We start from the raw sequence: 115343 nt of genomic DNA on the forward strand, positions 1-115343 counted from the left end.
TTCGTACCACTTGGCAGATAATCCAGGGTTTTTGACCGGAATAAATACACCTTCAATCCCTTTTAACAGCGGTTGCGGCATTTTGCTTCTCCTCTTCGGTAAAATTTTTGTAAAAGATGTTCGCTTCAGCTATTTGGAATTCCTCTTTCAAACAAGCGGGAACGGGAGGTTTTTCAAATAGGTTTGTTACTTCTTCAAACAGCATCCTGAGCAGTTTTCTCCTTTTTCATCTCCTCCACTAAGGTTTGAGCAAAGCCTTCTTTATTACATGCCAATCAAAAAAGTTCGCTCGGAGCATCAATGTCGGACATGATATAATGTCAAAAACATTTTCAAGCAAAGTTGGAGGAGTAGAACCATGCATCTTTTGTCAGAGAGAGAATGGCTGGCGTACCGGCAAAAGAACAAGGATCGGGCCCGCATGCTGATTTCCTGCCCCGATCGCGCCGGGATCGTCGCCGCTGTATCCCATTTCCTGTTCGAACAGGGAGCCAATATCGTTCAGTCCGACCAGTACACGACCGACCCGGAAACAGGCCGCTTTTTCATGCGCATCGAATTCGACGTCGTCAATCTGGCCGAGCGCTATGAAGCGATCAAGGAGTCGTTCCGCCCGGTCGCGGAAAGCTTTTCGATGGAATGGTCGCTGGTCGAGGCCAACCGACGCAAAAAAATGGCCATCTTCGTTTCCAAGGAAGACCACTGTTTGCTCGAATTGCTCTGGCTGTGGAAGTCGGGTGCCCTGCATGCCGACATCGAGGTCGTCATCAGCAACCATCCAGACATGAAAGAGACGGTGGAGTCCTTTGGCATTCCATATCGGCACATTCCCGTCCTCAAGGATCGCAAGGCCGAGGCGGAGGAAGCCCAGTTGGCCGCTGTGCCGGACAATGTCGACCTTCTGGTGCTGGCTCGCTACATGCAGATTTTGTCCCCGCGCTTCTTGCAGGAGTACCCGATGCAAATCATCAACATTCACCATTCGTTCCTGCCTGCATTCGTCGGAGCCAAGCCTTATGAACAGGCGTACCGCCGTGGCGTTAAGCTGATCGGAGCGACAGCCCACTACGTGACGGAGGAGCTGGACGCAGGCCCGATCATCGAGCAGGATGTGCAGAGAGTGACGCATCAGGAGGATGTGGAAACGCTCAAGCAGTTGGGGCGTCAGGTAGAGCGGACCGTGCTGGCGCGTGCCGTCGGCTGGCATCTGGAGGACCGTGTACTGGTGTATGGCAACAAGACGATTGTTTTCCCGTAACGGCCTCAAAGGATAAGGCGAGAAAGCGCTCCATCCGTGAGCTTATATTTTCGCAGATACAGAGAAGCTCCCATTCCAGGAAGGAAGGGAGCTTGCTATTTCGCCCTTCCTGACAGGAAGGGCGTTTACATTTGTTGGAAAAGCTTGGCTTGCGGTCGAACCATCTGCATTTCTTTTACGGCAAAAGACTGGGGTGGGATCAGGAAGCAGGAGACAGGAAACAAGCAACCAGCAACCAGCTTTCCCTTGGACGGCTGTATGCTGGAAAGCCTGCCGTTTCACTTCGTTTCTGACATGACAGTTACCGAATGTCAACTTGCCCCAGCGGTTTACGGCTGTTTCTCCAAGGCAAGCTTGACGCCGAATCCGAGCAGAGCCACGCCTGTCATCCCCTGAATCACGCGCTGTGTCGACGGTTTTTTCATCCAGGCCCGAATCCAGTTGATGAAATGGATATAAAAGAAGAACCAGATGACTGTCAGGACCGTATAGGTAAGTCCCATGGCGAGAAATTGCCAAAAGGCGCCGGTACCCGGCTTGACAAATTGGGGCAGGAACGTCAGAAAAAAGACGGCGACCTTCGGATTCAGCACATTGGTGAGAAAGCCTTGAAAAAAGTGAGATTTGTGCTTGTAGGCATTTTCGCTTGTCTCATCCCCGCCAGTCGCTTTTCTTCGCAGCGACCACAGGGAGGTAATCCCCAAATAGATCAGATAGATGGCCCCGACGTATTTGAAGATGGAAAACAGAAACGCTGACTTGACCAGGATGGAGGAAAGCCCGAGAGTAACTGCGAGCGTATGGATCATCAGCCCCCCGGCACTTCCCAGAACGGTTTTCATGCCCCCCTGTTTTCCTGCCGCCAGTGTATTTTGCGTAATCAGTCCTGTGTCTGGTCCGGGAAGGATGATCAGCAGAATGGACATCAGAATAAATAAAGAATAATTCTCCATACGAACCTCCCGCTGTGTGACTTTGGCGTTTATCATAACACGGAGGAGGAGTCGGATTCTATATTTTCCGACTTGTGAAAAATCTTTTTATCAGGATCGTCTTCACAGGAGCGCCTCCTGTCTTGAAAGTGGTATCAAAGAAGTGGCCAGCACTTCAGGCGTTCCAAATTACCTTCCATTAATCACAAAGAGAAAATGATTAATTGATTGTTAACTCCGGCCTTTTTCCTGTTTCGCAGGCATAAGAGCCCTCCTCTTGCTCCGTTGTACCCACTGGATTTTCATACTTTTGCTGCATGTGGCCTTTTCATCCAAATACTACCATATGGAAAAGAAACGATTGCAGAAAAAGGAATGTCCGGAGAAATAAGGAGGAGCACTGGTGATTCGGAAGCACTATTTGTTATTGATTCTGGCAATGATTCTTTGTCTGCCGCTGGCCACGTATGCGGCAGACAAGCCAAAGCCAAACATGCTGCGCGCAGATGAGCGAAATGATGCGATTTCGGGCGGAACAGCAAGAGCTGGGGCACCTCCCGACGAGCTGATGAGATTCAGGATCATGTACGCGACATATGCGGAAGGAATGTGGGACGGGCGGATACCGGGCCATTTGCGCGGGGATGGGGATGACCTAGGCAGAGGCGGAGACGACCGGGGCAAAGGCGGAGACAACCTGGGCAGAGGCGGAGACGACCGGGGCAAAGGTGGAGACAACCTGGGCAAAGGTGGAGACAACCTGGGCAAAGGTGGAGACGACCTAGGCAAAGGTGGAGATGACCGAGGCAAAGGCGGAGACCCGGAGCACGGTACTCCAGCCCATGAAAACACCCGCGCTCCTTTTGATCCTACAGCCAGCGATCTTGACCCAAAAAGCGGCGACCCCGATGGGAAAGGCGACGAACTGAAAGCAAAAGAGGGCAAGCCAGGCTTTTGGGACTGGCTGATCGGCGGAGCCTCCGAAGCGCTCGACAAAGGCTTGGAGCTTTGGGAGTCCACCGTGGACAGCGTAAAGGAAACAGTAAAGGACGCTATTGACACCGTCGTAGATACTGTGAAAGACGTCGCGACTACCGTCGTTGACGCGGTCGTCGATGCAGGAAAATGGGTTGCGGACCACTGGGAGGTCGTGTTGGTCACGACAGCAGGTGTCGCCCTCACCGTGGGCGGCGTGTTCTTTCCGCCGCTGCTGCCGTTTGGCGTCTCGATCCTGGTCGGCGAAGGGATATCCGGTGTGATCGGGTACGCCTTTGGCATGCGCGGCGATGAGCTGCTGCGGGAAATGGCGCTTGGCGGCGTACTGTCGGCAGCGGGCTTTGGTGCTGGCGCTTTAATCGGCAAAGCGGCCACGGCAGTCGCTCGCCTCAAACCGGTGGCAAATGCCCTTGGCAAAGCGTCCGCCTTGACGAGCCGGGCTACCAGCGCTGTCCGGACCGCCGTTGGCAAAGGAGCGCAAGCGGCAGGGGCGGCAGCCAGATGGGTGCGGCAAACCTCGGTTGGCCGTGCCGCAGCCCGCTTGGGAACACAAGCAGGAAATGCGGTACGGTCGGTAACGAGCGCAGCAGGCAAGGCGGGGAATGCTCTTCGCAGCGCTCTGGCAAGCACAGCGAAGCAAGCAGGCGGCGCTCTGAGAGCAGTTACAGCACGCATCGGGCAAACGCGCCTGGCCCAGAGCGCAGCGTCTGTGGCGAAGAATGTAAGAAGTGCCGCCAGCAGCGCAGGAAATGCCGTGAAAAACAGCAGTGTGTACCGGGCAGTGGCCAGCCTCGGACGAAATACGGGGAAAGGCATCGGGAAGCTGGCAAGCAACGTGGGAAGCGGCTTGCGAACAGTAGCGAAGACGACGGGCAGCAAAATGCAGTCCATCGTCCAGACTGTGAAAAAGACGGCACCTGTCCGGGCTGTCGCAGGGTTCACGAGAAAAGCGGGCACACAAATCAGCCAGGGCTTCCGGCAAATCGGCAGTGCGATCTCCCGCAGCTTGGCAACGACAGTCCTGCGGAACAAAACGGCGGGGGCTGGCGAAGGCTTTGCGGTCAGCGTGATGGATGACCGGGCGCGCGGGAAAAAGGTGGATTACCGCAAGGCGGTAATTGCTGCGGCCATCGGGGCGCTGCTGGTGACCGGCGGATCGATTGGACTAAACAAAGCGTATTCTACCGGGCAGGAAACGGCGCAGGCTGTGGTGAAGAGTGGTGCTGAGCAGGCCGAGGATAGTCTGAAGGCTGTGCTGCGAGGTGAGGGAACGGGTGACCCTTACGATCTTCTGAGACAACATGGCGTACCGACGACTTTGACGGATGAAGAGATTGCGGCGGCAAGAGCTGTGGATTTGCGGATGCAGCTTAAAGGGACAGATAATGGTGGTAGTAAGGTAAGCCTTTATGATGAAGCTGGAAATTATACCGGAGGAAGAACTCAGAAGGAACTTGACGATTTAGCAGGCGATCCTTCTCATGGTGGTAAAATTAGGGATCAAGGTTTGAAAGAAAGAGAGATAGGACTCGAGTTGGAGCAACAAGGCAAATTAGGGAAGATTATACGTGATCCACAAGGTAATGGTGGGGCAGAATTTATTGATATAACAAATAATGTAAAATGGGATGTTAAAAGTTTCGTATCTTATCCGAATGGTCATACATCACCTAAGAAAGGGGCATTTACAGTAAGTAACGGAATGAAGGCTATTAATAAAGAACTGGATAAAAATTATAATGTAATTGTGGATACGCGTGACATGATTCCCGAACATGTTGCGCAATTAAAAGGGGCAGTAGAGGAAGCTGGAATATCAGATAGGATTATTTGGTATCCATAAGGGAGGTTAGGTATGACAACTGATAAAAGAGAAATTCTCGTTCAATTAGAATCGCACCGTCTTTGGATTGAAACTATTGGAGAACAAGGTGAAAAACTGGGTTTGGATGAGATAGATTTGCGAAATATGGATTTAACCCAGTACCCACTAGACCAAGCATATATTACAGCTTGTATCTTTGATGGCATGGATTTAAATCATAAAGATCTCTCATCATCTTTACTATGTTCATCAACTTTTATATCAGCAAATTTAGAAGGAGCAGATTTCTGTAAATCTAATGTTTCGTATGTGAATTTCACAAATGCCAATATTAAAGCTGCTAGACTTGCTGATAGTGAATGTATTGAAACGCTGTTTGTTAAAGCTGATTTATCAGACGCTAATTTAATAGCTGGTCTTTTTGATGAGACGGATTTTCGTAGCGCAATTTTAAGTAATGCTGATATAAGATTAGCTACGTTTGAAAGAGTATTATTAAAAGGAGCTAAATTAACTGGAATTCGGGGAATAGAAGAGGCGTTTATAAAAAGCATCAATATTGGGACGCCAGAACAACCAGTAATTCTAGTAGGTGAAGAAGCCAGGAAATGGCTACAAGATAATAGTTTGAATAATGAGAGTAGAATTTAAGGAATACACTCAGATACGCAAGCCCTTAACATCACTAAGGGTAGATCATACAATACGACTAACAAACCATAAAGACTTCCAAACACTTAATAAACTTTCAAAGGCTTATTCCAACTTACACCATGAGGGGGAAAGCCTCTTTTTTATATTGTCCATTGTTTTTTATCCATGCAGACAGTGAAAAAGACGGCACCTGTCCGGGCTGTCGCAGGGTTCACGAGAAAAGCGGGCACACAAATCAGCCAGGGCTTCCGGCAAATCGGCAGTGCGATCTCCCGCAGTTTGGCAACGACAGTCCTGCGGAGCAAAACGGCGGGGGCTGTCGAAGGCTTTGCGGTCAGCGTGATGGATGACCGGGCGCGCGGGAAAAAGGTGGATTACCGCAAGGCGACGATTGCGGCAGCCATCGGGGCGCTGCTGGTGACCGGCGGATCGATTGGACTAAACAAAGCGTATTCTACCGGGCAGGAAACGGCGCAGGCTGTGGTGAAGAGTGGTGCTGAGCAGGCTGAGGATAGTCTGAAGGCTGTGCTGCGAGGTGAGGGAACGGGCGACCCTTACGATCTTCTGAGACAACATGGCGTACCGACGACTTTGACGGATGAAGAGATTGCGGCGGCAAGAGCTGTGGATTTGCGGATGGAGCTTAAAGGGACGGGGGAAGATTTAACTGGTAATAACTGGAAGTTTGATCCGGAAAAAGATGTAGATTTACGTGGGTCTGGCAAAACTTATAAAGATGGACTTGATGAAGCATTTAAGCGTACAGGTCTTTCTAGAGATCAATTTACAGTAACAAAGTGGGGGAAAGATATAAACGGAAAAAGTGTGCCTGTAGAGTGGTCAGGACCTGGAGGTGCAAGTGTAACCATGGATATACCAGAATGGAATAATGTTAAACCTAATGGAGCTTTGGGGGAAGGCCCTCATCAACCTCACATAGGTTATCAAACACCCGGAAAAGGCGCTAATAGAATTAGGGGACATATCTTTATAGATGATGTTCCAGCAACAAGGAGATGAGTTTATGAATGTTAAACCAAATACTCAGGAATTAGCTGAAGTTGGTAAAAATTTAGGTATAGAAGTAGTTATATTGGATGAGAAAGATTCTAAACAATACATTAACAGAGTAATAGACATTTTTACTCCTTTTAAAATTACGGGACACTTATCGATTGGGAAAGAAACTCTGACTATTCCGTTGGAGGGAAACGAGTTTTCATACTCAAAATACTTAAAGAGTGAACCTGCTTACATTTTCTTTGATCAAGAAAGTGGTGATAGGAATACAGTTGTTGTAGTAAAGGATGCCAAATTGGTTGGAGAATTAATGGAAAACTCATATGGTATGGAGTACTTTGTATCGAATGAAAAATCGGATTTCCTAATTGCTGTAAATTGGTATGTTATAGAGGTTGCTGGATCGGCAATAGAATCCCTAAATAAATTAAACTCAACTGGTGAATTCATACTTTCTATATCTAGACGGGGAAGAAAATGCAGATTAATTTTCAAAGGCGCATTCCAACTTGAACAATGAGAAGGAATGAGCCTCTTTTTATACCGAAATGCACCATTTTTTGACGATGAAAAATATGACGGCACCTGTCCGGGCTGTCGCAGGGTTCACGAGAAAAGCAGGCACACAAATCAGCCAGGGCTTCCTGCAAATCGGCAGTGCGATCTCCCGCAGCTTGGCAACGACGGTCTTGCGGAGCAAAACGGCGGGAGCTGGCGAAGGCTTTGCGGTCAGTGTGATGGATGACCGGGCGCGTGGGGAAAAGGTGAATTACCGCAAGGCGGTAATTGCTGCGGCCATCGGGGCGCTGCTGGTGACCGGCGGATCGATTGGACTAAACAAAGCGTATTCTACCGGGCAGGAAACGGCGCAGGCTGTGGTGAAGAGTGGTGCTGAGCAGAGTGGATCAAAATTCTTGTTACCTATTGATTTACAGTATTTTTCTTCCAAGGGGACGAGTGAAATTCAGACTGGTGGTAGAGAACTGTCCCTGAAAGAATGGCTTCGTCAAGAAGAAGAAGCTATCAAAATGTATGACTCAATAAGAAATTCTACATCAGATGTTAGTACCATTGCGAAGAATACTGGTATACCGGAGTGGCGTATTCAACGGATTAAGGAACATGTATTTATTAAAGAACATGCAAAATCAAGTGGGTATGGACGATTCGACCCTGATTATGAAATTGCTCAAGCATGGCAGAGGTTGCAGAATGGTACACATACTCAAAAGGATATTGAACTACTTAATCACGAAATTTTTGAATCAAAATTTGAAGGTATGTTTAAGACGGATTACGAAAAAGCACATTCTGCCGCTGAAAAATCAGGGAGAGTATGGAGACCTTAGGAGGTATCAATATGGCGTCATTTGTACTATTGCTGAAAGATTATGAGGATGAGGAGAAGGTTGTTTATCATTTTGGGCCGAACGAGCAAATATTGGGAAAAATTGAATTGAACAAAAAGAGCGAAACTATTAGGGAAATTGAACCAGTATTAAACTCAACCCACGAATCGAAATTTTATTTTGACAGGGCGGCTCAAAGACTGGCTAGATGTTTGTATAAAGAAGGGGGAGTATTTCCAGATAAAGCTACATTTGAGTCATAATCATTACTCCCTAGCATAGAGGGGCGGCTACCCAGTGCCGAACGAACCACTTTACCTCATCATCACCAACATAATCTTTGTTCTATCTGTAGGAAGTATTCACGAATATTGATGTACGTACAGAATGTTTGGAAAAAGTATCCCTATTTAACGTAATAGCGTTACACGAAACAGGTCAATTATGGTCAGATACCGCAATAATAGACCTGTTTTTGTTGTCTTCGCTCAGCGGCGGCCATTGACACCGTTGTAGATACTGTGAAAGACGTCGCGACTACCACCGTCGTTGACGCGGTCGTCGATGCGGGAAAATGGGGCAGCAGCTCGTCGCCGCGCATGCCAAAGGCGTACCCGATCACACCGGATATCCCTTCGCCGACCAGGATCGAGACGCCAAAGGGAAGCAGCGGCGGAAAGAACACGCCGCCCACCGTGAGGGCGACACCTGCTGTCGTGACCAACACGACCTCCCAGTGGTCCGCAACCGGAGGATCGATTGATGTGGCTGACAAGTTCTATTTTAATCCAGAACAAAAGAAAGTTATTCAATAGCATAACAAAAAACAGGTCAATGATGGTCAGATACCGCCATAATAGACCTGTTTTTTGTCATGTTGATTTCCTGGCAGTTTTTTCAAATATGCTTGCAACTCTCTCCGTACATAAAGCGATAAATAGGATGAAAGGAACATCGTGCAACTTTTGTGTGGTGCCTGCAAAATCCAGCTCAGTCAAACTTAAAGCTAGTGGTCAACATTCCTGCCAAGAACCAGGTCAAGAAAGCGCGCAGCAATGGGACCAATCTCTTCATCCTCCAGCCGTGTACATATGTATACCGGACGCTCGATCTCAACGCCGGTAATACGGACGCGGCCAACCTCCCCTCGCTGCACCAAATCGCTGACAGCCGGTTCTGGTGCCAGCATGGCGCCATACCCGGCCTTGACGGATTGAATGGATTCAACCAAGCCGTGGTACTGCAGCCCGACTCTCGGCGGGGCGACCCCATGCTCCCGGCAGAGCGAGAACAGCTTTTCGCGTGTAGAGCTGCCCGTTTCTCTCAGCAGAAACGGCTCCCGCATCAAAACCTTCAGGGGAACCTCCTGACCAGCGAGAGGATGGTCGCGAGGCACGACAAACCAGTATTCTACATTCGTGATCAGCTCTTTTCTGACAGGGTGGTCGTCCCAGGACTCGTTCGTGATCACGGCGACGTCAGCTTGATTGCGGAGCAGGCGCTGGAGCGATTGCTGGGAATTGCCCGTGCGCATTTCCACCTCCACCTGCTCATAACGTCGTTTAAAAGAGGCCAGCCAGGCGGGAACAAAATACAGCGAGGGCAGAAAGGTTGAGGCGACCCGCAGCCGGCCGCGCATGCCAGACTTGACGTCTTCCCACTCCGCTTCCAGCTCTTTTTCCCAATCAAAGATGCGGCGTGCCCGCGCATACAAAAATTGTCCTTCCTGAGTAAGGACGATGCCTCTGCCTTTCGGGGCCAGGAGCCGTTTTCCCAGCTCTGCTTCCAGCTTGCGAATCTGTGCGGATACCGCCGGTTGGCTAATCGACAGGGAAGCGGCCGCAGTTGTCACGTTTCCTTTGGAAGCCACCTCGACAAAGATGCGCAGGGCGTGCAGATTCATACGCTCTCTCTCCAATCATCCATTTTGTTTATGAATCAGGCGAAAATATGTATTGGAACTGATTGATTCTACCTCGTAGTGTATAGAGAGAAGACAGAGAAAGTAAAGGGGAACGGCATGGATCATTCAAGGAGTAGAGAAACAGGAAAAAAAGAAGTCGTCATGCTCTCAATCGTGACGGCTCTCTGTTTGTTGGGAGACTCGATGCTGTACGTCGTTCTCCCGCTGTATTGGAAAGAGGCAGGGCTGGAATCTCTTTGGGAAGTAGGGGTGCTTCTTTCGATCAATCGCCTGGTGCGCGTGCCGCTGAATCCGCTGGTCAGCAAATGGTACGAGCGCTCCGGCGGACGCTCCGGCTTGCTGCTGGCTGTCGCGCTCACCTTTGTCAGCACCGCTGCCTATTCGCTTCAAGGCTTTTGGCTCTGGCTGATCATGCGGGGGGTATGGGGGCTTGCCTGGACGTTTCTGAGGCTGGGGGCATTTGCGCTCATCGTGGAGGTCGCAGATAACGGCAACAGAGGGCATTTCATGGGGCTTTACAACGGATTGTATCGATTGGGCAGTCTGGTCGGGATGGTCCTCGGAGCCATTTTGGCGGCATGGGGCGGCATTCAGACGGCTGCGCTCGTGTTTGCAGGTGCCTCATTGCTTGCGTTTTTCCCGGTGCTTTTCTCCATTCGGCCATCGTTCGTGAAAGAACCGCGGATGTCTTCGGCCCCATCGTCTGAGGCTGTCTCTCTTTTTCGTTGGCCAAAGGGGATGGCGGCAACGATGTTGACCGGCTTATTTGTCGCGATGTGCTACCAGGGCATGTTTACGGCTTCCCTCAGCAGGCTGATTGAGCTTTTTCATCCGACGATGGTGATAGGCGGAATTCTGATCGGCTCGGCGGTGATCTCCGGAGCGGTGCAGGGAGCTCGCTGGCTGTGGGAACCGTGGCTGGCGCCCTGGTTTGGAAGGCTGTCGGATCGATACGGACGCGGCAAGCTGTTTGTCATTTCGATGCTGGCAGCGTCCATTCTTTTCATCTGTGTCGCAGAGGGCCTTTCCTTGCCGCTTTTTTTGCTGGCTCTGCTTGGAATACAGGTAACCGCCACCATTTTGACCACAGTCATGGACACACTGGCGGCGGATGACGCGTCTCGCCGGGAAAACAGTTCGTCAGCGATGATGGTCTATTCGGTCATGACCGATTTGGGGGCGGCGCTAGGGCCAATGCTTGCCTTCTGGGTAGAGGAAAGGGCAGGCTTGCCGTTGCTGTTCACGGGCATGGGCGTCTCATTGCTTCTCGTTTCCCTCGGGTGGCGGAGCAGGAGAGTGCTCGCGTACCGCAGCTAGAACCCGGGCAATGGCGTCATCCCGGTCGGCATCGTGAAAAATCATATGACCGGAACGATCATACCAGGTGATATGTGGAGCGCAAGAGGGGGAAACGCTGCTGGCCAAATGCTCGGCGCTGCGAGCCTGAACAGTGTCATCCCGGCGCGACTGCAGCAGGACGTAAGGGATCGAAACCTGCGGCAGAATCGCTTTCGTCTCGGCAAGCAACTGACGGAACTGCAGCATGCTGCGGACAGGAATTTTGACCAGTCCCTGTACATACCTGCGCGAGTGGGAAGAAAAATCCTCGCGCAAATAAGCAAGCGCCTGTTCGACATCCCAGTAGGCGTAAGGCGTATTGATGGTAATCAAAAGCCGCGCCGGATAGCGGTGGACGAGGTTGATGGCGAGCAGGCCGCCCATGGAAAAACCGATCACGATGATCTCCTGGGCGCGCAGGGAAAGGCGTTTGTAGGCTTCGTCTGCGGAACGCAGCCAGTCCTTGCGCGTGCTTTTGGCAAGTACCCGTCTGTCCAGCCCGTGTCCTTCCAGTGTGGGGCATTCTACGTGATACCCTTCGGCGCGCAGAGCGTTGGCCAGGGGGAGTACATCGCGGATATCTCCAGCGAATCCGTGCAAAACAAGACAACCGACAGCAGGCATCATCGGGAATTCTCCTTTCCGATCCGGTAAAAAGCGAATGTTTTTCTCTCTTGCTATTATACACATAATGGAAAATCACTGTTGAATGAGCAAATGCAAGCGCGAATCCATTTCAGCCGATTGCTGGCAAAACGCTGCTGCAGTCCCGTAAAAACCGCATCCATTTTGCCAAGAAAAAACCGCCAGGATTGTTCCCGGCGGCATTCTTTATGCCTAGACCTTGACTGTTTTTAACTCGCTGGACACCAACAGCTTTGGCTGCGTGCAGGCCTGAATATCCTCCGGCGTGTAGCCTTCCGCTACTTCCACCAGCAGCAGACCTTCCGGGGTCACGTCCAGCACGGCCCGGTCGGTGATGATCCGATTGACCACTCTTTTTCCGGTCAATGGCAGGGCGCACTCGTTTAAAATTTTCGGCTCGCCGTGCTTGTTCACATGATCCATGATCACGACGATTTTCTTGGCGCCGTGCACCAGATCCATGGCGCCGCCCATGCCCTTGATCATCTTGCCGGGGATCATCCAGTTGGCGAGGTCGCCGGCAGCGGATACTTCCATCGCGCCGAGGATGGCCAGATCGATGTGGCCGCCGCGGATCATGGCAAACGATTCGGCACTGGAGAAGTAAGCGGCGCCCGGTATTGCCGTGACCGTTTCTTTTCCGGCGTTGATCAGATCGGGGTCTACCTCGGACTCAGTGGGGTAGGGACCGATCCCGAGCAGTCCGTTTTCAGACTGCAGCACGACGGTCATCCCCTCGGGAATGTAGTTGGCCACAAGCGTCGGCATGCCGATTCCCAGATTTACATAAAAGCCGTCCTGCACTTCCTGGGCGGCGCGCATCGCAATTTGTTCACGCGTAAGAGACATAGCGTTGTCCTCCTTCGTTCATACTGGGTGGCTCCCGTTATTGACGCACCGTTCTGCGCTCGATCCGCTTTTCAAAAGAGGGGGCCTGGATCAGGCGCTGCACGTAAATGCTCGGCGTGTGAATGTGATCGGGATCAAGCTCGCCCGTCTCCACGATTTCCTCTACCTCGACGATCGTTATTTTCCCCGCAGCTGCCATCATCGGGTTGAAGTTGCGAGCCGTTTTGCGGAAGACGAGGTTGCCCATCTTGTCTGCCTTCCACGCCTTGACCAAGGCGAAATCGCCTGTGATGCCATATTCGAGCAAGTATTCCTTGCCGCCAAAGTCGCGGGTCTCTCTGCCCTCTGCGACTGGTGTTCCTACTCCAGCAGGGGTGTAGAAGGCGGGAATTCCGGCACCGCCTGCCCGAATCCGTTCAGCGAGTGTACCCTGCGGCGTCAGCTCCACTTCCAGCTCTCCCGAGAGGAACTGCCGCTCGAATTCCTTGTTTTCGCCAACGTATGAAGAGACCATCTTTTTGATCTGCTTTTCCTTGAGCAAAAGGCCAAGACCCCAGTCGTCCACGCCGCAGTTGTTGGAGACGACAGTCAGGTCCTTCACGCCCTTGTCTCGCAAAGCAATGATCAGATTCTCAGGAATTCCGACGAGACCGAAGCCGCCGACCAAAAGGGTGGCTCCGTCGTGGATGTCAGCCACGATGTCCGCGTAGGACGTGTAGATTTTTGCCATGAAGCTCACTCCCACCATCAAAATTGAACTGCACACAGCTGAAAGCGTTGTCAAAAATGGAATCCCTCTGAAAACGGAGATGCTGCGAACTGAAAAGCGTGAGGATTTCCACTTTTTCTACTATAATAACAGGAAGAGTTACAAACGAGTGACGAACGCAGCCGGAGATTAATAAAGAAAAATAAAAAATGACAGAAAAGTGGTACAAATAATCCGACCCTTCTGTAAAATATATTTTGTCATTTTATGTTCATTTTAGGGAAAAAAGTTTTGAGCAGGAGCTGATGGAATGAAAAAATGGATCGGGCTCACGCTGGTTGCGCTGTTGCTGACGGGGTGCGGGAAGCTGAGTGAGAGCGTACAAAGTTTGAAGCGGCTGGAAGAAGAGACAGTCATCAAGGTAAAGACCGTAAACGCTTATACAGTTGAACCGCCGCAAGACGGATTGACACAGGAAATTTCCGGCGTGATCTCGCCTTTGAAAGAACTCTCGCTTTCATTTGCACGTTCGGGAAAAATCGCGCAAATATTTGTGCAAAAGGGCAGCGAGGTCAAAGCGGGACAAACCCTGGCTTCTCTCGATACGTCGGTATTCCAGCAGGAAGTGTCTGCCGCTCAGGGGCAAGTAGCCAGTGCCAGCGTCCGCCGCGCCAAGACCTTGCAGGGACCCGAGCAGCATGAGCTGGAGACGCAGCGGCTGCAGGTGGAAAAAGCAAAGCAGAACGCTGCCAAGGCTGCCGAAGAGCACGCCCAGGCACAGCTTTTGTATGCAAATGGCGCGATTGCCAAGGATGAGCTGGATCGATTGGCACTTGCCGACAGGCAGGCCGCAATCGCTTTCCAGGAACAGCAGATTCGCTATGACGAGCTGAAAAAAGGCGCCGACAAGCTGGAGATCGAAGCGGCCAACGCAGAAGTCCAGCAGGCCAATGTCCAGTTGACGCGAGCTCGTCAGGAAGCGGCTGACGCGGTGCTGAAGGCTCCTTTTAACGGAGTGGTTGCGTCGATTGCGCAGACCGAGTCGGAGCAGACCGGACCGGGAAGCGAAGTCATCCGTCTGGTGGATACATCGCAGTGGCTGGTCAAGCTGCAAGTGGACAGCGGGCAGATCGGCAGTTGGCAGAAAGGCAAGACGGTGGTGGTCAAGGCAGCGGACGGTACGGAGGCGGAGGGGGTCGTCTCCTTTGTCGCGCCTGTGATGGATACGGCGACCGGCACCTATCCGGTGGAAGTGACTGTCCGGGAAAAAGCGGACCACTGGAGAGGCGGAATGGCCGTAACCTGCGTCTACCAGGTAAAGACCAACAACTCCTTGTTTGTACCCGTCACAAGCGTAGGTGTTGCCGAGGAGTCCTACTACGTCATGAAAATTGTAGAAAACACGATTAAAAAGCAGCCTGTCAAGGTAGGCAATTTGTACGGAACCCATTACGAGGTCTTGGAAGGATTGCAGCAGGGGGATCAGATCGTCTCCTCCGGACTATCCTACGTGGTGGACGGCGAGGCGGTGAAGGTGGAAGATGAATAACCGGACGTTTGCTTCTACATGGCCTGCGTTGGCCAAGCTTTTGGCGCTGGTTTGTTGTCTTTTGGCCGTGGGGGCCGCGCTCCGCATGGAGATCAGGCTTTTCCCCGACCGGCCACTGCCGGAGTATACGGTTCGTTTTACCGCTTCAGGCATGAGCGCGGAGATGGTCGATGAAAAAGTGGCGAGACCCGCTGAGGAGGCGATCCGCTCCACAGGTCTCGCCCTGAAAATATCGGCAAGAGCACAGGCCGGTTCAGCAATGATCACGGTCAAGACACGCAACAGTCTGTTTGGGGACGACCGGGAAAAGCTGGAGAGCAAGCTGCGGGAATTGGCCGCCTCTCTCCCCGTAAGCGACTGGAAGCTTAGCCAGTCCAACCTGGCGGATGATCGCGTTGGCTACTATCTTGTGCATGGCTCCGATGTACAAACGATCTCTGACGCGGCCCGGTATGAAGTGGCCGAAAAAATCGGGGCGATTCCGGGAGTGGCGCGTGTGGAAGTAGACAATACCAGCCTCCGTCAGGAAATGGAGCTGGTATTCCGTCCATCGATGCTGCAGGTATACGGACTGACCCCCGGAGATGTGATCGGCCAGCTTCAGGGAAAAGCTGCCCGGGAACAAGTCGGCAGCGTCGGAACGGGAACGGATCAGACTCACCTTCAATGGTCTGCGGAGTGGACGAGTCCACAGGAACTGGGGAAACAGCTCATCTCTACCGAACGGGGCTACATCCCCTTGAAGACGCTCGTTGACATCCGCGACCTCAGAGGAAGCAAGGGGGAATCCGTGTACGTATACAGAGGAGAGCCTGCTGTCGGTATCACGGTGTACGGAGCAGCAGGCTCCCAGCTTCCCTCGATCCGGGCTGAAGTGATGAATACGGTCAGCGAATTGAACAATGCGGCGAAAGGGCGGTACCAGATTGACCTGGCGGATGACTTTGCCGCCAAATTGACCGCGGCTGTTCGCGATACAGGCTGGCTGGTTATGCTGCTCACACTCGGCACCGCGCTTGCTGTGGGCATCATCCTCCGCAGCCTGATGGCAGGAAGCCTGTCTCTTCTGTCCCAGCTTATGGCCACGGGAGCCTTGCTGGGAGGCATGTGGCTTTGCGGCATACCGCTCACGCTCACCTCGATCGGGCCGGTTGCGCTGTTTGCCGTTTTGTTTGCAGGAGCGGGCGTACCGCTTTTTCACCGGATCGGACAGGAAGGGGTTCCTTCCCAGGAGAATTGCCTGAATCACGCAAGAGAGTTGATGAAGCCGGTCTTGCTTGCGATTGTGATTCTCGCAGCCTGCCTGACCGGGCTGATGACGACAGATATCATGAAGTCTGCTGACCTGCCGCTCCTGCATGACGTGCTGCCGGTAACGCTGATCGGTACGGTGGTAATGCTGGGCGTCTACGGCTTTATCGTTCCGATCCTGATTGCTGCCTGGCTTCCCGAAGGTTTTGGACCAGCACGTCAGGGGAGAGGCGGCAAGTGGACAAAGTATCTGGTTTCCCGCTGGGAGCGAACCGTCGGGCAAAGATTTTTGCCATTTGGAATAGCGTTGGCTGTCTCCTTGATTGCAGTGGTTCTGTTTCATTCATTTGTGCCGGTCGATCCGTACAGCAAAACAGACGGACATAAAAAGACACTCTCCCTGGCGATGATCAAGGGCAGCACCATCGATGAAGCCATGCAGGCTGCCAAAGCAGCGGAAGAGCGTCTGCTGGCTCTCGAGGAGGTACGGGATGTCTATACGGTGGCGTCCAAGGAAAATCTAATTTTCCATCTTCAGTTGGAAGAGAAGGACGAATGGACGCGGACCCGCATTGACCTGGAAAAAGAGCTGGAGAAAAGCTTGAGGGAGATTCCCCGTACCGATCCGTTTGCCATGGTCGTCTCGGATGATCAAAAGACCCGCCTGGAGGTCACGGTAAAGGGGCCGTCTCTCCATACGACCAAAGGCATCGCGATGCAGGTCGTCAGCTTTTTGCAGGAAATGCGCTGGCTGGATAAAGACGGCAAGGAAATCATCACGGATGAGCGTCTCGGTTCCGGTACGACAGGTACGTATATCGCGATCAAACCGAAACAGGATGTGCTTACCCGTTACCGCGTGACGGAGGCCGAAGTACGGCGGCAGATGGAGAGCTATCTTGGAAAGCAGACGGCGGGAAATATGACCTGGAACAGCCAGAGCGTTCCGGTGACAGTCCGCTTTCCCGACAACTGGATGGAGCATGCCGACCAGGTCAAAAACATCTTGATCCGCACTCCGGCGGGAGCCGTTCGCCTGCAGGAGCTGGCCGACTGGTCGCTTACGGATGAACCGCCTGTTTATCAGCGAGAGGACGGCGATTACGTATTTCTGGTAAGCAGCGCCGTTTCCGTACAGAGTTGGATTGAGGGCATCTCGTACTCGATTTCGCACCAGATGGAGGAAGAAACGCCGATTCCGGAGGGGTATCGCATTTTAAGCGCTTCCGAATTGAAAAAAGAGCAGGAAGAGGCAACAAATGACACAGACGCGACCGGACGTTTCCTCGCCGGCTTTGCCGCCATCGCGACGATACTAGTGGCAAGCATGCTGCTTCTGCGCAGAATGCGTGACGGTATCATTGCGCTTGCCCTTTTGCCTGTGCTGTCCGGCGGCGTGATGTTCGGCCTGTTGCTGTTTGACCGGCCGCTGAACGTGATGGGCTTTTACGGCATTGCTGCCGCGGCCGCGATCATGGTGCAGCAAGCCGTGATCTTCCTGAACCGGCTTGCTGAAACAAAAGAGGACGCTGAAACGCTTCTGGATGGAATCAGAGCCCAGGCTGCGAGGTCTGTCCCGGGTCTGATCAGTGTTTTCGCAGCGCTGACAGTTGCCTGCCTGCCGTTTGCCTGCGGACTTGGCAACGGGGATGATCTGCACGCGCCCTTCGCGGCTGCTCTTTTGATCGGAACGCTATTGGCCATCTACGCCGTCATCGTCCTGACACCGGCCATCTATCTCGGTTCCGAGTATCGACGATTGTACAGTCAGCCATTGAGCGTTCCCGCCATCCGGCAGCATCTGCACACCTGGTGGGAAAATGAAAAGGTGCGCCGTCTGGATAGCCGAGGTCGGAAACGAAAGAGTCCGGACGGGCAGCCTTACTCGTATGAAGACTCGGTGCAACAGCCGGCTTCGGAGAGACCGAGAGAGCTGTCCAAAGAAGATTTCTTGCCCTTGTCGGCTTCGCCGCGAGATGCCAACCAATAGCGGTTGGCATTTTCTCGTTTTCACAAACAACTTGCATGCTGGCGGCAGACCGCTGCTATATTTTGTTATGATAAAAGAAAGAAAAGCAGCATAAGACAGGCAGCGGCGTTAAGGAGGAGGCAAGTGGGAAGAGCGAAACGAGTGCTTGAGATCATCCTGCTGGTGGGCATACTTGCGGGATTGTTCATCTCATCATCGACACCGTACGGGAAGCAGGATATTCGCGGTACGATTTCAAAGTTTGTCGATGAAGGGACGGTTTCAGAAAATTGGCAGGATTTTTCCTTTCAGTATGGAAAAAAAGAGATCAGTATTGACAATAATGGAGTAGCAGGGGTTATTGAGTTCTTTCTCCGCAAGGGAACGCATTTTTCTGTATTTGCCATTTTGGCGGCGGCGTGGTATCGGGTATTGCGTCAGCGCTTGACTGCTATGGTGGCTTTGCCCTGGAGCGCTTTTTTAAGCCTGGCTGTGGCCGTGCTGGACGAATGGCATCAAACGTTTACCCCTGACAGGACCGGACAGGTCGCCGATGTAGTCCTGGATGGGATCGGCGTGAGTACGATGCTGCTGATCATTGCCGTATGGTCGCTTTGGAGAAGCCGAAAAACAAGGTGATAAAATGGCAAAGTGTTATCCATCCTAGGATGAAGGACAGACTGGAGGAAAAGATGGGAGTGGAACCAATGATTGCATCTGCTGCCAAATAAAAAAATAGCGGAGATCGGAATAGCAGGAGCATTCTACCGATCATCCCAGACGGGGTAAGCTGGTAATAGAGCGTTCCTAGAAAGAATAGGCTTTTCAGTCATTGATTATCTCTGCTATACTAATGTAATGAGGCTTCTAGTAGAGGTTCTCACCATTTTTGGGAAATGATAAAAGGAGTGCAAACTGAATGGCAGTACAAGTGGGAAGCATCATCGAGGGAAAAGTGACAGCAATTAAACCGTTTGGGATGTTCGTAGCAGTCAGCGAAACCGAGCAGGGGCTAGTCCACATTTCCCAAGTAGCAAACGGTTTTGTCAAAGATATCAACGATCACTTTTCCGTAGGAGATCAGGTCAAAGTAAAAGTCCTCTCCATTGATGATGCAGGTAAGATCTCGCTTTCGGTTCGCGCCGCACTGCCTGCGCCGGAGCGTCCAGAGCGTGAAGAGCGTCGCGGGGGTGGATTTCGTGGAGGCGACCGCGGGGGCAATTCAAGACGCGATAGCGCAGCTTCCTTCGAGGACAAGATGAAAAAATGGTTGAAGCACAGTGAGGAGAACCTTGCTACGATCAACAAAAAGAACGCAAAACGCGGCTACTAGGGCCTAACCATATCAGAGCAGGAAAAAGACGGGAGCACCCGTCTTTTTTTCTTGGTGCGCCCAGCATGGGCGATAGCTATAGGGTGAAAGTCCCGAACGGGGGTTGGCTGTACCAACCGTTAGCTCAAGGCAAGGGTGTCGACCGCGAGGTCGAATCTGAAGGAAGCCGGCGGCAAAATCCCGACCTGAGGTACACGAACCCAATTTGAGGCTGTTGTATCCGGGCGAGTCTGCCAAACAAGACAAAGCCCCATACAGCCAAGGGATACAGTAGTAAACTTGGGCAGGTACATGGGATGAAAGTTATCGTTCTTACCTGGGGAGGTCTGCATGAAACGCCTTCAACTGTTGGTAACCGTCTCCGTAAGGAGACGCTGAACATGCAGAAGTCAGCAGAGGCCATAGTACCCGAGTAGAGGACGCTTGAATGGGGAAGGGCCGAACATCAAGTCAGCATGCGATCCATGTCTTTTGATACGGTACGTCGAAGCAGAATTCTGTCAAGGAACTACTTTTGAAGAGCAGGGGTGAAGCCCCGAGGGTACAAAAGAGGGCTGAGTATCGTACAGCAAGCACGGAGTCCGCATGTGCGAAGGAAGGAACATCATTATGGATTTGCTGGAAAAAGTCTTATCACGGGAAAACTTACGGATGGCACTCCAACGAGTGGAGGAAAACAAAGGTGTCGGTGGAGTCGATGGTGTTTCAACCGAACAACTACGCGATTATCTACGTGAACACTGGCAAGCCATCCGCGAGAAGATGGAAAGGGGAACCTATAGACCTTCACCTGTTCGCAGAGTCGAAATCCCGAAACCTGACGGTGGTGTAAGGTTATTAGGCATTCCCACCGTGGTAGACCGCTTTATTCAGCAGGCCATCCTCCAAGTGTTAACGCCGATCTTCGACCCCACCTTCTCGGAATCTAGCTATGGGTTCCGTCCAAAACGTAGCGCTCACATGGCAGTAAGGAAAGCGCAAGCGTATATCTCCGAAGGATATCGTTTCGTGGTGGACATCGATCTAGAGAAATTCTTTGATCGCGTAAATCATGATATTCTAATGAGCCGTGTGGCTCGAAAAGTTCAGGACAAGAGAATTTTAAGACTGATTCGTTCCTACTTGAATGCGGGGATCATGATAAATGGCGTCTGTACAACATCAAGTGAAGGAACACCGCAAGGTGGGCCGTTAAGCCCACTTTTGGCAAATATCCTACTTGATGATTTGGACAAGGAACTCGAAAAGAGAGGCCACCGTTTCTGCCGCTACGCAGACGATTGTAATATCTACGTGAAAACAAAACGGGCAGGGGAACGAGTAAAGAAGAGTATTCAAAACCACTTGGAGAAGGTACTAAGGCTAAAAGTAAATGAGGAGAAAAGCGCGATAGACCGACCATGGAAACGAAAATTCTTGGGCTTTAGTTTTACCTTTGCAAAACAGACAAGGATTCGCATCCACCCCAAATCCCTCCTCAAGCTAAAAGAGAAAATCCGCACGATCACGAATCCGGTGTGGAGCATCTCGATGGAGAAGCGGATTGAAAGAATAAATCAGTACCTCATGGGCTGGATTGGATATTTCGCCCTTGCAGACGCGAAGGGCATTCTACAATCCATTGAGGAATGGACAAGGCGCAGGCTCCGTCTTTGTTTGTGGATGCAGTGGAAACGCGTGAGAACCAGATATCGAGAACTTCGTTCTCTTGGCATATCTCACGTAAAAGCCATTGAAATTGCAAATACCCGCAAGGGTGCATGGCGTACCACAAAGTCTCCGCATATACACAAAGCCCTCGGCATTGCCTACTGGCAACAACAAGGGCTGAAAAGCTTAGTGCAACGATATTCTCAAATTCGTCAAGCTTGGTGAACCGCCGTATACCGAACGGTACGTACGGTGGTGTGAGAGGACGGGGGTTAGTCGCCCCCTCCTACTCGATTGGGGAATCTAAAGAGGTCCCCAGCAGACAGTATATAAGAAATGGTTGTCGCAGTCTTTGGCTGATTTGATCGGGGCTGACGCCAGCTTCGAGGATCAGAAAGGAGAGGGAGAGTAAAGTGGAAGCAGAAACCGCCTGCAACTATTTGGAGCCGTTTGTAGAAGCTGTCCCGGAGCTTTCTGTTGAGCCCGGTGTCCGTCTCTACACAGTCAGCTATTACAGTCAGGGACTTCTGGTCAAAGCGGCGCTCGCTGTGCCCGATGCCCAGTTGGGGGAATGCCTGCCCGCGCTGCTTTATTGCCGCGGGGGCATCAAGGGGGTGGGCAAGGTCCGGCCGGAGCGGATTAGCCAGATGGCCTCGTTTGGCTATGTCGTGCTTGCCCCTCACTATCGGGGCAATGAAGGAGGAGAGGGGCGAGACGAGTTTGGCGGTGAGGATCGGCACGATGTCTTTTCCGCTTATGAGCTGCTCTGCCGGATGCCCGGTGTAGACAGCGGGAGGATCAGCGTCTATGGCTTTTCACGAGGCGGAATTATGGCGCTTCTGGCGGCGATCGAGTGCCCAGGTCTGCGCTCTGCGGTTGTGTGGGGAGGTGTATCCGATCTGTTTTTGACGTACGAGGAGCGCATTGATTTAAGGAGAATGCTTCGCCGTGTGGTCGGCCACCCACGCAAGCAGGAAGAGGCCTACAGATGGCGCTCGCCGATTTTTCGCGCAGCGGAAATTAGCTGTCCGGTATTGATCATCCACGGTACAGAAGATGGGAATGTCGGAGTTGAGCACGCCCGGCGCCTGGCCGATGCGCTGAAAGCAAACGGAAAGCCCCATGAGCTGTGGCTGGCGGAGGGTGCCAGCCACTTGTTCAAAGGAGAAGTACTGGAGGCGTACACGAGGCGGATGTTTGACTGGCTGGCAGCTCCTCGGGCCTAAGCGCGTCCATGGCGGCAGAGCGGCAGGGAAATGACAATTTCTGTTCCCTTGCCCGGCTCGCTGAAGATCTGCATGCTCCCGCCGTGGTTTTCAACCATGCGGCGGGAGATGGGCAAGCCAAGTCCCGTTCCCTCTTCCTTGAGGGAGAAGAAAGGATCAAAGATGCGTACCAGATGCTCGGGAGGAATGCCCGAACCGGTGTCGGCCACGCGGATTTGGACAGTCGAATCAATCACCTTGCTTCCGATGCAGAGCGATCCCCCGTGCTTCATCGCCTCGATGCTGTTCTTCATCAGGTTGAGCAAAATCTGCTTGAGCTGCTCGACGTCAACCTCCAGCCGCGTATCTTTTTCCAGCAGGTCGACGATTTCAATTCCGTGCAGGGCAGCTTCGCCCTTCATCAACGGCAGGATGGAGTGCAGCACCTCTGTCAGCGACACCTCGCGATAGTTGGGCTCCGACGGCTTGGAGAGCATCAAAAGCTCTGTCACGATATGATTGACCCGTTCGATTTCCTGCAAGATCAAAGGGAGGTAGTGGCGGTCTCTTTCTTCCTCAGGCAGCCTTTGCTGGAGCAATTGAATAAACCCGTAGATCACAGTCAGCGGGTTGCGAATTTCGTGGGCAGCGCCTGCGGCCAGTTGGCCGACCATCGCCAGTTTTTCCGACTGGTGAAGGTAATCCTGGACTTGCTCTTGTTCGGTGATGTCAGAAAAAGCGACCATCCATCCAGCTTCCTGGTCGTGCTGATTCCGCAGCGGCACGTAGGAGACAAGCGCAGTAAATGGCGTTTCATTCTCGCGATAGAGCGAGATTTTCCGATTTTCAAACCAGGGTGTCTGCTCCCCCGGTCCGCCACTCCAGAGGTCGGGGTCTTTGGTCATGGGGAAATGACTGGAATCCAGGCGGACGAGTTCTTTTGCTTTTTGGTTGATGTGTACCCATTCCGAATGAAAATGGCGGGTAATGACGCCGACCGGGAGGGAGTTGAGAATCTGCTCTCTGACATTCTTTTCTTCCTCCAGCACCTGTCTGCGGGCTTCGTCCTGCTGGAACAGTCGGGCAATGCTGGTCGACATTTTGTTAAACTCCTGCGCCAGTTCATGAAATTCATCTTTGGTGTCGTAGACAATCTGCTGGCCGAATGTTCCTTTGGACACTTCCCGGACTTGTTCGATCAAAGACCGGATTGGACGCAGCAGCTCTCTTCGGAAGTAAAACGTGCAAAACAGTCCGAATAAAATAGAAGCGACAGATACGCTGTACGTCAGGATCAGGGAAACCTTCAAGGTCTCATTTGTTTTCTGAAATTCCTTGTTCGTCTGGTACTCCAGGCGGTTGAGGGAATAGGTCAGATGCCGTTCCAATTCGTTGATTTTTGGCTGCACGTCTGTCTCAAGTACATAGCTGACAGCCGTTACGTTGCCTGCTTGCAGCAGGGGATTGATTTTGTTCAAGAAGATGAAATCGAGCTGCGAGATCAAATCGATGACCGTGAGCAGCTCACCGTTTTCTTCCGTTTTGGGAACAGAGGAGAACCGGGCACTGTTGACAAGATTTGTGTAGTATTGATCAAGGAAAGATGGCTGTCGCGTCAAGGTGTACATTTTCAAGGCATATGTCTTCAGGTAGAGCTGGTTTTTCACATCCAAAAGAGCACTGGCCTGAGGAAGAACATTTTGGGTCAGATGCATCTCATCGGATGTCACCTTGGTCATCTGGTAGCTGAACAAGGTCGTTACACACCCGATCAGCAGCATCATGACCAAGTAGCTGAGCATGATTTTCTTCTGAAAACCTAAGCTGCGAAACGGAGACATCATGTCTATCCTCCAAACATCTAGCGGCGCTGAATCAACTTGTCCAGCTCCCGCTTGATTTCTTCGCGTATTTCTTTGGGAACCATGGGTCCAAACGAGCTCAGACGGTTTACTCCTTCTTTCAGCCCGTAGGTAACGCTGCCCGAAGGCAATTTTCCGGCAGTAAATTGAGACATGACCGTCCGATAGCATTGTCGAACGTCCTGAATCATCGACGCGATTACGTGATTGGGTGCGATGTAGCGTTGATCAGCGATGTAGCCGATCGCGTAGATATTGGCACGCTGCGCTTCGGTAATGACGGCCAGATTCAAGCTGTCCCCCGTGGTGTAGACCACGTCGACCCCTTTGGAGATCATCTCTTTTGCCGCCTTGGTGGCTCCTGCGATGTCATTGAAATCGCTAACCTTGCCGACGATCACTTTTGTTTTTCCGCTCGTGTCTTTGACTGCTTGTGTGAAGCCATTCAATTGATCGTATTCGGTGGGCTTGTCCGCGATGATATAGCCGACCTTTCGCGTACGGGTCATCTGCGCGGCGAGCTTTCCTACCAGGTATCCTGCGGGCCACATATCGTAGCGGATGGTGGTCTGGTTGGAGTGTGGAGCTTCTCCGTTAAAGGAAACAAAACGGGTCTCCGGATAAAACGGAGCCACTTTTGTAAAAGGTTCGGAAAAAATGACACCATGTCCGAATATGAGATCATAGCCATTGGAGGCGTACTGCTCGGCGGCCGCTGTAATCTTTTCAGGGTCCAGATTGCTTGCTACTTCCAGTGAGAACCCATATTGCTTCTGCAGCTCTGTCAAGCTTTCAAGGGCGCTGCTGTTCCACCCCTGGTCGTAGGTGGGACCTTCCAGCATCAGGGCGACGTGCAGCCGATGGCCAGGCACTCCTTTTTCCTCCATTTGCCGTATATGCTTCATACTGGTCAAAAATTGACTTGTATTCAGCAAAAGCAACCCGATCACCAGGCAGGCAAACAAAGCGGGAAACGGTTGAAGCTTGGGCATGAGTGTCTCCTCCACAAAAATGAAAACGTAATTGAACACATTTCTACAAAATGAGACAAAAATCCTCCCGCAGGAAAAAAGAGGAGGCCTGTACTCCTAGAGTACAGACCTCCCAGGTTGCAGACAAACTCCCTCGCTGAACGAACAGCAGAGGGAGTTTGTTTAATAATTTGATGAAAATACCGAAGGTGTTTTGATCGTTCACCTTTTGGCGACCTGATTTCCATAGCCAGGTCGCCATTTTTTTCAAGTTCATGGCAGCGAAAACAAGCATCGCCTGCATCGTGACCTTCTCCAGTCCTCGTAAGGTCGTCCAACGCATGCCATGCTTTTCCTTCATATCAGCGAATACACGTTCAATCGTTTCTTTCCGTTTGCTATAGATTTGTTTGTTTTCCTCGGTATGCCGGAGGTGGTCTACCTCTTCGAGGTAATCAGCCCAGATGTGGCGACTCACTCTCTTTGTGTAGTCTTTACTTTCCGTGCATTGTTTCAAGAACGGACAACTTCGGCAAACTTGAGAATTTGATCGATAGATACGGTACCCATCCTTGTTTGTTGTCTCATATGTTAAGATTTGCTCGTTCGGGCAGATGTAGCAGTCGAAATATTCATCATACACATATTCGTGCTTTTTAAAAAAACCTTCTTTGGTGCGTGGTCTTGTGTAGGGCATAACGGGGCGAATCTGGTCATCAAGGAGTGTTTTACTGATGTAAGGCGTCTTGTATCCCGAGTCCACTGCCACAGCTTGAGGCTGTGCAAACGTCTTTCGCACTTGATTCAAAACATCCTCAAAAACCTGACTGTCATGCACATTGCCTGGCGTTACCTTGGCACCAAGCACAAATCCATTTCGATCACATGCTGTATGAAAACTATAAGCAAATACACGTTCCTTTTCCCCTTTTACAAACAATCCGCAATCCGGGTCAGTTGTGCTGACTTTCACCTCCTTCTTCGAAGTTTCTGTCTTTTTTTCAAGGGGCTTCTTTCCATGTGCAATACGATCCTGATTGATTTCTTCGTCCAGCAGCTCTTGATATTTCTTCGCTTGTTCTTCAACGATTTCTTTCACGTATTTATGCTTATTCGCACTGGCTTTTACATGCGTAGCATCAATGAAAAGCACATCAGGCTTCACGAATCCATGATGAACCGCCTCCTCCAATATTCGAAGGAAGATCGACTCGAAGAGTTGAGTATCCCGAAAACGGCGAACATAGTTCTTGCCTAGGGTCGTGAAATGGGGAATGGGCTGACTGAAATCATAGCCAATAAACCACCGATAGGCAACATTGGTTTCGATCTCTTTAATCGTTTGTCGCATGGAACGAATTCCAAAAATATATTGGATGAAAGCAATTTTAACTAAGACTACAGGGTCAACACTGGGTCTGCCATTGTCATGACAGTAGAGGCTTTCCACCAAGTCATAGATGAACGAAAAGTCGATTGCATTTTCAATTTTTCTTACGAGATGATCTTCTGGCACCAACTCATCTAGCGAGAATGCAGATATCTGATAACGCCCTTCGGCCTCTTGCTTATTAAGCATAATGCCACCTCTAAAAAATAACTTTTGAAAACGTAACATGTTCTATATTCAACAAAAAAGCCTGCAGACCCTGTTCCTTACGGAACTTTGTCTACAGGCTGGGAGGCCTGTACTCCTAGAGTACAGACCTCCTTTTGAATTACAGAAAACCGATTTAGAAACGATAGCCGCTTTGCAGAGCGCGTTGATTCTCAACCGCGTGAGCCGCATGCTGCGACAGGGCAGGGTTGGCTGGAGTGGCATACGGGTTTTGGTACTGGCTGAGCGATTGAATCGCCTCAGGAGAAATGTGACCGCGGAAAACCAGGGCGGCCGGGGAAACCTGGTCGTTGTACGCGGTGTTTTTCTCGTTGTAGGCAGGCTGATTCGGATACATCATATGGCCCTGACCTTGTTGCATCGAGTAGGCGTGGGCGTTTCGCTGGTGCATTTCGGCCTGCTGGTGATGGTACATCGCTTGCTGCTGGTGAGCCTGAGCGTGGCTCCGGTGCAGGTGGGCATATTGTTGGTGAGCTTGTCCCAGATCGTATTGATGACGATTGTTCATCTGCATACCCTCCAGTAAATGGAATAGACGTGCGCAAACAATTCGGCAGTTCGCCTTTTACATTATGTCCAACTGGCGCGTGATCATGCGAAAGAGGAATGGGGGAGTGGACGGCAGGGAATGATAACCGTGAGCAATTACGAAAGACAAAAAAGAGAGGTGCGGCAGGTGGAAAAAGATCTGATTGAAATTCCCCAAATCGACATTCCCGATGAAATCAGGCAGGTAGATCTTCCCGAGATTGGCGAGACGACCCCACATCCAAAACCAAGCAGCCCTTCCGTCCAGACAGGAGAAACCGAACGGTCCGTCGGCTTTTTAGCGGAGTAGAAGGAGAGTCAAAAAGCCCGCTGCTCCTCGTGTTTCATCTGCATTTTCCCTGAGGGAACCCAGCCGGATCGCAAACTGTACGTTCGACAAAAATAGCCATTTTCTCTCGTGGACAAGTCTCTGATTTTTTGTAAAAGTTAAAGGATAAGTGCGAGACAATTCAAGGGGGAAAACTACGTGGCCCGTTTGTTGATTGTAGACGATGCGGCGTTTATGAGGAAAATGCTGGCCGACATGGTAGCCGGGAAGCACGAGGTGTGCGGAGAGGCGGCCAACGGTGTGGAGGCCATTGAAAAGTACAAGGAACTGAAGCCTGACGTCGTCACGATGGACATTACCATGCCGGAAATGCAGGGAATCGAAGCGATGCGTGAGATTCTGGCCATCGACCAGGAAGCAAAGGTACTCATCTGCTCTGCTATCGGCCATCGGCAAAAAGTATTGGAAGCAATGAAAAATGGTGCCCGCGACTTTTTGGTCAAACCCTTTCAAAAGGAACAGATTCTGGACGCGATTTCCCGTCTGGTGTAAATGTATGAAAAGCTGCTCTCGTTTGCGGGAGCGGCTTTTTTCGTTCACTTTTGATACGAACCGGGACGTCTTTTCGTTATAATAAACAAATAGCAATACACGAGCGTTAAGAGGGTGGAGCCGTGTCAAACCAACCGAATGTTTTCCAACAATTTCAGCATGCCGATATCGACGAGCTGGCTGATGTCATCGGCGAGCTGCTGCAGAACCCGATCACAATTGAGGATGCCGACCACAAGCTGATCGCCTACAGCTCTCACAGCGAGAGCACCGATCAGGCCAGGTGGTCGACGATCATGGGCCGGCGCGTGCCTGAGAAGGTGCTGACCCGGCTGTGGAAAGACGGCGTGTTTCAGGAGCTGCTGACCAAGGATGAGCCTGTGCACATCCCGGCAAAGGACGAGGTCGGGCTGGGCAAGCGGGTAGCCATCGCCATTCGCAAAGGGAGCGAGGTCCTGGGGTATATATGGGCGATCGAGGTCAATCGGCCGATCACGGAGGAAGACGACGACATCTTGCGCCAAGCGGCACGGGCTGCCGTCTCCCGGCTTGTTCAAAGGCAGGGCAAGCGGAAGGCGGAGGAGCAACGGCGCAAAGAATTTTTGTGGGAGCTGCTGCTCGGAAACCACAGCAGCGACACGCTCATTCGCCAGAAGGCGGAAAGTTTGCAATTGCAGCTGTCCACGCCGTATCTGATCTGTATCATTGAGGCGGCGGGGACGCGCCTGGAGCAGTATCTGTACCCGCTTTTGATGAGAGACAAGCTGCTCTGGGTCGTGGATGGCAACCAAATCGTCCTGTTGATCGGACAGGCCGGGGCAGGAAAACAGCAGGATGAGGCGCTGGTTCGAAAGGTGAAGCAATTCCTGGCCGATTCCTTGGGAAAACTGGAATCGCACGTAAGCGAGGGGCAGGTGACGGCAGGCTACGGCCGCAGCTACAAAGCCTACGCCGATCTCGTGAAAAGCTACCGGGAAGCCTTGCATGCGGTCAAGATCAAGCGGCTGTTTCCGCAAGAAACCGCGGGCATCCACGGCTATCGCGAGCTGGGGATCTACCGGTATCTGCTCAAGCTGAAGCAATGGGACGAGGAACAGGGGTACGAAAATGAAAGGCTCGCCAGGCTGAAGCAGTATGACGCGGAAAATCAGACCGCGATGACGGAAACGCTGGAAACGTATCTGGATGCTGCCGGAAAGGTGAACATTACCGCCAATCGGCTGCATATCCATATCAATACGCTTAGCTATCGATTGAAGAGAATCGAAGAGATCATGCAGGTCGATCTCGAAGACATGAATCAGCGGGTGGCGCTCTACCTGGAGTTGAAGCTGGACAAATTAAACAGCGAACGGTAGTTCGTTTGTGGATTTTCACAAATAAAAGGAAGGCAAGATTAAGGGAATCCCCAAGGAAAATCGGTTTGTAAACGCTGTACAATGTAGGTAATCTCGTCATTCGGCGTTTGCAAAAGGAGGACTTATACGATGATTGTAGGGATTCCCAAAGAGATTAAAAACAATGAAAACCGCGTGGCCATTACGCCAGCAGGTGTAGCAGCACTCGTGCAAAACGGCCATTCGGTCCGGATCGAAAACAGTGCTGGACTCGGCAGCGGCTTTACCAATGAAGATTACACCGCAGTGGGCGCGGAAATCGTAGCCACGGCAGCAGAAGCTTGGGCAGCCGATATGGTGATGAAAGTAAAAGAACCGCTTCCGAGCGAATACGGCTTTTTCCGTGAAGGCCAAATCCTGTTTACTTACCTGCACCTCGCTCCAGAACCGGAACTGACGCGTGCTCTGGTAGAGAAAAAAGTGGTAGCCATCGCGTATGAGACCATTCAGTTGGACAACGGCGCTCTGCCCCTCCTGATGCCAATGTCTGAAGTGGCTGGACGCATGTCCGTGCAAATCGGCGCTCAATTCCTGGAAAAGCCATATGGCGGCAAAGGCGTGCTTTTGGGTGGCGTACCAGGCGTGCCGAAAGGTGAAGTCGTCGTAATCGGCGGCGGTATCGTAGGTACCAACGCTGCGAAGATGGCACTCGGTCTGGGTGCGAACGTAACGATCCTCGATGTGAGCGCGGACCGTCTGCGTCAGTTGGACGACTTGTTCCAAGGTCGCGTGCAAACACTGATGTCGAACTCCTTCAACATTGCGAATGCCGTGAAAAAAGCGGATCTCCTCGTAGGCGCTGTCCTGATCCCGGGTGCGCGTGCGCCTCGTCTGGTAACGGAGGAAATGGTAAAAACCATGGCTCCTGGTTCCGTGATCGTAGACGTAGCAATCGACCAAGGCGGCTCCATCGAGACCTGTGACCGCATCTCTACACATGACAATCCGACTTACGAAAAACACGGCGTCATTCACTACTCCGTTGCAAACATGCCGGGTGCTGTAGCCCGCACATCCACGCTGGCACTGACCAACGTGACCGTGCCGTATGCGGTGCAGTTGGCGAACAAAGGCTACCGTCAAGCGGTCCTGGACAATCGTCCGCTGTCGAAAGGTGTAAACGTCATCGACGGAAAAGTAACCTACAAGGCAGTTGCAGAAGCTCACAACCTGCCGTATGTAGCGCTTGAAGAAGTGCTTTTGGTGAAAAACTAAGGCTTGCCCTTTTCATACACATGCAGATCAACTGCCTGCCCTGCCGATCGGGGCGGGCAGTTATTAGTTCTGCTCGATCAACCGGGGATAGTCATACCAATCCAGCTTCATCTTGCCCGAATCCGCGAGATCGACGTTGACCTCGACTTTTGCCAGGGCGTTTGCTTGAAAGGGGAACGCTTGGGATTTGGGCATTTGCTTCCACCTTTGATAATCCTCACGGAACAAAACGTATTCCAGCCGCAGCAGATCAACCCCCGAACGCAGGCTTTTCTCAAAAGCTCCCCGTATCTGCCGCTCTATTTCCTTCTCCGATTCCTTCCGGATAAACGAAGACGGATTGTCTTCCATCAACTCCCGGATGTACCCTTTTACTCTGATGGATATATCAAAACGAACAGGACCTTTGGTCTTTTTCGGGCGAATGACGACATCCGGGCGCTGCAAGCGGACTGTCGCGACCGACTTGCCGTTTTTTCGGATGACGATTCCGGCACTCTGGGTTCTGGGAGTAAGCCAGCGCAAGCCGAGCAACTCGTCTTCGGGAAAGAAGCCGTTAAGCTTTCCGTGATGGATGGCAAATACGCCGTTGAGCGACAGGCGTGTAATAAATTGAGAGTCCATTTTCCATTTGTTCTTCACGACGGTGATCGAGGGGAGCAAGATCGTATTCGCAGGCTCCCAGTATTCGGAGATGAATTCGTGAAAGCGGATCGGCTGGATAAAAGAGCGCTGCTTGTAAACATCCACGGGCTGATGAAGCAAGGTGGATTCGGGAGAAAAGCCCAAAACAGGCTGTACACTCAGTACCTCCTCCAGCTTGTCGTGTGTTCCGAAAACCCACTTGGTATATCGGAGAAGGCCAGAGCGGTTCAAAATATCGTAGACCGGAAGAATCCCCTTTTCCAGTATTCGTTCGTGAAAGATCAGCGAAGAAACAAATCCGGTGAATGTCGGGATCTGGGCATTTTTGATCAGGTTGTCGATGGCCGATTGAGGCGTATCTCCTCTGCCTACGGCGATTACGGCAGGGGCTTCCCTTTCGTCTGCCTGGGTCTCTTGTTTTGCGACCCTGGCCAAATCCACCGTTTGCGTGTAAAAAACGTATTGGCCGTCCGTATAATCGATGCCGATGGCAGTCAAATACACCATATTCTGAATGACCTTTTGGTCCCAGCAGCCGGTCGTCAAGAACAGACACAGCAAAAGCGGGAAAAGCTTCCTCCCGGTTTTCATGAAACCTCCTCCCTCAGTCGGATCTTTTTTTGTTGGTGATCAAAGAAAGCAAGGGGCGGACAAGCACCTGCGCCAGATCGGAAAAGATCATGGGGGAGCGGCTAAGGACATACGGCTGTCCAAAAGAGGAAAGCGTGGACAGGTAGAGCACGGTACCGATGACACTGATGACAAAACCGTACATGCCAAGAATCGAACTGAGCAGGAAGACGGCAAAACGGGTGATCGTGACAGCGCCACTCAGGGATTGGTTTACCAGCGTAAAAGAGGCGACGATCGTCAGCGAGCCGATGAACAGCTGGGAGGGAGAGGTGAGCCCTGCCCGAATGGATGCGTCCCCAATAATCAACCCGCCTACCAACGCCAGCGTTTGCCCGACGTTTTTGGGCAGGCGTGCCCCGGCTTCGCGCAAGAATTCAAAAACAAAGAGAATGCCCAGCATCTCGATCGGCGAAGAAAAGGGCAGTCCCTTTCTGCCTTGACTCACGGTGGCCAGAAGCTGAAAAGGAAATTGCTCGACATTGTATGCCGACAGCGCCACCCAAAAGCCGGGAAGAAAGATCGCCAGCCAGATGCCAAACAGGCGCAAAACCCGCTCCAGCCAAATATAGGCCACGGGGTATTGGTCGTCTTCAGGGGCCTTGACCAGCTCCGGCAGGCTGCTGGGCACAAGCAGGGCGATGGGAGAGTTGTCTGCCAGGATGGCGGCTTTTCCCTGCAAAAGCAGATAGGTGACGTAATCGGGCCGTCCCGTGTAGTCGGTCAAAGGAAAAATAGAGTAGGGATTGTCGGTAATCGTTTTTTCCAGATTGGCGCTGGTTACGACCTCAAGCGATTCGTTTTTGACAAGGCGCTCTCTCAAAAGCCCGATAAGCTCTACGGGAGCCTTGTCAGTCATATAAAGCAGTGCCACCCGAGTTTTTGACTTGGTGCCCAAGGTAAAGGATTCATAGGCCAAAGAAGTGGTCCTCAACCTTTTGCGGACCAGGGCGACATTGGCCGATAGATCCTCGACGAAGCCGTCGCGGGGTCCTTTGATCGAAACCTCCGTATTGGCTTCTTCCGTCGAGCGCTGCGGGCGGTTGGAAAGACCGCAGGAATACGCACCCTTTCCACGCCAAAAAAGCAACAGCTCTCCGGCAAATAGCCGCTTTGTCCACTCCGTAAAGTCAGCAGGCAAAGGTTCTGCGAGAAAAGCGTCGAGCCCAGATCCTTCGTCCATTTCTTTTAGCTCAGGCAGGATGGTATCTTGCATCTGCTTGATATCGATCAGACCCTCGCAATAAACGAGAATGAATCCGGAGCCATCTCTTAATGAAACCGACTGGATCATGACATCCGCGCAGTGGGCAAAAGCTCGCCGCAGTTCGTCTTCGCCCGGATTTTCCAGAACGCCGAGAGCAGGCTCGCTTCTCAATTGGTAGCTCGGCAACGGCTTTTGCTCACGATTCATGATGACGTCCCTTCTGCTGTTTTCCCGCGACCAAGGCGACGATGGCAAGAACCATGGTAAGCACCAGGACGATGATCGCCGACATGGGAAAATACCATCTCGATAAAAAGGTGAGAAACTGCATGTCCGAAAAGGGCAAGCTCATCAGGGCGAGCATCGATGCGCCAAGAAACGAGAGAACCCCCAAGCGCTGTTTTGGTTTGCTGATTTGCAACAGCTCGGTCACAAGAAAGAGACAAAGAGAGAGGCGGACGAACGCCCCGGACAGCCACTGGTAAATGGAAAGAAATTCGAGATTTTCGATGTATCTGCCCATGGTCAGCAGCCGCCACTGCTCATAGGAAGGATAGCGCTGCCTGGTCGCTTCTGCCGGTCCGAATTCCGCGATAGCCCCAGTCAGCGGGCTAAGTGTGAGAATGATGATAATCCCTCCGAGCACTAAGAGGTACATGAACTTCGTTTCCGTTCTCAGATGATGCTGCAAAAACAGAATCAGGACAATTTCCAGGAAGCCTCCAGCCGCATAGAGCATGCCATTTATAACCGGAGTCATTCCGTTTTGAAACAAGGGCAAAAGCAAATGGTAATCCTTCTTGGGCATATTGCCAAAGCCGACTAAAAAGCCGAACAAGACGACGAACGGCAATAGCAGCCCGGAGGCGATAGCGATCGAATGGATTCCGGCATACGCGGCAGCTACACTAAGCAAGACGAGGACCAATCCCGTTACGATTTCCGGAGTGTTCGGCAAATAGTTGACGGTTGTCCAGGTCTGCGTGTCCGTCAAATTGACGAATGCCATCAAGTACAAAAGAAGCATGAACGGGAAAAGCAAAAGGCGGCTCCCGACGTGTCCGACGGTGGCTTCCAGCCAATCGGAGAGCGACTGCCTGTTCATCCGGCGACAGATGAGAAAAAGAAGCCAAAGCCATCCGATGAAGGGAATGGCTACCAACAGAACGCTGATCCAGGCGTCCCGGCCTGCTTTGCTTAGCAAGAGGGGAATGATCGTTACGTGAGTGGTGATCCCGACAGACAACATGATCATCATCACAGCTTGCAAAAATCCAATAGATCCTGTTGGGTTTCTCACGGACCGGTGCACTCCTTTTTCAAAGGATGTCCATACTATGTACAAAAAGGAAAGGCGTTATGTAATGTCTACCCGGCACCCGTATTTCCACTGGAAAAAAAAGAATCTTTCATTTTGTGCGCCTCATACGAAAAAATATGGTATGCTACTAGGCAGAAAAAAGCAGTGAGGAGTGCAGCGATGTATCAGCTAGTGCGGAAATTCCTGTTTCAGATGGATGCGGAAGAAGTGCATGAAAAAACCGTCCATCTCCTCAAAGTGGCAGAAAAATCAGCGGCAGGCAAAAGTCTTCTAAAGATGATGTATCAGGTGCGCGACGAGCGGCTTGAGACGAAGCTTTGGGGGATTACGTTTCCCAATCCGGTTGGGCTCGCCGCGGGCTTTGACAAAAATGCGGAGGTGTACCACGCCCTGGCAGCGCTCGGCTTTGGCTTTGTCGAGGTCGGGACGATCACGCCGCAAGGCCAGCCGGGCAATCCGAAGCCGCGGCTGTTCAGATTAGTGGAACATGGCGCCATCATCAACCGAATGGGCTTTAATAATCTGGGGGCATATTTGGCATCCCAAAATCTGATCGATTACGCTTATGCCGATATTCCGATCGGGATCAACATCGGCAAGAACAAGATTACGCCAAATGAACACGCCGCCAGCGATTACAGCAAGTGTTTGGACATGCTGTACAGCTACGGCCATTACTTTGTCATCAATGTCAGTTCGCCAAACACACCGAATTTGCGCGATTTGCAGGAGACCGAGAGCTTGCGCAGCTTGATTCGCGCAGTCAAGGACAAGGCTTCCGAGCTGGAATCGCGGGGAGCCAAGGCGAAGCCGATCCTGTTGAAGGTGGCTCCCGATATGGCAGACGAGCAGATGCGCGACGTCGTGCAGGCTGCCGTGGCAGAAGGAATCTCCGGTATCATTGCGACGAATACGACATTGTCCCGCGAGCCTGTGCAAGACCATCCGAGAGCGAATGAGGCAGGCGGCTTGAGCGGAAAACCGCTCGAAGCGAGAGCGACCGCCTGGGTCAAGGAGATTTATCAGGAAGTCGGGGACAAGGTGCCGGTCATCGGAGTGGGCGGCATCTTTACCGGAGAGGATGCGTACCGCAAGATTCGCGCCGGCGCCAGCCTCGTCCAGGTCTATTCAGGCATGGCGTATCAGGGGCCGGGGATTGTCAAAATGATCAACAAGCAGCTGCTCCAATTCCTGAAGCGCGACGGCTTTTCGCACATTAGCGAAGCAGTCGGCGTAGATGCACGGTAATTTTGTGATAAAAGCTTGGGAGGCGAGCCAGTCTGCAGCTTTCAGAGTAGCAGCTTCGGCATCTGGCGGTTTGCAGCTTTCAACTGCCAAAGAGAAAAGGGAGAACTGGCACGTTCTCCTTTTTCTTTTGCAACCCATCGTATATAATAGACAATCATCTGCGAATTTTTGGAAAAGAATAAAATGCAGCAAGGTGCCCTTATGAATAGTAAGGGGTAACAGGGAATCGGGTGAAACTCCCGAGCGGTCCCGCCACTGTAACCAGGGGAATGCTCTTTTTTCGAAAGCCACTTGTCGATTTGACGGGGAAGGCAAAAGAGCGTATTGATCCGGAAGCCAGGAGACCTACCTTGCTGCCACACCCATGAGCCTTCGAGGAAAGGAGAGGTGAGCCCAAACGAAACGACTGTTCGCAGTATCGTTAGTTGCCGTGTGCCAAGCTCATCCAAATCGGGTGAGCTTTTTTGCGTGTGTTCTTTAGAGAATCAGAGTAAGGAGTGTTGCTGAATGAGGGGTAGACGCACCGTTGCCAGTGGTCTTCTGATAACCGGATTTCTTGTTTACTTGCTGTTCAATACGCCACAAACCGGACATGCCATGCATATTATGGAAGGGTATTTGCCGGCAGGGTGGTCGCTGTTTTGGTGGGCTGTTTTTCTGCCCTTCTTTTTCCTCGGCTTGCGTCAGGTTCAACGCATTGTCAAAGAGAAGCCCGAATTCAAGCTGCTTTTAGGGGTAGCGGGAGCCTTTGCATTTGTCCTGTCCGCGCTGAAAATTCCGTCCGTGACAGGCAGCAGCTCCCATCCCACAGGAACAGGGCTGGGCGCGATCTTGTTTGGTCCGCTGGTCATGTCTGTACTGGGCAGTCTGGTGCTCTTGTTTCAGGCGCTGCTGCTCGCGCATGGGGGCTTGACGACACTCGGCGCCAATGCGTTTTCCATGGCGGTTGTTGGCCCGTTCGTCGCATATGGCGTGTATCGGCTGGTGGCCAGAAAGAAAGGTGGCCAGAAGCTCGGCATTTTTTTCGCGGCAGCGCTGGCTGACCTCAGCACCTATCTGGTCACTTCCGTTCAACTGGCGCTGGCATTCCCGGCTGCTTCTGGCGGGATTATGGCTTCCTTTGTCAAGTTTGCGGGGATATTTGCCTTGACGCAGGTGCCGCTGGCGATCAGCGAGGGACTGCTGACGGTGCTCGTGTGGAATTGGCTTCAAGCCTACAACGCGCAAGAATTGTCGCAGCTGAAGCTGCTGAAAAGGGAGGGGTAAGAGATGAAGCGTTGGACGAACTGGCTGCTCATTTTGGCGGCAGCGGTACTGGCGGTGGTGCCATTGCTGGTCGTAAAAGATTCGGAATTCGGCGGAGCCGATGGAGCGGCAGAGGAAGCGATCATGGAGGTGGCTCCTGACTACGAGCCGTGGTTTCAGCCTTTGCTCGAACCTCCCGGCGGTGAGACAGAAAGCCTCTTGTTCGCCCTGCAGGCTGCTCTGGGAGCAGGCGTGATCGGGTATGCCATCGGCTTGTACCGGGGCCGGCTGAAAAACAGGCAAGAATGATTGGACGGATCGACTCCCTCGCTTACGAAAACAGGCTGAAGAGGCTGCCGCCCGAACAGAAGCTGCTCTTTTCGCTGGCCATGCTGCTGTTGGCACTGATCAGCCACCCGCTTGTCCAGGGCATTCTGTTCGTCTGGATGAGCGTCTGGATCGTCGTCTATGCCCGCACTCCATGGCGGATCTATTTTGTCGTGGTGGCTGCCTCCGTCGCCTTCCTGCTCGCCGGAAGCCCGGCGCTGCTCCTGGAGGCATCCAGACTGGCGGAATGGACACGGGATGACAATGCAATCGCATCCTGGCAGTTGGGAAGCTGGGTTGTCTATGTGACGGCAGAGGGGCTGTCCAGGGCCATGAGCCTGGCCGCCCGCTCGCTGGCGGCGCTCTCCTGCTTTTCCTTTATTCTTTTTACAGTTCCCTTTGCCGAGGTTTTGCAAGTGTTCCGCCGGATCGGCATCCCCTCCATTCTGACTGATCTGATGATGATCATGTACCGTTTTGTCTTCGTTCTTCTGGAGACAGCCGAGCAAATCTGGACGGCGCAAAAGGCCAGAGGAGGGCACCGCGGCACGGCGGGAACACTCAAGGATGCGGGCAGGCTGATCGTTCAATTATTTATCCGCACGATGGCACGCTACCGCCAGATGTACATCAGCATGACGGCAAGAGGGTTTACGGACGATTTCCGCGTCCTGGTCCATGCCTCCCATATGCGTTCCAAAAGGTACGAATGGGAAGCGGTAGCCGGATGTCTCCTGCTGGCGATGCTGGAATGGTGGATGGGAGGATGAGGCGCGAGTGGCATTCGAAGTGACGACAGATGCAGCAGAACAGACAGATGCAGCAGAACAAGCAGATGCATCAGAACAGACAGCTAGAGCTGCCTTGGACATATTGCGATTTTCATTCGTTCACTACACGTATCCGGGAGCTTCCCAACCGGCGCTCAACGGACTTTCTCTCGGTGTCCCTGCCGGAAAAAAGTGTGTGCTATTGGGCCACAATGGCTGCGGAAAGTCCACCATGTTTCTGCATGCGAACGGAATTTTTCGGCCGAATCTGGGCCAAGTCCTGTGGAAAGGGAAGGCCGTTTCCTACGACCGGGCTCATTTGCTCAAGCTGAAACAAAAAATCGGTCTGGTGTTTCAGGACCCGGAGCAGCAACTGATCGCCGCGACGGTTGCCGAGGATATCTCCTACGGACTATGCAATCAAAAGCTGCCGGAAGCCGTTGTCAGGGAAAAGGTGTACCGCACGATGGAAACATTCGGGATGACCGAATGGGCAGAAACGCCGATTCACCGGCTCAGCCTAGGGCAGAAACGGCGTGTGGCATTGGCCGGAGTCATGGTGCTGGAGCCGGAGCTGCTGCTGCTGGACGAGCCGACAGCCTATCTGGATCAAGAGCAGACGAGAAATTTTGTGCAGGAGCTGGACCGCATCCATGCGGCCGGAACGACAATCCTGATGGCTACGCATGACATTGACCTCGCATTTGCCTGGGCCGACTGGGTGCTGGTCATGGAAAAAGGGAAGCTGGTCCTGGAAGGAGAGCCGGAGGCGGTTTTCTCCCGGCGGGATACTCTGGAGAGGCTGCAGCTTCGTACGCCTGCTGTCTTCGATGTGTGGGAAGCGTTGCCTGCCGCCCTGCGGGAAGAGATCGGTTCTTCCCGGGTGCCGAGGTCCGTGGAGGAGCTGACTGCGGGATTGCGGCGAATAGCTGCAAGCTGCATTACATAAGCCGGTCGCTTGTGCTGGAGGAGCAGCAGTACAGACAGCATCCATGCAGGTGCAATATCGGAACAAAAACAGACTCCAGGTGGTTGAAATATTGGGACAGAACGGATTTCATGTCGTTGAAATATTGGAGTAGAACAGATTTTCATGGTGCTGTACTATTGGAGAAGTGCAGGCCTGCGTTCGCATGGCTTTTAGCAAATCAGGCTGCGAAAAAGGCAGCTTTTTTTGTACGCATGGTGACGCTTCTCACACCTGTCAGTCGGCCGTTTCGTTACGATAAGAGCAGCTGAAGCTGATTGGCAGGACAGGAGGGCGAGCGATGAGCTTGTTGAAAGAACGTGATTACGCTGTAAGTCCGTTTATCGTGGTCTGGGAGCTGACGAGAGCGTGTGCTTTGCAATGCCTGCACTGCCGGGCTGAGGCGCAGTACGCATCGGATCCGGCGCAATTGACGTTTGAGGAAGGAAAAAGACTGATTGACGATATCGCGGAGATGGATCGTCCGCTGCTCGTTTTTACGGGAGGGGATCCATTGATGCGCCGCGATTTGTTTGAGCTGGCCGAGTACGCTGTTCAGGAAAAGGGTCTGTCCGTATCCATGACCCCCAGCGCTACGCCGAAGGTCACTTTTCAGGCAGTGCGCCGCGCCAAGGAAGCGGGGCTGGCGCGGTGGGCATTCAGCCTGGATGGATCGACTGCCGAGGTCCATGATCACTTTCGCGGGACGGCAGGCTCGTACGAAATGACACAGAGAGGCATCGGCTATTTGCAGGAGCTGGGGATACCGATCCAGATCAATACGACAGTCTCGCGCTACAACCTTCATGACTTGCCATTGATTGCAGAGGTCGTCCGGGAGATGGGAGCTGTATTGTGGAGTCTGTTTTTTCTCGTCCCGGTCGGCAGAGGGATGAAAGCAGACATGATCACCCCGGAGCAGCACGAAGAAGTGATGACCTGGCTGTACCAGGTGAACCAACAAATGCCGTACGATGTAAAAGTGACGGAAGCCCCTCATTTTCGCCGTGTCTGGAACCAGCTCAGGCAGCGCGAGACAATGCCTCGGGATGCGCGGACGAAGAAGCGTCCGGATTGGCTGGGCAGAGCCCCAAAAGGAGTCAATGACGGGGATGGCTTTGTCTTTGTCAGCCACATCGGCGATGTCTACCCGAGCGGTTTTCTTCCTGTAAAGGCGGGAAATGTTCGCGAGGGCTCTCTCAGGCAGATCTATCGGGAAGCGCCCGTAATGAAGCAGTTGCGGGACAAGTCTCTCCTCAAGGGAAAGTGCGGTCGTTGTCCATACAAGGAAATCTGCGGAGGCTCAAGAGCCCGGGCCTACGGCGTAACGGGCGATTACCTGGAAAGCGACCCTTACTGTGCTTATGATGAGGGCATTAGCGCTAATGCCGGAGAAACTTGCCAAGCGACGTAAGCAATTTTTTGTGCAATCGGAAAAGAAAGGAGAGCGTCGGAAATGAGAGCGTTCATCCCCAACCAGCACGGCGCCTGGGCGATGCTGATCGTGCCGTTTCTGTTCGGCGTGTTTGCGTCCGCTCCCGTGATTTTTCACCTCCCTTTGTTTTTGGGCTGGCTGCTGCTGTATCTGTTTACCTTTCCGCTGCTGCAGTTGATTCGCACCGGCAAGAAAGACCGTTACAAAAAGCCGCTCATGCTCTATGGTGTGCTGCTCGCTCCGCTCGCCGGAGCGTTGCTGCTGGCAAAGCCGGGATTGAGCTGGTACGCGCTGTCGCTGCTGCCGTTCTTCTTGATCAACTGCTACTACGCGCGAAAAAATCAAGAGCGGGCGATTGCGAACGATTTTGCGGCGGTGCTTCTGTTCAGCTCTATCGTCTTTGTCACCTATAAAATCGGCGGGGGCAACGACTGGGGAGTCGCTTTGTCGCTGTTCTCTCTGAGTGTTCTTTACTTTGCGGGAACGGTCTTTTACGTCAAAACGATGATCCGCGAGAAGCGGAACAAAGTGTTTTACTGGCTGTCAGTTTGCTATCATATCATTCAAATTGCCGTGATGGCCTGGCTGTTCTCGCCCTGGCTGCTATTGCCGGCCGGCGCGCTTTTGATCCGGGCGATCGTTTCGCCCCGGCTGCAGCCGTCCATAAAAGTCGTCGGAATCTCGGAGATCGGCTATGCCGTGATGATGACGGCCACCGTTCTGTGCTTGTATCTGTGAGGGATCGCGTTGCTTTTCTGTCTGCGTTCCCATCGCTTGGCTGGACGCAAGGACAGGGCAAATTGGATTAGCTCAACCGGCAAAGGAGCACACTAAACTCCAATCGGGCATGCAGCTAATAAGAGCGGAAAGCTTGCCGATGGGAGGGAATGGCGATGAAGAATATTGCTGTTTGGAGAGCCCTCGCCGGAGGTCTCGCAGCAGCGGCCTTTGCACTCATTCAGTGGATGATGTCGTAGGACCAACTTGCACCACATCAACGAGCCTGTGGGCGTGATTGCCAAGGCTCGTTTTTCATTGGAAATACCTAGAATTCGGACTATTCCTTTTGTATAATGGTTTCTACATAATCCATAGGAGGCGTTCTTATGAAGTACACGATGATGGTTAGGGCTCAAATTCAAGGGGAAGACGCATAACTTGCCCTGTAAACTGCGAGCTTCCCCTGAAATGGGGAAGGGGTTTTCATTTTGGTGGACAAGGAACGGAACGAGCAGGATCGTTTGCAAACAGAGGGCGCGGAAGCTGCCGGTCCCGCCAGAGCTTTCGGCCATTTGCCAGCGGTGTTTGCGTGGCTTGGCTTTCTCGGGTTTTTCAGCGTATTGAATGAAACGGTATTTACCGTATCCTTGCCGGACATCGCCAACCAATTTGGCATACCGCCATCCACCGCCAACTGGGTAACGATCAGCTTTGTCATTACTTTCGGGATCGGTTCGGCCATTTATGGCAGACTGGCCGATATGTACGGCGTCAAATGGCTGCTTGTCATCGGTTTGTGTATATACAGCGGAGGATCGCTGCTCGGTCTGTTCGCGCCATTTTCATTTCCGGCTGTCATTGCTGCCCGGTTTATTCAAGGCGCAGGGGCATCGGCCGTTCCCGCGATGATCATGGTCATGATCGCCCGCTATATCGGACCTGAAGATCGCGGGAAAGCATTTGGAATCGTAGGCTCCATGGTTGCTATGGGAGAGGGAATCGGCCCCGTCATCGGAGGTGTCGTGGCAGACACGATTCATTGGTCATTCCTTTTTTTGCTCCCGGTAGTAACGCTTGTCTCCATTCCTTTCTTTCTGCGGGTATTGCCGCACGAGCCTTCTCGCAAAGGGAAAGTGGATGTGAAGGGCGCTTTGCTGCTTTCGGCTGTGATGGCGATGTTTACCCTGTATACGACAGGATACCAATGGGGGTATCTGGCGGGGAGCTTTCTCCTGCTAGGGATGTTTGCCTTCTATATTCGTCGCGTGGAACAGCCGTTTATCGAACCATCCTTGTTTAGGAAACCGAGGTTTGTCAAAGGCGTTCTGACGGGATGCATTTTGCTCGGGACTGCCGCAGGCTTCATTTCCATGGTGCCGTATATGATGAGAGACGTGCATCATTTGAGTACGGGCTTGATCGGGGGAGGAATTCTGTTCCCGGGTACCATGAGCGTAGCGTTTTTCGGTGTTGTTGGAGGGAGACTGGCCGATAGGCGAGGGCATCTGTTTGTATTGTCTCTCGGTGTGTTCCTGATCACTATGAGCTTTCTCGGCACAGCACTGTTTGCTGACCAAACACCGTGGCTTATGACTGGTGCACTGGTGCTGGCATTTGGCGGTCTGTCCTTTGTGAAAACAGCGATCTCCTCCAGTGTGGCAGAGACGCTGGAAGAACACGAAGCCGGCGCTGGCATGGGAATGCTCAACCTGGCTTGCTTCTTGTCAGAGGGGATCGGGGCAGCGATTGTCGGCGGCTTGTTATCGAATAGCCTGCTGGACTTCCCTTTGCTCCCGACAGTAGGCCAGCCTGCGGCATTCGTCTACAGCAATTTGCTGATCGTCTTTGCTTTGCTCGTGTTTGTTGGCCGAGTGATATACTCATCAGCATATGGCCGTAGACAAAGCTGACAAAATGATTGATTTTATACAGCGAAAACTGCTGTATGCGAAAAACAGCCGGATGCTTGTCCGGCTGTTTTTGTTGGTGCGCCCAGCATGGGCGATAGCTATAGGGTGAAAGTCCCGAACGGGGGTTGGCTGTACCAACCGTTAGCTCAAGGCAAGGGTGTCGACCGCGAGGTCGAATCTGAAGGAAGCCGGCGGCAAAATCCCGACCTGAGGTACACGAACCCAATTTGAGGCTGTTGTATCCGGGCGAGTCTGCCAAACAAGACAAAGCCCCATACAGCCAAGGGATACAGTAGTAAACTTGGGCAGGTACATGGGATGAAAGTTATCGTTCTTACCTGGGGAGGTCTGCATGAAACGCCTTCAACTGTTGGTAACCGTCTCCGTAAGGAGACGCTGAACATGCAGAAGTCAGCAGAGGCCATAGTACCCGAGTAGAGGACGCTTGAATGGGGAAGGGCCGAACATCAAGCCAGCATGCGATCCATGTCTTTTGATACGGTACGTCGAAGCAGAATTCTGTCAAGGAACTACTTTTGAAGAGCAGGGGTGAAGCCCCGAGGGTACAAAAGAGGGCTGAGTATCGTACAGCAAGCACGGAGTCCGCATGTGCGAAGGAAGGAACATCATTATGGATTTGCTGGAAAAAGTCTTATCACGGGAAAACTTACGGATGGCACTCCAACGAGTGGAGGAAAACAAAGGTGTCGGTGGAGTCGATGGTGTTTCAACCGAACAACTACGCGATTATCTACGTGAACACTGGCAAGCCATCCGCGAGAAGATGGAAAGGGGAACCTATAGACCTTCACCTGTTCGCAGAGTCGAAATCCCGAAACCTGACGGTGGTGTAAGGTTATTAGGCATTCCCACCGTGGTAGACCGCTTTATTCAGCAGGCCATCCTCCAAGTGTTAACGCCGATCTTCGACCCCACCTTCTCGGAATCTAGCTATGGGTTCCGTCCAAAACGTAGCGCTCACATGGCAGTAAGGAAAGCGCAAGCGTATATCTCCGAAGGATATCGTTTCGTGGTGGACATCGATCTAGAGAAATTCTTTGATCGCGTAAATCATGATATTCTAATGAGCCGTGTGGCTCGAAAAGTTCAGGACAAGAGAATTTTAAGACTGATTCGTTCCTACTTGAATGCGGGGATCATGATAAATGGCGTCTGTACAACATCAAGTGAAGGAACACCGCAAGGTGGGCCGTTAAGCCCACTTTTGGCAAATATCCTACTTGATGATTTGGACAAGGAACTCGAAAAGAGAGGCCACCGTTTCTGCCGCTACGCAGACGATTGTAATATCTACGTGAAAACAAAACGGGCAGGGGAACGAGTAAAGAAGAGTATTCAAAACCACTTGGAGAAGGTACTAAGGCTAAAAGTAAATGAGGAGAAAAGCGCGATAGACCGACCATGGAAACGAAAATTCTTGGGCTTTAGTTTTACCTTTGCAAAACAGACAAGGATTCGCATCCACCCCAAATCCCTCCTCAAGCTAAAAGAGAAAATCCGCACGATCACGAATCCGGTGTGGAGCATCTCGATGGAGAAGCGGATTGAAAGAATAAATCAGTACCTCATGGGCTGGATTGGATATTTCGCCCTTGCAGACGCGAAGGGCATTCTACAATCCATTGAGGAATGGACAAGGCGCAGGCTCCGTCTTTGTTTGTGGATGCAGTGGAAACGCGTGAGAACCAGATATCGAGAACTTCGTTCTCTTGGCATATCTCACGTAAAAGCCATTGAAATTGCAAATACCCGCAAGGGTGCATGGCGTACCACAAAATCTCCGCATATACACAAAGCCCTCGGCATTGCCTACTGGCAACAACAAGGGCTGAAAAGCTTAGTGCAACGATATTCTCAAATTCGTCAAGCTTGGTGAACCGCCGTATACCGAACGGTACGTACGGTGGTGTGAGAGGACGGGGGTTAGTCGCCCCCTCCTACTCGATTCTAGGCTCTGTTGCCGTTGCCATATAGTGTTGATATTTTATCAAAATAAGAGATGCAACTAAAACGCTGCGCCTCTAACAGATATTGCCTCTGGATTATGCTAACTGCCTATATATTTGAATAGATGAATTCTGTTTTATTTGGTTAGATTGTAACTCCAATTAATTAAATCGTAGATTTCATCTTTAGGAAAAGGAGGGACTGTAAAATATTCTGTGTAAACTCTCAAAACCTATTACAATAAGAGAAAGGTTGGTTTGAGAGGATGACACCTATGGCGAGATTTAGTAAGGAACAAGTGAAGGCGTTTGTGAAGGAAAACAACCTCAAGACGATGGACGATGTGCAGTCGGCACTGAAGGAACTGTTTGCAGAAACGCTGCAGTCGATGCTAGAGGCGGAGCTTGACACGGAACTCGGCTATGAAAAGCACGATGTGAAGCGAAAGAAAACAACAAACAGCCGTAACGGGAAGACAAAGAAGACGGTGACAAGCGAATACGGCGAGGTGGAGATCGCGGTGCCACGTGACCGTAATGGCGAATTTGAGCCCGTTATCGTGAAAAAGCATCAGTCTACCGTTACCGGCATTGAGGACCAAATTATCGCCATGTATGCCAAAGGTGTCAGCACACGGGATATTCAGGACCATCTGAACCATCTGTATGGAATTGACGTTTCTCCTACCATGATCTCCAATGTGACGAATAAGATCGTGCCACTCATCAAAGAATGGCAGAACCGACCGCTACAAAGCATCTATGCGGTTGTATTTATGGACGCCATTCACTACAAAGTCAAGCAAGACGGTGCTATTGTGAACAAAGCGGCTTATATGGTCATTGGCATTGATTTGGACGGCAACAAGGACGTATTAGGCATGTGGATTGGAGAGAATGAATCCTCAAAGTTCTGGCTGAGCGTACTGAACGACTTACGGAACCGTGGGGTTCAGGACATTCTCATCACCTGCGTGGATAACCTAACGGGCTTCTCTCAGGCCATCTCTGCCTGCTATCCGAATACGGAGATCCAAAAGTGCATCATTCATCAAATCCGCAACTCGACCCGTTATGTTTCTTACAAGGATCTTAAGAAAGTGACGGCGGATTTAAAGCCAATCTACAAAGCGGCAACAGAAGAGGCTGCCTTACTGGAATTGGATCGTTTTGAGGAAACATGGGGTAACAAATATCCCCTCATCGTTCGCTCTTGGCGTACCAACTGGGACGAGCTAGCTACTTTTTTCAAGTATCCACCAGAGATTCGTAAATTGATCTATACGACCAATATGATTGAGAGTTACCATCGGCAACTCCGAAAGGTGACGAAGGGCAAGAGCATTTTCCCCACCGATGAAGCCCTGCTCAAAATGCTCTATTTGGCTACCATGGACGTCACCAGGAAGTGGACTGGACGAGTGCAGAACTGGGGGCAAATGCTCCTCCAGCTCTCCGTTTTCTTCCCGGATCGGATCGGCCAATACTTACGCTAGTTTTTTATTCCAAAAGGGTTTACACAAAATACTGGACAGACCCGAAAAGGACTATCCAAAACAATTGTAATCCAATGCTCCTTATTCATATGGTATGCAGGCAAAATTCCTTGTTGACTCCTTAATAAACGATTTATTTCCGGGTCGCACTTCAGGTTAATTATATCGACTCTTCCTTCCCCTGATACACCTAATTTGATTCTCGGTACATTCATAATCACTCCATACCACTTGCCATCCTTGTTGTGTCGTAATACCGCATAATCTGGATACTTGAACCAAGGGTAGTCTGGCTCTGTGCCAAATTTCTCCTTTACATAAGTAAATATTTCTTCTCTATTTATCAAAAAAATACCTCCCGAAATACCTTGTCTGTCTTTCTGTTATACGAATAATTTTTGTCGCCCATAATTTTACTAATTTACAGTAAAACTTGACAGTCGCAAACTGTCATATGTCTCTGTCATTTCGTAGTTGTCGAGATACGCTGTAGTCACGCCTTTAAAGCGGTCTATCCATTGTTTCAAACGAGAATGGAGACTGTTGACATTTTAAAGGTGATACAAGCCAGAGCCTTTAACAGAGCCTTTGTCTAAAGAAATTTCGGCCCCCCTATAACTTTAGTTAGTCTACAGAGCAAGATTTTCGAACTAGACTTACATTGCCCGTTGTACAAGTTTTCTTATTCGTTGATGGAACGCCGTGTGCGCTGAAAGGCGCCCGCACGGTGTAGGCTCGTTCGAAAGCCATGCGTGGTATAAGGCGAGAATAGCGACAATCCTCCAGTGGTCGGTTGGATGCCAGAGCAAACGGCCGGTGGAGATCATTGGGTAAACAAGGAGGAATATCAGGACGGCTTCCATGTAGTAGTGAAAAGCACGAAGGCTGGCAGTGCATATCTCGTTCCCAGCGGCATACCCGGCGATGAGAACCGGATCCGACTGGCCGCAGTTGGCAGCACCGATGTGACCGCAGCCGATGCGGAAACGGTGATCACCATTGCCCCGAGGGAGACAAAGCTGACCCATGGAGGACAATACGTTCTCTATGCAATTGATCAACAGGGCATTGTTTCCCTGCCCACCCCGATTGTTTTTGCTGTTGACCTGGAAGGGCCCGTCTCGGAGGATGCCGAGACAAAAGCTGGAGGATGGGAAGAGACGGCGAAGATGATGGAGCCGAATATCGGTGGAGCAGCCGCGGTTTTGCCAGATGGTGAAATTCTGGTCGCTGGAGGCAGTATGAAAAAAACAGTGGTCATGTACGACCCGCGTCGTGAAAAGTGGACACAACTGGAAGACATGAGCGTGCCTCGGTACGGTCCGGCTGCAGCCGTACTGCCTGATGGCAAGGTACTGGTCGTTGGCGGCGACCCGGAAGGAAGGGGTACATTTTTAAAGTCGACAGAAGTGTACGATCCAAAAGCGGATAGCTGGACCAAAAGTATCCCCATGGAAATGGAACGGTTTAAGCCGGCAGCTGCAACGCTTGAGGACGGAAGAATTCTCGTAGTGGGAGGTTTTTCAAAGAAAGGCGTTCAAAAGTCAGCGGAAATATTTGATCCAGAGACCGAAGAATGGAGCAGCGCTGCAAACATGAATACAGGAAGGGAAGGTGCTGGCGCAGTTCTTCTTCCAACCGGAGAAGTATTGGTAATGGGCGGTATAGATGCGGCCGGCAACGAGCTGAAGTCCGCGGAAGTCTACGATCCCGACGCGGATTCGTGGACATATGCAAGTGATATGTATGAGAAACGATACAAGCCTTCAGCAGTCGCATTGAAAAATGGCAAAGTGCTGGTAGCAGGGGGGATTTCGGAGAGCTCAGCGGAAATATATGATCCCCGAACCGATACGTGGGAGTATACCGTTCCGCTTTCCAGCAGACGCTTGGAAGGAGTAGCTGCGCCTCTCCCGGATGGACGCGTCCTCGTAGCTGGCGGCTATGATCGGTCGGAATTGGCGACAGCCGAGACCTATGCGCCTCATCTGGAAGTAACGCTTTTGTTTGCAGAAGAAGTCACGCTTAGCAGAGATCTTGATGACGTCAAGGGTATGATCAGTTATTCGGTAGATGGAGGCCCTTACGAATCTTTGGGCCGGGACGATACGATTCAATTCTCCGCGAACAAGCTGGTGATTACCCTTGATTTGTTGCCAAACGGAAGCTATGTTCAGGTGAGGGTGGGGAGGCGATTGTGGAGGATGAGGCCGGGAACCCAAATGAGGAGCAGTTGACAGACGAGCTGCGTTACTAAAACAGCGATTGCCTTCGCGACGAAACAATCCGCGCCATTATAAGCGAAAGCCCTCCTCGACAGAGAAGGGCTTCGCTTGTTCGCATCATGAATGTTTGTCCCGGGAAGGGTTTGTTTGCTCTTATGTTCCTTGTTTACGTGAGGATAATTGCCTTTGATTCGTAAGTCCATCATTGGGCGGCTTGGAAAAGCCGCCCGCAAGCATTGCAAATTAATCACAGTCGCAACCGACGATTACCAACAGGATGAACAGAACCAAAATCAAAGAAAAGTTGTCGCCAAAAATTCCGCAGCTGCTGGACACTCTGAATCACTCCTTAGCTAGGTTTGGAAAAAGCTTCAAAATAAGCTATGCGTGAGAAGAGTGTGGGGTAAGGGCGAATGCGGAGATTGATCAAAATTGGGTGCCGTGATGGTAGCCGCGGATTTTTCATCAAACCAATATAAAAAAGCCCTTCTTGAACGGGAAGGGCTTTGCTTATTTCGCTGGCGGTTGTTTATTCAGCATTGCCAGGAAGTTGATGAACACAGTGGCAGTACGCCTATTTGTACAGAATATCATCCCGTAGCGACCCGACCTTGGTCAACGCATCATCAATATCTTCTTCACTTACACCAAAATGGGCAAGGGCAGCATGCAAATGCTTCACAATGGCGTCAAAGTGAACCGGCTGCAGATTCATGCCTTCATGGGCCTTTGCCATCGATTGGCCCGAATATTGATTTGGCCCACCCAGGGCAAAGCTGATGAACTTTGTTTGATGCTTCCGCTGCTTCTCCATATCGGTGTTGGCAAAAAAATGGTTCACGGTATCATCAGCTAAAACCAACTCATAAAAGTAGTCAACGACTTTAGCAACTGTTTCTTCGCCACCGTATTTTTCGTAAAACGTTGCCATGATGAAACCTCCCTGGTAGACATAGATCAATGTAGGTATTCCGCAAATGACGAAAACTTATGATAGACTTTCGCAATAATCCTCTGCAAAACAGGACATCAAAGCGCGAAACAATCTCTTCGCCACTCTCTCTAAAGCGAAAAGGGCGCATACATGAACAAAGCCCTCCTCAAGCGAGAAGGGCTCTCTTCCTTTCATCATTATGTGTTGTTTTTTACCGTTTGTCCCCAATCTGTCCCAATTTTCAGATGAAACAAAAGATCACACTTCATACAAAAGGGATTTTATACGAGCATTCCTCTTACAGATCGTAATACAACTCAAATTCCTTCGGATTCACCGTACGCTCGACCTCTTGAATTTCGCCGCGTTTCACGGCAATCCAGCTTTCGATTACCTCGCGTGTAAAGACGCCGCCTTCGAGAAGGAAGTCACAATCTCTCTCCAGAGCATCCAGAGCTTCAGCCAGCGACCCTGGCGCGCTCTTGATATCCACTTTTTCGGCATCGGACAAGTCGTAAATGTTTTTGTCGATCGGACCGTAGCCCAGCTCGCGAGGGTCCAGCTTGCGCTTGATTCCGTCCAGTCCGGCCATCAGCATGGCGGCGAACGCCAGATATGGGTTGGCTGTAGAGTCCGGGGTGCGGAATTCAATTCGGGAAGCCTTCGGTGTTACGGCCGCGACTGGAATGCGGACAGCTGCCGAGCGATTTCCTTTGGAAAACACCAGATTGACGGGTGCTTCGTAGCCGGGAACCAGCCGCTTGAACGAGTTGGTGCTCGGATTGGTCAGGGCTATCAATGCCGGCGCGTGATGCAGGATGCCTCCGATGTAGTGGAGGGCCATCTCGCTCAAGTTCGCATATCCGCCTTTTTCAAAAAACAGCGGCGTGTCGCCGTTAAAGAGGCTTTGGTGGACGTGCATGCCAGAACCGTTGTCGCCGACGATTGGCTTCGGCATAAAGGTGGCAGTTTTGCCATGCTTGGCAGCTACATTGCGCACGATGTACTTGAACAGAAGCAGGTTGTCTGCCGTCCGGGTCAGCGTGTCAAAGCGGAAGTTGATTTCGCCTTGGCCAGCCGTTGCTACCTCGTGGTGGTGGCGCTCGACTTTCAGACCCGCTTGCGACATCAGGGTGCACATTTCATTGCGGATATCCGCTTGCGAATCCGTCGGCTGAACCGGGAAGTAACCGCCTTTGTTGCGGACCTTGTAGCCAAGATTTTTTCCTTCCGCGCCAGTGTTCCAGTAAGCCTCCTCGGAATCGATGTGGTAGAAAGAGCCGGATGGACCGGAAGCATAGCGGACGTTGTCAAACAGGAAGAACTCCGATTCCGGACCAAAGTAGGCATCTGTTGCCACTCCGAGCTCCTGCAAATACGCTTCCGCCCTCAGGGCGATGCCGCGGGGATCGCGATCATAAGCGGACCCGTCGGGATTGTGAATGTTGCAGACGATATTCAATGTTTTGGCTTCGACGAACGGATCGACGAAGGCGCTGGCCGGGTCGGGAATCGCGACCATATCGCTTTCCTCGATGCCCTTGTAGCCTGTAAGGCTGGAGCCGTCAAAGGCGACGCCGTTGTGAAAAGTGTCCTCGTCGACAGCATAGGCAGGAATGGTGACATGGTGTTGGCGACCGAGCAAATCTACAATGCGGAAGTCCACATATTCAATGTTTTCCAGCTCAATGAGAGACAGAATTGTTTTAGCATCCATTCGAATCACTCCGTTCACGAATATTTATTAAGAATCCATTTTTAAACGTTCGACTTTCTTCTGTTTTCTATACTGAGGATTATAAAAGTTTACGAACGAGGCTGTCAAGAGGTTTAGTGACATTCAATGTTAGTTTTTCTAACATAATATTGCGGGGTGTTGTATCCGGTTCCTTTTTTGTAAAATATAGACGAACTATTTCGAACAAAAAGGGTGGAGGGATTTAGGTGAAGGTGCTGGTGTTGGGAGCGGGGGCAGTAGGCGGTTATTTCGGTGCCCGGCTCGCTGAAAAAGGGGTCGACGTCACGTTTCTCGTAAGGGAACGCAGACGGGAACAATTGAAGCAAAGAGGGCTGAGAGTACAAAGCGTTCACGGCGATATTCACCTGGAGCAGCCCCAATTGATTGTCTCGGGAGAAAAGGCAGGACCGTTTGATGTCATTTTGTTATCCAATAAGGCGTATCACCTGGATGACAGCATCGAGTCGATCGAGCCGTATGTAGGCGGAAATACAGTCATTCTGCCGCTTTTGAATGGAATCGCTCACATGGAGCGGTTGTGGGATACATTCGGTCGTGACCGGGTGCTGGGCGGATTGTGCTTCATCGAAACGACGCTGAACCCGGAGGGAGATGTCGTCCAGACAAGCCAGACGCACGACATGGTTTTCGGCGAGTGGGAGGGTGGAGGAAGCGAACGAGTCGAAGCGCTCAAACAGGCATTCGCCGGTACGAAAGCGAGCATTCGGGCCAGCGCCGATGTTCAGCGTGACATGTGGCAAAAATACTTGTTTATCACCACGCTGTCAGGAATCACGACATTGATGAATTCGTCAGTCGGTCCGATCCGCGATGCGGTGTACGGACTGGAGCTGACACGCCAGTTGGCCGAGGAAAGCGCAGCCGTTATGCGCAAGCTGGGAGCTCCGATCGACGAGGACGTTGAGGACAAGCAAATGGATACATTTATGAAGCAAGGCTATCGCATGAAGGCATCCATGCTGCGCGACATGGAAAAAGGCTTGCCGGTGGAAGCCGACCACTTGCAAGGATTTTTGATTCAGAAAGCAGACCAGCTCGGGATTGCCGTACCGATGCTCAAGGTTGTTTACAACAATTTGAAGGTGTACGAATTGAAGCGTGAAGCGGCCAAATAAGTTATAATGAAGGCAATACGCAAAATGGAGGAGGGGTAAACGTGGAAGTCATCAAGATTTCCCCCCGCGGCTATTGCTACGGCGTCGTTGACGCTATGGTGCTCGCGCTCAAAACGGCGCAAAACTTCGATCTGCCCCGTCCCATCCACATTCTTGGGATGATCGTGCACAACGCCCATGTGGTTGAATCGTTTGAAAAGATGGGGGTCAAAACGCTGGATGGCGAAGACCGGCTTGCCCTCTTGGATCAAATAGACGAAGGGACAGTCATTTTTACCGCGCATGGCGTTTCGCCGGAGGTGCGAAAAAAAGCTCGTGATAAAGGGCTGACCGTCGTGGATGCGACATGCCCCGATGTCACCAAAACGCATGATTTGATCCGTGAAAAGGTGGCGGAGGGATACCACGTCCTCTACATCGGCAAGAAGGGGCATCCGGAGCCTGAAGGGGCAGTAGGAATCGCTCCTGATCGGGTGCATTTGGTGCAGACCGTAGACGAAATCGAAAAACTGTCGATGCCGACCGACAGACTGATTGTCACCAATCAGACCACGATGAGCCAGTGGGATGTCAAACACCTGATGGACGCGATCATCAAGCGTTATCCGCAAGTAGAGGTCCACAATGAAATTTGCCTGGCCACGCAGGTTCGGCAGGAAGCCGTTGCCGAACAGGCAGGCGAGGCCGATCTGACCATCGTCGTCGGCGATCCCCGCAGCAACAACTCCAACCGGCTCGCTCAGGTAGCGGAAGAGATTGCCGGTGTGCCGGCATATCGGATCGCAGACTTGTCCGAGCTTGATCTGGAGTGGCTGAAAGGGAAAAAGCGGGTGGCTGTAACATCCGGGGCGTCCACCCCGACGCCGCTGACCAAAGAGGTTATCCAGTTTCTCGAGCAATACGACGAAACGAAGCCGGAGACGTGGGATAAGAAAAGAACGGTCAATATGAACAAAATCCTTCCATCGGTAAAGTAAAGCGCCGGCTTTCGTCAGGCGGCTGGCTCACTGCGGCAGGAGAGCCAGAGCCTGTCGATGGGGCGCGGATGCTGAAGACCTGCAAAAGACGAGCACTGTTGGCTCGTCTTTTCTTTGGTCGACCGCCAAACAGTTTGGCGAAAACCTGGTTTTCTTAAATCAGAAGGAGGACTCTATGGAGGGCAAGGTAGGGCGGCATATGAGCTTGTGTGCTTTGTATCTGTTCATCTATTACGGGTACGGGGCGCTTTATCCGCTGATTACTCAGTATTATCAGTCCATTCAGCTCACGGGAACCCAAATCGGCATCATCAGTGCAGTGACTCCTGTTGTTTCCATGGTCACCCAGCCGATTTGGGGAATGATCTGTGATCGTTTTCAGATACGAAAACCTGTATTGATGCTTGCGCTGGTCGCTTCGGGGTTGGTCGGTCTGCTCTTTCCGGCGGTTTCGACGTTTGCGCTCGTCTTCCTTATGTACGTCCTGCTCTCTATTTTCCAAAGTGCGCTGGTACCGATCTCGGACAGCATGGCGCTCGGCTATGCCAAACAACATCACCTCCAGTTTGGAGACATTCGCCTATGGGGTGCCGTCGGCTTTGCCGTGGCAGCGCTGTTGACAGGACTCGCTCTGGAGCAATGGGGTACGGGAAGCATTTTCGTTTCCTACTGTGCGGCGTCGCTGATCGCTGTTTGGTTTTTGCGAAATATTCCGGATAATACCGAATCGGCTCCGCGGATTGGCGGGAGCCTCCTTCAGGGCGTGATGGAGCTGATGAAGCTCCCTCGCTATGTCCTTTTTCTCATTGCTTCTTTCTTTATCTACGGAGCCATTAATGCGCACAACATCTGGTTTTCGCTGTACTACCAGCATATTGGCGGCTCTGTCGCCGGCATCGGGCTTGCCTTTATGCTCTTTGCCGGCAGTGAGGCGCCGTTCATGAAGCTGGCCAGTTTCTTTGTCCGCCGCTTCGGCCTGGAGCTGACGATTCTTTTGGCGGGGACTGTTTCTGCCATGCGCTGGCTATGGTACAGCTCGGCGCCGGGGACGACATTTGTGATCGCCTTCTTTTTCCTGCAAGGACTTTCCGTTGGCTTTTATTTGGCCACAGCTTCCCAATTTGTCAGGGACAACACACCGGCTTCTTTGCAAGTGACGGCGCTGTCTTTATTTGTGTCTATCGGGAATGGACTCGGGTCGATGACCTGCAATCTGGTCGGCGGCTGGATCAAGGACCTCTCGTCGATTTTGGAAACGTATTTGTTCTTTGGGATTGCGACTGCTCTAGGCTTGATTCCCTTGCTAGTAATCCGCTATGGGCCGTGGAAGCAGCCCCGGTTTGCCCAAAGCAGCCACCTCTAGCAAAGCTCTTCCGTTGCTAGAGCCATCCAGCGTGAAGGCTAATTGACGATCAAAGTCCCCTGGTAACCGATTTCCGGATAGCCGGGGGTATTGGAGATGAATGGAAATTGGCCTTCCTGCTCAGCCAAAAATTGCAGCGTTGCCGACTGGTTTGGCTTCAGATCGGAGGATTGCACGTTCAATTCGCGGATCACGAGATTGTGCGGGCGAATATCCGTATTGACGATCATCAGGGAGACGGTCTCTCCTTTGTTGACGGATAGCTTGTTGGGCAAGAAACCTGCATTGGAGATGGTTACAGTCTGCACGCGTTGGGCAGTCACTGGAGAGGCATACAGGCGGTACTGATGAATAGCCAGTAACCCCAGTATCAACGCCAACGCGATTAACGGATAGCGAAGCTGCCTGTACCGTTGACGAGTCATATCCCTTCAGCTCCTTTGCGTGTGCGGAATTCTTGGAGGTGTTACTATTATCCTGCCCTGGACCTCTTTGGGATAAACAAGAGAAGTGTTTGCGGCCGAAAAGCGCAGAGGAACGTAGAGAAGCAAAAAAGGAGAGCGGGGAGGCTCTCCTTTTTTTGGTCAGGAAAGAGACTGAAAATCGCGGATCAAGGAAATGGCCATATACAATGCGATAGCCCAGATAATCAGCGCGGAGACGATGTTTAGCCCGCGGAGCAGTCTGCCGGAGGTGTCGAGCTTTCCAGCGGTTCTTCCGGCGATGGCAAGCGCCAGAAACCAGAGCCAGGAGACCAGGATGCAGGAGAGGGAAAAGGCCCATTTCAGCGTACCCGTATACTGAAGCGAGCTCGTTCCGATGACCCCGATCGTGTCCAGGATGGCATGCGGATTCAACAGGGAAACGGACGCGGCGAACATGATCTGCCGCTTGGGCGTGAAGCGCTCCGCTGCCTCTTTGTCCACAGCCGGGCGGCTGCGCCAGGTCATGAAGCCCATATATGCGAGGAAACAGACACCGATTGCAAACAGGATCATTTTCAGCCAGGCAAAGGTAAGGACGACCAGTGAAACACCGAGCACAGCCAACAAAATAAGGGCGGTATCACAAAGAGCAGCCGTGATGACGACTGGCAGTGCACGCCAGAGAGTAGGCTGCAGTGCTCCCTGGTTAAAGACAAATACGTTTTGCACACCTAGCGGCAGTATTAAGCCAAGTGCGAGTGCGAAACCGTGCGCGATTGCTTCCCACATGCGGGAGCCTCCTTTGTATCCTTTTCATAGGTTTTAGCGTACGTGAAAAAACGGAGAATGTCTCCAGCCAATTGGTTTGCTTTGAGACCAACCAATTCGTAAAATAGCAACAAAACGAACTGTCGGAAAAGGAGGGGAATGCTGTGATGCTGAAGCTGGACTGGAAGCCGGACAAACATGCTGACCTGCCTGTTTATTTGCAAATCATCCAGTATATAAAGGAAAAGATCGCAAGCGGCGAATGGCCGGTTCATACCCGACTTCCCACGCAAAGGGCGATGGCGGAGGCTTGGGGGGTAAATCGCAGTACAGTGGTCACGGCCTTGGACGAGCTAAAAGCGGAAGGACTGATCGAGTCTGTAGTGGGAAGCGGAACGGTCGTAAGCAACAATACATGGTCCGTTCTCGCATCCGCAGCGCCTCCCGATTGGATGAGCTATGTACAGACAGGAGATCATCCGTCCAATATGCAGACGATACAGGACATCAACAAATACGAGAGTGATCCTTCCATGATCCGTCTGGGAACGGGAGAGCTGTCCCCCGACCTGTTGCCGCTCAGGGAAACGGAAGAGATCCTCGGTTCGCTGCGGGGACGCCTTACCCACCTGGGCTACTCGGAGCCAAAGGGCTGGCTGCCGCTGCGCAAGGCCGTCAGCGGCTATCTGCGGACAAGAGGGATTGAGGCGTCGCCCGCATCGATACTGATCGTGTCGGGAGCCTTGCAAGCCCTGCAATTGATCTCGCAGGGTATCCTGCGACAGGGCTCCGGTATTCTCCTGGAGCGACCTTCCTACCTTTACTCGCTATCGGTTTTCCAAGCTTCCCGGATGCGCCTGCTGGGGATTCCGATGGATGACGAAGGAATACGGCCGGAGTCTTTGGCCAGGCAAAAGCAGCTCCGGGATGCGGCTCTTTTGTATACGATTCCTTCTTTTCACAATCCGACCGGCACGCTCATGTCTGAAGACAGAAGACGTCAGGTCATGGCTATTTGCGAACGGGAGCGGCTTCCGATCCTGGAGGACGATGTGTACGGCGAGCTGTGGCTGGACGAGCCGGGACCGCTGCCGCTGAAAGCGCTGGACCAGAACGGGCTTGTCCTGTACACCGGGAGCCTGTCCAAGACGCTCAGCCCCGGGCTGCGTATCGGATGGATCGTCGGGCCGGAGCCGGTGATCGAGCGGCTGGCCGATGTCAAAATGCAGACAGATTACGGTGCAAGCGCTCTGTCCCAGTTGGCTGCGGCAGAGTGGCTGCGGGGAAATCGCTACGAGCAACACTTGAAGCGGGTAAGAGCGTCGCTGAAAGAGCGGAGGAACCTGACATGCAGTGCTCTTTCTCGCTGGTTTTCCGGCATTGCCGAATGGCAGGAGCCGCGTGGCGGGTTTTACATCTGGCTGCGCCTAGAGCAGGCGAGATCCATGCGGACGCTCTTTTTACGGGCGCTCTCCGAGGGAATCCTGCTGAACCCCGGATATGTGTATGACCAAACAGACAGTCAGCATATGCGTCTTTCCTACGCTTACGCAAGCGAGGAGGACCTGGAGCATGCGCTGTACCGGCTCTCGCAGTTATTGCGGAAGTAGCGGGTTTATCGCGGCGGGAAAAAGGGTAGGGAAATCCATACAAAAACATGTCGGGAAAGCCATTGCTGGGGGGATTCCATGAAAACAAAAAAACAGACAAGCATCGTGACAAATATCGTGATCATCATCGGAGTGGTGATGCTTTTATTGGCGGCTGTCAATGCGCTTAGTCTTTATTTGCACAACAGCAATGCCGTAGAAAAGTCGATCTCCGCTTTCGGGATGGATTTGGCCCGGAATGCGGCAGCACAGGTGGACATCGGGACGTATCAACGCTTCCTGGAAAACCCTGTGGAGGGCGAGGACTATTGGAGCATCCGGAATCAATTGGACGACATTCGCAAGAAAATGGGGGCAAAGTACATTTATACGATTCAGGTAGATGAGGCAGAAAACGTGAAGCTGATGATCGATGGCTTGCCCAAAGGGGAGCCGAATGCAGCCGAGATCGGCGATGAGGCTTCCACCTTGACGTACAAGGAGCTGGTTCCTGTTCTCAACGGGGGAACAGCCAGTCAGCCGATCGTCCATGATGCCAAATACAATGAGGACTACCTTTCTGCATTTGCCCCATTGGTCCAGTCTGGCAAGGTGGTAGGCATTCTCGGCGTCGATATTGATGCTTCGGCTGTCCAAGGCATCATCTCGAAGGTCCAATGGGAAAGCCTGCCCGCTACGCTTTCACTCAATTTGATTGTCTCCTTCCTCGCCGCGATCTGTCTGGCGCTGTTCATTCGCAGGAGGCTGCGTCCTCTGCGCCAAATCAGCGAAAAGGCCGGGGAAGTCTCAGCCGGAAAACTCGCGGAAGCGGATTTTGCCTATTCGAGAAAAGACGAGATCGGCCTGATTATGGATTCTTTTTCCCAGATGATTGCGCACCTCAGAGAGCTGATTGGCGATGTGAAAACAGCGGCTGGACAAATGGATCAAATGACCGACGAAATGGCCCGCAGCATGCAAAACGTAGAGGAACAGGCACTTGCAATCGGCACGGCGAGCAGCGAGATCGCGCGGGGGAACGAGCAGACGGCCCGGTCTGTCGAAGCCATCTCCGGGCTCAATGGCGAGTTGACGGATAAGATTCAAAACGTGAATCAACAGGTGCAAGACATGCAGCGCCTGGGCAGAGACGTTTTGCGGACAGGAGAAGAAAGCCGGCTGCAGCTAGAGTCCTTCCTGTCGCATTCCAGAGAAACGTCAGCCCAGCTCAGACAAGTCAATTCCGGTATGGAACGGCTGGTGCAAAAGTCGGCTGACATCGGCAGCGTCGTGACCACGATTCAGGAAATTGCCGGGCAGACGAATCTGCTCGCACTAAATGCGGCCATCGAGAGCGCCAGGGCGGGGGAAGCGGGGAAAGGCTTCGCTGTCGTCGCCCAAGAGGTGCGAAAGCTGGCCGAGAAAACCTCCGAAGCGACCCTGGTGATCCAAAGAAATGTGCAGGATGTCATCGGAGAAGTAAACCGGGTGACAAGTGAATTGGAATTGACGATGTCGAAGTACGAAGAGGAGTCCGAAAAGATCAAGGGCGTTTCTGACGGAGTATCCCGTCTGGCAGCCATCACGGACGCTTTGCAGATGGCTCTGGAGCAAGTCGTAGTCATTACGGATGAGATGAGCCGATTCCAGCAGTCGATTCGGCAGGACGTCCTTTCCGTGACCGCGGTTTCCGAGCAGACCGCTGCTTCGGCCGAGGAGGTCACCGCTACGATCCAGGAGGTTGGGGAACATATCCGGCAGGTTGCGAGGGAAGCAGAAGAGGTAGCAGTCCACATCAGGCAGCTGCGGCAAAAGACTGATATTTTTGTGCTGTAGTCATTAACGCCAAGCGGTATTGCATTGCGTACATCGATTTCAAAGCAAAGGGACATCCGGTCGTGGATGTCCCTTCTTTCGTGTTTCTCCCATCAATGATAAGGAAATTGGCTGGAGTACCCGCTGAACTGCTGATATGCCTGCTGCAGCTTTTGCTGCTCTTCTGCCTCCAGCTTGTACCAGCCCTTTTGGAACATCAGATTGTACATTTCCCGAGCGCTCTGGTGCGTCTCGTTCAAGATTTGCAAGAGGTCGTCGTACAACTGCTGATGGCTGGCTTCCCGTACGGCAACATTGAGGCTGTCAGTCAGGTATTTGCACGTGGCAAGGCCATCGTTGATAAAGTCCCGATCGTTCATCTGCGGTCCTTTTACCTGGGGGAGCTGTCCGCTTTGTGGATTGGCAATCTGATTTTGATTGGGCATCAGGTTTCCCCTCCCTTTACTGGGCCTGGTTTTGCTGTTGCTGCGCTTGGGCTTGTATCTGAGGGATGGAAGCCATCACCGCGGCGTTGTTGACCTGCAAATGGGTCAACAGCTTCTGGTAGTGCCGCTGGTGCATTTGGCCTGCTTTTTCCAAAGCCTGCTTCACTTCCGGATCGGTCGCTTGCTGGGCAAAAAAGTGAAGCTTTTTAAAGGCCAAAAGCTGCCATGACAGGGCATCCTTCAGGTAGCTGCAGTCCTTTGTGGTGATTGCGCGGGGAGGCTGGGGAATCGGCACTTGTGTTTGCTGCGGAGCAGTCATCATTGCAGGCATCGGTGTTCTCCTTTCATTAACCATGATGGGATACACACGTATTAGCATGGGGCAAGCCAAAGGGGAATATCCTTGCAGGAAGGAAGCAAAAAAAGGCTGGAAGCAGAGAACTGCCCCAGCCCTTTATTTTTCCAATTCGAGTTGAACCACTTTCAGATCGATGCTTGCGGGTGCGATGTTCAGACAATACGTCGCTTCCTCGTGAAGCGCTTGCTGAATCCGGTGAGCAAGCGGCTGCAGGGGAGTGCCGAAGGGCAGACGCAGCGTCAGGGAAACCTCCAGACGCGGCAAATCCTCAAACGTATAGACTGTTTTTTGCAGCTGCGTGACCTCGGGAAATCGGGCGCATGTAACCTGAACGATTTTTCGCAAAACCTGGGGATGAATCATGATTCGTCCGCCAGTAAACGAAGGGTGGACGACGGTCGTTTCGCCGATCACTTCTTTTTTCGGGGAAAAAATTTGTTGGGCGGAGGCGATCAGGCGCTGCAGCAAATCCTTTTCCACCTCGACCCGCGGAATCGGGATCACATGCTTTCCCTGCGTCTCCCGGATGTAGCGGGCTGCTTCAATCTCCTGCTGGGGCTTGATTGATTCGATCGGGATGTAGCGGACAGGGTCCGGCAGTCCGAGCGCTTCGACGATTCGGGAGATCATCCGGCGGGAGGTGCCAAGGATCAGCAAGCGCTCCGGATTGGTCAGCGCGAGCGTCCGGCGCACTTCATCGGCGTGGTCCTGGTAGTGAAAAATGGCCCGTTTTACCGCCTGTATTTTTGTTTTTTCATATTTGGCGGAAGTCCCGGCCAGCTTGCGTCCCTGATGGATCAGAATGCCGTCGTCAATGATGGCGTCAATCCCCAGCTGATGGGCAAGCTGGAGGGCGCTCGTGCTTTTTCCGGTTCCGCTTGTTCCAAAAAGGGCGTAGATCTCCATGCATGTTCTCCTCGTTCGGTTCATTTCTACCAGTATACACGAAAGCGGGCCCCAGCGGAAAAGCCCGAGGGCTTATTGGTACTGGGCACCGAGTTCACGGGCCCGCTCGGCTGCGCGAAGAACAGCTGAAGTGATCGCTTGTTGAAAGCGGAACGATTCCAGCACCTCCAGGCCAGCTTGAGTGGTGCCTCCCGGACTGGTCACCTTTTTCCGGAGAAGGGCAGGTTCGTCCGTAGTGTGCAGCAGCATCTGGGCTGCCCCGAGCAGAGTCTGGACCGTCAGCTTCCGGGCCATCTCCCTGGAAAGGCCGGCTTTCTCGCCTGCACCTTCCATCGCTTCCACCAGATAGTAAATGTATGCAGGGCCGCTGCCGGACAGACCTGTGATGATGTCCAGCTCTTCCTCGGCAACGGTGTAGACGGAACCGATTGCTTCAAACAGCAGGGTGGCGAGCTGGAGCTGTTCCTTTGTGACAAAGCGGTTGGCTGCCATGCCGGTCGCCGACAAGCCGATGGCGGACGAAGTGTTGGGCATCGTTCTGACGATCGGGCAGTCGATATCGAGCCATTCGCCGAGGCAATCGGTAGAGACACCGGCGATGACGGAGATGATCAGCTGCTCCTTGCGTACCAATCCTCTCAGGCTTTGGCAGGCCTCGGCAGCGTCCTTCGGCTTCATCGCCAGGATCAGGATGTCCGATTGGGAAATCAATGTATGTTTATTGGAGCACGCGGATACGCCAAATTGTTCTGACAGCCATTGAAGACGATCCTGGTTGCAGCGATTGGTGATCAGCACCTGCTCCGGCAAAAGCAATCGGTTTTTGACGATACCGGCCAGCATGGCTTCTACGATGGAGCCTGCGCCGAGAAAGCCGATGCGCACGGTTTGAAGGTTGATGCTACTCATGCTGAATCCTCCTCTGTCTGCGCGGGGACCTGCCTGCCAGTCGCCTTCCCAGGCGGGCAGCGGTGCAGGCGAGCCCACTTGCAGCTGATTTGTTTGTATTAGCGGATCTGGCCAGAGCCGCGGACGACGTACTTGCTGGTCGTCAGGGCGGTCAAACCCATCGGGCCGCGTGCATGCAGTTTTTGAGTACTGATGCCGATCTCCGCGCCGAAGCCGAATTCTCCTCCGTCTGTAAAGCGGGTCGACGCATTGTGATAAACCGCAGCGGCATCTACACGGGACAGAAACAACTCGGCTCTCTCGTTGTCCGAAGCGACGATGGCTTCCGAATGCCCCGTTCCGTGGCTTTCGATATGCCCGATGGCGTCATCAAGACTGTCAACAGTGGCGACTGCCAGGGTCAGACTCAAGTATTCGGTATCCCAATCCGCTGACGAAGCTGCTGCCAATCGGTTCGCAAGAGCGGGGTGGAGCAACCGTGTCTTTTCGCAGGCGCGAAGCTCGATTCCGGCTGAAAGCAGCTTGGCAAGCAGTCTGTTTTGCAAATCTTGCGGCCAGCTGCGGTGGACGAGCAGAGTTTCGGCGGCGTTGCACACAGCCGGGCGGCTTGACTTCGCGTTCAGGATGATCGCTTCGGCCATGTCGTAGTCGGCCGTTTTGTCGATGTAGACGTGGCAGTTTCCGACCCCTGTTTCCAGAACGGGCACAGTCGACTTTTGCAGTACGCGCTGGATCAGCGAAGCGCCTCCGCGAGGAATGATGACGTCGATCAAGCCGTTTGCGGTGCACAATAGATCTACAGCTTCATGATCCGGATAAGGCAGGTACTGAACGGCTTCTTCGGGGAGGCCGGATTGGACCAGCGCTTTGCGGATGCATTCGGTGAGCGCGAGGTTGCTGGAAAGTGCGCTTCGGCTGCCACGCAGGACGATCGCGTTTCCTGTCTTCAGGGCGATTGCCGCCGCATCGACAGTGACGTTGGGACGTGCCTCGTAGACGATGCCGACCACGCCGAGCGGGACGCGGATTTGCTCGATAACCAGACCGTTTGGACGAGTCCAGCGCTCCATGATTTCACCGACCGGATCGGTTTGCTTTGCGAGCTGATGCAGGCTGTCCACCAAATCCTGCAGCCGCTCAGGCGTCAGTCGCAGCCGATCCAGATAGGCGGCGGGCTGACCAGCCTGCTGGGCCTTGATCAGGTCTTGCTCGTTTGCCGCCAGGATCGCCGTCTGGTTTTGCAGCAGCTGTCTGCCTGCTTCGCAAAGGGCGGCGTCTTTGGCTTCCTGCTTGAAGCGGGCCAACTGGCGGGACGCTTCCTTTGCCAGCTTCATTTGCCCATACAATTTCTCTTTCAGGGCGCTCTCCATGGTTCTCATCTCCCTTTCCAATACGTCAGCGGCTACTGCCGTTTATTTGTCTTTCTAGGTTAAAAAGGCGGCTTCCGTCCATTGATCGCGGTGGATTACCGTACCGCTTGGCTTCGCCGGGTGATGCGCTGACAACAGGTCTTGCAATTCGCTCGCGTCATAACGGCTTACGCCTCTGCCGATCAGGCGGCCGTCGCAGTACACGTCGATCACCTCGCCCTGCAGGAAACTTCCGCTGACCTCCAGAACGCCTGCTATCAGCAAGCTTCTCCGCTTTTCCAGGACAGCCTCTGCCGCCCCGGAGTCAATCGTGATCCGGCCGCTGACAGGGGAGTGCAGGGCAATCCATTGCTTGCGGGTCGGAAGAGCGTGCAGCGGCGGTTCTTCCGGCTTGTGGCCGACGTACGTGCCCTTCCCTTGGCCGCGCAACACGGCAATCAGGTCGTCCGGCTCTCCCAAGCGCCCGATGAAGGTAGAGATGCCCAGATGATGGGCTGTTTTGGCAGCGATGAGCTTGGAACGCATTCCGCCTGTACCGAGCCGGGAAGCGCCACCGGCAAGCGCCTCCACGTCTTCTGTGATCGCAGGCAGGTGAGGAATGCGAACGGCGTCGTCATGGCTGCGCGGATCTTTGTCGTACAGACCATCCGTATCCGTCAAAATAAGATAGAGATCGGCGTGAACGAGACCGGCAACGAGCGCGCCCAGCATGTCGTTGTCGCCGAAGGTAAGCTCTTCCACAGAGACTGTGTCGTTTTCGTTGATGATCGGCAGCACGCCTTTCTCCAAAAGGAGCGACAGCGTCTGGAAAGCGTGTTGATACCGTCCCCGGTGAGAAAAGTCGCTGCGTGTAAGCAATATTTGCGCAATTGTGATCCCGTAGGACCCGAAAAGCTGGGTATAGGTCTGCATCAGCAGGCTCTGGCCGATCGCGGCTGCTGCTTGTTTGGCTGCCAGCGTTCGCGGTCGCTGCTGATACCCCAGTCCCCGAAAACCGCTCGCCACCGCGCCCGAGGAGACCAAAACGACCTGGTGTCCTGCCTCCCGCAGCTTGCTTACAGCGGAGACGAGCAGAGACATCTTGTACGGGTCGCAGCCTCCACCCGCAGCGGCAAGCGAGCTGCTGCCCACCTTTACAACCAGCCGCAATTTTCCCTTTTTCATCTCAGAGCCTCCTTGTCTAGAAAAATAAAAAACCCTTTCGTTCCTCGACATAAGGACGAAAGGGTTCATTTACCTTCGCGGTACCACCTTACTTGACGATAGGAGCACGTTGGATGCTCGGATATCGTCCAGCTCTCTTTCTTTGATAACAGGTGAAAGAAACCTGTCCAGGTCATCCCTGGCAGCTCTGGGGGTGGGTTCAAACCGTATCGCGGGCGAAATCTCTCAGCCGCTGAATTTCGCTCTCTGGTCCGGACATGCGATTTTACTAGTCCCCGTCATTGCAATCCGTATGCGCTTATTAATTCATAATTATTCGCATGGAGGGATAAAAATGTCAAGAGGGTTATTCAAATTGTTCGCTGCCGTACGCACCCGTTCTCGATTTGATTTCATACCGCTTTGTTTTTTTGTCGCGAACGAGCAAATACGTAATCGTCCTTTCCGACGCAAAAGAAGGGGAGGTGGCCTCGTTCACCGTGACGAGCAGCCCGTCTGCCGTTTTTTCCAAGCTCGTGTTGCCGGTCGAAATCAATACCGGATACAGGGCGGAGGGCCCTGCCAGATAGACCTTTCCCTTGACTACCTTAGTAGTCAGATTGTCGTACATCCGCTCAGCCAAGGGGCGAGTCCAGTAGCGGGAAAAATAGGAGACGATTTTCTCCCGGCTGTCAAAGCGGGAGGGAAGGGCACGATAGGTCAAGCCGTCTTCGCGGATCGGCTTTCTTTTGCTTTCCATCGCCGCAAAATAAAGCTCCTCCCAGACGTGTTCAGCCCTGTTGAGGAAAATAACCGTATCGGCCTTGCTCTCCCCCAGTTTTTGTACAGCGATTTGTCTTTCTTGTCTTTGCGTCGTTTTGGCTTTTCCCTTCTCGTCCTGCGGTCCCGCATTGCAGCCAGCGAAGAGAGCAGCCGCCACAAACAGAATCAACCATCGTTTCATGCCAGCACCTCACTTCTCCTCACATGATTCTCTTTATCTAGCATGCCTGCGGGAGAGAACAGCCAATCGCGTTAACTTTTTCCTGACAGGGCAAGAAAGACCAGGTGAAAGAAACAGGAAACAGATAGGGGTTGTTTCCAACCAGTATTTACGGCTATCATGAAGGGAGTCATGCAGTTCGAATAGTTGAGGTGGATAATCATGTTTGGTTTTGGAAAAAAAGTGAAAAAGCTGGAAGGTACGGACGTACTGATCATTAAGACAGAAGAAGCAGCCAACCGGAATTTTTATCAGGTGGCCTTTCCCAGCATGTATGCAAACGATATTGTGAGCATGTTGAAAAAATTGGAGCGCTCTTCTTTCAACAAGCCCGAATACCTCGGTGAGATCGGCGGTTTTCGCATGGTTACCCACCTGGAAGCCATGATGGACATCACTGTCATGGACGAGGCAGACATGGAAGGGCATCCGGTGCAAATCCAGGACTTTGCCAATATTTTGCTGCGCCGTCTGGAAGCGCTGGAAGAGCGCGGCGTGCTGGGCGACAATGAAGATATTGCCTTTATCATGGGCGAATTGACCATGCTCAGAGACGGAAGCTTCATTCCGCAAGCCTAATGAACAGAATGCGGCAACAGTTGCATCCAAAAAGGAGAGTGAATTTGTTCACTGCTCCTTTTTGTTTTGTTTGATAAATTCGGGGAATTGCGCAAATTCCGATATATGCAACCAATAAGCCGGTTAAAACGTACTTAAACAGGGGACCTTCCTTCCCAGCGGCACATATGAGGAGGTACATGATGATAGAACTCCAAGGAGTTACCAAAAGCTACAACGGCTCGACAAAAGCGGTCGACAACCTTCAGTTGACCATTCCGAGAGGCGAGATATTCGGTTTTCTGGGGCCAAATGGCGCAGGGAAAACAACCACTATCAAAATGATTACGGGGATCACTCGTCCTGACCGGGGAACGGTGCTGATCAATGGAAAGGATATTTTGACCGATACAGTTGCGGCCAAGCGCCAGTTTGGCTTTGTACCCGACAGCCCGGATCTGTTTTTGCGGCTGAGAGGATTGGAATACGTCAATTTCATGGCGGATATGTACGAGGTTCCGCACAGCCTGCGCAAGGAACGGATCGAAGTTCTGGCGAAACGGTTCGACATGATCGATGCCCTGACCGATCCCATCCAGAGCTATTCCCACGGAATGAGGCAAAAAATCATTATCATGGGAGTGCTCATCCACGAGCCGGAAGTCTGGATTATGGACGAACCGCTGACCGGTCTCGATCCGAAATCATCCTATACCCTGAAAGAAATGATGCGGGAGCACGCCGACTCCGGAAGGACTGTGCTTTTCTCGACTCACGTACTGGAAGTGGCGGAAAAGCTGTGCGATCGGGTAGCCATTATCAACAAAGGAGTCCTGCAGTTCTGCGGTACATTCCGCGAGATGCAGGAGCACTTCCAGTCCGATGAATCACTGGAGCGCTTGTTCCTGGAGATGACCGATCATGAATAAGACCTGGCAATTGACAAAAGTGATGCTGAAAAACGGCAGCGGCTTTTTGGGAGGCAAAGCAAAGGACAGGTGGAAAAAGATTGCGCTGCTGCTGTTGGCTTGTCTCGGCCTGTTGCCGTTGATGTCGGCCTACGTCATGATTGCATCAGCGCTCTATGACGGCCTGAAGCTGGTCGGACAGGAAACGGTTCTGTTGGGGTTGGGGCTGGCTGCAGCCTGCTTGGGCATCTTTGTTCTCGGCATTTTTTACGTTCTATCCGTCTTTTTTTATTCACAGGACATTGAGCATCTGCTCCCTCTGCCGCTAAAGCCCGCTCAGATTATCGGCGCGAAGTTTCTCGTCACGCTTCTGTACGAGTATGCGACGGTGGCGATCCTTTTAGGACCTCTTTTGATTACGTACGGATTCAAAAGCGAAGCAGGCGTCCTTTACTACCTGCACATGCTGATCACTTTTTTGGTGCTGCCGGTCATTCCTGTCGTCCTAGCCTCGCTTGTGGCGATGGTGTTCATGCGGTTTACCAACATCGGCAAGAGTAAAGACCGCTTCCGGCTGATCGGCGGATTGGTGGCCATCGCGATCGCGATCGGGTTTCAGGCAATCGTGCAGCGGGGGGCAAGTACGATTGAGAACGCAGAGCAGCTTCAGGAAATGATTTTGTCAGACAAAAATATGTTTTTGTCGCTCGTCACACAGATGTTTCCGACGAGCAGACTGGGCGCGATGGCTTTGGCAGAAGCAGGCACGTTAGTCGGCATCGGCTATCTTGGGGCTTTCCTGTTCATCTCCGCAGCCTTCGGAGCAGCGCTCATCATTCTCGGTGATCGGTTGTATTTGAAAGGCGTTATGGGCATTTCGGAAACGGCTGCGAAGCGCCAGCGGGCCAGTGCGGAAGAGTTTGACCGCATGACGGGAAAACGTTCCGCCTTCCTCGCCTACGCGATCAAAGAGTGGAAAACGCTGTTCCGGACACCTGCCTTTCTGCTCAACTGCGTGCTTTCCAGTCTCTTTTTGCCGTTTATTGCTTTTCTGCCCTTGGCGACACGCTCAGATGGCTTGTCCGGCCTTTCCGCATACGGGGAGATGCTTCAATCGGAGACAGCGGCAGGGATCGGCATTGCAATCGCAGTGGCCGCAGCCATGTTTATTACGACCACGGGGAGCATCTCTGTAACGGCAATTTCTCGGGAGGGACAGAACTTTTTCGTCAACAAGTTTCTGCCGGTTCCCGCTTCGGTGATCATCTTGGCAAAAATTGTACCGGGATGTATTTTAGGCGTTTTCAGCCTGCTATTGATGGAGGTTCTGGCGGGTATCGCACTGCAAGCTCCTGTCTCCTTTCTGCTCCTGTCTTTTGTGGCGGCTGTCCCGGGAATTCTGTTTATCAATCTGATTGGGATCATGATCGACCTGAACATGCCTAAGCTGGATTGGGACTCGGAGCAAAAAGCGGTGAAGCAGAACATGAACACGCTCATACCGCTCATCATCATGCTGGCTGTTTCCGGATTGATTTTCTTCTTTGTGATCCAGGGAGATGCCGCAAGCTCCATGGTTGCCGGCACTGTATGCGTCCTGTTTGTGATCGTGGACCTGATTCTGTATCGTATATTGATGAAAAAAGGACCAGGCTGGATGGAAAAAATCGACTGATCATCTGCAAGCTGTCACCGGGGGCCTCAGGGTCTCCGGTTTTTCTGTTTTCAAAACGATTCTTTGGAACTAACGATGATTGTACATAAAGCCGTTTATTTTTCCTGGTGATGGGCGAAAGGAACTATTTTTAGTTCCTGAAGACTACTTCTATCTGTTCAATTTTTCTGGCAATCTTTACAATTGTAGAAATGATTGGTATTTTTGTCTCGGGTCATATAGTGTTTTAGTAAGGGAAAATGCAACCATTCGGCTAGGTGGACCTGCCAAATGGAGAGGGAATAGTTGGCTTACATATTAGCTTAGCTTTAAAAATAATCTGAAAGGAGTATAGTATGCGCAAACGGCATTCTCTTTTCCTACTCATTGTCGCAATCCTGGTGCAGTCAGTTTTTGCTGTCCAGGCGGGGGCGGCGGAAACTTACTACGATGATATCAGAGGGCACTGGGCTGAAAAGGAGATCCTCTTTCTTGAACAGCGGGGCATATTCAAGCACGGAGGGAACCGCCACTTCAACCCGGACAAGACGGTGTCGCGCGGAGAAGCGCTGGCACTGGTCAACCGCGTTCTGGAGGATGTGTACGGAAGACTTGCAACCCCCGTCCCCCAGCCGTATCTGGATCATCGCTATCCGTTGAAAACGGAAATCGAAGGACTGGTTGCCAACATGCAGGTGTTGCTCGATGTAAACACCGGGTTTGTCAACGATTTCAGGCCGGGCGATCTGATGGTCTACAATCTGCATCTCGCATCAAATGGCATGCTGATGAAAAAACCGCAGAAAGTCAATCCCGAATGGTGGGTGCCTACGCCTTACCTGCAATATCCGATGTCGAGGGAAGAGGCGAGCATGATCCTGTTCCATGTGCTGTCGCCATACAAGCTTCGCATCGTCGAGCCCAAAATCAATGACGTAAGACTGTTTTATGACGGCTATTCCCAGTGGAAGCACAAGAGCAGCTACGTCGATACCGTTTCTCCTTATGCGGAAGCGATTCGGGAATTCCAACTGTTTGGCGGGCAGCGAAATTTTGACCCGTACTCCAACATGACCAGAGCCCAGTTTGCGGTTGTGCTCACCCGCTTGCATCATTTTTTGGAGGGGGACGCCAGCAAGCAGTTCAAGGAAAGCACGAAGCGGCAGCAGATCGCAGCCAACCTGCTGTTGACGGCGGCCAATCGGGCGTTTTTGGACAAAGATCAGCAGCGCTTGTCTTCCTATGTAAGCGAAGCTGCCATAGAGAGTCTGACCAAATTGCAAGCAGCTTTGCCGCTGCATAGTTACATGGCGGAATTGAAGCTCAAAAGGGACGAAAACAGTTCCGATAAATTATGGGTGACCGGCAAGTACGAGCATCGCCAGGTGGGACCCTATGAGCTGGAGTTCCTATTTGAAAAAGACGAATCCAATCCGTTTGGACATAAGATTACGTCGATTGCGTACAGAGAGCGGTAAGAAGAGAAGGGAAGGGAAGGGAGCAGCCGACAGAAACGTTCGGCATCCCTCCTTTTTTGATTGATTGTCCCAAAAGATGAAAAAGCGTACAGTCTTGCTGTTGCAAAAAATCGGCAAATGGAGATTGCAACGGCTTCTCTTTTCGATTACAATAAAAACTGAACGGTGATTCAGTGTCGGCTGAACTGCCAGACATCTCACGAAAGCGCAAGCAAAAAGTGGTGAGATGTTTTTTTACAAAACAAAAATGAATGAGCATTCATTCAAAGGAGACATGTAAAGCGGAATACAGGAATATTTTTGAACGAGTAGAAATCAGAAAGCAAGGATTTTTTGTTCAGACTATTTCGTATTTACCGCGAGATTCTAGTTTACATGAGGGAGGGTATTGGATGGAACGCAAAATTCGCAAAGCGGCTGTTCTCGGTTCCGGCGTGATGGGAGCAGGTATCGCCGCCCACTTGGCCAATGTGGGTATCCCTGTCTATCTGCTCGACATCGTGCCGGGTGAATTGACGGAAGAAGAGAGTAAAAAAGGGAAAACGCTGGCAGACCCTGCCGTTCGAAATCGGATTGCGCAAAGCGGCAAAGAGCGGCTGTTGAAGGAAAAACCGGCTCCGCTCTACGACAAGGCCAATCTTGAGCTGATCACCGTCGGCAACCTGGAGGATCACCTGTCCTATCTGGGTGAAGTGGATTGGATCATCGAGGTCGTCGTCGAAAACCTCGACGTCAAGAAAAAGGTGTTTGAAACGGTAGAAGCCCATAGAAAGCCTGGAACGATCGTCTCCTCCAATACATCCGGTGTCTCCATCAACGAAATGAGCGAGGGTCGCTCCGAGGAATTCCGCCGGCATTTCCTGGGCACCCACTTCTTTAATCCGCCTCGTTATCTGAAGCTTCTGGAGATTATTCCGGGGCAGGATACCGATCCGGCGATTGTCGACTACATGATGCATTTCGGAGAATTTGTCCTCGGCAAAGGGACGGTTCTTTGCAAGGATACGCCCAACTTTATCGCCAACCGGATTGGCACATACGGCCTCCAGGTCTCCATTCAGGAAATGGTTCGGCTCGGGCTTGGCGTGGACGAAGTAGACGCGTTGACGGGTCCGGCGATCGGCCGTCCGAAAAGCGCCACATTCCGCACGCTTGATGTCGTCGGTCTCGACACCTATGTGCACGTTGCAAACAACGTCAAACAAAAAAGTTCGGACGCGCAGGAGATCGCCGTGTTCGAGGTCCCGACCTTTGTCCTGGAGATGGTGGAGAAACGCTGGCTCGGCCAAAAAGCCGGACAAGGTTTTTTCAAGCAGGTGAAAACAGCGGAAGGCAAGGAAATCCTTGCGCTGGACTACAATACGATGGAGTACCGCCCGCGGGCGAAGGCAAAATACGCTTCGCTGGAGGCGGCCAAGACAGCCAAAACGCTGCCGGAAAAGCTGAAGGCGCTCGTATACGGAAAAGACAAGGGAAGCGAATTTGTCTGGAGCGTCTTCAAAAAGGTCTTGCTCTACTCGGCTGAAAAAGCGCATGAAATCGCGGATGACATCGTCTCTGTCGACCAGGCGATGAAGTGGGGCTTCGGCTGGGAACTGGGACCGTTTGAGACTTGGGACGCCATCGGGGTGGAAAAATCGGTGGCCCGGATGCGCGAAGAAGGAGAGAGCATCCCGGCACTGGTAGAGGAGCTTTTGGCAAGCGGAAAAACGTCTTTCTATCAAAAACAGGAGGGACGCCGGGCAGCATTCGCAATCGGCGGCGCCTATAAAGCCATAGAGGAGAAAAAGGAAAAGATCAACCTGGCCGCGCTCAAGGAGCAAGGCAAGCTGATCAAGAAAAACGCCGGCGCAGCTCTGGTGGATCTGGGCGATGGCGTAGCCTGCCTCGAGTTTACATCGCCGCACAACGCTTTGGGCATGGATGTCCTGCAGTTGGCCAGCTACGCCGTGGAAGAAGTGCAGCGCAATTTCCTCGGCCTGGTCATTGGCAATCAGGGGAAAAACTTCTGCGTCGGCATGAACCTCGGCTACGCCCTGATGGAAGCCCAGGATGAAAACTGGTTTGAGCTGGATATGCTGGTCAGCCGCTTCCACAAGGTAGGCAATGCGATGAAAAGCATGCACAGGCCGGTCGTTGCGGCTCCATTCGGGATGACGCTCGGCGGCGGAGTGGAGATCTGCTACCTCGCAGACCGCGTTCAGGCGTCGGCAGAAACCTATCTCGGACTCGTCGAGGTCGGCGTTGGCCTTTTGCCGGGGGGCGGCGGCACGAAGGAAATGCTGTTCCGCGCCATGGAGCACGTACCGGAGGGCGGCACTGTCCCGGTAGACCCGTTCCCGTTTGTGGCCCGGGCTTTTGAAGCGATTGCCATGGCAAAGGTATCGACCAGCGGCAAGGAAGCGATCAACCTCGGCTATTTGCGCTCCACTGACCGGATCAGCATCAATTCCGACCACCTGCTCTACGATGCCAAGCAACTGGTGCTGGCGATGGACCGGGAAGGCTATACGCCGCCCAAGCCGCGCAAAATCCGCGTCATTGGAGAGAGCGGCTACGCCAATCTGCGCCAGAATATTTACTCGATGAAAAAGAGCGGGTACATCAGCGACCACGATGAGCTGATCGCCAGCAAGATCGCCTATGTGATGTCGGGCGGAAGCGTTCCTGCGGGCACAGAGGTGTCCGAGGAGTACATCCTGGAGCTGGAGAAGCAGGCGTTTCTGGAGCTGATCAAAACGCCAAAAACACAGCAGCGGATGCAGCACATGCTGACAAAGAACAAGCCGCTGCGGAACTGATCATAACGAGCTTTTGCGGGAGCGCGTCTGCACCTGTAATAGTGATAGGCAAAAGGGGAAGATCCCAGGAAGATCGCCAGAAAGAGGGGAAGAGCCATGAAGGAAGCAGTAATCGTCGCAGGTGCCCGCACTGCTGTTGGCAGAGCCAAGCGGGGCAGCCTGAAGGACGTTCATCCCGTTGATATGGGCGCTGCAGTCGTCAGCAATCTGCTCGGCCGGGTGCCGCAGCTGAATCCGGCTGACATCGAGGACATCATTATCGGCAACGCTGTTCCAGAAGCGGAACAAGGAATGAACATGGCCCGTCTGATCGGTTTGCGGGCAGGGCTTCCGACGAACGTATCCGGCATTACGGTCAACCGTTTCTGTTCATCCGGTCTGCAGACGATCGCCTATGCGGCCCATCAGATCATGGTGGGCGGGGCTGACGTAATCGTCGCTGGCGGTGTAGAAAGCATGAGCCTGCTGCCGATGACCGGTCACAAGGTAGCCTTGAACCCGACGCTGGTCGAGACCATGCCGGAGGCGTACATGGGCATGGGGCATACGGCCGAAGAGGTGGCGAAGCGCTACCGGATCAGCCGCGAGGACCAGGATGCTTTCGCACTGAGGAGTCACCAGCGTGCGGCAGCCGCACTGGCAGCAGGCAAATTCAGCGGAGAAATCGTCCCGATCACTGTCAAGTCGCATTATCTCGATGAAAATCACAAGCTGCACGTGCAAGAGCGCGTTTTTGATACGGACGAAGGAGTCCGGGCAGACACTTCGCTGGAAGCGCTGGCCAAATTGAAGCCGGTCTTCCACGTCAAAGGCAGCGTCACGGCAGGCAACTCTTCGCAGACGAGCGATGGCGCCGCGGCCGTTCTGGTCATGTCGGCAGAAAAGGCGGCAGAGCTGGGTGTCCAGCCGATCGCCAAGTTCAGATCGTTTACGGTCGGCGGTGTCGATCCGGACGTGATGGGGATCGGACCGGTGGTGGCCATTCCGAAGGCGCTGAAAATGGCGGGACTGAGCATTGCCGATGTAGACCTGTTTGAGTTGAACGAAGCGTTCGCCTCCCAGTCGCTGGCAGTTATCCGAGAGCTTGGCCTTGACGAGGAAAAGGTGAATGTAAACGGCGGAGCGATCGCGCTGGGCCATCCGCTCGGCTGCACAGGCGCCAAGCTGACCGTCTCCCTCCTGAACGAACTGAAACGGCGCGGCGGCAAATACGGCGTCGTGACGATGTGCATCGGCGGCGGAATGGGAGCCGCAGGCGTATTTGAAATGGTGTAGGCAAGCGCATTGACGTTATTCAATCGAAAAGCTAAAGGAGAGAATGGCAATGGCTGATACCAAAGAATTGATCCGCGGCGGCAGCTTTCTGATTGACGCAGGCAGCGCCGACTCGATGTTTGTTCCTGAGGAATACACGGAAGAACAAAAAATGATCGCCAAAACGACAGAAGAGTTCGTCGTCGGTGAAGTTCGCCCCCATTTGGAAGAGATCGAAAACCATAACTTCGACATCTCGGTCCGCCTGCTGAAGGAAGCCGGCGAGCTGGGCCTGCTGGGCGGCGACGTGCCGGAAAAATACGACGGCCTGGGTCTGGACAAAGTGAGCACGGCTTTGGTGACAGAGAAGTTTTCGCTGGCACGCGGCTTTGCGCTCAGCTACGGAGCCCATGTGGGCATTGGTTCCCTGCCGATCGTCTACTTCGGCAATGACGATCAAAAGCGCCGCTACCTGCCGGATCTCGCCTCCGGCAAACGTCTGGCTGCGTATTGCCTGACCGAGCCAGGCTCCGGTTCAGATGCGCTGGGTGCAAAGACGACGGCCAAACTGTCCGAGGACGGCAAGCATTATATTCTGAACGGCGAGAAGCAATGGATCACCAACGCAGGCTTTGCCGATGTCTTTATCGTCTACGCAAAAATCGATGGCGAGCACTTTACCGCTTTCATCGTGGAGCGCGAATTCCCCGGAGTGTCATTTGGACCGGAGGAAAAGAAGATGGGCATCAAGGGTTCCTCTACTCGCACTGTCATTCTGGAGGATGTTCCGGTACCGGTGGAAAACCTGCTGGGCGAGCCGGGCAGAGGCCATGTCATCGCCTTCAACATCCTCAACGTAGGCCGCTACAAGCTGGCCGTAGGAGCGGTCGGCTCCGCGAAACGGGCGCTGGAGCTGGCGACCAACTACGCAAAAGAGCGGAAGCAGTTCAAGACGCCGATTGCCAACTTTACGCTGATCAAAAACAAGCTGGCCAACATGGCGCTGAAAACATACGCATCGGAAAGCTCCGTGTACCGGACCGTCGGCTTGTTCGACACCGCTCTCTCCAGCCTCGGCGACAAGCAAGATGACGGGCGCGAGGTGGCGAAGGCAATCGCCGAATACGCAATCGAATGCTCAATCAACAAGGTGTTTGCTACAGAGGTACTCGACTACTGCGTGGACGAAGGTGTGCAAATCCACGGGGGCTACGGCTTTATGTCGGAGTACGAGATCGAGAACATGTACCGCGACTCCCGGATCAACCGGATCTTTGAAGGGACAAACGAAATCAACCGCATGCTGATCCCTGACATGCTCGTCAAGAAAGCGATGAAAGGAGAGCTGCCTCTGCTGCAAGCGGCAGCCAACCTGCAGGAAGAGTTGATGAGCTACTATCCGGAGGAGATCGAAGACGCACCGCTGGCTCAGGAGAAGCACCTGATCGATATGACCCGCAAAATCATCCTGATGGTGGCCGGTTCCGCCTTGATGAAGTATCAACAGGCGATTGCGAAAGAGCAGGAGCTGCTCGCTCTCGCGGCAGACATGCTGATCGAGCTGTACGCGATGGACAGCGTCGTCAAGCGGACAGAGAAAGCCATTGCCAAAAACGGCGTTGAGAAGGAGCAGCAAAAGCTGGATCTGACGACCGTTTACGTGAGCGATGCGTTTGACAAGGTTGAAGCATGGGCGAAGGAAGCGCTGGCTGCGATGGAGGAAGGCGACGATCTCAGAATCCGCCTCTCGATTTTGAAAAAGCTGACGCGCCGCACTCCGATCAACACGGTTCAGCTGAAGCGTGTCATCGCTGATCGTGTCATCGAAGCCGGCGGATATGTGCTGTAGAGTCGGGGGAAGGCCATTTCAATGTAACAACATGCGGCGCTGACCACGTCGACTATTGGCAAAACAGAAGCAGATCACGAAAGGCTGCCTGGCCTGGTGATCTGCTTTGTTATGTTCCGGCTACTTTTTCTGCGTATATATCCGCTGTCCGAAGCGAGCCGCTCCATCGGCGGCTCAGCCCTTTCATCTCCTGTCATCCGCGCCTGTTTTCCGCTGACGCACTTTCGAAATGCCTCCATCGGTTATTTTGACCTCGACCTCAATCGATTTCAAAGAGTCTGGTGTCAAAGGAAGCACGCCCTCCTGATTCAAGTGATGCCACTCGCGGGGAAATTTTCGATAAAAGGAATGTCCCAATTCAAGCGTATCGATTCCCAGCTTCAGCCCGCGGTCATAGAGCGAGCGGACCTCGGCTTCAATCTGTCTGGCTGCATCCTTTTCCAAGAGCGCTATACGGGTTGGCTGAAACAATTGAGTCACGTAGCCCGTTGTCTTGATGGATATGCGAAAGATGGGACGGCCTTTTTCCAATCCCGGTATTATTTTGGGGCGTGGGGACTCCATCACCAGCAGAGCCGATTTTTTTCCCGACTTAAGAAGAGTCCGCCGCGTCTCTTTCTCCAGCCACCGTACGCCTGCGACCTGCTCGTGGGGCAAGCACCCCTTCAGCTCTTTGTTTTGCAGGAAGCAGATTCCGTTAATCTTCAACTGCGGAAGTGGCTTTTTGTTTTCGGTCCACGGTTTTTTTTCCACTGACAGGAAGGGAAGGCGGACTACTCCATTCGGCTCGTTTCTCTCGGAAATGACTCGAAACAATAATAGGGGCCGAATGTACGAAAATTGGCCGTAAATGTCTTTGGGGTCGGCCAGTTGGGAGTAAAGGACGGATATTCCCAGTATCGGCCTGGCGTTGAAGACGTCCTCAAGCGATTCTTTCGTGGCAAAGGACCATACGGAATAACGAAATTCTTGGTACCTGTCTAGCGCATCCATGACCTGATCAAACTTTCCGTGCTTCAAGGCCCGTTCAGTGAAAACAATGGAGTGCACGTGGCTCCATATGAGCCGCTGCTGAGTGGTCGTATAAATCTGATAGATGGCTGAAACGTAGGTGTCGCCTTCGCCTTTTGCAACGGAGACTGGTTCTCTCGTCAATTGTGTATTGCTTTCTTTTTTGGCGATGTTGGAAAAGCCGAGAATTTGCAGATAGACGACTACCTTGTGATTGACGTAATCGACTCCAATCGCATCGATGTAAATAAGCTGTTCGATATCCCGGGCGTTCCAGCAGCCGCCCAGCAGGATCGAAGCAGCCAACACGACGGCTATCATCCGCTTTGTTCGTTCCATCCTAAGAATCGTTCTCCTTGCGCGAAGAGCGTTTCAAAATGCTTGCTTTTCCTTCCCATAACCGCCATGGCATGCGAATCAGGACCTTGGCCATGTCTCGCAGGACAGGGGGAGAGAGCGGTGTCAGGTAGTAGACGCCAAAGGAACGGGAGTTGGCAAAGAAGAGGAGTACGCCAATCAGCGCCATCATGAATCCGAATATCCCGAAGACCGAACAAATGATAAGAACGGCAATGCGGAGGAGACTGAGGGTCCCGACTACACTCTGATTCACCATGGTAAAGGTAGCCATAATGGAAATGGCGATAATGACCAGGCTGCCGGGAGCAGTCAAACCGGCAGAAATGGCTGCCTGTCCGACGATCAGTCCGCCGACGACAGAGAGTGTTTGTCCGATGGCCATCGGCATACGCAAACCCGCTTCGCGAAACAACTCAAAAAGCAGAAGCATGAACAATGCTTCCAAGGCGGCCGGAAGCGGCACTCCTTGACGGGAAATCACCATGGTGGCGATCATGGTGTAAGGCAGCTGGTCCTGATGGTATGTTACCAATGCCACCCAAAATCCGGGCAAAAACAAGGCCGCGAACACACTGCACAGGCGAATGATGCGGACAAACACGACCATGTAGATCGAGGTGTTGGCATCCTCCGACGTGTTGATCAAATACGTAAAGTTGGCCGGTGCGACCAATGCGGTCGGAGAACCGTCAACCAAGATGGCAAAGCGCCCGGTCAACAGGCTGTTTACCACGAAATCGGGTCTTCCCGTATGCTCATACAACGGCAGAATCGTAAACGGGGTATCCAGCAAAAGCTCTTCCAGTTGGGTGCTTGTTACGATCCCATTGCTTTTGATCGAGGAGAGCTTGAGCCGGATTTCATCGACAAGCTTTTGGTCAATCGTGTGGTGAAGGTACAACAATCCGACCTTCGTCCGTGTCTGGCTTCCCAGAATGTACGACTCGTAATGCAAGAGCGGAGTTTTCAGCCTCTTGCGGATCAGCGCGACATTCGTCGTGATATCTTCGGTAAAGCCGTCGCGAGGTCCGCGAATGGAAACTTCCGTATTCGGTTCTTCGGGGGAGCGCTGCGGACGATTATCCGCATCTATGCTGTACAGTGCTCCCCACTCGTTGAACAAGATCAGCAATTTTCCCTCGAACACATGGTTTACGATCTCGTCTGCATTGGCCTGAGTCAACTTCCTTAGAAAAAAGGGGCGTTTCTGCTGCAAATCTTGCTCTTCGGTGATCTCTCCGGAGCGAAATAGTTCACTCATTTCCGGGAGGATGTACTCCATGAGGATATGCTTGTCACAAAGGCCTTCCGCATAGATCAGATATACAGTGACGTCTTGCAAATGAGGGAGCATGCCGTAGTGTTCCACAGAGACATCGTGGCAGCCTGAAAAAAGCTGGCGGATCGCTTCAGGACGGAGGCTGTCCAGATGGGGAATCTCACCCGGGGAATTCACTTGATCGGAAGGGTGCTCTCGCGTCTTATTGTTCATGGAGATCCTCCTTCTTGCTGGAGAGTAACGCCAGTAACGTAAGTGTCAAAGTCAGGAGCAAGGCGGCAATGAGCAGGCCGGGCAGCAAAAATCTGGTCAGTGACAAATAGAACCCGATATCGTCATAGGGCCACAATGCCAAACACATGCTCACCAGACAGGCGAAGACGAGAACCCAAACCCGCTTGCGGCCGTCCGGAAAATTGAATATCTCGACGAGCAAATAAAAGGCGAGAGATACGCGGATGAAAGCTCCGCTAAACCATTGATAGATACTGAGAAAATCGACGTGCTCGATATACAGGCCGATTTTCACCAGCCGCCATTCCTCAAAAGCGGGATAACGCAGCTTCGCCGCTTCTGCAGGTCCAAATTCGGTAATGGCACCGGTAAGCGGCCCGATTGTAAGCCATACCATGATGAGGCCAAGGATGGCCAGCCTCCAGAACGTCACCTTTACCCCGACGTGATGCTTGATCAGCAAGAGCAGGAATAATTCCGAAAATCCCGCACCAGCGTACACCATTCCCCTCAAGACGGGCTCCCACCCATACTCCAGTACGGGGAACAGATAAGAATAATCTTTGTACTGCAGGTTGGTGCTCATCACGAAAAAACCCAGAAGAACGACGATCGGCAGCAGAAAGACAGATACCATCGAGATCGAGCGTATGCCAAAGAGAGAGTTGATGAGACAGACAAGAGCAAAAAAAAGCGCATGAATAAACATAGGGGCTTGTGGAGCGAACGTAAGGTTCACCCAGGTAATCGTGTCTTTTATCGTGATTACGGCCAGTCCCACCACATACAAGGCCAACAAAAGAGAGAGAAACCGTGTGACACCGGTTCCGTACTTCCTTTTCATCCATACGAGCAAAGGCTCGTTCCCGGTTTTCCGATAAACGTAGGAAATCATCCAAATCAATAGGAGGTACAGCGGAACTACAGCGATAACAGAGATCCAGGCATCTCGTCTCGCTGCATCCAGAAGTATCGGAATGACAATCACGTGGTTCATCAATCCGTTGGAGAGCATGAGAATAAAGATCAACTGAATAAACGAAATGCCATTTTTCATAGGTTTCCCGCCAGACTTTTCCTGATCTCTCCTAAAGTATGAGCAATTGATGGGGGAGTATACGGCACCCCCGAAAGTTCCGTCCATGTGGGGGCGAAGGTTGGGCGCTGTCAGGACGTGCATATTTTTACAGCAGTTTCCTCACTCTATACGAAAGAATACATTTTTGCTCAAGGGTAGGATCTCATGAGAAATCTGCGAGACTGGCTGCGTGGCAAGAAATCGTTTTTACAACAGGCCGGGGATGCTCAGGTTAGACAACCTGGCTCACCTTCAGCAAAGCCCATAAGTACGAGTCTGTCGGATAATATGCTAGAACTTCGTAAGAGATTTCCCTTAACACCAGATTTGATCATTCGCCATATGGACAATCCTGTGACGAGAGAGCGGGCCATACTGGTTTATCTGAGCGGATTGGTGGATAGAAACGCGATTAACAACAACGTCATCCGGCCGTTTCTGGACAAGCGGCGGTCGAGAGAAAGCAGTATTTTCAATGTCCTTACAGTGGGGAACATGGATTTCATCACAGACTGGAATGACGTCGAATCCTCGATTCTGTTGGGGAACAGCTTGTTGTTCCTTGAGGGGCAAAGCAAGGTTTTCGTGATCGAAGCGCGCGGCTGGCCGCAGCGGGCTATTGAAGACCCCCAGTCCGAAGCATCGCTCCTGGGTGCCCACCAAGGCTTTGTGGAAACGAGCATACAAAATATAGCGATGATTCGCCGGTATATTCCCAACCGCGAGTTGAAAATTCAGGAGTATACCCTCGGGAGTAGAGGGATCAGCAAAGCCTCCGTTCTATACCTGGCTGACGTGGCAAAGCCGGAAGTAGTCAAAGAGATGGTAGACCGGCTTCAACAAGTCAATATCGACACGATCCTAAACACAGGGGAACTGCGGGAAATCATCGAAGACAGCAGGTACTCTCCGTTTCCTCAACTGATCACGACCGAGCGGCCGGATACGGCTGCCTCCCATATCCTGCAAGGGAGAGTTGCGGTCGTCGTGGACCGGACGCCCAAAGTATTGATTGGACCTGCCGGCTTCGTTACCTATTTCCAAAACGTGGACGACTATAATTTGCGCTGGCCTGTCGCTACCTTTATCCGGACACTCCGGTTCATGGCCTTTTTGGTTGCCACCTTTTTGCCAGCCTTGTACATCGCGGTTGTTTCCTTCAATTATGAAATCATCCCGTTGGATTTGCTGCTTTCTGTCGGGGAGTCGAGGGAACGCGTCCCATTTCCGCCGCTTTTGGAGGCGATGCTGATGGAGATTACGCTGGAAATGCTCAGGGAGGCGGGGATACGCCTGCCTGCCCCGATCGGGCAAACCGTCGGCATTGTCGGGGGGATCGTGATCGGCCAAGCCGCCGTACAAGCGGGGATTGTCAGCAACATCATGGTAATCGTCGTCGCGTTCACGGCGATTGCCTCGTTTATCATCCCCAATTACGATATGGCTTCCGCCGTCCGCCTGGTTCGCTTTTTGATGATGGGGCTGTCGGCCATGTTCGGCATCGTGGGGATTGTCATCGGCTTGATGGGATTGATCGGGCATATGATTGCGCTGGAAAGCCTTGGCGTCCCCTATGGGGCTCCGCTGGCGCCTGCGAGATTTGCCGATTGGAAGGACCTGATTCTCCGGATCCCCTTGTGGGATATGGACAAGCGGCCGGTCAGCGCCAGAGCGGTCCAGACCAAAAGGCAGGGTACATCCGGCTCGGGGGAGGAAGGACAGTGAACCCATACGCGACCCGACAGATTACTGTCCTCCAATACATTTTTTTTATCCATGGAGCCCAGGTAGGAATCGGCATTTTGACCATCCCTCGCGATGTAGCGGAAATTGCCGGTACGGATGGATGGATCGGGATTATTCTCGGATGGCTTGCCGCGATTATGGCCAGCTTGATCATTGTCAACACGATGAAGAGGTATCCGGAATGCACCATCATTGACCTGATGCCACTATTCTTTGGAAAATGGCTGGGGAAGTGCCTGATCGCGGTGATTGTGCTCTATTGCGCATACGCTGCCACTACTGTGTTGGCCAATACGGGCGGCATCTTGAAGGTTTGGCTCCTGCCGCTCACTCCTTTTTATCAGATCATGATTTTGCTTTTGATTCCTGTTCTGTTTTTGGTCGGCAAAGGAGTAAAGACGTTGGCGCGGTATGCGGAATTGATTTTTTACTTAAGCCTATGGGTGCCGATCGCTTTGATCGTTTCTCTGAAGGAGCCTCAGTATCTGTATCTTCTGCCCGTTTTGAAGGAGGGCTGGGGACCTGTTCTGAAGGCTGTGCCAACCACGATTCTCTCCTTTTTAGGCTTTGAGCTGGCCTTTTTTCTGTACCCGCATCTGCAAAAGAAACAGTTTGCCGCTGTTGGAATTGTCATTGCCAATACGCTATCGATGCTTCTGTTTCTGTTCGTCACCCTGATTGCTTATGTCATCTTCAGCCCGGATCAAATCACAAAGTTTATCTGGCCTGTTTTAAGCATGTGGAAAGGGGTAGAATACCGGTTTCTGGAAAGGATCGACATCCTGTTTCTTGCTTTCTATCTGTTTATCATTTCGACAACCTGGATGCCGTACATGTACTTTACGGTTTTTGGAGCAGGCCGGTTGTTCAAAAAGTCCAATGAGAAAAAATACCTGCTTGGCTTTATGGCTTTGCTCGTAGCAGTGACAATGTTTTACACCCCTTCCTTTTTCGATATTCGAAAGCTGGGGGAAACATGGAGCAAAGCAGGGATGATTTTCGGATATGCTGTTCCCTTTTTCTTGTGGGGGTATGAGCGCCTGTTTCACAAATACCGGCAGAGGAGGATGCCATGATCCGGCGATTGCACTTCCTGATCCTGACAATGCTGTTGGCCATACTGCCGGGATGCGCTGATTTGCGAAATCTGGAGGATGTCACCTTGGCGCTCATGGCGGGGATAGACCTGAGCGAAAAAAATGAGCTCTTGTTCTACGTATCAAGTCCTGTATTCAGCAAAGACGCGAAAAAGAAGGTAGAGGAGTACGGAGTAAGAGCCGATAGTATCCGCCAGTCGACCAAAAGGTTTGATGCGCTCGTGACGGCCCTGACGGTAGGAGGAAAAATCCAGCTCATCGTTCTGGGCAAGCGGCTGTTGCAGCATCCCGACTGGTTTTCGCTGCTCGACACTCTCTACAGGGACGGGCGAATGACGGTTAACTCTCGCGTCGTGGTAGTAGATGGTCCCGTGCATTCCGTCTTTCATTTGAATCCTGCGGATAAACCGCGGCTGCCACTTCATTTAACCCAATTGCTCGATACGGCCAACCGCCGGAATTTGACGGTCAAGACAACGACGCAGGAGTTTCACCGCATGATGGCTGAGAAGGGAATGACGCCCTCTATAACGGAGTTCAAAGAGCGAAATAGCGTTGTAGAGGTCATGGGTACGGCTCTGTTGGACCACCAAGGGAAATACGTCACGCTGCTCCTTCCCAAAGATACCATTCTGCTTCAGATTCTCATCCACAAATTGCAGGGAGAAATGACGCTGACAGTGCCGTTGCCAGGGCAATCAGATCAGCAGAAAGTAATCAAGCCGCGGGTCTCCTTCTTTGTGAAGGATGTAACCAGAACAGTAAAAACCGGATACCGCGACAACCGTTTTCGATTTGATGTAGAATTGCAAATGGAAATCTCCCTGGCGGAGCAAATGTTCCCGGTTGAACCGGCAAAGCAATACAAGAAACTGGAACAGTTGATTGAGAAGCAGTTGGCCCAAAAGTACGCCGACCTGATCAAACAATTTCAAAAACAAAAGGTAGATCCTGTCGGCTTCGGGGTGTACGCCCGGGCGTACCAGTACAAGGAATGGAAAAAGGTTCAGGATGATTGGCCGGCGGCATTTGCCAAAGCAGAGGTGCGGGTCAAGCCTGTTATCTCTATCAAAGGAATTGGCATTACGGAATAAAAAACTCTCTTGAGCAAGGCGGAATTGCCGGATGCGGCCAATCCGCCAAGCTCAAGAGAGGGCTCTTTCTGTTATCCGTAAATTAATAAATCGCTTCCCAGCCTGCAGGAGTGACGAACAGGCGGATCGCCTTGATCTTGCGGTCGTCCATCAATGTAAAGTAGTGGCGATAGTTCGGAGGAACGGAGATGAGGTCGCCCGGCTCCATTTCCACATCGAAGTAGCGGTCGTCTTTTCCTTTGATGGCAAAAATGCCGTGGCCGTCTACGCAAAAACGGCATTCGTCATCTGTGTGGTGATGCTCGTTCTTGAATTTGACCAGCAATTCATCCAGATTCGGTGTCTTGTCGGACAGGACAATGATGTCAGCGGTCAAATAGCCGCGGCGCTCGCTGATCGCATCGATTTCCGGTTTAAAAGCGTCGAGGATCTGCTGCTTTTCTTCATCGGTCGGGCTGTAGTTGCTCTTGAGCTGTTCGTCGAGACGGTCAACGCCCCAGTGCTCGTAAATGATTCCCTGCGTGTCCAAAAACGAGATGACACTCTCGCCGGTCAAATACTCGTTGTTGTCGTGAAAGCGTACTTTTGCCATGTTACAGGCCTCCTTGGGGTGGTTGTTTATGGAGCAGCCACAGCGGCTTGGCGAAGCTGCAGCCAGCGCGCGTGGTATTCAAACAGAAATTCAAATGCTTCCAGGTGCCTCTTCGCCGCAAAGTCGCTGTCGCCCCAGGCGTAAATGCCGTGGTTGCGGATCAGCACGCCGGGAACCTCGGGCGTAATGACTTTTTCGATGGCGGAAGCGAGCGTCGGAATATCGGCAAAATTCTCGACAATCGGGACGGTGATGCGGGCGTTTTCTTCCCAGATGCCGAGCCCCTTGATCAATTCCTGTCCTTGTATGGAAAAGGCTCGCTGGCCGAAGTACAGCTCAGAGATGAGGTTGTTCCAGATAGTGTGGACATGGAAGCATGCTTTTGCCGTAGGAATGACGCGGTAGACGACAGCGTGGACCAGCGTCTCTGCTGACGGCTTGAGTGCTGTAGGTTCTACCGGCTGAGAGTTGCCGTCTACGACCAGATAGTCCTCGGGCGAGAGCTTTGTCTTGTCCTTGCCGCTGGCAGTCACGGCAAATTGCAAGGGTTCGTCGCTCAATTTGATCGAAAGGTTGCCGCTGGTGCCGGGAAACCAGTCCCGGCGGGCAAAGGTCAGCTTGGCTTCGTCCAGGCGGCGAAAAGCGTCCAAGCGCTGTTCAAGTGTAATCGTCATGATGATGGTACCTCCTGCCTGCGTTTCAGCTCCTGCAAGATAGCGATGACGTCGTGGAACGTCGCAAACGACTTGAAGGGCAGCCCCAGCTCCTCGCTTTTTTGAGCCAGGAGCGAACGGGCAATGACAAAGTCGGCGATTTTGGCTCCGGCCAGATCGGTGATCGAATCGCCGATGACGACGCGGTAGTAGCGCTCTGGATCGTAGCGGCGGATAATGGCTGTTTTGCACATGCCGCAGTTGTTGTCGCAATGCTCGTCGCACGCATGCGGCCAGGTAATCGTGATGCGCGGTCCGCTGAAGTCGCTGCCGTTGCAATAGATCGGCACATCGAGTGCAAACGGGGCAAGGATCGGCTCGACAAAAAAGTCAATGCCGCCGCTGGTGATCAACAGCTCGATGCCTTCCTCCCGGCAGAAGCGGACGAATTCGGCAAATCCGGGGCGAATCGTCGCCTCTTTGACGATGTAGTCTATGATCTCCTGCTTTTTCTCGGATGGGATCAGCTTGAACAACGCGCCGACACCTTCGCGGATCGACACCTTTTGGGTGAGAATCTGCTCGATCAACTCTTCCCGCTCAGGCGGAGCAAAACGTCGCATAATCGCGACAATATTGTCTTTTTCCGTAATTGTTCCGTCAAAATCGCAAAACAGCACGAGTGGCTTGGTCATCATTTTGTTCCCCATTTCTGCAAAGCCTGTGACAGTTCAGCAGATTCGGAGGAAGCGTCCTCCAGCGTTTGTCCTGCCACGACTGCGTTGATCGCTGCGACAAACGCTCGGGCGCCTGCCGTCGCACCACCTGGATGGCCGTGAATGCCCCCACCGGCATTGACCACCTGGTCCAGGCCAAAATCCTCGTACAATTGCGGGACAAGGCCGGGATGGATGCCCGCAGACGGTACCGGAAATGATTTGCGCAAAGTTCCGGTCGGTTCGGTCAAATGCTCCGCCAGCTTGAGCGCTTCTTCTTTGTTCAACGCCACATTTCCGTACGGCGATGGGAAGAGCACCAGGTCTGCGCCAGCCAAGCGCATCAGCTTGCCCAGGAGCAGCGGTGTCCCAATACCGTAGTCGGGCGACGGATAGTAGGCTCCGGCGAGCGCCGGGTGGGCCATAATCGGCACCTGAACATCCGGGTCTGCAGCCAGTCGGTGCAGGGCATCGTAGCCAAAGGCAAGCACGTTAAACAGCAGGCAGTCTGCGCCGGCTTCCACAGCTCTCTTGGCACGTTCGGTCAAGTCGGTGACCGGCCCGGTCAGATTGGCCGCATACAGAACCGGTTTCCCTGTTTCCGCTTCTGTTTCCCGGGCAATCTGTTTAAACGCCCGGATTCGTTCCAGAAAGGGAGCACGGTCATCGGCAAAGAAAATTTCGTCATCTTTTACTAGGTCAACGCCGCCCAGAGCCTGTGCCCGAAACTGGGTTTTCAGATCGTCAAACGGCAGGCCGAGGCAGGATTTGAAAATGCTCATCAAGAGTGGGCGATTATGCGCTCCGAGCCGATCTCTGATGCCTGAGATGCCGTATTTCGGGCCGGGAAAAGCGGCCAAAAACGCTTCCGGAAACTGTATGTCAATCAGCTTGATTTTTCCGTCCATGGACAGTTTCCCAAAGACGCCTGTCAACAAGGACGGAATGTCAGCGGTAAAGTTGCGAACCGGGTAGCTGATCGTAATCAATCCGCGGCTTTCGCCGTTTTCCAGGGTATCGAGCACCTGGGCGCCGACAGCTTCACCCAAATAGGGCTTCAAATCTGCCTGCTTGGCTGCGGGCAGATCGGTCCAACTGCCGACAGTCATCCCGACGGCGATCGCTTCCGCCTTTTTTTGCAAGTCCTTTGCCTGAGTCAAATAGGTGACGAGGATGCGTTGTTCGCTCAATGAGGAAACCTCCTTTTCTCGCAAAAAAACCTCCCCTTCGAGAGGGGAGGCGCTTTCGTCCGATAACGTTTTCGTCTCCTCTCATCTCTCGGTTCAGGGTCGAAGTGGCAGACTTTCGTCAGCGGCTTCGACTCTCACCGTTGGAATTAGCACCGTTTCGCCCCCCTTGCAGGGTAAGCGCCGGTTGCCGGGCATCATAGGGCCAGTCCCTCAGCCAGCTCGCGATAAGAGTTTCATGTACAGTATGCATTTGACTTGCGATAACCCCATGATATGCTGTTCCTTTTCGGGAGTCAACCCTTGTTTTGAGCATTAAAAATTTTGCTGCAGGTGGAACTTTTTCTAAAAAAAGGCGTGGTATCAGGTGAAAGGGTGTGAAGGAATGGGAAAGGCAGGAGTGGAGGATGTGTACCGCCTGCACGTCAATGACATATACCGCTACCTCCGCAAGCTCACCGGCGATGCAGGCTGGGCGGAGGATCTGACGCAGGAGACCTTTTTCCGTGCCTTTCAGCACCTGGATACCTATCGGGGAGAAAAAGTGCGTCCTTGGCTGTTCAAGGTAGCGTACCACGCGTTTATCGACTGGCACCGCAAGCAAAAGCGCAGGCCTGTTCAACTGATCGACACCTTGCCTGAGCAGGCGGATCAGGCGGCGGTCAGTCCGGAATCGGCGGCACTGGCTAGGGAGACGGCGGCCCTCGTGCAGACTGTTCTCCGGGGGCTGCCGGAAAAACAGCGACAGGTGCTGCTGCTTCATGCGGAAAAGCTCAGCTATGCGGAAATAGCCGACGTCCTCGGCATCGATGTGGCCGATGTGAAGCGGTCGATCTACCGGGGACGATTGAAGATGCGAAAATGGTGGGGGGACGGTCAACATGGCGGATAACGGCAAGCTGGAGGATCATAAGCAAAAAAGCCGGGAGCGCGATCAGCTCCTTCTCGCTTATCTGCGGGGGGAGCTTGGCGCTGAGGAGACAGCGCGATTGAGGCAGCGTCTCGCAGACGACCCGGAGTATGCGGAGCGACTGGAGGAGCTTTTGCTGGGAGGCGGGCTGATGCAGACAGAACCGGAAGACAAAGCCGCGGATTTTTTGCCGGAGGAGAAGCAGCGCTCCATCATCCGCTGGGGAAAGTGGAAGAGCAGGCTGTCCAACGCCGCCTACACGGTGGGGATCTCGCTGCTGATCGGCTTTGTCCTGTTGTTTGTCAACTATTGGATTGGCCGGTCGCTGTATGAAGATATGTTTCGCGTCTCCAAGGATTTGGTGAATTTCACTCAGCCGGGGATCGTAGCAGGCAGCAGCGGCGCGCAGGTTGGCCTTTTTTATGGCAGCATTCAAATGGAGCTGCGCGAAAAGGTGGGGGGCGACCGTCAGCAGCCAGGGTATTTCGAGACTACGAATGTGTTTACCAAAGTATCCTCCCGCCCGGTATGGAACGACGGCGTTCGGAAGAAAAATCTGTTTTTCCTGTTCCCGCTTCAGACGAAGCTGCAGGAGGATACCTCTTTCAGACGAGAGCCCGCGTGGAAGACGCTTGAAATGCTGCCGGAGGGGACGGTATCGCAACTGGCGATTTCCTTTGACCGGTTTATGAGCCTGGAGGAAATGTACGCTTTCCTGGCTCCGTATAATTTGGACCTTACCTGGCTGGCCGTGGATACCGGACAGGAGGTGCTGCATGAGGATGCCAAAGAAGGCGTGCTGCTGCTTTCGGCCGGTGACGTCTGGGGTTTTTCCGAACATGGGCTGGACTATGGACCGGGACCGATTCAGGTAAATGGCGAAGCAGATCGCCGCACCCGGGCGTACGTGGAGGAGATGAAATACCTCGCCGAGCAGGAGAGGCTGAGCAGGTCGATCGGACAAAGCCTGTTCAACAGCAGATCAGGATTGAAGATCGACGAGCGCTATCGGTATTTGGAGAAAAACGGTATCAAAACGTATGGAATCGTCGTCACCGGTCCGACCAAGGAACTGCTCAAGCTGAAGCAGGAAGCTGCCATCACCGCCGCATTCGTAGGACAAATTGACTGGTGGAACTGGAATCGTCCGAGTGCAAGCGGACAGCAAAACAGCTGGTAAGGCCGAGGATCAGCCGACTGGCAAAAAACAAAAAAGAGTGTTGACAGCGTGCATAGCCGCGTGTATGATTCAAACTAATCAAAACAGCATACGTTGGATACCTTATCCAGAGAAGGTGGAGGGACTGGCCCGATGATACCCGGCAACCGACACAGCGCTTGCCTGTCAGCTAGACTGACGGCGCGATTGCAAGCGATGTGCACGGTGCTAATTCCTGCAGAAGCAAAAGTATTCTGGAAGATAAGGGGGAGACGACACGCCCTGCCGCGTACGTATACGACCTCTTTTCTTCGGGAAAAGAGGTCTTTTTGCATGTCTGGCTGCAAAAACGGCTTGATCGGAGGCGCAGCCTGCAACATACCGTGCGGAATTATCCCCTGCTGAATGGGCCGGGAAAGCCGCTGGAAAGATCCAAATCGATTCACGTGAGGGGAGAAACAAGTTATGGCTTATCGTGCTTTGAGTGAACAAGAAGCAGTACAGTATGTAAAAGAGCTGCCCGGCCTGTTTGAAGCAGGGGCTGTCCTGTCCTCCCGCGAGATAGGCGACGGCAACCTGAATCTTGTCTTTCACATCCGCGATGAAGCGACCGGCAAAAGCGTGATTGTGAAGCAGGCTCTGCCTTATGCCCGCGTCGTAGGCGAGTCGTGGCCGCTGACGCTTGATCGCGCCCGCATCGAGAGTGAAGCGCTGCGCATCCAGTACAAATACGTTCCGGACCTCGTGCCGCAGGTGTACCACTACGATCAGGAGCTTGCCTTGACCGTCATGGAGGATCTCAGCGATCACATCCTGATGCGCAAAGGATTGATCGAGGGGCGACGCTATCCAAATTTCGCGAAGCAAATCGGACGTTTCATGGCCCACACGCTCTTTTTCACGTCTGATCTGGGAGCGCATCCCTACGAGAAAAAAGCGCTTGTCGGAACATTCTTGAATCCGGAATTGTGCAAAATTACGGAAGACTTGGTGTTTACCGATCCTTACGAAAATGCGCCGACCAACAGCTTCAACCCGCTGATTCGGCGGGAAGTGGAGGAAATCTGGAAGAACAAGCCGCTCAAGCTGGAAATCGCCAAGCTGAAGTACGATTTCCTCACCCGTGCAGAGGCGCTGCTGCATGGCGACCTTCATACAGGCAGCATTTTCGTCACCGAAACCTCGACCAAGGTCATCGACCCGGAATTCGCTTACTACGGCCCGATTGGCTTTGACATCGGCGCGGTAATCGCCAATCTGCTCCTGAATTATGCCGGCCAGCACGGACTGGAGAAGGATGGAGGAAAGCGGGAGTCTTATCGCGAATACCTGCTTACAACTGTCGAAGACGTCTGGAACGAGTTCGTCTCCCAGTTCGTCCAGCTATGGCACAAGCAGGCGAAAGAGCGCAGCGCACATGTAGAAGGGCTCTGGCAGAGCTACGTGAAGCGGTTGATCCAGGATACGGCCGGGTTTGCAGGCTGTAAAATCCTTCGCCGCGTGATCGGGCTGGCGGGTGTCGCCGATCTGAACAGCATCAGCGACGAAAAAACCCGTGCCGAAGCGGAACGGCTGGCACTGCTGATCGGTCAGGAGCTGATCCTGAAGCGGGGCGGCATCGAAGATTCGACCGACATCACAGACATCGTTCGCAATGCGACAACAAGATTTGATCAGGAGGCAGCAGCGGTATGACCACAATTCATGAAGCATTCGCACCTGTAAAGTGGGAAGGAGACTCTCTTCTTCTGCTCGACCAGACGCGTTTACCGGTAGAAACAGTCTTTCTTTCCCTCCATACGTCTGAGGAAGTATGGGCGGCAATCCGCCACCTGCAGGTTCGCGGCGCCCCTGCGATCGGGATGGCTGCGGCATACGGGCTTTACCTCGGCGTGCGGAACAGCGAAGCGGCAGATTCGTCAGCCCTCTGGAATCAATTGCTCGAGCAGGCTGACTACCTGGCGACAGCACGCCCTACAGCGGTGAACCTGTTCTGGGCGATCGATCGGGTCAAAGCACGCGTCCAGCAGGAGGGAGAAAAACCGGTAGACGCGTTGAAAGCGGCGGTTTTGGACGAAGCTCTCACGATACAGCGCGAGGATGCCGAAGTATGCCGGACGATAGGCGAACACCTCCTCACCTTGCTGCAGGATGGAATGGGCATCCTGACCCACTGCAATCCAGGGGCGCTGGCTACCGCCGCTTACGGGACGGCGACAGCTCCGCTCTATCTGGCCAAGGAACGCGGCTGGAACCTGAAGGTATACGCTGACGAAACGAGGCCGGTGCTCCAGGGAGCGCGGCTGACCGCCTACGAGCTGCAGCAGGCGGGAATCGACGTCACGCTGATCTGCGACAACATGGCGGCCATGGTGATGGCGCAGGGAAAAGTGCAGGCTGTCATCGTAGGAACCGACCGCGTAGCGGCGAACGGCGACGTCGCCAATAAAATCGGAACGTATGGCGTTGCCGTGCTGGCGAAAGCCCATGGCATCCCGTTTTACGTGGCTGCACCGCTGTCGTCTGTCGATCTGGAAACGCCGACGGGAGCGGACATTCCGATCGAGGAGCGTCCGGCGGAGGAAATCACGCACGGCTTGGGCAAGCAGGTGGCTCCGGACGGCATCAAGGTCTACAACCCGGCATTCGACGTAACGCCAGCGGAATATATAACGGCAATCGTCACCGAAACCGGCATTTTCAAGCCGGAAGATATCCGCAATTCCAAGCAATAAATCGTGGCTGTATAACAAAAGCGCCCTCGGGCGCTCTTTTTCACTTTTGAAGAAGGGGAGAGATGACATGAAGGTTATTCCGATAACGCAGCATGCAGCGTTGAGGCGCTTGGAGCTTGCCGATGCAGAGGAAATGTTCTGGCTGACCGATACCAATCGTCTCCATCTGCGCGAATGGCTTCCGTGGCTGGATATCGTCACAAACGTGGCGGATACCAGAAGGTTCATCTCTGCCACTCTGGATCAGGACAGCCGCAGGCAGGGCACCCATTTCGGGATTTGGTACAACGGTCGTCTGACAGGAACAGTGGGCGTACATCATATCGACTGGACAAACCGGAAGACGTCCATCGGGTATTGGCTCGGAGCCCAGTACACCGGGCACGGACTGATGACGGCCGCCGTCTCGGCCTATCTGGATCACTTGATCTTTGGCGAGTGGGACTTGCAAAAGGTCGCCATTCACGCCGCTACCGAGAACAAAAAGAGCAGGGCCATTCCGGAGCGCCTCGGGTTCAAGCTGGAGGGAATCCTGCGAAGCAACGAATTTCTCTACGATCATTACGTCGATCACGCCGTCTACGGCATGCTGGCGTCAGAGTGGCGTTGAGTCCTTCAGTTTTTTGCTGCCGATAGAAAAAGCTGGATTGACAAGAAATTTTGTGTAAACTACCATGAAGATATTGGAAAAGGGATTGCGTATATCGCATCCCTTTCTTTTGATCGACAGGGTCAAAGTCGTCCCTGTTGATAACCGGATTACGGAGGCTCCGCCACAATCATGGCGGAGCCAAGTTTTCTAATAGGATAAGGAAGGAGGGACGGACGGCGTGGATATTTTGCGGCAATTGTCCTGGTTTTTCAGAAAATATTGGAAACGATATACAGTAGGGATTGCTTTTCTGTTTTTGATTGATCTGCTCATGCTGTGGCCTCCCCGGCTGATCGGGCAAACGGTGGATCAAATCCGCAATGGATCGCTGACGACATCTGGATTGGCGACGACGATTGTCACGCTGCTTTTGATTGGCCTTATCTTGTACGGGCTCCGTTTCTTTTGGCGGTACCTGCTGTTCGGCGGTTCGCTGATGCTGGAGCGGACGCTTCGCGAGCGGCTGTTTGGCCATTTGACCCGGATGTCGCCGTCCTTTTACTCGCGCCGTCGTTCCGGTGATTTGATGGCGCTGGCTACCAACGACATTCCCGCAATCGAACAGACAGCAGGGATGGGCGTACTGACGCTGGTCGACTCCCTGTTCGCCACGCTGTTGACTTTGGCTGTCATGATGGTGGCCATCGACTGGCAGTTGACGCTGGCGGCACTTATTCCGATGCCGTTTTTGGCCTGGGCGACCGCTTATTACGGCAAGCTTTTGCACGACCGGTTTTACCTGGCACAGGAAGCGTTTGGCGAGATGAACGACCATGTGCAGCAGTCCGTCTCAGGCGTCCGGGTCCTGCGGGCTTTTGTACAGGAAAAAGAGGATGTGGAGGCGTTTCGCCGGGTCAGTGAGAAGACGATGGAGCGGAATATCAGCGTTTCCCGGATCGACGCCCTGTTCGAACCGACGATCGGCATTATCATCGGCTTCAGCTTTCTCATCGGGCTTGGCTACGGGACCTACCTTGTCTTTTCCAGCGCGATTTCCCTGGGCGATCTGGTCGCATTCAACCTTTACCTCGGGCTGCTCATCTGGCCGATGTTTGCCTTTGGCTGGCTGATGAACATCCTTCAGCGGGGGAGCGCTTCGCAAAAGCGGTTGTCGGAATTGTTCGCCGAACGGCCTGACGTGGTGGACAGCGAAACTGTGGTGGAAGATGTTCCGGACAATACTGTCGAGGCGAGAGGCTTTACCTTCCGCTATCCGCAGGCAGAGAAGGACGCCTTGTCGGATATCAGCTTCATGCTGCACGAAGGAGAGACGCTGGGGATCGTGGGCAGGACGGGAAGCGGGAAGTCAACGCTTTGCCGGACTCTGTTGCATCAGTACCCGGTAGAGTCGGACGCCCTGTTTGTCGGAGGGAAGCCGGTAGAACGGATTTCGCTGTCTGCCCTGCGCGGGAAAATCGCCTACGTTCCCCAGGAGCATCTGCTGTTTTCCCGAACGATCGAAGCGAACGTCGCTTTCGGCTCGCCGCAGGCGACTACAGAGGAAGTGTGGCATGCGCTCTCCCTGGCCGAAATGAAAGGCGATGTAGCGCAATTCGCGGAAGGGCTCGGAACCATGGTCGGTGAAAAAGGGGTCACCCTCTCAGGGGGACAGAAGCAGCGCATCTCGATTGCCCGTGCCCTGCTGATGAACGCTGACATCCTCATTCTCGATGACTGTCTGTCCGCAGTCGATGCGAGGACGGAGGAAAGCATTCTTCGCCACCTCCGCGATGAACGCAAAGGAAAGACGACGATCATCACCGCCCACCGGCTCTCTGCGGTCCAGCATGCCCAGTTGATTTTGGTGCTGGACGAGGGCAGGATCGTGGAGCGGGGGACGCATGATGAATTGATGGCGCAAAACGGCTGGTATGCGGAGCAGTACCGCAGGCAGCAGATGGAACAAGACGTCGCGGGTTAAGGGGAGAGAGGGGAACGTGTAATGAACGGCAAACAAGTATGGAAGCGGCTTGTAGAGTACGCCATGCCGTTTCGCAGACAGATCGCAGGGGCCCTGCTGCTGCTCCTGCTCGGTACTGCCGCGGAACTGGCCGGCCCCTTTTTGGCAAAAGTGATGATTGACAATCACATTCTGGCGGTTCAGAAGACGTGGTATCGCTTTGAAAAGGAACCGCTTACCATTGAAGGAAACCAGATCGCGATCCGGCTGGCGGATGAGTATTACGTCCGGGAGGATTGGCTGTCGTCCTTGCCTCCGGACGATGCACAAAAGGCGAAAAAGACACAGGTCGTGACCGAGGGAACGACCTACTATATGCTGGACCGTGAGCTGTCCGAGGACGGGGAGCCGAAGCTTTTGCCGCTTCCGGCCGTCGAGGGAAGGGAGCGGGTCAAGGCGACGCTCGTTCGCTCGGGGCAGGAGGTTGATCAGGCGGAGGGAATCCGCTTGACGGCGGACGAGGTGAAGGCGCTGTACAGCAGGGAGATTGCGCCGATATTGCTTTTGGCAGGCGGCTATGCCTTGTTGATCCTGATCAGCGCGGCATGCAACTATACGCAAATTTTGACGCTGCAGATGACAGCTCAACGCATCATCCAGCGCATGCGGATGATTTTGTTCACCCACCTGCAGAAGCTGCCGGTCTCCTTTTTTGACAAGACACCGGTCGGTCAGATCGTCTCCCGCGTGAGCAACGATACGGAGGCCATTCGTGAACTGTACGTCAGCGTTCTGGCAACTTTTGTGCAGAACGGGGTATACCTCGTAGGGATTTTGATCGCGCTTTTTGTCCTGCAGCCGCAGCTTGCCCTGTTTTGCTTTTTAAGCGTGCCGTTGATCGTCGCGCTCATTATCGTTTACCATCGCTTCAGCTCGCGCTATTATGCGGTCATCCGCAGCAGGCTGAGCGATATGAACGCCACGATCAACGAGATGATTCAAAACATGACGATCGTCCAGGCGTTTCGCCGAGAGTCGGGGGTTCAAGAGGAGTTTGCCAAGGTAAACGAAGAGTATTTTCGGGTTCGTCTGAAGGAGAACAACCTGGAGTCGCTTTTGCTCAGACCAGCCGTTGATCTCATCTGGAAAATCTCTCTCACGGTGATTGTCTGGTATTTCGGCTCGACTTCGTTTCACAGCGCCATTTCGTTCGGCGCGCTGTTTGCCTTCGTCGATTACATGGGACGCTTTTTCGAGCCGATCAGCATGATTATGAACCGTCTTTCGCAATTGCAGCAGGCTGCCATCTCCTCGCAGCGCGTGTTTGACATTCTCGATACGCCGGCTGAAGAGGAGAAGGGAGGCAAGGCTATCGAGCGCCCGCGCGGAGAGGTAGTCTTTGACCGCGTTTCTTTTGCCTATCAGGGTGATCAATACGTCTTGAAAGATGTGTCGTTCACGGCCAAGCCGGGACAGACGGTAGCGCTGGTCGGCCACACCGGGTCGGGAAAAAGCTCGCTGATGAATCTGTTGCTCGGCTTTTATCCGGTGACGAAAGGGCGCATCCTGATCGACGGCATGGACATGGGCGAAATGGATACGCGGACGCTTCGCCGCCATGTAGGGCTGGTGCTGCAGGACCCTTTTTTGTTTACCGGCAGTGTCGGATTCAACATTCGCTTGTACAATGACAAGCTTACGAATGACGATGTAAAACAGGCGGCGGAGGCAGTCAGGGCAGATGAGTTTATACGCCACTTCCCCGGAGGATACGAAGAACCCGTCGTGGAGCGGGGGATGACCTTGTCTGCCGGACAGCGGCAGTTGATTTCGTTTTCCCGGGCGCTCGCAGCCGATCCGGCTATTTTGATCCTGGACGAAGCGACAGCGAGCATCGACAGCGAGACAGAGTCGGCGATCCAGGAGGCGCTGCACGTGCTTTCGGCGGGGCGCACGACGTTTATCATCGCGCATCGCCTGTCTACGATTCAGCATGCCGACCAGATTCTCGTTCTGTCCCGCGGCGAAGTCGTCGAGCGGGGCACGCATGACGAGCTGATGGCGCAGCATGGCCTGTATCAAAAAATGTACCAGCTACAGCAGGGGCAAATCTCTGCTACAGTAGAACAATAGCGATTGATCTTGACCTTGCCGCCGGGTGAGGGGGAGATTATGAATAGAGAGAGTGAGTGCAGGAGAGGAGAACGCATACATCATGTCTTCAACACGTTTTACCTTTTGGGTGCTGATATTGGTCGTAGTCATTGCGGGAGCCAGCCAGGGGCTGACGATTCCGCTGTTGGCCGTGATGCTGGAGCAGCAGGGAGTTTCATCGGTCGCCAATGGGTTGAATGCAGCCGCTTTGTATATCGGTATATTGCTTGTGTCACCCTGGCTGGAAATCCCGCTGCGCCGGATCGGTTATCGGTCGACGATTCTGTGCGGGCTGTTAATGGTGACCGCAGCCACCGTCCTGATTCCGGTGTTTTCCCATCTGGCGGTCTGGTTTGTTCTCCGCATGCTGATGGGAATCGGCGACTCCGGTCTCCACTACGCCAGTCAAATGTGGGTGACCAAAATCGCCGCTCCGGAGAGGCGCGGACGGGATTTGTCGCTCTACGGTCTGGCCTACGGCATCGGATTCAGCATAGGGCCGCTGGGGATCAACCTGCTTCCGATAGGATTTTGGGCGCCGTTTGCCGCACTGACCGTGTTGTATGCGGCAGCGTTTATTCTGCTGGCGCGCATCCGCAATGATTTTCCCGAAGAGATCAAGGCAACTGAAGCCGGTGTGAAAAAACAGAACAGATACACGACTGTATTCCGGTTAAGCTGGCTGGCGCTGATCCCGTCGTTTTTGTACGGATTTATGGAAACGTCTTTAAACGGAAGCTTTCCGGTTTATGCTTTGCGGACCGGCATTTCCATCGAGTGGGTATCGGTTATCCTGCCATCCTTTGTCGTGGGCAGCATCATTTTGCAAATTCCGTTGGGCTCATTAAGTGACCGGATCGGCCGGAAGCGGGTCATGTTTGCCTGTGCGCTCGTCGGAGCCGTGGCGTTCATCCTGTTCCCGCTCAGCGGCGACAACGTCTGGATGATGATGTTCCTGCTGGCGATTGCAGGTGCGGCTGTCGGTTCCTTTTACTCGCTCGGTCTTGCCTTTGCGACCGATATTTTGCCGGGTGCGATGGTCCCTACAGCCGGGATCATTGCCAGCATGAATTTCGGCGTCGCCAGCATCCTGGCCCCCAATGTAAACGGCCTGTTGATCCAGCTCTGGGACCCGCGGAGCATCTTCTGGCTGATGGGGCTTTTGCTGTTCGGTTTTGCGGCTGCTTGCCTGTTTTTCCGCACGACCCGCTCTTCTCAGGAGACCGCGGTGGCGTCATAAGCATAAAAATGTGAAGAGAGGGGAAGCGTAGGGATACAGTCATCTTTCCCAGAAAGGGGTTTGCCTGATGATGACGCCCTGTGTTTTCAAGCGGGGAATGATCTGGATTCTGTTTTTTATCATCAGTCTGATCGTGATCCCGTTCTTTTCCGATGACACGCCATCCACGCCTGCTCCGACTGTGAACAATGCAAGCAGGTAAAACCCGGGCAAAAAGGACTCGTCTTTTTCCATAAAGGCGAGTCCTTTTCTTTTGCTTCGGCTTACGTACGTTTGCTGTCTCGGATGACATACGTCCTGGCAATCAGATCGTGCCAGCCTTGCTTTTTCCGGTTCCACCCTGCCCACAAATACCCCAGTCCCAGCGGCAGGGCAGAGAGAAATTTGCCCACAACCTCTCGCAGCAATACCTGCCCCAGCGTCAACTGGCTGCGGTGCTGGCGGGCATTGACCACGCGGATGCCGGTGATGAGCTTTCCGAGTGTCTGTCCCGTCCACCAGGTCAGCAGGATGGCATAGGCGAAGTCGAATACGATTTCCAGCAAGTCGATGTACGAAAAGACGTCCGGCCCGGCAGTGAAAGCCCGGCGGAGCGGATTGAAGATCAAAAAGCTGATGCCGGTGAGAAAAAGTCCATCCAGCAGAGCAGCCCCGACCCGAATCCAGAAGCCGGCAAACGCATAGCTGGCCTCCTGGGAGGCATCCTCGCTTCCGGACGGCTCGGCTCCTGCGAAGCCTTGGACAAGCGCGGTCCGTGCGGCGGCATCAGCGGAGAGCAGGGATTCGGGAAAATCAGCTTCAGACGACGATTGGTCCCGCATGGCGGACACCTCCATTAGAAATGGTTACGGGATAAACTGGTACAACAGCTTGGGCGTCGAGCCCTGCTGCAAAATGCGCTCAAGGCCGAGCGGATCAGGGTTGGACCAGTAACGCTGCATGCGGAAGATCAGATTGCCAAGCGATATGTTTTCGGTAAAGCGAACAATCTGCGCTTCCGGCAGTCCAGTCAGGGTCAAGGCATAGCGGGTAGCATCCTCCAGATCGCCAAAGCGATCCACCAGTCCCAGCCGCTTCGCCTGCTCGCCGGAGTAAATGCGGCCGTCGGCTATTTGCAGGACGCGCTCCCGGGGGAGGCTTCTTCCCTTTACGATTACATCGACAAAGCGATCGTAGCTTTGGTTGACCAGCGTTTGGAAAATTTGCCGCTCGGGCTCTGTGAGCGGACGGGCAGGACTTCCGATATCCTTGAAGCGTCCGCTTTTGATCGCATACTCCTGGATTCCCAGCTTGTGTATGGCATTGCTGTAGTTGGTCAGGGTAAAAATGACGCCCAGACTGCCTGTCAGCGTATTGGGATTGGCGAAAATGGCATCTCCCGCTGTAGCCAAGTAGTAGCCTCCCGATGCGGCAGTCGAGCCCATGCTGACAACGAGCGGGATTTGGCGAAGCTCCTTGAGCCGCAGCAGGCGGCGGTGCAGTTCATCCGTAGCGACTACCTCTCCGCCAGGGCTTTCGATCCGCAGGACGACTGCCTTTACTTGCTCGTCCCCCTCGATGCGCCTGATTTGTTCGGTCAACAGGTCGGCCATCGGTGTGACAGATGCAGTGGAGCGCTCACTGGTGATCGTGCCATTGACGTAAAGCTGTACGATTTTGGCCGTACCGGAGCCGGAGACGACATGTTCATCCCAGGCATACTCGGGATGGTCGGTCAGATTGCGCATGCCTCCAAAGATGCTTTCGACGCCGATGCCAAGGACAAAAACAGCCAGTACAAGAAAGAGTGCCGTCCATCTTTTACGGTTCATGGAAAACCACCTCAGATGTAGCATTTGCTCTTCTCTTTCCGGTTACGCATGCCTGTCATTTCACAAACTCATGCAATTTTCTAAAAATTGCGGTACAATTGGTCATAAGACAAGAGAGAATATGTTCGGGGGGTACGGAAGCGTGATTATCCAAGTAACGGATTTGAAAAAAAATTACGGCAGCCTGCAGGTGCTCAAAGGAATCACGACACAAGTGGCGGAACGCGAGGTCGTATGCGTGATCGGCCCGTCGGGTTCGGGAAAAAGCACGTTTCTGCGCTGCTTGAATCAATTGGAAGAGATGACGGCCGGGCGCATCGTGATTGACGGCCACGACCTGTCCGATCCGAGGGTGGACATCAACAAGGTGCGCGAAGAGGTAGGAATGGTGTTCCAGCGCTTCAACCTGTTTCCGCACAAAACGGTTCTGGAAAACGTTACGCTCGCGCCGATCAAAGTAAAAAAGATGACCCCCGAGGATGCGAGAAAACAGGGCCTGGCGCTGCTGAAAAAGGTGGGGCTGGAGGACAAGGCCGATGTATATCCGGATCGCCTTTCCGGAGGACAGATGCAGCGGGTGGCGATTGCCAGAGCCTTGGCGATGAACCCCAAGGTCATGCTGTTTGACGAACCGACCTCGGCACTGGATCCGGAGCTGGTCGGAGAAGTCTTGACAGTGATGAAGAATCTGGCCAAGGAAGGCATGACGATGATCGTCGTCACGCATGAGATGGGATTTGCCCGGGAAGTGAGCGACAGAGTGATTTTCATGGATCAAGGCGTCATCATGGAGGAGGGAGCACCCGAAGCCCTGTTGTCCAATCCGAAAAACGAGCGGTTGCGGGCATTTTTGCGCAAGACCTCGGCATAGCGACCGGTATAAAAAAATCGGCCCCCGATACGAGAGCCCTGCAAAAGTCCACCTAATATCTGTAAACCGTAACCCTAGTGCCCTTAGGTACTGGGGTTTCAATTATCGAGAATGTAGCTGTAGTGGGGAGAAGCATGTTTCCGATCTGCGCTCCGGTCTACGTCCTGCAAGGATGTGAAACTGTCCGCTCCACAGCGATCCCGGGGGAAGCGCAAAACGGCGCGCAGCTCCGAAGGTTACTCATGGATTGCGCTTCTGTCTCCCCGGGCTTCGCTGTTCCGCTCGGCTGGACTCCGCTAGTCGCTCCGCCTGGAAACATGCTTCTCCTCCGAAACAGTAGGTTTTCAACAGGCTGAAACCCAGTGCCGCTTCGACACCGGGTTTTGATGTACAATAAAAAGAAAACGAAAGAGTTGGAACCATTGCTACAGCCCTCTAAACAAATCACGGCATCCTTCCATGCCGAATTATATAAACTGATTCCCGTGGATCACCCATTATGTAAAATCAATGAAATCGTCGATTTCACGTTCATTCATGAATTGGTTCGTTCTTCTTATTGTGAGCATTACGGAAGACCAGCTAACGAGCCGGAGCTCCTGTTTCGCTTGCTGTTTTTACAGGTTCTCTACAATCTTTCGGATGAACGCATCATTCAGGAAACGCAGGTAAACCTCGCTTATAAGTGGTTTTTAGGTTTAAATCCAGAAGATACCCTTCCTGACCCCTCTCAGTTATCCCGCTTTCGTAATCATCGGTTAGGAGCCGGAGCCGTAGACGAGGTACTCAAATCGGTTGTACGTCAGTGCATCGAAAAAGGACTTGTGAAATCAAAGACGATCATCGTGGATTCCACTTATACACTGGCAGCTTCGCCAAAACAAAAGCCTCTTGAAGTACTGCGAGATGCGGCGAAGCGCTTATTCCGTATTGTGGTGAAAAAGCATCCAAAACTTGAAAAGAAACTCCCGAGGTTACCGGAGTTGAAGAAGGATCAAGAGGGTGCCGAGAAGATCATGCTTCACTACTTGGCGGAACTTGGAGAGACAGTCGAGACTTTGTTACCCGATCATGAGGGTTCCATCTCGGAGAAGATCAAGGTCGCCAAGGCCATCGTGGAAGATGAGCGTCTGCTGGCCAATAAAGGCATTATGTCGGCCATTGATCCAGATGCCCGCTTTGGATGGAAGAGCAATACGAAATCCTTTTTTGGCTACAAAGAGCATATTGCCATGACGGATGAAGAAATCATTACGGCTGTGGAGGTCACCGGAGGAAGTACGGATGACGGAAAACAATTCAAAGAACTTTTGAACCAATCGCTTGACGTGGGAATAGAAGTACAAGAAGTGATTGCTGACACCGCATATTCGGGTAAAGATAACTTGGCCGAGATGAAATCCAAGGGGATTAAACCTGTCGTCCCGCTAAACCCCGTCGTACATAATGGGGGACTGAAGCAAGAGGGCTTTGAGTACAACAAGGATGCAGACTTTGTTATTTGTCCGGCAGGACAACATAGTATCCGAAAGGCTGTCCAAGGAAGCAAGCAGAGTGGCAAAAGTCGTTCTCTCGTTTTTTACTTCGATACGGAGAAATGTAAGACATGCCCACTTAGGGAAGGCTGTTTCAAACCAGGAGCAAAGAGCAAGACCTACTCCATCCGGATCGTGGCGGAACCCTACAAGGCGCAAATCGAGTTTGAAAACAGCGATACGTTCAAAGAACGTATTCGTCGCAGACCGATTATTGAGCACAAAAATGCTGAATTAAAAAGGTATCATGGGATGACCAAGGCCAAGTACCGTGGTCTCTTTCGTATGCGAATACAGGCAATACTTACGGCTTTCGTCGTAAATGTAAAACGGATGATAAAATTGGCAGAAAAAATGCAGCCCGTCTCTTAAAGGAGAATGGACTGCATTTTTCGTTAAAGTCCTTTTTTGTAAAAAAAAATACTGTGCGTTACCCGATCCGCAAACCTCAACAGAGGTATTTTGCAGGACTCTCCCGATACAGGGGGCATTTTTACTTCTTGTTCGCGTCTCGCTTGCTTCCTTTCACATCGAGCAATTGACTGACCGTAACGAACCGATAGCCCTGCCTCCGCAGATCGGTGATCAACTCCTGCAGCGCGGCAATCGTTTCCCGCTGATTCAGCCCGCCGTCGTGGAACAGGATAATGTCTCCGGGAGCCACGTCGTTCTTGACGCTTTTGGCGATGTGGGAAGCCGTCCGGGCCAAAGACCAGTCGCGCGGGTCGACCGACCAGTGGATGATGTCATAGCCGCAGGACTGGACTGCATTCATGACGTCATGCGTCAAGACTCCCCCCGGGGGCCGGTAATATTGGGCAAGCACGCCGGTAGAACGGAGAATCGATTTTTCCCCCAGCTTGATTTCTTCGTAAATCTCCTGCTCCGTCAATTTGTTCAAATCGCCATGATGATAGCCGTGGTTGCCGATTTCATGCCCTGCTTTCTTGATCCAGTGCATAATCTTGGGATACTTGTCTACTTGAGAGCCAAGCACAAAAAAGGTGGCGGGAACCTTGTTGCGGTGCAGAACCTCCAGGATGATGGGCGTGTATTTGGGATCGGGGCCATCGTCGAAAGTAAGGGCAACCACTTTGTTGGTTGTGTCGATCCGGTGAATCGGCTCATAGGCAGGAAGAGGGCTTCTTGCCGCATCTGTCGGCACCACCCCGAACAGCAGACAGGCGATGAAAGACAGAATGAACGCTCGATAGCGCAGAACAATCCCTCCTTCCAAAGTAACTATCTTTTAGCTTCACCCGCACAACTCAAATCATCCTGCCAAAAGAAAACAGCAATCAGCCTGCGAGCGGGATATGGTAAAATGAAAGGACTGTACATAGGAGAGGAGAGAATACGGTGGAACTCCGCGGTATTTTGCACGGGTTGACCCATCAGTATCACGGCAAGGATCAGCCTGTTGACTACTATTTGCAGCTGGGCGAAGAGAGACTGCCGTTAAATGAGCTGCTGGGCAGCGAAATAACGATCTCATTTCTGGGCGAGAAAAACTGTATCGCCTGTGGACGAAAAACGAACAAAACCTTTAACAGCGGATATTGCTATCCCTGTTTTACGAAGCTTCCGGAGAACGATCTGTGCATCGTCAAGCCTCACGAGTGCCACTATGATCAGGGAACATGCCGGGATGCCAGCTTTGGCGAGACTCATTGCATGATTCCGCACTACGTTTATCTGGCTGTTTCCAGTGATGTAAAAGTCGGCCTGACGAGGAAAAACAATCAGCTAAAGCGCTGGGTCGACCAGGGAGCCATTCGCGCGATCCCGATCGCAGAGGTACCGACACGCCGCATGGCAGGTGAGCTTGAATTCCATCTTAGCCAATTTTTGCCGGATAAGACGAACTGGAGAAAAATGCTCAAGGGCGATGTCCGCGAGGTGGACCTGCTCAGCCTCAGAGACGAGGTGTACGCGCATTTCCCGGACGAGTTCAAAGCCTTTCGCTACCGTGAGGACGAGTGGATAGACATTACCTATCCGATCCTTGAGTCGTTGGACAAGATCAACTCGCTCACATTGGACAAGCAGGAAAGCGTCGGCGGCAAATTGATCGGTGTCAAGGCACAGTACCTGATTTTTGAAAACGGCGTTTTCCAGGCGAGAAAGCACGCCGGCTATCAGGTGCAAGTCAGCGCTTCTGCATAAAGCGGCCGCTTTTCCTCCAGACTGAAACAAAAGACTGGAGGAGGCGATCGGCATGGCACCGGAGCGCATTGAATATACGGAACCGTTGACGGGTACCTTGGCAGAAGCAGCCCAGGCCGATCCGCTGGGCATCCCCTACTCGCCGCTTGCCAGGACGTGGCAGGCGAACCCCCGGGCGGAAGCAGATCCTGCCGAGCGGGGTACGGGGAATGTGGCAGAAACAAAAACGGAATAAAAAACGTCTAGAAGGAAAAAGGCAGCCAGACATGATCGGCTGCTTTTTTCTTATCCAAATAACTAGCCATTGGGGAAGGGAAGGGCACTTCATGCGTACATGGGCATTATCCGTCGCGACAGCGTTGCTGATCTGTGGAAGCGCTTGGGCCGGGTATATGGTAGGAACTGATGTGGAAAGCAAAAGAAACGAGGAACAGGCAGGCAGGGTCATAGCGGAAAACGAAGCGTTGCGGTCAAAGCTCCAGAATCAGGCTCCCGCCGCTGAAGCATCCCCTCCGGCAAACAGTGCTCAACAACCGGCTGAGGCGGCCGAGCAAAACGCGAAGGAGCCCGCTTTCATCGACCACGATGCAATCCTGGATGCTTTTCGGCGGACGGACGACAAAGGCGGAAGCTTTGAAATCACGGAAAAAGACAAGCAGGAAATGATGGCCGAACCGCGCAGCAGGGATTACAAATGGGTGCTGCGCACATTTGTAGAGAAAAAGCTCGGAAAAAAGCTGAATACCTTTCAGACGACCAGCCGGACGGTGAACCCGCGTATCCTGCTGGCAACCACTACGGATGGCACCGCGTATGAAATCGAGATGAAAAAATGGCCAGCCTATGACCAGATTTGGACAGTCGAGCGCTTTAACGGCATGTCCCCGGGAGATGTCGGTTCAGTCGCTCCGCTCTATCAGGCGGTGAAAAAGGAGGAAGTGCCCAAAAACGTGCAGGACTGGCTGGAGCCGCTGCTTGCCTCACCGGAATGGAAAACGGAATACTTGCGCGATGGCAAAAAAACGTATGTGCTCATCAAAACGTCGTCTTCGCCGACGGATTCGGTGGAAGTAGAGGATGTTTCGCTATGGATAGAGGAAGTAACGGTGAAGTACCAGACGTACGACTATGCAAACAGTGAAGACCGCTCGTTTGCAAACGATTACGCTTTGTTGGAAATTCCGTATGAAGCCAAGGACGGGGTCCAGTTTACGAAAACATTGTCGATTGTTCGGTAGACAGGCTCTTACGGACAAGTCTTGATCCGGCAGACTGGCGATGTGCCGTCGCGTTGTTAAGGGAGCCGTTTGATAAACGCGGGAACTGCGTTAAAATAAAGGAAAACACTGGGGATACAGCAAGTATTCGAGACACCATTATGCTTGATAAGAAAGCGAGGATATGCTCCATGACAATCAAAGCCTATCTGTACGACAAATGCGGCACCTGCCGAAAGGCCAAGCAATGGCTGAACCAACACAATGTCGCCATCGAGGAGATCCCGATCGTGGATGCCCCTCCGACAGAAGACGAGCTGCGCAGCATGTGGCAGGCAAGCGGACTTCCCTTGACCAAGTTTTTCAACACGAGCGGCCAGTTTTACCGCGAGCTCGGCTTAAAGGACAAGCTGCCATCGATGACGGAAGACGAGATGCTGAAGCTGCTGGCCTCCAACGGGAAGCTGCTAAAAAGGCCGCTCGTCTCTGACGGAAAAACAGTTACGGTCGGGTTCAAGGAAGAGGAGTATGAAAAGGCTTGGGGGGGACGCTGACGATGCGTACCCCTTCCAGGCGCCTTGAACAGCTTTCTTCGGCAATCTTTTCCGAACTGGCCGAACGAAAAAAGAGCGTTGCAACGGGGCGTTCAGTGATCGATCTGAGCATCGGCAGCCCTGATCAGCCGCCAGCTCCGGAGCTGGTGGAGGCGCTGGCCGAGGCGATCCGGGAGCCGGGTGCGTTTGGCTACCCGATGAGCGACGGAACAGAGGAGTTTCGCCAGGAGGTGGCCCGCTGGTATCAGTACCGCTTCGGCGTCGAGCTGGACCCGCGCTCGGAGATTCACTCCCTGATGGGTTCTCAGGACGGTCTTGCTCATTTTGCCCTGGCCTGGTCCGATCCCGGAGACATTGTGCTGGTGCCCGATCCCGGCTACCCGATTTATGCCGGCAGCGTTCATCTGGCAGGTGCGGAGCCATACCCCATGCCGCTGCGGGCAGAAAACGCTTTTTTGCCCGATCTGAATGCCATACCGGAAGAGGTGGCCAAACGCGCTCGCTTCATGATTCTGAACTATCCCAATAATCCGGTATCGGCGGTCGCGACGCTTTCCTTCTTTGAAGAGGCTGTCGCTTTTGCCAAGCGGCACGATGTGATTGTCGTGCATGATCTGGCTTATTCCGAAATGGCCTTTGACGGCTACCGGCCGCCCAGCTTTTTGCAGGCGGAGGGGGCCAAGGACGTCGGCATCGAATTCAACTCCTTTTCCAAAAGCTTCAACATGGCCGGGTGCCGCATCGCTTATGTGGTCGGCAACGCGGAGATCATCAAGCCGCTGGCAGTCGTCAAGTCGAATGTAGACTACGGCGTCTTCCTGCCGGTTCAAAAAATGGCTGTTGCCGCGCTCAGGCGCGACCGGGAAGCGGGGGAGGACAACACGGTTGCTTCAATTTATCAGGAGCGGCGCGATGTCCTGATCAAAGCCCTGCGAGAGGCAGGCTGGGTCATCGAGCCGCCCAAGGCGACGATGTTCGTCTGGGCAAAAATTCCGTCTGGCTGGAACTCCCGCGAATTCGCTTTTGCGCTTTTGGAGGAGGCTGGGGTCGTGGTCGTGCCTGGAAGCGCTTTTGGCGAGCAGGGAGAAGGGTACGTGCGGATCGCGCTGGTGCAGCCGCCGGACCTGCTGCGGGAAGCGGCCAAGCGGATCGCAAAAAGCGGCCTGTTGAACGGCAGAAGAGAGCAAAACAGATGTATATCGTGCTGTGAAAGCGGAAAGGATACATCTGGCACCACAAAAACGACAATCAATTGAAAATGATTCCTACATTGTATTGACTATAAACAACAAGGTTGCTATGATGGAACATGTAGGTGAAAAAACTTATTCCAAGGAGGTTTTACATATGGCACAACGTCTTGTAGGTCTTCCAGCTCCTGATTTCACAATGGAAACAGCTCTGGGCAATGGTCAAGATTTCGGAAAGGTATCTCTCTCCGACTACCGTGGCAAATGGCTGGTACTGTTCTTCTATCCACTCGATTTCACGTTCGTTTGCCCGACTGAGATCATCGCGATGAGCGATTCGATCGAAGATTTCAAAGACCTGGATGCGGAAGTTCTCGGTGTATCCGTAGACTCCAAGCATTCCCACCGCGCATGGATCAACACTCCTCGCGATCAAAACGGTCTGGGCGGCCTGAACTACCCGCTCGCTTCCGACTTCCTGAAAACAACCGCTCGCGATTACGGCGTACTGGATGAAGAAGGCGGCGTAGCATTCCGCGGTCTGTTCATCATCGATCCGGAAGGCGTTCTGCGTTACCAAGTTGTAACCGACCTGAACATCGGCCGTTCCGTAGAAGAAACACTGCGCGTTCTGCAAGCTCTGCAATCCGGCGGTCTCTGCCCAGCTAACTGGCGTCCAGGTCAAAGCCACCTGACTGCGAAGTAAGCATCCGCATTGGAGCGCGATTGATCGGGGCAGCCATATAAAGCTTGCTCCCTTTACGAAAAAGGGTCTAACACAACCAGTTGTTAGGCCCTTTTTTTACAAAAAAGAGGCAAATAAGACGGGAAGATTGCTGTCTTTCTCGTTCCACGATCATTTGAAAGGGGTTGTTTTTGATGCGTTTGCGCGAAGAATTGCCCGATTTCCCGGGGATTACCGAATGGGTAAACGGTCAGGTGAGCAAAGCTGATTTGGCAGGAAGTCCCGTATTGATCCATTTCTGGTCCGTAAGCTGCTATATGTGCAAGGAATCGATGCCGCAAATCCTGGAGTGGCGCGACAAATACGCGGCGAACGGCTTGAAGGTGATCGGAATCCACATGCCACGCTCGGAGGCCGATACAGACATCCAAAAGATCAAGGAAACGATCGTCGAGCACAAGCTGACACATCCGATCGCGATCGACAACGAAATGAAGACCGTAGACGCCTTCCAGAATGAGTACGTCCCGGCTTTCTACCTGTTCGATGAAAACCTGCAGCTTCGCCACTTCCAGGCTGGCGAAAAAGGCTTGAACCTGGTGAAAAAACGTCTCCACCGAATTTTGGGGATTGAAGAGGATTCCTAGGCCCTCTGTCCAATTAATATGGAGTACCTGATTGAACCTGATAGGAGGATACGTGAACGATGGAATTTCCTAAACATCTTCTTTACAGCGAAGAGCACGAGTGGGTTCGTGTAGAAGGAAACAAGGCGTATATCGGCATTACTTCTTTTGCTCAATCCGAGCTGGGCGACATCGTCTTTGTCGAACTGCCAGAGGTGGGCAGCACGATTACACAGGACGAACCTTTTGGCAGCGTGGAATCGGTAAAAACCGTTTCTGAACTGTATGCTCCTGTCAGCGGGAAGGTAGTAGAAGTAAACGGCGAATTGGAAAACGCGCCGGAGCTGGTAAACTCTTCTCCTTATGAGCAAGCATGGATGATCGTTGTGGAGCTGTCTGACGAAAGCGAGCTCAAAAAGCTGATGGACGCAGACAAATACGAAGCGATGGTACAAGAGTAAACAACAACTGAAAGTGTGTATCAAGCCAAAAGGCTGGAGACTAATCTTAACGGGTTCGGTTTTTAGGTGCAAAAACAAAAAAATAACACAAAATGGCGTGCGAACTGACAATAGTTCGAACACGCCTTTTTTCTTGTTATCAAAGGATTTTTTTGAAAAATGACACGGATATTGGCAGGGAAATGTATAAGTTTTAACGAACTGGAAATAATTTATGAAGAGAGGAATACTCATGTCAAAATCTATGTCAATTCGAATGTCATTTTAAAAGGAGAAATCGTACATGGAATTTATAAAACCAAAGCCAAATTTAGATATAAAAGCAAACTGGAAAGTATCAGAGCATACAAAAGATATCGTAAAATACTATGCTGAATACACGGGCTACTCAGAAGATGAGTGTGTGGACCAATTCTTGAAAAACATCCTAAAGGACGAGCAATTTATCGATTGGATACATGGCAAAAGGCGAAACAAGAGAGCCTTGTCCAAGGTACTGTTATTGGATGAAACGGAGGAATTAGAACTTGACGAAACTGAAACGTCTCGCGGTGCTTGATGACCGTATTATAGAGATTCAACGTCCTATATCCGATAGTGAAATACATTCGAGACAGGCAGACTATCCCCTGCTCGCCCCTGTTGATTTCGCGAAAAAATATAGGGACGTTTTATTTAGAACGGTTTCATTAGGCTATGAGGGAGAATATCACAACATTCAAATGAATCGTTGTGACAACCCCTACTGTAAATGGTTTGGTCTTGAACAGCATCGATTCGAGTCCGCGAAAGGGAAACCGTCTCGTTACCGACTTTCAGGAGCAAAAGGAGGTACGAGTCATGCTATTGTGTGTAATCCAGACCCGACAACTACCATTGGAAAAATGACATGGAAATGTACGACGAATGCTCTGTCCAACTGGTCTATCGCAGAGGAAATTAAACGATTAGCTACTCATGACCGTGTTCAGGATTGGGAGCCAGAGTATGAATTCCATCGTGGTTCATGCTTAAAACACGATATAACTCCATTCGCCACTCCCAATCACTTTTATCGTAGAGGTAAAAGCAGTGGAAAATCACAGAAGTGGCAGTGTAAGACGTGTAAAAAGATAACTAATGTCCTTCCTGAACGTAGAGAAACAACAACGTATCATCAACAGCGAAACGATATCCTACCCACCTACGTAGCTCTCATACTCAACAGGACGCCAGTTAAACGGGTTTGTGAGATATTAGAAATTAGTTCTGATACCTATTACCGAAAGTTGGAATAGATGTATCGCAGGTGCTTGGAGTTCTTAGAGCGATACGAATCAGTACCGCTTCAAAACAAACAATTTGATTCTCTTTGGCTCAACACCGACAAGTTGCAATACAATCTAAATAATGTTCGAAAAAAAGGACACGGTTCAAAGTTTTACGACATGATTGAAGTGAAAAAGCCTCAAACCAATATTGTCGTTACCGCAGATGTTGACTCTCGATATGTGTTTCGTGCAGATGTTGCATATGATTGGGACATTACATTAGATGACATTGAGCGAGATACGAAAGAGCTATGTGAAGACCACCTTCACGAATTTGCTCGCAAAAATGCACGGCTTCGTTTCTCTTGTGCACCACAACCGCCCACTCCGCATGATACGGAATCAACGTCTGCATACATGAGTCAACGACAGGAGTTTGACAATCGAAAAAGGTATATTGATGGACTTCATGTGAACGCAACATACACCGCGATTGCCCAGCTTTGGCATCTGCAAAAAATACTAAAAACAAAAAAATGGAGATTTGTAACTGATGAAGATTATTCACTGATGTCTGCCATATATCGAGTGTTTTCAAAAGAAATAAGAGAAGGAGTAACACACCATTTCTTATGTAAAATTGACCGAGGGAAAAGCCTTCGAGACTCATATACCGAATATGAACAATCTATCCGTGACTTAAAGGCTTGGGGGACAAGCAAGGGCTATACGTTCCGCTCTATTACAGCATTGGCATATCATCAATTAGTGGAAATCCTGAAACATCATCATTTCCACGAAACGGTTCATATCGGTGGTAATGACTATTATCGTTGGGCGAGGAATCCTTTGGAACATCCCCTCGCCACGAAAGACCAAGGGTATCGTTGGGTCGATTGTACAACGGATATATCAACATTAGAAACGAAGTACGTTGCCAACATGTTAATGAAGGTCAACGATTATGCAGTTAATAACTTCATGCAACTGATGCGAAGAAGAATCTCAATCCTTGAACGCCCTTTGGTTACTGCTCGTGGAGACGGGAAGAGCTATATCTATGCAAACTTCAATCCGAAATATGCTCAGTATGCTGTCACTATCCTTCGAACGTACTATAACTTCTGTATGACATATAAATGGGGAGACAATAGAGTAACCCCTGCTCAAAGCTTGGGTTTGACGAATAAGAGCTTTTCCATGAAGGATATTATCTATTTCAAGTAAACCGTCTTTGCATTGTTTAGATGGTTTTTTTTTAGGAAAAAATACAATTTTACAGTAAAATAGAACAAATAGAGGATACAAAAGGGGAGCTATTATGAAGGTTAATCGAAAAACGACATTTGTAAATGAAAAAGAAGTTCGATACACACATATCGAAAACGGAAGTTCAGTGGTTTGCTTTATGTTTTCTGGAACAGGTTACACGTATGAGAAACCTTTATTTTACTATTCGACAATGACAATGCTTCAAAATCAGTATGATGTTGTCCACGTCCATTATTCCTACGGACAAGATGTATTCAAACTTTCAACGGAAGATATTACAAATATTATTTATGATGATGTAATTGCTGTCATTACCGAAGTTCTTAAAAGTCAACAATACCTAAATACCGTTTTTTTAGGAAAATCACTCGGTACTATTCCTATCATCAACAAGCTTATGAAAAACGATAATTATTTGAATTCAAAATTGATTTTGCTTACGCCATTATTAAAGCTGGATACAATTTTTGAAGCTTTATTGATGAGTAATCATTCTGCCCTTATTGTCATAGGTGAAAGAGACAGTCATTTTATTACCAGTAAAATCCAAGCAATTGAAACTAAGCAAAATATTAAAATAGAAAGAATCCCCGATGCTAATCATTCTTTAGACATTGAACCAACTAATACTTTGAATTCCATCATAACTTTAGAAAAGGTATTGAAAAGAATCAACGAGTTTTTATCTGACTCTCATTGATATGACAAAAAGCTCGGCAATTTACCGAGCTTTTTTCTTTAAATTCACTCCAACAATTCTACCAAATGAATTACCAAAAGCCACGTCATTTCTATTTTTGCACCCCAAAACCGAACCCGTTAGACTAATCTCCGGCCTTTTTCCTGTTTCGCAGGCATAAGAGCCCTCCTCTTGCTCCGTTGTACCCACTGGATTTTCATACTTTTGCTGTGAATGTCAATCAAAATGTTGACCACCGTGCTCATCAAAAAATTGACCACCATGGCAAAAATCAATCCACCCGTCGGGTGGGTAACTTTTTCATGATCACGATCTTTGAATGCTCTGCTTAAAGCGATAGCTGTCTCCATTCATTGCAAAGATATGGGCACGATGGGTAAGCCGATCAACCAGGGCTGACGTCATTTGCTCATCTTTGAAAATCTGTGTCCATTCCGTAAATTCCAGATTACTGGTAATGATCATGCTTCCTTTCTCATAGCGGGCCGCACAAAATTGGAATAATAACTCCGCCCCGGTCCGACTCAGAGGGACAAACCCGACTTCATCCAAAATAATCAAATCTGTTTTCAACCATTGCCTCTCTAGCTGGAGGATTCGCTTTTGGGACTGAGCTTCCATAAGCTCGTTACATATTTTAGCGGCAGTCCAAAACTGAACGGAATAGCCATGATGGCAAGCTTCCTTCCCGAGTGCAATGGAGAGATGAGTTTTGCCAGTGCCAGAGTTTCCGATAAACATGATGTTCTCTGCCTTTTCGATGTACTCACAACGAGCCAGTTGAAGCAATTTGGGCTTATTGAGGGACGGAATCGCCGAGAATTCAAATTGATCGAGCGTTTTCATAGAAGGGAATTTGGCGTGCTTGATGCGACTCGCGATTTGGTTAGCATCCCTTTGCTGAACTTCTTGCTCTAGTAGGGCTAAGAGGAACTCCTCGTAGGGAATTTGCCGTTCAGCAGCATCATGGGCGATTTCCTTATAGACACGTTTAATCGCAGGTAAGCGAAGGCGTTTCGCGTAGGTTTCAAGCAGGAAACTCGTACTCAATGAACCACACTCCTTTTCTGTAACAAACGATTGTACTGGCTAAGATCTGGGGCCTTTACCTGAATACGTGGAACAGAGCTATCCTCCGCCAACGAGAGTTGGGGCAAACGGTGTTCCGGCAATGTTCGCTGAAACAATAATTGCCTTACGGCATCATACTGGAACATCCCTTTTTGGCAGGCCTCCCCCAGTGCTTCTTCGACGAGAGAAGTATCGAATTCACGGTGCAAAAGCAAGAGTCGAACGAACTCCTTCATCCCTCCTGGTCGGTTACGGCACTTGTCCAAGAACTTTTGGTAAATGGCGGGTAATCCTGCCTGATGCAATGGTCTAGCATAAAGAACTGCTCCTGGGCGAATAAGAAGTAAATCCAGATAATGATCGTATTGCAAAATCTCCTTTCCTTTTTCCAAGCACCGCTCATGCGTCGCAATCAGGCTTTTTCCGTGATACACCTCAATTTTTTCAGCAAATACTCGGCAAATAAGTTGGGTCGATGCATAGGAAACCGGGACGGAATAGGCATTTTTTTCAATGTGGATCATGGATAGCGTATTGCTTTTCACGGGTACAACACGGAAACAATCCAATGGCCGTGGAGGCAATGGAAGCATGATGGGCAACTCTTGAACAAATGCTTCTCCAACCGTTAGGGAAGACCGGGGAACGGTTGTATTCTCGTAAGAGATACATTTTTCGAGGAGGATTTGATTTAGCTCCTCCAGAGAAGAAACACTAGGAACAGGTGCAAAAAATTGCCTCTGGGCAAACTGTACGAGGTTTTCCACTTGGCCTTTTTGATGCCCTTTTCCCGGATCACAGAAATAGCTTTCAAACAGGTAGTGGGCACGTAGCTGAATAAATCGCTCTTGTTCCTCGCGATTTTTGCCTTCCAATACCTTCTTAACGGCTGTTGTCAGGTTGTCGTATGTGATGACTTGGGGAACAGCACCGAAAAATTCAAAAGCATCTACATGACCTTGGAGAAGAGCCTCTTGCTTCTGATGAGCAAATGTCTTGATGAAAATCTTTCTGCTGTATGTGCAACGCATACAAAAGACTTGAACCTTCACTTGTTTCCCTTGTAAATGAACCGTAACCTCACCCCAGTCAAATTGGGCAAATCGCCCTGGCGGGAAATCAAGAGGGACAAATGCTTTAGGAGGAGAAACCCGCAACTCTCTGACGTAGCGTCGTACAGTAGATTCACCGCCGGTGAATCCATGTTCGTCAACGAGTCTCTGGTAAATACGTTTGGCAGTATGACGCTGCTTCGGGGGAGCCTGTTCATCTTGACGCAGCCATTCCAAGATGATGGGCTTGACAAAATCAATGACTGGCTTCGGCTTCGGTTTTGAAAGCTGGTATACAGGGATTTCCGTTGATGTCAAGGCTTTTCGTATCACTTGACGCGAGTAGCCAGTTTCGCGAGAAATTTGACGAATCGACTTCCCTAGCAGAAAGTGTTGTTTCCTGATAAACTCATAATTAGCCATCTGAAGCATTTCCTTTCCTCCTATATCTTGTTGTCTAGACAACTACAAGATACAGGAAAGAGGTGCTCAGGTGGTCAACTTTTTTATGAGCGATGTACCACTAGGTGGTCAATTATTAGATTAGCATTCACATTTTGCTGCATGTGGCCTTTTCATCCAAATACTACCATATGGAAAAGAAACGATTGCAGAAAAAGGAATGTCCGGAGAAATAAGGAGGAGCACTGGTGATTCGGAAGCACTATTTGTTATTGATTCTGGCAATGATTCTTTGCCTGC

Annotated in this window: 108 protein-coding genes, 1 pseudogene and 3 riboswitches (2 of these 112 running past the window's edge); of the genes and pseudogenes, 67 read left to right on the top strand and 42 right to left on the bottom strand. The window is 52.2% G+C overall.

Annotated features, from left to right (window positions below):
- Together V5G20_RS05705 and V5G20_RS05710 are read right to left on the bottom strand one after the other, a co-directional pair.
- Positions 1–81, bottom strand: the 5' portion of a protein-coding gene (locus V5G20_RS05705) for a VOC family protein (protein ID WP_172920678.1). Its footprint begins 297 nt before the window's first position; only the first 81 of its 378 coding nucleotides appear in the window; its start codon is at positions 79–81; its stop codon lies beyond the left edge, outside the window.
- Complete coding sequence (locus V5G20_RS05710) at positions 53–205, bottom strand: hypothetical protein (RefSeq protein ID WP_155807957.1); 153 nt, start codon at positions 203–205, stop codon at positions 53–55. The genes V5G20_RS05705 and V5G20_RS05710 overlap by 29 nt, the downstream gene beginning before the upstream one ends.
- A gap of 153 nt (positions 206–358) precedes the next feature.
- Between V5G20_RS05710 and purU the strand changes: the two genes are divergently transcribed.
- Positions 359–1258: a formyltetrahydrofolate deformylase gene (purU, locus tag V5G20_RS05715; protein WP_003391707.1), complete on the top strand. Its 900-nt coding sequence runs from the start codon at positions 359–361 to the stop codon at positions 1256–1258.
- Between the two features lie 329 nt (positions 1259–1587).
- Here the strand turns inward: purU and V5G20_RS05720 are convergent, their stop codons facing one another.
- Positions 1588–2211 carry a LysE family translocator gene (locus V5G20_RS05720; RefSeq protein WP_024983577.1) on the bottom strand — a complete coding sequence of 208 codons (624 nt, stop codon included), beginning with the start codon at positions 2209–2211 and terminating at the stop codon, positions 1588–1590.
- Between the two features lie 382 nt (positions 2212–2593).
- Between V5G20_RS05720 and V5G20_RS05725 the strand changes: the two genes are divergently transcribed.
- The 6 genes from V5G20_RS05725 to V5G20_RS05750 all read left to right on the top strand — a co-directional run bounded on the left by V5G20_RS05725 (position 2594) and on the right by V5G20_RS05750 (position 8297).
- Entirely contained in the window at positions 2594–5029 is a 2436-nt protein-coding gene (locus V5G20_RS05725; RefSeq protein ID WP_338463263.1) for a hypothetical protein, read from the top strand.
- Between the two features lie 12 nt (positions 5030–5041).
- Positions 5042–5662 carry a pentapeptide repeat-containing protein gene (locus V5G20_RS05730; protein WP_122957766.1) on the top strand — a complete coding sequence of 207 codons (621 nt, stop codon included), beginning with the start codon at positions 5042–5044 and terminating at the stop codon, positions 5660–5662.
- A gap of 168 nt (positions 5663–5830) precedes the next feature.
- Positions 5831–6685: a polymorphic toxin type 47 domain-containing protein gene (locus V5G20_RS05735; RefSeq protein WP_338463264.1), complete on the top strand. Its 855-nt coding sequence runs from the start codon at positions 5831–5833 to the stop codon at positions 6683–6685.
- Positions 6686–6689: 4 nt separating this feature from the next.
- Positions 6690–7205: a hypothetical protein gene (locus tag V5G20_RS05740; RefSeq protein WP_338463265.1), complete on the top strand. Its 516-nt coding sequence runs from the start codon at positions 6690–6692 to the stop codon at positions 7203–7205.
- A gap of 46 nt (positions 7206–7251) precedes the next feature.
- Positions 7252–8034: a hypothetical protein gene (locus V5G20_RS05745; RefSeq protein WP_157211861.1), complete on the top strand. Its 783-nt coding sequence runs from the start codon at positions 7252–7254 to the stop codon at positions 8032–8034.
- Between the two features lie 11 nt (positions 8035–8045).
- The gene (locus V5G20_RS05750) at positions 8046–8297 is read left to right on the top strand and encodes a hypothetical protein (RefSeq protein WP_003391210.1); all 252 of its coding nucleotides are present in this window, start codon (positions 8046–8048) and stop codon (positions 8295–8297) included.
- 185 nt (positions 8298–8482) lie between these two features.
- On the opposite strand, the gene V5G20_RS05755 is transcribed toward V5G20_RS05750, so the two are convergent.
- Positions 8483–8809 (bottom strand): hypothetical protein, encoded by a 327-nt coding sequence (locus V5G20_RS05755; protein ID WP_152562180.1) that lies wholly within the window; start codon positions 8807–8809, stop codon positions 8483–8485.
- Positions 8810–9040: 231 nt separating this feature from the next.
- The gene (locus V5G20_RS05760) at positions 9041–9937 is read right to left on the bottom strand and encodes a LysR family transcriptional regulator (RefSeq protein ID WP_024985373.1); all 897 of its coding nucleotides are present in this window, start codon (positions 9935–9937) and stop codon (positions 9041–9043) included.
- Between the two features lie 117 nt (positions 9938–10054).
- On the opposite strand from V5G20_RS05760, the gene V5G20_RS05765 reads away from it, so the two are divergent.
- Positions 10055–11275: an MFS transporter gene (locus V5G20_RS05765; RefSeq protein WP_327969781.1), complete on the top strand. Its 1221-nt coding sequence runs from the start codon at positions 10055–10057 to the stop codon at positions 11273–11275.
- On the opposite strand, the gene V5G20_RS05770 is transcribed toward V5G20_RS05765, so the two are convergent.
- The 3 genes from V5G20_RS05770 to V5G20_RS05780 form a co-directional block, all read right to left on the bottom strand.
- The gene (locus V5G20_RS05770; RefSeq protein ID WP_003391219.1) at positions 11216–11923 is read right to left on the bottom strand and encodes an alpha/beta hydrolase; all 708 of its coding nucleotides are present in this window, start codon (positions 11921–11923) and stop codon (positions 11216–11218) included. The two genes, V5G20_RS05765 and V5G20_RS05770, sit on opposite strands and share 60 nt — an antisense overlap.
- Before the next feature lie 210 nt (positions 11924–12133).
- Positions 12134–12790 carry a CoA transferase subunit B gene (locus V5G20_RS05775; protein WP_003391222.1) on the bottom strand — a complete coding sequence of 219 codons (657 nt, stop codon included), beginning with the start codon at positions 12788–12790 and terminating at the stop codon, positions 12134–12136.
- Between the two features lie 37 nt (positions 12791–12827).
- Positions 12828–13520, bottom strand: a complete 693-nt coding sequence (locus tag V5G20_RS05780) for a CoA transferase subunit A (RefSeq protein ID WP_003391224.1) — start codon at positions 13518–13520, stop codon at positions 12828–12830.
- A 289-nt stretch (positions 13521–13809) separates the two neighbouring features.
- Here V5G20_RS05780 and V5G20_RS05785 point away from each other — a divergent pair, with 289 nt between their 5' ends.
- The 6 genes from V5G20_RS05785 (at position 13810) to V5G20_RS05810 (ending at position 22477) form a co-directional block, all read left to right on the top strand.
- Positions 13810–15048 carry an efflux RND transporter periplasmic adaptor subunit gene (locus V5G20_RS05785; RefSeq protein ID WP_024985369.1) on the top strand — a complete coding sequence of 413 codons (1239 nt, stop codon included), beginning with the start codon at positions 13810–13812 and terminating at the stop codon, positions 15046–15048.
- Entirely contained in the window at positions 15041–18289 is a 3249-nt protein-coding gene (locus V5G20_RS05790; RefSeq protein WP_338463266.1) for an efflux RND transporter permease subunit, read from the top strand. The genes V5G20_RS05785 and V5G20_RS05790 overlap by 8 nt, the downstream gene beginning before the upstream one ends.
- A gap of 123 nt (positions 18290–18412) precedes the next feature.
- Complete coding sequence (locus V5G20_RS05795) at positions 18413–18907, top strand: VanZ family protein (protein ID WP_122957763.1); 495 nt, start codon at positions 18413–18415, stop codon at positions 18905–18907.
- Between the two features lie 280 nt (positions 18908–19187).
- Complete coding sequence (locus tag V5G20_RS05800; protein WP_003391231.1) at positions 19188–19601, top strand: S1 RNA-binding domain-containing protein; 414 nt, start codon at positions 19188–19190, stop codon at positions 19599–19601.
- 609 nt (positions 19602–20210) lie between these two features.
- Positions 20211–21476, top strand: a complete 1266-nt coding sequence (ltrA, locus tag V5G20_RS05805; RefSeq protein ID WP_024985202.1) for a group II intron reverse transcriptase/maturase — start codon at positions 20211–20213, stop codon at positions 21474–21476.
- A gap of 188 nt (positions 21477–21664) precedes the next feature.
- Positions 21665–22477 carry an alpha/beta hydrolase family protein gene (locus V5G20_RS05810; RefSeq protein WP_003391235.1) on the top strand — a complete coding sequence of 271 codons (813 nt, stop codon included), beginning with the start codon at positions 21665–21667 and terminating at the stop codon, positions 22475–22477.
- Here V5G20_RS05810 and V5G20_RS05815 read toward each other — a convergent pair.
- The 4 genes from V5G20_RS05815 to V5G20_RS05830 all read right to left on the bottom strand — a co-directional run bounded on the left by V5G20_RS05815 (position 22474) and on the right by V5G20_RS05830 (position 27415).
- Positions 22474–24297, bottom strand: a complete 1824-nt coding sequence (locus tag V5G20_RS05815; protein WP_003391236.1) for a sensor histidine kinase — start codon at positions 24295–24297, stop codon at positions 22474–22476. The two genes, V5G20_RS05810 and V5G20_RS05815, sit on opposite strands and share 4 nt — an antisense overlap.
- A gap of 20 nt (positions 24298–24317) precedes the next feature.
- Entirely contained in the window at positions 24318–25310 is a 993-nt protein-coding gene (locus V5G20_RS05820) for a BMP family ABC transporter substrate-binding protein (protein ID WP_035980137.1), read from the bottom strand.
- 43 nt (positions 25311–25353) lie between these two features.
- Positions 25354–26868: an IS1182 family transposase gene (locus tag V5G20_RS05825; RefSeq protein WP_338463267.1), complete on the bottom strand. Its 1515-nt coding sequence runs from the start codon at positions 26866–26868 to the stop codon at positions 25354–25356.
- A gap of 154 nt (positions 26869–27022) precedes the next feature.
- Entirely contained in the window at positions 27023–27415 is a 393-nt protein-coding gene (locus V5G20_RS05830; RefSeq protein WP_035980135.1) for a hypothetical protein, read from the bottom strand.
- A gap of 129 nt (positions 27416–27544) precedes the next feature.
- Here V5G20_RS05830 and V5G20_RS05835 point away from each other — a divergent pair, with 129 nt between their 5' ends.
- From V5G20_RS05835 to ald, 4 genes are all read left to right on the top strand, one after another.
- Positions 27545–27745 carry a hypothetical protein gene (locus V5G20_RS05835; RefSeq protein ID WP_141334198.1) on the top strand — a complete coding sequence of 67 codons (201 nt, stop codon included), beginning with the start codon at positions 27545–27547 and terminating at the stop codon, positions 27743–27745.
- 213 nt (positions 27746–27958) lie between these two features.
- Entirely contained in the window at positions 27959–28276 is a 318-nt protein-coding gene (locus V5G20_RS05840; protein WP_194246961.1) for a response regulator, read from the top strand.
- Positions 28277–28398: 122 nt separating this feature from the next.
- Positions 28399–29634 carry a PucR family transcriptional regulator gene (locus tag V5G20_RS05845; RefSeq protein WP_003391242.1) on the top strand — a complete coding sequence of 412 codons (1236 nt, stop codon included), beginning with the start codon at positions 28399–28401 and terminating at the stop codon, positions 29632–29634.
- Positions 29635–29763: 129 nt separating this feature from the next.
- Positions 29764–30888 (top strand): alanine dehydrogenase, encoded by a 1125-nt coding sequence (gene ald, locus V5G20_RS05850; protein WP_003391243.1) that lies wholly within the window; start codon positions 29764–29766, stop codon positions 30886–30888.
- Between the two features lie 63 nt (positions 30889–30951).
- Here ald and V5G20_RS05855 read toward each other — a convergent pair whose 3' ends face one another.
- Genes V5G20_RS05855 through V5G20_RS05865 form a run of 3 tightly spaced genes read right to left on the bottom strand, consistent with a single transcriptional unit; the run spans position 30952 to position 34670 of the window.
- Complete coding sequence (locus V5G20_RS05855; RefSeq protein WP_003391245.1) at positions 30952–32124, bottom strand: Ger(x)C family spore germination protein; 1173 nt, start codon at positions 32122–32124, stop codon at positions 30952–30954.
- A gap of 13 nt (positions 32125–32137) precedes the next feature.
- Positions 32138–33577, bottom strand: coding sequence for a spore germination protein (locus tag V5G20_RS05860; protein WP_024985366.1), 1440 nt, complete (start codon positions 33575–33577; stop codon positions 32138–32140).
- Positions 33567–34670, bottom strand: a complete 1104-nt coding sequence (locus V5G20_RS05865) for a GerAB/ArcD/ProY family transporter (protein WP_171505711.1) — start codon at positions 34668–34670, stop codon at positions 33567–33569. The genes V5G20_RS05860 and V5G20_RS05865 overlap by 11 nt, the downstream gene beginning before the upstream one ends.
- Before the next feature lie 180 nt (positions 34671–34850).
- On the opposite strand from V5G20_RS05865, the gene V5G20_RS05870 reads away from it, so the two are divergent.
- From V5G20_RS05870 to V5G20_RS05915, 10 genes are all read left to right on the top strand, one after another.
- The gene (locus V5G20_RS05870; protein ID WP_024985365.1) at positions 34851–35939 is read left to right on the top strand and encodes a quinone-dependent dihydroorotate dehydrogenase; all 1089 of its coding nucleotides are present in this window, start codon (positions 34851–34853) and stop codon (positions 35937–35939) included.
- A 174-nt stretch (positions 35940–36113) separates the two neighbouring features.
- Positions 36114–36306: riboswitch (cobalamin riboswitch) on the top strand.
- Positions 36307–36446: 140 nt separating this feature from the next.
- On the top strand, positions 36447–37205 hold the full coding sequence (locus tag V5G20_RS05875) for an energy-coupling factor ABC transporter permease (protein WP_003391253.1): 759 nt from the start codon (positions 36447–36449) through the stop codon (positions 37203–37205).
- Between the two features lie 3 nt (positions 37206–37208).
- Positions 37209–37493 (top strand): energy-coupling factor ABC transporter substrate-binding protein, encoded by a 285-nt coding sequence (locus V5G20_RS05880; RefSeq protein ID WP_003391254.1) that lies wholly within the window; start codon positions 37209–37211, stop codon positions 37491–37493.
- Complete coding sequence (cbiQ, locus tag V5G20_RS05885) at positions 37490–38281, top strand: cobalt ECF transporter T component CbiQ (protein ID WP_003391256.1); 792 nt, start codon at positions 37490–37492, stop codon at positions 38279–38281. The genes V5G20_RS05880 and cbiQ overlap by 4 nt, the downstream gene beginning before the upstream one ends.
- Before the next feature lie 7 nt (positions 38282–38288).
- Positions 38289–39230: an ABC transporter ATP-binding protein gene (locus V5G20_RS05890; RefSeq protein WP_338143104.1), complete on the top strand. Its 942-nt coding sequence runs from the start codon at positions 38289–38291 to the stop codon at positions 39228–39230.
- A 319-nt stretch (positions 39231–39549) separates the two neighbouring features.
- Positions 39550–40662, top strand: a complete 1113-nt coding sequence (locus V5G20_RS05895; RefSeq protein ID WP_172920553.1) for a TIGR04053 family radical SAM/SPASM domain-containing protein — start codon at positions 39550–39552, stop codon at positions 40660–40662.
- A gap of 42 nt (positions 40663–40704) precedes the next feature.
- Positions 40705–41421, top strand: a complete 717-nt coding sequence (locus V5G20_RS05900) for a YwiC-like family protein (RefSeq protein WP_003391262.1) — start codon at positions 40705–40707, stop codon at positions 41419–41421.
- A 554-nt stretch (positions 41422–41975) separates the two neighbouring features.
- On the top strand, positions 41976–43313 hold the full coding sequence (locus tag V5G20_RS05905; protein ID WP_031931618.1) for a tetracycline resistance MFS efflux pump: 1338 nt from the start codon (positions 41976–41978) through the stop codon (positions 43311–43313).
- A gap of 631 nt (positions 43314–43944) precedes the next feature.
- On the top strand, positions 43945–45210 hold the full coding sequence (ltrA, locus tag V5G20_RS05910; RefSeq protein WP_024985202.1) for a group II intron reverse transcriptase/maturase: 1266 nt from the start codon (positions 43945–43947) through the stop codon (positions 45208–45210).
- Positions 45211–45555: 345 nt separating this feature from the next.
- Positions 45556–46776: an IS256 family transposase gene (locus V5G20_RS05915; RefSeq protein WP_025845625.1), complete on the top strand. Its 1221-nt coding sequence runs from the start codon at positions 45556–45558 to the stop codon at positions 46774–46776.
- Here the strand turns inward: V5G20_RS05915 and V5G20_RS05920 are convergent.
- Together V5G20_RS05920 and V5G20_RS05925 are read right to left on the bottom strand one after the other, a co-directional pair.
- Complete coding sequence (locus V5G20_RS05920) at positions 46773–47123, bottom strand: MmcQ/YjbR family DNA-binding protein (RefSeq protein WP_338463268.1); 351 nt, start codon at positions 47121–47123, stop codon at positions 46773–46775. The two genes, V5G20_RS05915 and V5G20_RS05920, sit on opposite strands and share 4 nt — an antisense overlap.
- Before the next feature lie 69 nt (positions 47124–47192).
- Positions 47193–47345 (bottom strand): annotated as a pseudogene (locus V5G20_RS05925) (IS1595 family transposase); the annotation flags it as partial.
- 228 nt (positions 47346–47573) lie between these two features.
- Between V5G20_RS05925 and V5G20_RS05930 the strand changes: the two are divergent.
- Positions 47574–49013: a Kelch repeat-containing protein gene (locus V5G20_RS05930; RefSeq protein ID WP_338463269.1), complete on the top strand. Its 1440-nt coding sequence runs from the start codon at positions 47574–47576 to the stop codon at positions 49011–49013.
- Positions 49014–49244: 231 nt separating this feature from the next.
- Here V5G20_RS05930 and V5G20_RS05935 read toward each other — a convergent pair whose 3' ends face one another.
- The 3 genes from V5G20_RS05935 to glnA all read right to left on the bottom strand — a co-directional run bounded on the left by V5G20_RS05935 (position 49245) and on the right by glnA (position 51652).
- Positions 49245–49337 (bottom strand): YjcZ family sporulation protein, encoded by a 93-nt coding sequence (locus tag V5G20_RS05935; protein WP_024985359.1) that lies wholly within the window; start codon positions 49335–49337, stop codon positions 49245–49247.
- Between the two features lie 238 nt (positions 49338–49575).
- Positions 49576–49932 (bottom strand): group I truncated hemoglobin, encoded by a 357-nt coding sequence (locus V5G20_RS05940; protein WP_003391270.1) that lies wholly within the window; start codon positions 49930–49932, stop codon positions 49576–49578.
- 301 nt (positions 49933–50233) lie between these two features.
- Positions 50234–51652 (bottom strand): type I glutamate--ammonia ligase, encoded by a 1419-nt coding sequence (gene glnA / locus V5G20_RS05945; protein ID WP_003391272.1) that lies wholly within the window; start codon positions 51650–51652, stop codon positions 50234–50236.
- A 227-nt stretch (positions 51653–51879) separates the two neighbouring features.
- Here glnA and panE point away from each other — a divergent pair, with 227 nt between their 5' ends.
- The 3 genes from panE to V5G20_RS05960 all read left to right on the top strand — a co-directional run bounded on the left by panE (position 51880) and on the right by V5G20_RS05960 (position 55149).
- Positions 51880–52809 carry a 2-dehydropantoate 2-reductase gene (panE, locus tag V5G20_RS05950; RefSeq protein ID WP_003391274.1) on the top strand — a complete coding sequence of 310 codons (930 nt, stop codon included), beginning with the start codon at positions 51880–51882 and terminating at the stop codon, positions 52807–52809.
- A gap of 41 nt (positions 52810–52850) precedes the next feature.
- Positions 52851–53786, top strand: a complete 936-nt coding sequence (locus V5G20_RS05955; RefSeq protein ID WP_003391276.1) for a 4-hydroxy-3-methylbut-2-enyl diphosphate reductase — start codon at positions 52851–52853, stop codon at positions 53784–53786.
- A 175-nt stretch (positions 53787–53961) separates the two neighbouring features.
- Positions 53962–55149 (top strand): MFS transporter, encoded by a 1188-nt coding sequence (locus tag V5G20_RS05960; protein ID WP_024985585.1) that lies wholly within the window; start codon positions 53962–53964, stop codon positions 55147–55149.
- Positions 55150–55187: 38 nt separating this feature from the next.
- On the opposite strand, the gene V5G20_RS05965 is transcribed toward V5G20_RS05960, so the two are convergent.
- Both V5G20_RS05965 and V5G20_RS05970 read right to left on the bottom strand, forming a co-directional pair.
- Positions 55188–55574 (bottom strand): cupredoxin domain-containing protein, encoded by a 387-nt coding sequence (locus V5G20_RS05965; RefSeq protein WP_003391281.1) that lies wholly within the window; start codon positions 55572–55574, stop codon positions 55188–55190.
- Between the two features lie 159 nt (positions 55575–55733).
- A complete protein-coding gene (locus tag V5G20_RS05970; RefSeq protein WP_003391283.1) occupies positions 55734–56363 on the bottom strand; it encodes a LysE/ArgO family amino acid transporter in 630 nt (209 codons plus the stop codon).
- Positions 56364–56509: 146 nt separating this feature from the next.
- On the opposite strand from V5G20_RS05970, the gene V5G20_RS05975 reads away from it, so the two are divergent.
- A complete protein-coding gene (locus V5G20_RS05975) occupies positions 56510–57952 on the top strand; it encodes a PLP-dependent aminotransferase family protein (protein ID WP_031931614.1) in 1443 nt (480 codons plus the stop codon).
- A gap of 78 nt (positions 57953–58030) precedes the next feature.
- On the top strand, positions 58031–59767 hold the full coding sequence (locus tag V5G20_RS05980) for a methyl-accepting chemotaxis protein (protein ID WP_003391288.1): 1737 nt from the start codon (positions 58031–58033) through the stop codon (positions 59765–59767).
- Between the two features lie 92 nt (positions 59768–59859).
- Here V5G20_RS05980 and V5G20_RS05985 read toward each other — a convergent pair whose 3' ends face one another.
- The 7 genes from V5G20_RS05985 to V5G20_RS06015 all read right to left on the bottom strand — a co-directional run bounded on the left by V5G20_RS05985 (position 59860) and on the right by V5G20_RS06015 (position 65842).
- Positions 59860–60192 carry a spore coat protein gene (locus tag V5G20_RS05985; RefSeq protein WP_003391289.1) on the bottom strand — a complete coding sequence of 111 codons (333 nt, stop codon included), beginning with the start codon at positions 60190–60192 and terminating at the stop codon, positions 59860–59862.
- A 16-nt stretch (positions 60193–60208) separates the two neighbouring features.
- Positions 60209–60523 carry a ferritin-like domain-containing protein gene (locus V5G20_RS05990; protein WP_003391291.1) on the bottom strand — a complete coding sequence of 105 codons (315 nt, stop codon included), beginning with the start codon at positions 60521–60523 and terminating at the stop codon, positions 60209–60211.
- Positions 60524–60646: 123 nt separating this feature from the next.
- A complete protein-coding gene (locus tag V5G20_RS05995; RefSeq protein WP_003391293.1) occupies positions 60647–61456 on the bottom strand; it encodes a hypothetical protein in 810 nt (269 codons plus the stop codon).
- A 72-nt stretch (positions 61457–61528) separates the two neighbouring features.
- Positions 61529–62365 carry a pyrroline-5-carboxylate reductase gene (gene proC, locus V5G20_RS06000; RefSeq protein ID WP_003391295.1) on the bottom strand — a complete coding sequence of 279 codons (837 nt, stop codon included), beginning with the start codon at positions 62363–62365 and terminating at the stop codon, positions 61529–61531.
- A 98-nt stretch (positions 62366–62463) separates the two neighbouring features.
- Positions 62464–63735 (bottom strand): glutamate-5-semialdehyde dehydrogenase, encoded by a 1272-nt coding sequence (locus tag V5G20_RS06005; protein WP_338463270.1) that lies wholly within the window; start codon positions 63733–63735, stop codon positions 62464–62466.
- Between the two features lie 54 nt (positions 63736–63789).
- The gene (proB, locus tag V5G20_RS06010; RefSeq protein ID WP_024985582.1) at positions 63790–64899 is read right to left on the bottom strand and encodes a glutamate 5-kinase; all 1110 of its coding nucleotides are present in this window, start codon (positions 64897–64899) and stop codon (positions 63790–63792) included.
- A gap of 346 nt (positions 64900–65245) precedes the next feature.
- Entirely contained in the window at positions 65246–65842 is a 597-nt protein-coding gene (locus V5G20_RS06015; RefSeq protein ID WP_024985581.1) for a DL-endopeptidase inhibitor IseA family protein, read from the bottom strand.
- 201 nt (positions 65843–66043) lie between these two features.
- Between V5G20_RS06015 and V5G20_RS06020 the strand changes: the two genes are divergently transcribed.
- The 7 genes from V5G20_RS06020 to V5G20_RS06050 all read left to right on the top strand — a co-directional run bounded on the left by V5G20_RS06020 (position 66044) and on the right by V5G20_RS06050 (position 76383).
- Complete coding sequence (locus V5G20_RS06020; RefSeq protein ID WP_003391307.1) at positions 66044–66460, top strand: hypothetical protein; 417 nt, start codon at positions 66044–66046, stop codon at positions 66458–66460.
- 182 nt (positions 66461–66642) lie between these two features.
- Positions 66643–67368: an ABC transporter ATP-binding protein gene (locus V5G20_RS06025; RefSeq protein ID WP_003391310.1), complete on the top strand. Its 726-nt coding sequence runs from the start codon at positions 66643–66645 to the stop codon at positions 67366–67368.
- On the top strand, positions 67361–69022 hold the full coding sequence (locus V5G20_RS06030) for a putative ABC transporter permease subunit (protein WP_031931611.1): 1662 nt from the start codon (positions 67361–67363) through the stop codon (positions 69020–69022). The genes V5G20_RS06025 and V5G20_RS06030 overlap by 8 nt, the downstream gene beginning before the upstream one ends.
- Positions 69023–69357: 335 nt before the next feature.
- Positions 69358–70479 carry an S-layer homology domain-containing protein gene (locus V5G20_RS06035; RefSeq protein ID WP_003391313.1) on the top strand — a complete coding sequence of 374 codons (1122 nt, stop codon included), beginning with the start codon at positions 69358–69360 and terminating at the stop codon, positions 70477–70479.
- 392 nt (positions 70480–70871) lie between these two features.
- A complete protein-coding gene (locus V5G20_RS06040) occupies positions 70872–73280 on the top strand; it encodes a 3-hydroxyacyl-CoA dehydrogenase/enoyl-CoA hydratase family protein (protein ID WP_251255352.1) in 2409 nt (802 codons plus the stop codon).
- Between the two features lie 96 nt (positions 73281–73376).
- Positions 73377–74555: an acetyl-CoA C-acetyltransferase gene (locus V5G20_RS06045; RefSeq protein WP_024985577.1), complete on the top strand. Its 1179-nt coding sequence runs from the start codon at positions 73377–73379 to the stop codon at positions 74553–74555.
- Positions 74556–74604: 49 nt separating this feature from the next.
- Positions 74605–76383, top strand: a complete 1779-nt coding sequence (locus V5G20_RS06050) for an acyl-CoA dehydrogenase family protein (protein WP_003391321.1) — start codon at positions 74605–74607, stop codon at positions 76381–76383.
- 183 nt (positions 76384–76566) lie between these two features.
- Here V5G20_RS06050 and V5G20_RS06055 read toward each other — a convergent pair whose 3' ends face one another.
- The 3 genes from V5G20_RS06055 to V5G20_RS06065 are packed head-to-tail and all read right to left on the bottom strand — an operon-like array spanning position 76567 to position 80324.
- Positions 76567–77733 (bottom strand): Ger(x)C family spore germination protein, encoded by a 1167-nt coding sequence (locus tag V5G20_RS06055; RefSeq protein WP_031931610.1) that lies wholly within the window; start codon positions 77731–77733, stop codon positions 76567–76569.
- A gap of 1 nt (position 77734) precedes the next feature.
- The gene (locus V5G20_RS06060) at positions 77735–79246 is read right to left on the bottom strand and encodes a spore germination protein (protein WP_024985574.1); all 1512 of its coding nucleotides are present in this window, start codon (positions 79244–79246) and stop codon (positions 77735–77737) included.
- Positions 79236–80324 carry a GerAB/ArcD/ProY family transporter gene (locus V5G20_RS06065; protein WP_031931608.1) on the bottom strand — a complete coding sequence of 363 codons (1089 nt, stop codon included), beginning with the start codon at positions 80322–80324 and terminating at the stop codon, positions 79236–79238. The genes V5G20_RS06060 and V5G20_RS06065 overlap by 11 nt, the downstream gene beginning before the upstream one ends.
- Before the next feature lie 186 nt (positions 80325–80510).
- Between V5G20_RS06065 and V5G20_RS06070 the strand changes: the two genes are divergently transcribed.
- From V5G20_RS06070 to V5G20_RS06080, 3 genes are read left to right on the top strand one after another with little or no spacing between them, the layout of a single operon-like run.
- Entirely contained in the window at positions 80511–82070 is a 1560-nt protein-coding gene (locus V5G20_RS06070) for a spore germination protein (protein WP_081607824.1), read from the top strand.
- Positions 82067–83167, top strand: a complete 1101-nt coding sequence (locus tag V5G20_RS06075; RefSeq protein ID WP_003391332.1) for a GerAB/ArcD/ProY family transporter — start codon at positions 82067–82069, stop codon at positions 83165–83167. The genes V5G20_RS06070 and V5G20_RS06075 overlap by 4 nt, the downstream gene beginning before the upstream one ends.
- Positions 83164–84282, top strand: coding sequence for a Ger(x)C family spore germination protein (locus tag V5G20_RS06080; protein WP_003391334.1), 1119 nt, complete (start codon positions 83164–83166; stop codon positions 84280–84282). The genes V5G20_RS06075 and V5G20_RS06080 overlap by 4 nt, the downstream gene beginning before the upstream one ends.
- Positions 84283–84364: 82 nt before the next feature.
- Here V5G20_RS06080 and V5G20_RS06085 read toward each other — a convergent pair whose 3' ends face one another.
- From V5G20_RS06085 to V5G20_RS06100, 4 genes are read right to left on the bottom strand one after another with little or no spacing between them, the layout of a single operon-like run.
- On the bottom strand, positions 84365–84874 hold the full coding sequence (locus V5G20_RS06085; RefSeq protein ID WP_024985571.1) for a 1,2-dihydroxy-3-keto-5-methylthiopentene dioxygenase: 510 nt from the start codon (positions 84872–84874) through the stop codon (positions 84365–84367).
- Between the two features lie 26 nt (positions 84875–84900).
- On the bottom strand, positions 84901–85548 hold the full coding sequence (locus V5G20_RS06090; RefSeq protein ID WP_338463271.1) for a methylthioribulose 1-phosphate dehydratase: 648 nt from the start codon (positions 85546–85548) through the stop codon (positions 84901–84903).
- On the bottom strand, positions 85545–86222 hold the full coding sequence (locus V5G20_RS06095) for a 2-hydroxy-3-keto-5-methylthiopentenyl-1-phosphate phosphatase (RefSeq protein WP_003391343.1): 678 nt from the start codon (positions 86220–86222) through the stop codon (positions 85545–85547). Before V5G20_RS06095 ends, V5G20_RS06090 begins: the two co-directional genes overlap by 4 nt.
- A complete protein-coding gene (locus V5G20_RS06100) occupies positions 86222–87433 on the bottom strand; it encodes a 2,3-diketo-5-methylthiopentyl-1-phosphate enolase (RefSeq protein WP_003391345.1) in 1212 nt (403 codons plus the stop codon). The genes V5G20_RS06095 and V5G20_RS06100 overlap by 1 nt, the downstream gene beginning before the upstream one ends.
- Positions 87434–87511: 78 nt before the next feature.
- A riboswitch (SAM riboswitch) is annotated at positions 87512–87664 on the bottom strand.
- A 151-nt stretch (positions 87665–87815) separates the two neighbouring features.
- Between V5G20_RS06100 and V5G20_RS06105 the strand changes: the two genes are divergently transcribed.
- The 8 genes from V5G20_RS06105 (at position 87816) to V5G20_RS06140 (ending at position 98180) form a co-directional block, all read left to right on the top strand.
- Positions 87816–88322: an RNA polymerase sigma factor gene (locus V5G20_RS06105; RefSeq protein ID WP_003391347.1), complete on the top strand. Its 507-nt coding sequence runs from the start codon at positions 87816–87818 to the stop codon at positions 88320–88322.
- On the top strand, positions 88312–89520 hold the full coding sequence (locus V5G20_RS06110) for an anti-sigma factor (protein WP_003391350.1): 1209 nt from the start codon (positions 88312–88314) through the stop codon (positions 89518–89520). Before V5G20_RS06105 ends, V5G20_RS06110 begins: the two co-directional genes overlap by 11 nt.
- A 99-nt stretch (positions 89521–89619) precedes the next feature.
- A riboswitch (SAM riboswitch) is annotated at positions 89620–89767 on the top strand.
- 197 nt (positions 89768–89964) lie between these two features.
- Positions 89965–91194, top strand: coding sequence for an S-methyl-5-thioribose kinase (gene mtnK, locus V5G20_RS06115; RefSeq protein WP_031931602.1), 1230 nt, complete (start codon positions 89965–89967; stop codon positions 91192–91194).
- Complete coding sequence (gene mtnA, locus V5G20_RS06120) at positions 91191–92234, top strand: S-methyl-5-thioribose-1-phosphate isomerase (RefSeq protein ID WP_031931601.1); 1044 nt, start codon at positions 91191–91193, stop codon at positions 92232–92234. Before mtnK ends, mtnA begins: the two co-directional genes overlap by 4 nt.
- Before the next feature lie 67 nt (positions 92235–92301).
- Complete coding sequence (locus V5G20_RS06125; RefSeq protein WP_003391355.1) at positions 92302–92844, top strand: GNAT family N-acetyltransferase; 543 nt, start codon at positions 92302–92304, stop codon at positions 92842–92844.
- A gap of 220 nt (positions 92845–93064) precedes the next feature.
- Positions 93065–94807: an ABC transporter ATP-binding protein gene (locus V5G20_RS06130; RefSeq protein ID WP_024985567.1), complete on the top strand. Its 1743-nt coding sequence runs from the start codon at positions 93065–93067 to the stop codon at positions 94805–94807.
- 21 nt (positions 94808–94828) lie between these two features.
- The gene (locus tag V5G20_RS06135) at positions 94829–96919 is read left to right on the top strand and encodes an ABC transporter ATP-binding protein (RefSeq protein WP_024985566.1); all 2091 of its coding nucleotides are present in this window, start codon (positions 94829–94831) and stop codon (positions 96917–96919) included.
- 82 nt (positions 96920–97001) lie between these two features.
- Positions 97002–98180 carry an MFS transporter gene (locus tag V5G20_RS06140; protein ID WP_003391361.1) on the top strand — a complete coding sequence of 393 codons (1179 nt, stop codon included), beginning with the start codon at positions 97002–97004 and terminating at the stop codon, positions 98178–98180.
- 39 nt (positions 98181–98219) lie between these two features.
- Here V5G20_RS06140 and V5G20_RS06145 read toward each other — a convergent pair whose 3' ends face one another.
- The 3 genes from V5G20_RS06145 to sppA are packed head-to-tail and all read right to left on the bottom strand — an operon-like array spanning position 98220 to position 99991.
- Positions 98220–98414, bottom strand: coding sequence for a hypothetical protein (locus V5G20_RS06145; RefSeq protein WP_003391363.1), 195 nt, complete (start codon positions 98412–98414; stop codon positions 98220–98222).
- A gap of 29 nt (positions 98415–98443) precedes the next feature.
- Complete coding sequence (locus V5G20_RS06150; protein ID WP_003391365.1) at positions 98444–99001, bottom strand: RDD family protein; 558 nt, start codon at positions 98999–99001, stop codon at positions 98444–98446.
- Positions 99002–99025: 24 nt separating this feature from the next.
- Positions 99026–99991, bottom strand: coding sequence for a signal peptide peptidase SppA (sppA, locus tag V5G20_RS06155; protein ID WP_171506055.1), 966 nt, complete (start codon positions 99989–99991; stop codon positions 99026–99028).
- 142 nt (positions 99992–100133) lie between these two features.
- Between sppA and V5G20_RS06160 the strand changes: the two genes are divergently transcribed.
- Both V5G20_RS06160 and V5G20_RS06165 read left to right on the top strand, forming a co-directional pair.
- Positions 100134–100862: an amino acid ABC transporter ATP-binding protein gene (locus tag V5G20_RS06160; protein ID WP_003391369.1), complete on the top strand. Its 729-nt coding sequence runs from the start codon at positions 100134–100136 to the stop codon at positions 100860–100862.
- A gap of 422 nt (positions 100863–101284) precedes the next feature.
- On the top strand, positions 101285–102769 hold the full coding sequence (locus tag V5G20_RS06165) for an IS1182 family transposase (protein ID WP_422387982.1): 1485 nt from the start codon (positions 101285–101287) through the stop codon (positions 102767–102769).
- Between the two features lie 121 nt (positions 102770–102890).
- Here the strand turns inward: V5G20_RS06165 and V5G20_RS06170 are convergent, their stop codons facing one another.
- Complete coding sequence (locus tag V5G20_RS06170; protein ID WP_227278116.1) at positions 102891–103577, bottom strand: polysaccharide deacetylase family protein; 687 nt, start codon at positions 103575–103577, stop codon at positions 102891–102893.
- A gap of 179 nt (positions 103578–103756) precedes the next feature.
- Between V5G20_RS06170 and V5G20_RS06175 the strand changes: the two genes are divergently transcribed.
- The 12 genes from V5G20_RS06175 to V5G20_RS06230 all read left to right on the top strand — a co-directional run bounded on the left by V5G20_RS06175 (position 103757) and on the right by V5G20_RS06230 (position 112518).
- Entirely contained in the window at positions 103757–104563 is an 807-nt protein-coding gene (locus V5G20_RS06175) for a DUF2797 domain-containing protein (RefSeq protein WP_003391373.1), read from the top strand.
- Between the two features lie 52 nt (positions 104564–104615).
- Positions 104616–104798 carry a hypothetical protein gene (locus V5G20_RS06180; protein WP_035990993.1) on the top strand — a complete coding sequence of 61 codons (183 nt, stop codon included), beginning with the start codon at positions 104616–104618 and terminating at the stop codon, positions 104796–104798.
- Between the two features lie 91 nt (positions 104799–104889).
- On the top strand, positions 104890–105801 hold the full coding sequence (locus tag V5G20_RS06185; RefSeq protein ID WP_122957771.1) for a hypothetical protein: 912 nt from the start codon (positions 104890–104892) through the stop codon (positions 105799–105801).
- A gap of 170 nt (positions 105802–105971) precedes the next feature.
- Positions 105972–106334, top strand: a complete 363-nt coding sequence (locus V5G20_RS06190) for an arsenate reductase family protein (protein ID WP_024985561.1) — start codon at positions 105972–105974, stop codon at positions 106332–106334.
- 2 nt (positions 106335–106336) lie between these two features.
- Positions 106337–107590, top strand: coding sequence for an LL-diaminopimelate aminotransferase (locus V5G20_RS06195; RefSeq protein ID WP_338463272.1), 1254 nt, complete (start codon positions 106337–106339; stop codon positions 107588–107590).
- A gap of 91 nt (positions 107591–107681) precedes the next feature.
- A complete protein-coding gene (locus tag V5G20_RS06200; protein WP_003391382.1) occupies positions 107682–108230 on the top strand; it encodes a peroxiredoxin in 549 nt (182 codons plus the stop codon).
- 173 nt (positions 108231–108403) lie between these two features.
- Positions 108404–108856 carry a redoxin domain-containing protein gene (locus V5G20_RS06205; RefSeq protein ID WP_003391383.1) on the top strand — a complete coding sequence of 151 codons (453 nt, stop codon included), beginning with the start codon at positions 108404–108406 and terminating at the stop codon, positions 108854–108856.
- A gap of 59 nt (positions 108857–108915) precedes the next feature.
- Entirely contained in the window at positions 108916–109296 is a 381-nt protein-coding gene (gcvH, locus tag V5G20_RS06210) for a glycine cleavage system protein GcvH (protein WP_003391386.1), read from the top strand.
- Between the two features lie 283 nt (positions 109297–109579).
- Complete coding sequence (locus V5G20_RS06215; protein WP_122957770.1) at positions 109580–109855, top strand: hypothetical protein; 276 nt, start codon at positions 109580–109582, stop codon at positions 109853–109855.
- The gene (locus V5G20_RS06220) at positions 109824–110573 is read left to right on the top strand and encodes a hypothetical protein (protein WP_338463273.1); all 750 of its coding nucleotides are present in this window, start codon (positions 109824–109826) and stop codon (positions 110571–110573) included. Before V5G20_RS06215 ends, V5G20_RS06220 begins: the two co-directional genes overlap by 32 nt.
- Positions 110574–110588: 15 nt before the next feature.
- Positions 110589–111773 (top strand): hypothetical protein, encoded by a 1185-nt coding sequence (locus V5G20_RS06225; RefSeq protein ID WP_338463274.1) that lies wholly within the window; start codon positions 110589–110591, stop codon positions 111771–111773.
- 94 nt (positions 111774–111867) lie between these two features.
- Complete coding sequence (locus V5G20_RS06230) at positions 111868–112518, top strand: alpha/beta family hydrolase (protein ID WP_122957768.1); 651 nt, start codon at positions 111868–111870, stop codon at positions 112516–112518.
- A 306-nt stretch (positions 112519–112824) separates the two neighbouring features.
- On the opposite strand, the gene istB is transcribed toward V5G20_RS06230, so the two are convergent.
- Both istB and istA read right to left on the bottom strand, forming a co-directional pair.
- Positions 112825–113568, bottom strand: coding sequence for an IS21-like element helper ATPase IstB (istB, locus tag V5G20_RS06235; RefSeq protein ID WP_025846873.1), 744 nt, complete (start codon positions 113566–113568; stop codon positions 112825–112827).
- Positions 113565–115073, bottom strand: a complete 1509-nt coding sequence (gene istA / locus V5G20_RS06240; RefSeq protein WP_251256056.1) for an IS21 family transposase — start codon at positions 115071–115073, stop codon at positions 113565–113567. Before istA ends, istB begins: the two co-directional genes overlap by 4 nt.
- Before the next feature lie 218 nt (positions 115074–115291).
- On the opposite strand from istA, the gene V5G20_RS06245 reads away from it, so the two are divergent.
- On the top strand, positions 115292–115343 hold the beginning of the coding sequence (locus tag V5G20_RS06245; protein ID WP_338463275.1) for a hypothetical protein. The gene runs 2192 nt beyond the window's last position; the window shows 52 of its 2244 coding nt (coding positions 1–52); the start codon lies at positions 115292–115294; its stop codon lies off the right edge, out of view.

Origin of the sequence: Brevibacillus borstelensis (assembly GCF_036700025.1) — a bacterium.
Lineage (GTDB): Bacteria > Bacillota > Bacilli > Brevibacillales > Brevibacillaceae > Brevibacillus > Brevibacillus borstelensis.

What these genes read in the sequence shown, in the direction of transcription:
- V5G20_RS05770 (WP_003391219.1), bottom strand. Translation starts at nt 11,923, where the DNA reads ATGATGCCTGCTGTCGGTTGTCTTGTTTTGCACGGATTCGCTGGAGAT.
- cbiQ (WP_003391256.1), top strand. Translation starts at nt 37,490, where the DNA reads ATGATTGGACGGATCGACTCCCTCGCTTACGAAAACAGGCTGAAGAGG.
- V5G20_RS05975 (WP_031931614.1), top strand. Translation starts at nt 56,510, where the DNA reads ATGCTGAAGCTGGACTGGAAGCCGGACAAACATGCTGACCTGCCTGTT.
- V5G20_RS05965 (WP_003391281.1), bottom strand. Translation starts at nt 55,574, where the DNA reads ATGACTCGTCAACGGTACAGGCAGCTTCGCTATCCGTTAATCGCGTTG.
- V5G20_RS06190 (WP_024985561.1), top strand. Translation starts at nt 105,972, where the DNA reads ATGACAATCAAAGCCTATCTGTACGACAAATGCGGCACCTGCCGAAAG.
- V5G20_RS05815 (WP_003391236.1), bottom strand. Translation starts at nt 24,297, where the DNA reads ATGTCTCCGTTTCGCAGCTTAGGTTTTCAGAAGAAAATCATGCTCAGC.
- V5G20_RS06230 (WP_122957768.1), top strand. Translation starts at nt 111,868, where the DNA reads ATGAAGGTTAATCGAAAAACGACATTTGTAAATGAAAAAGAAGTTCGA.
- V5G20_RS05745 (WP_157211861.1), top strand. Translation starts at nt 7,252, where the DNA reads ATGAAAAATATGACGGCACCTGTCCGGGCTGTCGCAGGGTTCACGAGA.
- V5G20_RS06200 (WP_003391382.1), top strand. Translation starts at nt 107,682, where the DNA reads ATGGCACAACGTCTTGTAGGTCTTCCAGCTCCTGATTTCACAATGGAA.
- V5G20_RS05970 (WP_003391283.1), bottom strand. Translation starts at nt 56,363, where the DNA reads ATGTGGGAAGCAATCGCGCACGGTTTCGCACTCGCACTTGGCTTAATA.
- V5G20_RS06195 (WP_338463272.1), top strand. Translation starts at nt 106,337, where the DNA reads ATGCGTACCCCTTCCAGGCGCCTTGAACAGCTTTCTTCGGCAATCTTT.
- proB (WP_024985582.1), bottom strand. Translation starts at nt 64,899, where the DNA reads ATGAAAAAGGGAAAATTGCGGCTGGTTGTAAAGGTGGGCAGCAGCTCG.
- V5G20_RS05895 (WP_172920553.1), top strand. Translation starts at nt 39,550, where the DNA reads ATGAGCTTGTTGAAAGAACGTGATTACGCTGTAAGTCCGTTTATCGTG.
- V5G20_RS05840 (WP_194246961.1), top strand. Translation starts at nt 27,959, where the DNA reads ATGAGGAAAATGCTGGCCGACATGGTAGCCGGGAAGCACGAGGTGTGC.
- V5G20_RS06005 (WP_338463270.1), bottom strand. Translation starts at nt 63,735, where the DNA reads ATGGAGAGCGCCCTGAAAGAGAAATTGTATGGGCAAATGAAGCTGGCA.
- V5G20_RS06150 (WP_003391365.1), bottom strand. Translation starts at nt 99,001, where the DNA reads ATGCGGGACCAATCGTCGTCTGAAGCTGATTTTCCCGAATCCCTGCTC.
- V5G20_RS05720 (WP_024983577.1), bottom strand. Translation starts at nt 2,211, where the DNA reads ATGGAGAATTATTCTTTATTTATTCTGATGTCCATTCTGCTGATCATC.
- mtnA (WP_031931601.1), top strand. Translation starts at nt 91,191, where the DNA reads ATGACCACAATTCATGAAGCATTCGCACCTGTAAAGTGGGAAGGAGAC.
- V5G20_RS06095 (WP_003391343.1), bottom strand. Translation starts at nt 86,222, where the DNA reads ATGACCAAGCCACTCGTGCTGTTTTGCGATTTTGACGGAACAATTACG.
- V5G20_RS05855 (WP_003391245.1), bottom strand. Translation starts at nt 32,124, where the DNA reads ATGAAAACCGGGAGGAAGCTTTTCCCGCTTTTGCTGTGTCTGTTCTTG.
- V5G20_RS05760 (WP_024985373.1), bottom strand. Translation starts at nt 9,937, where the DNA reads ATGAATCTGCACGCCCTGCGCATCTTTGTCGAGGTGGCTTCCAAAGGA.
- V5G20_RS05915 (WP_025845625.1), top strand. Translation starts at nt 45,556, where the DNA reads ATGGCGAGATTTAGTAAGGAACAAGTGAAGGCGTTTGTGAAGGAAAAC.
- V5G20_RS05800 (WP_003391231.1), top strand. Translation starts at nt 19,188, where the DNA reads ATGGCAGTACAAGTGGGAAGCATCATCGAGGGAAAAGTGACAGCAATT.
- V5G20_RS05735 (WP_338463264.1), top strand. Translation starts at nt 5,831, where the DNA reads ATGCAGACAGTGAAAAAGACGGCACCTGTCCGGGCTGTCGCAGGGTTC.
- V5G20_RS06145 (WP_003391363.1), bottom strand. Translation starts at nt 98,414, where the DNA reads ATGGAAAAAGACGAGTCCTTTTTGCCCGGGTTTTACCTGCTTGCATTG.
- V5G20_RS06015 (WP_024985581.1), bottom strand. Translation starts at nt 65,842, where the DNA reads ATGAAACGATGGTTGATTCTGTTTGTGGCGGCTGCTCTCTTCGCTGGC.
- mtnK (WP_031931602.1), top strand. Translation starts at nt 89,965, where the DNA reads ATGGCTTATCGTGCTTTGAGTGAACAAGAAGCAGTACAGTATGTAAAA.
- V5G20_RS06140 (WP_003391361.1), top strand. Translation starts at nt 97,002, where the DNA reads ATGTCTTCAACACGTTTTACCTTTTGGGTGCTGATATTGGTCGTAGTC.
- ald (WP_003391243.1), top strand. Translation starts at nt 29,764, where the DNA reads ATGATTGTAGGGATTCCCAAAGAGATTAAAAACAATGAAAACCGCGTG.
- V5G20_RS05870 (WP_024985365.1), top strand. Translation starts at nt 34,851, where the DNA reads ATGTATCAGCTAGTGCGGAAATTCCTGTTTCAGATGGATGCGGAAGAA.
- V5G20_RS06050 (WP_003391321.1), top strand. Translation starts at nt 74,605, where the DNA reads ATGGCTGATACCAAAGAATTGATCCGCGGCGGCAGCTTTCTGATTGAC.
- V5G20_RS05900 (WP_003391262.1), top strand. Translation starts at nt 40,705, where the DNA reads ATGAGAGCGTTCATCCCCAACCAGCACGGCGCCTGGGCGATGCTGATC.
- V5G20_RS06020 (WP_003391307.1), top strand. Translation starts at nt 66,044, where the DNA reads ATGTTTGGTTTTGGAAAAAAAGTGAAAAAGCTGGAAGGTACGGACGTA.
- V5G20_RS06080 (WP_003391334.1), top strand. Translation starts at nt 83,164, where the DNA reads ATGATCCGGCGATTGCACTTCCTGATCCTGACAATGCTGTTGGCCATA.
- V5G20_RS05730 (WP_122957766.1), top strand. Translation starts at nt 5,042, where the DNA reads ATGACAACTGATAAAAGAGAAATTCTCGTTCAATTAGAATCGCACCGT.
- V5G20_RS06030 (WP_031931611.1), top strand. Translation starts at nt 67,361, where the DNA reads ATGAATAAGACCTGGCAATTGACAAAAGTGATGCTGAAAAACGGCAGC.
- V5G20_RS05785 (WP_024985369.1), top strand. Translation starts at nt 13,810, where the DNA reads ATGAAAAAATGGATCGGGCTCACGCTGGTTGCGCTGTTGCTGACGGGG.
- V5G20_RS06105 (WP_003391347.1), top strand. Translation starts at nt 87,816, where the DNA reads ATGGGAAAGGCAGGAGTGGAGGATGTGTACCGCCTGCACGTCAATGAC.
- V5G20_RS05860 (WP_024985366.1), bottom strand. Translation starts at nt 33,577, where the DNA reads ATGAATCGTGAGCAAAAGCCGTTGCCGAGCTACCAATTGAGAAGCGAG.
- V5G20_RS05980 (WP_003391288.1), top strand. Translation starts at nt 58,031, where the DNA reads ATGAAAACAAAAAAACAGACAAGCATCGTGACAAATATCGTGATCATC.
- V5G20_RS05995 (WP_003391293.1), bottom strand. Translation starts at nt 61,456, where the DNA reads ATGGAGATCTACGCCCTTTTTGGAACAAGCGGAACCGGAAAAAGCACG.
- V5G20_RS06180 (WP_035990993.1), top strand. Translation starts at nt 104,616, where the DNA reads ATGGCACCGGAGCGCATTGAATATACGGAACCGTTGACGGGTACCTTG.
- V5G20_RS05765 (WP_327969781.1), top strand. Translation starts at nt 10,055, where the DNA reads ATGGATCATTCAAGGAGTAGAGAAACAGGAAAAAAAGAAGTCGTCATG.
- V5G20_RS06135 (WP_024985566.1), top strand. Translation starts at nt 94,829, where the DNA reads ATGAACGGCAAACAAGTATGGAAGCGGCTTGTAGAGTACGCCATGCCG.
- purU (WP_003391707.1), top strand. Translation starts at nt 359, where the DNA reads ATGCATCTTTTGTCAGAGAGAGAATGGCTGGCGTACCGGCAAAAGAAC.
- V5G20_RS06110 (WP_003391350.1), top strand. Translation starts at nt 88,312, where the DNA reads ATGGCGGATAACGGCAAGCTGGAGGATCATAAGCAAAAAAGCCGGGAG.
- V5G20_RS05930 (WP_338463269.1), top strand. Translation starts at nt 47,574, where the DNA reads ATGCCAGAGCAAACGGCCGGTGGAGATCATTGGGTAAACAAGGAGGAA.
- V5G20_RS05750 (WP_003391210.1), top strand. Translation starts at nt 8,046, where the DNA reads ATGGCGTCATTTGTACTATTGCTGAAAGATTATGAGGATGAGGAGAAG.
- V5G20_RS06085 (WP_024985571.1), bottom strand. Translation starts at nt 84,874, where the DNA reads ATGGCAAAAGTACGCTTTCACGACAACAACGAGTATTTGACCGGCGAG.
- V5G20_RS05780 (WP_003391224.1), bottom strand. Translation starts at nt 13,520, where the DNA reads ATGGCAAAAATCTACACGTCCTACGCGGACATCGTGGCTGACATCCAC.
- ltrA (WP_024985202.1), top strand. Translation starts at nt 20,211, where the DNA reads ATGGATTTGCTGGAAAAAGTCTTATCACGGGAAAACTTACGGATGGCA.
- V5G20_RS05875 (WP_003391253.1), top strand. Translation starts at nt 36,447, where the DNA reads ATGAGGGGTAGACGCACCGTTGCCAGTGGTCTTCTGATAACCGGATTT.
- V5G20_RS05775 (WP_003391222.1), bottom strand. Translation starts at nt 12,790, where the DNA reads ATGTCTCTTACGCGTGAACAAATTGCGATGCGCGCCGCCCAGGAAGTG.
- ltrA (WP_024985202.1), top strand. Translation starts at nt 43,945, where the DNA reads ATGGATTTGCTGGAAAAAGTCTTATCACGGGAAAACTTACGGATGGCA.
- V5G20_RS06065 (WP_031931608.1), bottom strand. Translation starts at nt 80,324, where the DNA reads ATGAAAAATGGCATTTCGTTTATTCAGTTGATCTTTATTCTCATGCTC.
- V5G20_RS05985 (WP_003391289.1), bottom strand. Translation starts at nt 60,192, where the DNA reads ATGCCCAATCAAAATCAGATTGCCAATCCACAAAGCGGACAGCTCCCC.
- V5G20_RS05710 (WP_155807957.1), bottom strand. Translation starts at nt 205, where the DNA reads ATGCTGTTTGAAGAAGTAACAAACCTATTTGAAAAACCTCCCGTTCCC.
- istA (WP_251256056.1), bottom strand. Translation starts at nt 115,073, where the DNA reads ATGCTTCAGATGGCTAATTATGAGTTTATCAGGAAACAACACTTTCTG.
- sppA (WP_171506055.1), bottom strand. Translation starts at nt 99,991, where the DNA reads ATGAACCGTAAAAGATGGACGGCACTCTTTCTTGTACTGGCTGTTTTT.
- proC (WP_003391295.1), bottom strand. Translation starts at nt 62,365, where the DNA reads ATGAGTAGCATCAACCTTCAAACCGTGCGCATCGGCTTTCTCGGCGCA.
- glnA (WP_003391272.1), bottom strand. Translation starts at nt 51,652, where the DNA reads ATGGATGCTAAAACAATTCTGTCTCTCATTGAGCTGGAAAACATTGAA.
- V5G20_RS05820 (WP_035980137.1), bottom strand. Translation starts at nt 25,310, where the DNA reads ATGCCCAAGCTTCAACCGTTTCCCGCTTTGTTTGCCTGCCTGGTGATC.
- V5G20_RS06185 (WP_122957771.1), top strand. Translation starts at nt 104,890, where the DNA reads ATGCGTACATGGGCATTATCCGTCGCGACAGCGTTGCTGATCTGTGGA.
- V5G20_RS06125 (WP_003391355.1), top strand. Translation starts at nt 92,302, where the DNA reads ATGAAGGTTATTCCGATAACGCAGCATGCAGCGTTGAGGCGCTTGGAG.
- V5G20_RS05790 (WP_338463266.1), top strand. Translation starts at nt 15,041, where the DNA reads ATGAATAACCGGACGTTTGCTTCTACATGGCCTGCGTTGGCCAAGCTT.
- V5G20_RS06205 (WP_003391383.1), top strand. Translation starts at nt 108,404, where the DNA reads ATGCGTTTGCGCGAAGAATTGCCCGATTTCCCGGGGATTACCGAATGG.
- V5G20_RS06215 (WP_122957770.1), top strand. Translation starts at nt 109,580, where the DNA reads ATGGAATTTATAAAACCAAAGCCAAATTTAGATATAAAAGCAAACTGG.
- V5G20_RS06035 (WP_003391313.1), top strand. Translation starts at nt 69,358, where the DNA reads ATGCGCAAACGGCATTCTCTTTTCCTACTCATTGTCGCAATCCTGGTG.
- V5G20_RS06055 (WP_031931610.1), bottom strand. Translation starts at nt 77,733, where the DNA reads ATGGAACGAACAAAGCGGATGATAGCCGTCGTGTTGGCTGCTTCGATC.
- V5G20_RS05825 (WP_338463267.1), bottom strand. Translation starts at nt 26,868, where the DNA reads ATGCTTAATAAGCAAGAGGCCGAAGGGCGTTATCAGATATCTGCATTC.
- V5G20_RS05940 (WP_003391270.1), bottom strand. Translation starts at nt 49,932, where the DNA reads ATGGCAACGTTTTACGAAAAATACGGTGGCGAAGAAACAGTTGCTAAA.
- V5G20_RS06060 (WP_024985574.1), bottom strand. Translation starts at nt 79,246, where the DNA reads ATGAACAATAAGACGCGAGAGCACCCTTCCGATCAAGTGAATTCCCCG.
- V5G20_RS05990 (WP_003391291.1), bottom strand. Translation starts at nt 60,523, where the DNA reads ATGCCTGCAATGATGACTGCTCCGCAGCAAACACAAGTGCCGATTCCC.
- V5G20_RS06025 (WP_003391310.1), top strand. Translation starts at nt 66,643, where the DNA reads ATGATAGAACTCCAAGGAGTTACCAAAAGCTACAACGGCTCGACAAAA.
- V5G20_RS06045 (WP_024985577.1), top strand. Translation starts at nt 73,377, where the DNA reads ATGAAGGAAGCAGTAATCGTCGCAGGTGCCCGCACTGCTGTTGGCAGA.
- V5G20_RS06040 (WP_251255352.1), top strand. Translation starts at nt 70,872, where the DNA reads ATGGAACGCAAAATTCGCAAAGCGGCTGTTCTCGGTTCCGGCGTGATG.
- V5G20_RS05740 (WP_338463265.1), top strand. Translation starts at nt 6,690, where the DNA reads ATGAATGTTAAACCAAATACTCAGGAATTAGCTGAAGTTGGTAAAAAT.
- V5G20_RS06070 (WP_081607824.1), top strand. Translation starts at nt 80,511, where the DNA reads ATGAGAAATCTGCGAGACTGGCTGCGTGGCAAGAAATCGTTTTTACAA.
- V5G20_RS06090 (WP_338463271.1), bottom strand. Translation starts at nt 85,548, where the DNA reads ATGACGATTACACTTGAACAGCGCTTGGACGCTTTTCGCCGCCTGGAC.
- V5G20_RS05830 (WP_035980135.1), bottom strand. Translation starts at nt 27,415, where the DNA reads ATGAACAATCGTCATCAATACGATCTGGGACAAGCTCACCAACAATAT.
- gcvH (WP_003391386.1), top strand. Translation starts at nt 108,916, where the DNA reads ATGGAATTTCCTAAACATCTTCTTTACAGCGAAGAGCACGAGTGGGTT.
- V5G20_RS05880 (WP_003391254.1), top strand. Translation starts at nt 37,209, where the DNA reads ATGAAGCGTTGGACGAACTGGCTGCTCATTTTGGCGGCAGCGGTACTG.
- V5G20_RS05960 (WP_024985585.1), top strand. Translation starts at nt 53,962, where the DNA reads ATGGAGGGCAAGGTAGGGCGGCATATGAGCTTGTGTGCTTTGTATCTG.